This is a genomic window from Novosphingobium endophyticum (assembly GCF_014640675.1).
GTDB lineage: Bacteria > Pseudomonadota > Alphaproteobacteria > Sphingomonadales > Sphingomonadaceae > Novosphingobium > Novosphingobium endophyticum.
On the sequence record NZ_BMHK01000012.1, the window covers coordinates 1 to 115,343 of the forward strand.

A 115,343-nucleotide genomic window follows, 5' to 3' on the forward strand; every position below is an offset into this window, starting at 1 on the left:
GGCAAGAAATCCATCAAAACCGCCCGCAAAGCCGCCGGATGGAACCCGGCCTTCCTCACTTCACTCCTCCAGCCCCAAATTCGTTAACCTGGACTCGTTGCCGTGCCCGGAACCATGCCAATGTCGCCAAGCGCCATAATGTGTGTCATAATCGTTTAGCGCGTGTTTCGCTGCCTGCCGCTGGAACGCGTCGCGAGCCGGAGACGTGATGGCCGGCGGGCATGTTGCGCGCAGTCGGATTCATCGTCTTGGCGTTGGGGTCCGCAATTGTAATTCGCTGGGCCGGTTGCGAAATGGGCCTCAAGCATATTTTTTCAGGAGATCTCGCAATGGCCGATACCGACGCCAAGGAAATGCAGGAGTCCGCGCGGAAATACTGGTCCGCCGAAGGTTACACCGCCGGCGGCGTCATCCGTGAAGTGGACTATGCGACCCAGTCGGGCGGTCTCGATCCCTCGCTCGAGGGCATCAAGATCGTCGACACCGACACCCACATCGTTGAGCCGCCGACGCTCTTCACCGACCGCGCGCCGGCCGGCATGAAGGACAAGATGCCTTACGTGAAGCGCGATGCCGACGGCGTCGACCGCTGGTACATCGGCGATCGCAACTGCGGCACGCTGGGCGGCAACGTGATCCGCAAGGACAACAACAAGCTGCTCGGTCGCCTTGCCTTCCCGACGCTTGAAGAGGCGCATGCCGGCGGCCACGAGGTCGCACCGCGCCTTGCCGCGATGGACGACATGGGTGTCTATGCCCAGATCTGTTTCCAGAATTCGGGCATCACCCAGGCCGGGATGCTGATGACGCTGGGCGACAACGACCTCGCCCTGCAGATCATCAAGACCTACAACGATTTCAACGCTGATTGGCAGAACGAGTCCGGCGAGCGTCTCTTCCCGATGGCGCACCTGCCGCTGTGGGACAAGGCCGAACTCGAGAAGGAAGCGCGCCGCTGTATCGACATGGGCCTGCGCGGCTTCGTGCTGCCCGATACGCCCGAGCGCGTCGGCGTGCCCAGCTTCCACCATGACTACTGGACGCCGTTCCTTGAGATGATCGATGCCGAGGGCATTCCCCTCAACTTCCACCTCAACGCCGCGATCGACCCGAACACGCTGACCTGGGAAGGGTTCGAGTTCGAACAGATCCTTTCGGTCGTCGCGACGATGTTCTCGATCGGCAATGCCGCCACGCTCGGCAACTGGATGGTCTCGGGCCGTCTCGACCAGCATCCGAATCTCAAGATCGGCCTGATCGAGAGCGGCATGGGCTGGGTGCCGTTCGCCGTGGAGGCGCTGGAGCACCAGTTCCAGGAAATGCTGCCGCGCAAGCGCGACGTGCTCAAGAAGCAGCCCTGGGACTACTTCCGCGATCACTTCATGTGCACTTTCTGGTTCGAGAAGGTCGCGCCCAAGCTGCTGCTGGAAACGATCGGCGTCGACAACGTCATGTTCGAGACCGACTTCCCGCACCCGACCTCGCTCTATCCGGGCGTGCAGGCGCACATCAAGAACGTGCTCGGCGGCTACGATTACGCGGTCAAGAAGAAGGTTCTCCAGGACAACGCGGTGCGCTTCTACAAGCTGCCGTTCTGATTGTTATCGTCATCCCGGGCTTGACCCGGGACCGCTGGCTGTCGCTCGGCACACCGTCTCGGTGGGGCCCCGCGTAAACACCGCCACCGGTCCCGGGTCGAGCACGGGATGACGACATCTTGCATGACCTCACCGGCAGAACCGTGCGCCGTCCGCCTCAAGGTGGAAGTGGTTATCGTGGGCCGAGTTGTAATCCGGCCCCAGCACCGTGCCGAAGCGCTTGCAGGCGCTCTCGTGCACGATCCGCAGGAAGCGCCTTTCTGCCGGCGTTCCCCCATTCCAGCCCCCGAGTACGCTGATGCGGCGCCCGTCCGCCAGCACGAAGGCTGACACGTCGATCGCATTGGCGCTGGCATGGCCGGAGCGGCGATTGGTGCCGGCGATGTTGCGGCAGGAATAGCTGCCAAAGGTTTCGATCCGTACCAGGCGACTGCCGAGAATCTGTTCGGCCGCGCGGTCCACGCCAAAGCGCGCCCACGCGGCGAAAGTCGTCGCCAGCGGGCAAGTGACGGGGCCGAGGTTCGACAGTTCGAGCAAAGCCGAATCGCTGCGCAGGTTGGCAAGCCTGACCGTGCCGACGTTTGAGCAGCCGGGGGAGAAATACTGGTCGGGCAGGGGCATGAATGAGGCTTGCTGGGTACCGAGTTCGGAAAGGCACTGCCGGTATTCGGGACGGTTGCTGATGCTGCCGGAGGCCGGACGGGATCCCTGCCGTTTCGGTGCCTGCGGAATGTCCATGCAGGCGCCGAGCGCGGCGAGAAGCGGCAGGATAAGCAGGATTCTGCGCATGGCGGGAGTTTTCGCAGCGAATGGTTAACAGAAACTTGCTGAAACCTCTGTAAATTCCATTTGCGGCGAGCTGAAGGCGGAATGTTGCGCGGGCCGTCGATCATGATTGACAAATTCTCGCTGGCCACTAGACGCGGCTCCGGGCCACGCGGTCCCAACGCCGCGCGAGCTCTCTGCAAGGAGAGTCAGAAATGACTGATATTATGGTACCGGCGCGCAAGCCTGCGCGTCCGCATTTTTCTTCCGGTCCCTGCGCCAAGCCGCCGGGATATTCCCCCGAAAAGCTCGCCACCGAATCGCTGGGCCGCTCGCACCGCGCCAAGATCGGCAAGTCGCGCCTCGCCCATTGCATCGACCTGATGCGCGAGGTGCTGCAGCTTCCCGACACGCACCGCATCGGCATCGTGCCCGGTTCGGACACCGGCGCTTTCGAGATGGCGATGTGGACCATGCTCGGCGCCCGTCCTGTCACGACGCTGGCCTGGGAAAGCTTCGGCGAGGGGTGGGTCACCGACGCCGTCAAGCAGCTCAAGCTCGATCCGACCGTCCTACGCGCCGACTACGGTCAGCTGCCGGACCTGTCGCAGGTCGACTGGTCGAACGATGTGCTCTTCACCTGGAACGGCACCACTTCGGGCGTGCGCGTCCCCAATGGCGACTGGATCGCCGAGGACCGCGAGGGCCTGTCCTTCGCCGATGCCACCAGCGCCGTCTTCGCCTACGACATTCCTTGGGACAAGATCGATGTCGCCACCTTCTCCTGGCAGAAGGTGCTGGGCGGCGAGGGCGGCCATGGCGTGCTGATCCTCGGTCCGCGCGTGGTCGAACGGCTGGAGAGCTACACCCCGTCCTGGCCGCTGCCGAAGGTCTTCCGCCTTACCAAGGGTGGCAAGCTGACCGAAGGCGTGTTCAAGGGGGAGACCATCAACACCCCGTCGATGCTCGCCGTCGAGGATGCGATCTTCGCGCTCGAATGGGCGAAGGGGCTGGGCGGTCTCGAAGGGCTCAAGGCGCGCAGCGATGCCAATGCCGCCGCGCTCGACAAGATCGTCGCGGAGCGTGACTGGCTCGGCCATCTCGCCGCCGACCCGGCCAATCGTTCGAAGACCTCGGTCTGCCTGACGGTCGAGGGCGCGGATACCGACTTCATCAAGAAGTTCGCCGCCGTCCTCGAAAAGGAAGGCGCTGCCTTCGACATCGCCGGCTACCGCGATGCCCCGGCCGGCCTGCGCATCTGGTGCGGAGCCACGGTCGACACCGCCGATATCGAGGCGCTCGGCCCCTGGCTCGATTATGCCTACGCCGTGACCAAGAACGGCTGATCCATCCGTCATCCCGGCGAAGGCCGGGATCGCTGGCGATGTTGACCCGCGCTTTCGCCGAGACGGCGTGCCGGACGACCCTCCAGCGGTCCCGGAGCAAGTCCGGGATGACGACGATTTCTACACCGAATTTCACTGCCGAATTTCGGAACACTCCCCCGAAAGGGAAAGGGAGATTGACATGACCACCAAGCCCAAAGTCCTCATTTCCGACAAGATGGACCCGAATGCCGCCGCGATCTTCCGCATTCGCGGCTGTGAAGTCGATGAGATCACCGGTCTCAAGCCCGAAGAGCTGAAGGAAATCATCGGCAAGTACGATGGTCTTGCGATCCGCAGCTCGACCAAGGTCACCAAGGACATTCTCGACGCCGCGACCAATCTCAAGGTCGTCGGCCGTGCCGGCATCGGCGTCGACAATGTCGACATCCCGAACGCCTCGGCCAAGGGCGTCGTCGTGATGAATACGCCTTTCGGCAACTCGATCACCACCGCCGAGCACGCCATCGCCCTGATGTTCGCGCTCGCCCGCCAGCTGCCCGAGGCAGACGTCTCGACCCAGCAGGGCAAGTGGGAGAAGAACCGCTTCATGGGCGTAGAGGTCACCGGCAAGACGCTGGGCCTGATCGGCGCGGGCAATATCGGCTCGATCGTCGCCAGCCGCGCGCTGGGTCTGAAGATGAAGGTCGTTGCCTTCGATCCGTTCCTGACCCCCGAGCGTGCGGTCGAGATGGGCGTCGAAAAGGCGGACCTCGACACGCTGCTGGAGAAGGCCGACTTCATCACGCTGCACACGCCGCTGACCGACCAGACCCGCAATATCCTGAGCCGCGAGAATCTTGCCAAGACCAAGAAGGGCGTGCGCATCATCAACTGCGCGCGCGGCGGTCTCGTCGATGAATTGGCGCTCAAGGAACTGCTCGATTCCGGTCATGTCGCGGGTGCCGCACTCGATGTTTTCGTGACCGAGCCTGCCAGGGAATCGCCGCTGTTCGGTACGCCGAACTTCATCTGCACGCCCCACCTCGGCGCGTCGACCAACGAGGCGCAGGTCAACGTCGCGTTGCAGGTGGCCGAGCAGATGGCGGACTACCTCGTCAACGGCGGCGTCACCAACGCGCTGAACATGCCGTCGCTCTCCGCCGAGGAAGCGCCGAAGCTGAAGCCCTACATGGCGCTTGCCGAGCAGCTTGGCAGCCTCGTGGGCCAGCTCACACACGATTCGGTGCCGCGTATCTCGATCCATACCGAGGGCGCTGCCGCCGAACTCAACATGAAGCCGATCGCTGCTGCGGTTCTGGCCGGTTTCATGCGCGTCCAGTCGGACACGGTGAACATGGTCAATGCCCCCTACCTCGCCAAGGAGCGCGGCCTTGAAGTGCGCGAGATCAAGACCGAGCGCGAGGGCGACTACCACACGCTGATCCGCGTCTCGGTCAAGACCGAGATCGGCGAGCGTTCGGTGGCCGGCACGCTGTTCAACAACGTCGAGCCGCGTCTGGTCGAGCTCTTCGGCATCAAGGTGGAGGCGGAACTGGCGGGCCACATGATGTATATCGTCAACGAGGACGCGCCGGGCTTCATCGGCCGCATCGGCACCCTGCTGGGCGAAAACGAGATCAACATCGGCACCTTCAACCTCGGCCGCCGCGAGGCCGGCGGCGAGGCGGTGCTGCTGCTTTCGCTGGACGGTGCGATTCCCGAAAGCGTCCTCAAGCAGGCCTGCGAGGTGCCGGGCGTTCGGATGGTGAAGGCGCTTTCCTTCTGAGCAGAGGCTTTACGGGCTTCCAAACGGAAAGGGCTGGTGCGCTGCGCCGGCCCTTTTTCGTACGAGGACCGGCGGCTGCGAATGGGGAAAGGCCGCCGCTCGTTCGTCAACAGGTTGTTCGCGCACTTGCCCACGGCCTTGTCCACAGGCAAAGGCGCCTGATGACGGAACTCGAACGCTATTTGTCTCGCATTGGCCTTGCCCAGGCTCCCGCCGCCGACGTGGAAGGGCTTGCCGCCGTGCAATTGGCGCATCGCCAGTCGATCGGTTTCGAAAACCTGGACATTCATCTGGGGCGCGGCATTCGCATCGACAGTTCCTCCGTGTTCGACAAGCTCGTGGTGCGCGGGCGGGGCGGGTACTGTTTCGAACAGAACCGGCTCTATTCCGACATGCTCGCGCTGCTCGGCCTCGAGAACCGGCCGCTGCTCGCCCGCGTACGGCTGGGCCTTCCCGAAGGGGTGAACCCGCCGCGCACCCATGTGCTGCTGCTGGTGGAGATGGACGGCGGCCAATGGATCGCGGATGCCGGTTTCGGCGGCAGTCTGGTGCCCCCGCTGGCGCTGGAGGACGGCGTGGAGACGGCAACGGCGGACGGCGCGCGCCATCGCCTGCGCCGGACGGGCAAGGCCGGATCGCTCGGTGGCGAATGGCTGCTGGAGCGTGCCGGGCCGGCTTCGGTTACCGACGGGCGCGCTTCCCCTCACGCTGACTGGCAGGCGCAGTATACTTTCGAGCTGTCAGAGGTGGCGCCCGATGATCTGGAACAGGGCAACCACTGGACCTCGACGCGGCCGGGAACGCGCTTCACTTCGCTCCACGTCGCCAGCATCGTTCTGCCGGACGGCTTCGCGGCCCTGAGCGACCGGCAGGTGACGATCTACCGTCAGGGTATGAGCGAGACGCGCACGATTGCTGACGCCGCGGATTATGCACGGACCTTGCGCGAGACGTTCCGGATCGCGCTGGCCGACGAGGAAGCGGCCGGGCTGCCGTTGTTCGCCTAGAACCACGCGCGGGTCCGAAGCAGAACCGCTTGCCCTGACCTTGTCTAAGGCTTTTGCCGGTGCCCGGAATGACGCCCCGTGCCGGCGCTATTGCTCTTTCAACCGCGGCATCAGTTCCACGAAATTGCAGGGCCGGTTGCGGCTGTCGAGCTGTTCGGCGAGGATGCCGTCCCAGCCGTCCTTCACCGCGCCGTTCGAACCGGGCAGGGCAAAGACGTAAGTTCCGCGCGCGACCACGGCCATGGCGCGGCTCTGCACCGTCGAGGTGCCGATGGTCTTGTAGGAGAGCCAGCGGAACAACTCGCCGAAGCCGGGGATTTCCTTGTCCTTGATCTTGTCGAGCGCCTCGGGCGTGACGTCGCGGCCGGTGAGACCGGTGCCGCCGGTCGAGACGATCGCGTCGATACCCGTGTCATCGATCCAGTTGTTCAGGCGGATGACGATGCGCCCCGCATCATCCTTTTCAATCGCGCGCGCGATGAGCTTGTGCCCGGCGTTTTGGATGCGTTCGGCGAGGATATCGCCGGAGGTGTCTTCATCGGGGCCGCGCGTGTCGGAAACGGTCAGAAGGGCAATGTTGATCGGCTTGAAGGTCCGTTCGGGATCAATGGCCACGCATTATCGCTCCGTTCGCTGCCATGCGCACACCTTGCGAGCCGGCCAGGCTCGGGAAAGTCGGCCACATGTCCTGTGCCAGCGCCATCCGGCTTTCCGAGACGCCGCCAGCCTGACGCTCGTACATCCAGTAGTTGCGCAGGACAATGTTCACGTAGCCGCGCGTCTCCCAGTAGGGGATCGATTCCATCCATAGCAGCGGATCGCCGTCGTCCCTTACCTCGCTATTCCAGCGCGTGACCGGGGTGAGGCCGGCATTGTAGGCGGCAATGACCTTGGGAAGGAGGCTCTGCGTGCCGGCAGCGTCCTTGAGCATCTCGAGATGTCGCTGGCCGAATGCGAGGTTGATTTCAGGCTTGTTGAGGTCGCTTGCAGAACCGGACACGCCGATCGCGGCGGCGTGGTCCTTCGCCGCGGAAGGCATGATCTGCATCAGCCCGCGCGCGCCCGCCGGACTGACGACCGTGGCCTGGAAGATCGATTCCTGAAGCGCATGCGCATAGACGAGCGCCGGATCCACTTTCCAGCCGCCGGCCGGTGTCCACTTCGGCGTCGGGAAGCGCGCGGCGGGTTCGGGCTTCCCGCCTCGCGGCGCATTGTAGGCCATCCAGAGCTGCGTCGAAGGCAGGCCGAGATCACGGGCGAGGCGCGTAAGCGGTGCGTATTGCTCCGGGTCGCCAATACGCGCCTGATGGCGCAGGACTTCGTCGGCGAGGCCATCCTTGCCGATCTCGACGAGTTCCACGGCCGCGCGGACATTGGCCTTGGTGCGCAGTTTCTGCCAGTCGGACTGGGTGAAATCCGCTTCGGCGTGCTGTTCGGAAAGCTTCATGCCGAGCTGCTCTGCGGCAAGCATACCGTAAAGCGTCTCGTCCCGCGCGGCGGCGAGGCGGAGCGGCGCGGCGGCGAGATCGGGCCGGCGGCAGCGGATCAGGGCGCGGCTGTGCCAGTAATGCGCGGCCGACGTCATCTCGTCGTTTTCGGAACTGCGCGCGGCCTTGCCGAAGGCATCGGCGGCGCCTTCGCAGTCACCGAGGCGCCAGGCGGCGAGCCCGGCCGTCCACCATGCCTCGCCCACCCATGGACCGGTGCCCATGGCGGCAAGCTGGGCCATTTCGTAGGCGGCAGCGTCCTGGCTTTCTATGTAGTAGCTCCAGGCCGCGCGCTGGCGCCATTCGGCCCGTGCCGAACTGCTCAGGGCCGCGTCGATGCCGTCGAGTAAAACACGCGCGCCTACGGGATCGTCGTTCCTGATCCGGTCGAGAATGTCGGCCGAGATGGCCGCGGGCATCGTACCATCGCTGATCGAGGCGGGCCGCGTGCGCTTGGGGATGGAGGGAAGGCGGGCGAACTGTTGTTCGCTCGGCAGGCTCGGCACGGCTTCAGCACCGCGCTTCAGGGCAAGGCGGCCGATCTGGTCCGCGCCGGGCAGCTCGGTGCCGCCCGCCAGCCATGCCTGCAACTCGGGCAGTTCGATCCGGGGCGAGCCTGCGGCGAGGTAGTATTCCGCGCGGGCCTGCCGGTGCAGCGGCCCGTCGGGGCGCTCGGCGAGCATCCGCTGGACTTGCGACCAGTCCTTGGCATCGATCGCGTCGAAGATCTGCCGGTAATAGGCGCGATCGTCCTGGCTCAGCAGCGAAGGGACGGCGGTTCGGTCCGCGCGTGCGCGGAAATAATCTACGGCGGCGCTGTTGGCGTACGCAGGCATCACGGCCACGCTTGCGGCGCAAGCGATACCCATACCGGCGACCAATCCTGCCCTGGCAAGTCTTCTCAAGTTGAATGTCCTCGAACGCTCGATCACTCTGCTTGCACTGTCAGTGCCGGGGTGCCTGCTTATCGGGCAGTCCATTCCAGCCACGCCTGCCAGAGGACGGCCTTCCAGCGCGGCTGCGCCAGTAATGCGGGCAATCCCCTTGATGCAAGCAGAGGTATCGTTGTTCCTTCATGCTTAAATGTTTGTAAAACGGCAGAGCGTTGCGGCAATTCGTGGCCGAGAAGCGGCAGGACGTTGCCGCCGAGCACGATCAGCCGTTCGGGCGCCGCCAGCCGCACATGGTGGACCAGAACCTCGCCGAGGCCGCGATCCGTCACCGCGGGCCAGTCGGGCGCGGGAACGGCGCGGGGAAGGGCGCTTGCCAGGTAGATGTCTTCGCGCGTCGTCCCGAAGGCGCGCAGCATGGCATCGAGCAGCCGCCCCTGCTTTCCGGAAAGCAGCGCGTCGCGATCTTCCGGTTCCGGCATGTCCACCACGACCATGAGTTTCGCGCCCTGCCGGCCGTGGGGCAGGATCCGCCCCGCAGTGCCGTAATCATCGAGCAGGGGCTCGTTCAGCCACCACTGCGTGAATGCGGCAAGGTCCTGCGGCAGCGAGGCAGGGTCCAGGCGGGCCGGCGGCAGCGAGGCGGCGACGTCCTCCCCTGCCGTCTGGCGCGGCCTTTCGGGGCGCGGCTGGTCGCGGCTCTCTGCCTCCGGGGGCGCCAGCCACTGGCGCGGCTTGTCGACGAAATCGCAGTCGACCCCCGCGTCCCGCCACCAATCGAGCGCGCCTGTGATGTCGTTCAGAAACTGGTTATTGGGGGCGTGAACCATCGCGTGGGTCTTGACCTGTCGCACTCCACCAATCAAGGCACAACACGAATAAAGCGGCCCAGAATGCAGAACGAGATCGGGGATTCCATGATTGAACGTGAATCGATGCCATATGACGTCGTCATTGTCGGCGGCGGTCCCGCAGGCCTGTCGACGGCGATCCGGCTCAAGCAGGTCGACCCCGAACTGCAGGTTTGCGTGCTGGAAAAGGGCTCGGAGATTGGCGCGCACATCCTTTCGGGCGCGACGATCGATCCCAAGGCGCTCGACGAACTGCTGCCCACCTGGCGTGAAGACGGCTGCCCGCTGGCCGAGACCCCGGTAACGGACAACTGGCACTGGCACCTCACGCGCAAGGGCAAGTTCTCGATCCCGCACATCATCCAGCCGCCCTTCATGTCGAATGAGGGCAACTACACCGGTTCGCTCGGCAACCTGTGCCGCTGGCTTGCGGAACAGGCCGAGGCACTGGAGATCGAGATATTCCCCGGCTTCCCCGCCGCCGAGATCCTCTATGACGATAATGGCGCGGTGATCGGCGTCCAGACCGGCGACATGGGCGTGGACCGCGAAGGCAATCCCAAGCCGGACTTCCAGCCGGGCATGAACCTGCTCGGCAAGTACACCGTGTTCTGCGAAGGCGCGCGCGGCCACCTGACCAAGCGCCTCAAGGCGAAGTATGACCTCGAGGCCAATTGCCAGCCGCAGATCTATGGCCTGGGCATCAAGGAACTGTGGGATATCGATCCCGACAACCACATGCCCGGCCGCGTGATTCACACCCAGGGCTGGCCGCTTTCGGAGAACGACGCCTGGGGCGGCGGCTTCCTGTACCATCAGGCCAACGGCCAGGTCGCGCTCGGCTTTGTCACCGCGCTCGATTACAAGAATCCCTACATCTATCCGTTCGAGGAATTCCAGCGCTGGAAGCAGCACCCGGAGATCCGCGCGATCCTGGAAGGCGGTAAGCGCGTCGCTTATGGCGCGCGCGCGATCAACGAGGGCGGCTGGCAGTCGGTGCCGCAGCTTGCCTTCCCCGGCGGCGTGCTGGCGGGCTGCTCGGCCGGTTTCGTCAACGTGCCGCGCATCAAGGGCACGCATACCGCGATGAAGAGCGGAATGCTCGCCGCGGAGGCGATTGCCGCCGCGATCAAGGCGGGCCGTGAGCAGGATTCGCTGACGGAATACGATGCGGCGGTACGCGAGAGCTGGATCGCCAAGGAACTGAAGCTCGTCCAGAACGCGGAACCGATGGTTGCCAAGTGGGGCGGCGAGCTGGGCACGATTCTGGCGGGCGCCGACATGTGGCTGCGCACGCTGTTCGGCTTCGGCCTCGCCAAGCCGATGAAGCACCACACCGATGCTTCCGAAACGCAGCGCGCCGATCTCTACCAGCCGATCGAATACCCCAAGCCCGATGGCGTCATCAGCTTCGACCGCCTGACCAGCGTCTCCTACTCGTTCACCAACCACGAGGAAGAGCAGCCCTGCCATCTGCAGTTGAAGGATCCGGCGATCCCGACCGAGATCAACCTGCCGGTCTATGCGGGGCTTGAGGCGCGCTATTGCCCGGCGGGGGTTTACGAGTTCGTCGACCCGGACGGTACCGGCATGCGCCTGCAGATCAACGCGCAGAACTGCGTCCATTGCAAGACCTGCGACATCAAGGACCCGACGCAGAACATCGAGTGGGTGACGCCGGAAGGCGGCGGCGGGCCGAACTATCCGAACATGTGATCCTCCCCGAACCGGGAAAGGGGAGGATGGCGCATGAACGAGACCGCCTATGCCAAGATCAACCTTGCGCTGCATGTCCGGCAGCGGCGGGAGGACGGCTATCACGAACTGGAAACCCTGTTCGCCTTCGTCGATGACGGGGATCGCCTCTCGGTCTCGCCGGCCGGGCAAGATTGCCTGACGACGCAAGGCGAGTTTGCCGGGAAGATCGACGGCCCCTTTGGCAATATCGTCGCCAAGGCGCTCTCCGCACTGCCGCACGGGAAGGGCTGGGCGGTCAGCCTCGACAAACGCCTCCCGGTCGCGGCAGGGCTGGGCGGCGGTTCGGCGGATGCGGGCGCCGTGTTCCGCATGGTGGAGCGCACGCACGGCCTGCCGGACGATTGGCGTAGGCGCGCGGCAAGGCTGGGGGCCGACGTGCCGGCCTGCGTGCTCTCGAAGCCGTGCATCGGTACCGGAACGGGCACCGAACTGGAGCTCGTCGCCGAGAACGACCTTGCCGGCTGTCCGGTCCTCCTCGTCAATCCGCGAGAGCCGGTGCCGACCGGGCCGGTGTTCGGCGCCTGGGACGGCGTCGATCGCGGACCCTTGCCTCAGGGGACCCTGCGCGAGGTCGCAATGCGGGGGCGCAACGATCTGCAAGCACCTGCCATCACCATCTGTCCGGCGATCGCGGATGTGCTCGAGGCTCTCGGACGGACGGAACCTTTCATCGCGCGCATGTCGGGCTCGGGGGCGACGTGCTTCGCTCTCTATGACAGCCGCGAGGCCATGGAGGCGGCGGCAGGGTCCATTGCACGCGAGCATCCCGGGTGGTGGCAGATGAGCGGAGCCCTGTGTTGATTCACGAAGCCTATCGCATCGTCGGAACGCCGCGTTTCGGCGGTATCCTGGTCGTCGCCGATCACGCCTCGAACCGCGTTCCTGAGGATATCGTGCTCGGCATCGCGCCCGAACTGATGCATGAGCATATCGCGATCGACATCGGGGTGGCGGGCATCGCGGAAAGGATGGCGCGGCGCGGCGGCACCGCTGCGTTCCTCGGCAATGTCAGCCGCCTTGTCTGCGATACCAACCGTGACGAGGATGATCCCGCAGCCATACCCGAAACGAGCGACGGCCGGGTTATTCCGGGAAACCTCGACATTGACCGCGAAGCCCGGCTGGCGCGTTTTCACCGCCCGTTCCACGAAGCGCTGGGCGAGCTTTTGCACGGCACGCCGCAGGCGCTCACCCTGATCCTGCACAGTTTTACCCCCGCTCTGGAGACGCGTCCCGGGGAGGAGCGTCCATGGCATTGCGGCTTGCTTTACGACGAGGATGATCGCGGCGCGCGCCTGGCCCAGCCGCTGTTCGAGGCCGAGGGGCTGATCGTCGGCGACCAGCTTCCCTATTCGGGCAAGATCTACAATTCGACGATCTGCCGCCATGTCGAAAGCGAGGGACGGCCGTATCTCTATCTCGAAATCCGGCAGGACCTCATCGCGGATGAAGCCGGGCAGGAGGAATGGGCGGAACGCCTGACACGCATCTGCAATCAGGTCGCTATCGGGCACGAATAGGAAGCGTTGCTACTCCGCCTCGCCGCCGAACGCGATCTCGTTCAGCTGCTTGCGTGTCAGCTCGTACATGAAGTCGATGTCGACCCGCTCGCCTTCCTCGATCCGCTGCGAGATCATCGTTAGGGGGAAGCACAGGATGCTCGTGCCCGGCCAGTTGAGCGCGGGCTGGCGGCCATATTCGTCATCGACGGTGACCCAATCGAGCATGAGATCCTGGGCGAGGGCATCGCCCATCGCTATGCCGAGCGACTGCAGCTTCCAGGTGTCCTCCGGACCGACCCAGCCTTGCACGAGATTGGCGCGGATAACGGCGAGCTTGCCTTCGATCGTATCGTAGGCCTCATCGGGATCGGTCGAGAAATGGCCCTTGATCCAGCCTCTGGCCAGATCCAGCCACTCTTCTTCCTCCGGCTCTAGGATAAGGGAGTCCGGCACCGCCATGAAAGTAGTATAGCAGGTTGGCGGCCGGGCTTCAAAATTCCACCGCTTGCGCGAGATTTGTGCAATGATTGGTGCGCTCCCGATATTTTTTCGCTTCGGGTGAAGCCCCATATGGCGTAGGGGCCGCAGCACATTTCCGCGCTTTTTGGGCGCATCGTTACATGACCGGAGTTTCGTTCCATGCCCGCCTATCGTTCCCGCACTTCCACTCACGGCCGCAACATGGCCGGTGCCCGTGGCCTGTGGCGCGCTACGGGCATGAAGGACGGCGATTTCGGCAAGCCGATCATCGCGGTGGTCAATTCCTTCACCCAGTTCGTACCGGGCCACGTCCACCTCAAGGACCTGGGCCAGATGGTCGCGCGCGAGATCGAGGCGGCGGGCGGCGTCGCCAAGGAATTCAACACCATTGCGGTCGATGACGGCATCGCCATGGGCCACGACGGCATGCTCTATTCGCTGCCTTCGCGCGATCTGATCGCGGACAGCGTGGAATACATGGTCAACGCGCACTGCGCCGATGCCATGGTTTGCATTTCCAACTGCGACAAGATCACGCCGGGCATGCTGATGGCGGCAATGCGCCTCAACGTTCCGGCGGTCTTCGTCTCCGGCGGGCCGATGGAGGCGGGCAAGGTCGTGCTCAAGGGCAAGGAGCATGCGCTGGACCTGGTGGACGCCATGGTCGCCGCTGCCGACGAAAGCTACACCGACGAGGAAGTGGAGGCGATCGAGCGTTCGGCCTGCCCGACCTGCGGTTCGTGCTCCGGGATGTTCACGGCGAACTCGATGAACTGTCTCACCGAGGCGTTGGGTCTTTCGCTGCCGGGCAACGGTTCGACGCTAGCGACCCATGCCGATCGTCAGCGGCTGTTCCTCGAAGCCGGCCGTCTCGCGGTGGACTTGTGTCAGCGCTATTACGAGCAGGACGACGAGAGTGTCCTGCCGCGCAACGTCGCCAGCTTCAAGGCTTTCGAGAACGCGATGAGCCTCGACATCGCGATGGGCGGTTCGACCAATACCGTGCTCCACCTGCTCGCCGCCGCCAACGAGGCGGGCGTGGACTTCACGATGGCCGACATCGACCGGCTCAGCCGCAAGGTACCGTGCCTCTCCAAGGTCGCGCCGGCCAAGGCGGACGTGCACATGGAGGACGTTCACCGCGCCGGCGGCATCATGGCGATCCTTGGCGAACTGGACCGCGCCGGCCTGCTGCACACCGATCTGCCGACCGTCCACAGCAAGACCATGGGCGATGCGCTGGACCGCTGGGACATCGCGCGCACCAGCGAGGCGTCGGTGCAGGAATTCTTCAAGGCCGCACCCGGCGGCGTGCCGACGCAGACTGCCTTCAGCCAGTCGCGCCGCTGGAATGAGCTGGACCTCGACCGCGAGAACGGCGTCATCCGCAACAAGAAGCATGCCTTCAGCCAGGACGGCGGCCTTGCGGTGCTCTACGGCAATATCGCGCGTGACGGCTGCATCGTGAAGACGGCGGGCGTGGACGATTCCATCCTGAAGTTCACTGGCACGGCGCGCGTCTATGAAAGCCAGGACGCGGCGGTGGCGGGCATTCTTGGCGGAGAGGTCTCGGCGGGCGATGTGGTCGTGATCCGCTACGAAGGGCCTCGCGGCGGCCCGGGCATGCAGGAAATGCTCTATCCCACCAGCTATCTGAAGTCGAAGGGGCTCGGCAAAGCCTGCGCGCTGCTCACCGACGGACGCTTTTCGGGCGGCACTTCGGGCCTCTCGATCGGCCACGTCTCGCCCGAGGCGGCGGAAGGCGGTGAGATCGGCCTGGTCGAGAACGGCGACACCATCGAAATCGACATCCCCGGCCGCACGATCAACCTGCTGGTTTCCGATGAGGTGCTGAGCCACCGCCGCTCCACGCAGGACGCGCGCGGGGATGAGGCGTGGAGCCCGGTCCATCCGCGCAAGCGCAAGGTCTCGGCGTCGCTCCAGGCCTATGCCGCGATGACCACCAGCGCCGCCAGGGGCGCCGTGCGCGACGTATCGCAACTGAAGCGGAGATGATCGGGATGCGGGGCCTGTCGAAGAATGCTCGTTCGATACTCCCGCTTCTCGTGCTGGCGGGGTGTTCGTCGGAACAGCCCATTGTTCCGCCGGTTGCCGAAGGCACCGAGCACGTCGCATGCGCGGTGGACGGCGAAACCGAGCTGGCCGATGCCTGCGCGGTCGAGCGGACGGACGAAGACGGCAAGCTCGTGCTCGTGATTCGACATCCCGGGGGCGCCTTCCGCCGCTTCGCGGTGCTGACCGACGGACGCGGCATTGCCGTTGCAGATGGCGCGGATGAGGCTGCTACACGGCTCGATGGCGGCGCATTGGAGGTGACGGTCGGGGATGATCGCTATCTCTTCCCGGCTACCTTGAAGCCGGGGGGCGAATCCACCGGAGGGGCCGATGCCCGGTGACCAGATCCTTACCGTCGCGCAGGTGCGCGAGGCCGAGCAGGCGTTGATAGATGCGGGAAGCAGCATCGATGCGCTGATGCAGATCGCCGGGCGCGGCGCGGCCGACTGGATCTGGCGCATGGCCGGACGCCACAAGGTGACCGTCCTTTGCGGGCCGGGAAACAATGGCGGAGACGGCTACGTCATCGCCGAGGCCATTCGCGAGCGGGGCGGCCATGTCGTCGTGGTCGCGGCCGCCCAGCCGGGGACCGACGCCGCGAAGAATGCGCGCAAGGCGTTCGCCAGTGAGGTGCTGGGACCGGACGCGGACGTCTCCGGCCACGTCTTTGTCGACTGCCTGTTCGGCAGCGGCCTGACCCGTCCTCTGACGCATGACCACGCCGAACTGGTCAAGCGACTTGCCGCCACGCATCATCGCGCGGTCGCGGTCGACCTGCCGAGCGGCGTGCAGTCCGACAGCGGCATGCTGCTCAACGATGATCTGCCGCGCTATGACTTCACTATCGCCCTTGGGGCGTGGAAATTCGCGCATTTCCTGATGCCCGCTGCGGCGCGCGTGGGGGAACTGCGGCTCGTCCCTATCGGCATCGAGCCCGTCGAAGGCGCGGCCAGGACGGTTGTGCGGCCGCGTGTCCACGAACCGCCGGCTGACGCGCACAAGTACACGCGCGGGCTGCTGGCGGTCGTCGCCGGAAAAATGCCGGGTGCGGCCATACTGGCGAGCATGGCGGCGCGGGGCGCGGGGGCCGGCTATGTCAGGCTTTTTGCTGACCGCATGGACAACGTCCCGGTCGATGTCGTGGTCGACACGGGTATCCTTTCGGAAGTGCTGTCCGACGACCGCAACCGCGCGATCCTCGTGGGGCCGGGGCTCGGCCGCGATGGCGAGGCGCGCGAGCGTCTGGCGATCGCGCTCGCCGATCCCGTAACCGCCGTCGTCGACGCCGACGCACTGGTCCTGCTCACCCCGCGCGGGCTGGCGGAGCGGGCAGCGTCAACCATCGCCACGCCGCATGAAGGTGAACTGGTCGCGCTCGAACGTGCATTCGATCTCGACGGCAGCGGGACGCGGCCCGAACGGGCGCTGGCGCTGGCGCGGGCGAGCGGCATGGTCATTGTCGCCAAGGGCCCCGATACCGTGATTGCCGCACCCGACGGCCGGCTTGCCTGCGCGCGGTCCGCCACGTCATGGCTTTCGACGGCAGGGACCGGCGATGTGCTGGCCGGTGTGATTGCCAGCCGTGCGGCGAGCGGCGTTCCCGCGTTCGAGGCTGCCTGCGAGGGCGTCTGGCTCCATGGCAGCGCGGCACGGCTTTGTCCGCCGGCTTTTACGGCCAGCGCGCTTGCGGAAAGGATACCGGCTGCGTTAGCCGCGTGCTTGTGAACGACACCGAAGAAATCCTGCGCATCGCCGCCAAGGGCGACGGCGTCACCGCGTCGGGCCGCTTTGCCTGGGGTGCGGCGCCGGGCGACCTGCTGCACGCCGACGGCACCCTGAAATGGGGACCGCACCACGTGGAGCCGCCGTGCCGCCATTTCGGCCATTGTGGCGGATGCCAGCTCCAGCAGCTCGATGAGGAGAGCCTGATCGCTTTCGTCGAGGCGCGCGTCGCCAATGCGTCCGCTTCGCAAGAGCTGGGTACCGAGAAGATCGCGCCGCCGCATCTCTCGCCGCCGCTGAGCCGCCGCCGCGTGTCGCTGCGCGCGGAAAGTTCGGGCGGGCGCATCGTGATCGGCTTCCGCGAGGCGAGGTCGCACCGGTTGGTGGAGCTGGCCGAATGCCACGTCATGGCGCCGGAGCTGGCCGCGCTGCTCGGACCGCTGCGCAAACTGCTCATTGCGATGGGCAAGGGCGATGCGGGCAGGAAGGGCGGTAAACCGGGCAGGCATTCGCAGCCGCGCATGGCGGCCGATATCGAGATGACGCTGGCCGAGCAGGGCGTGGACCTCGGCATAAAGGGACTGACCGCTGAAGGCCTCGCGGCGACCGAAGCCATGCTGGACTTCGCCCGTGAACAGGGGCTGGCACGGCTGACGATGGACGGGGGCTACGGCCACGAAGTTGTGTGGGAGCCCGAGCCCGTCACGGTGCAGCTTGGCCAGGTTTCGGTGCCGTTCCCACCGGGCGCGTTCCTGCAGGCGACGCTCGACGGAGAACGGGCGCTGGTCGCCGCCGTCAGCGAGTGGCTGGAAGGTGCGCCGACGGTCGCGGACCTGTTTTCCGGCCTCGGCACTTTCGCCTTCGCGCTGGCCGGTCCGGGGACCAGGGTGTTTGCAGCGGAAGCCGCGCGCGATGCGCATCTTGCCTGCAAGGCTGCTGCCGATCGCGCGCAATTGCCCGTATTTTGCGCTCATCGGGACCTGTTCCGCAATCCGCTCCAGCCCGACGAGCTGAGCAAGTTCGCCGCCGTCGTGCTCGACCCGCCGCGTGCCGGCGCGCGCGAGCAGGTGGACTGTATCGCGCGTTCGGACGTGGAGAAGGTGGTCTACATCTCGTGCAACCCGTCAAGCTGGTCACGCGATGCGGCGCGGCTGATCGAAGGGGGCTTCCGCCTGGTGGAGCTGCGGCCGGTCGGGCAATTCCGCTGGTCGACGCACGTTGAATTGGCGAGCTTTTTTGTAAGGTGATGGGGCTGCGGGAAGCGGGGCTCAGCCGCCTCCCTGCGTCTTTGCCATCATGTCCATGAAGTCGCGCGCGGTGTTGCGGTCGGCCTCATCGCTGAAGGCTACGTCAAGGTCGGGGGCGGCGCCCAGCATGTACATCAGCGCCCAGAGCGCGAACTTGCGCCCCTTGTCCTTCTCCATGCCGAAATCGACCTTCATGCGGTCGATCCCCGCCTCCAGGGCGGCAGGGGTGACGGTGGTGGGATCGTCGGTGCCGAAATAGCGGCGCAGTTGGTCGTCGAAATCCATGCCACGCGCCCTATCAATTCGAACGGACAAGGCGAAGGGGGATCAGCGAAACGGCGACCTGAAATCAGAACATCGCCAGCGCCGCGCGAGCGACGAGGAACATCAGGCAAAAGCTCGAAAGGGCGAAGATGCCGAAACGCACAGTGACCTTGTTGATGGTCGACTGGATGATCGAGTGGATCACCCTCAATCCTACGTAGGCCCAGCCGACCTGCGCATTGAGGCCATCGCCCTGGCCGATGATCGCGAGCGTGATGGCCACGGCGTAAAAGACCGTGGGCGCTTCGTGAAGGTGGTTGTAGTTGTGGGCCTTCCACTGGACCTGCGGCGGCAGCACGTTGTCGAGCGACACGGTCGGATCGCTCACCAGTTCCTCGGGATCGACCTTTGCTGCGCTCAGCGCCGGAATGCGCGTTCCGTAAAGCCAGAACCACATGACCATGGTCCATGCCGCCAGCGCCACAACCGGTTGCAGGATAGCCATTCCGATCATTTCAAATGCCCCCTCTGCCAATACCTTAGCGTCGGCTTCGAAATGACGGTTGTCAATCGGCGCCGGTCAGGACCGCCGCAAAGCTTCTCGCGTCGGTGTTGCCGCCCGAAAGCACGACGGCGGTATGTTCTTGCAGCTCCACTTTCCCGGCAAGGACCGCCGCCAGCGCCGCCGCGCCGCCGGGCTCGAGAACCAGACGCAGGCGCTCGAATGCGAGACGCTGCGCCGCGCGGATCTCCGCCGGGGCGGCGACAAGGCCGAACGGGCAGCGCGCCTTCAGCACTTCGAAATTGATCGGATGGGTCGAGGGGGTCTGCAAGGCGTCACAGGCGGTCGCCGGGGCGTCGCCGGCGACGGGGACGATGGTTCCGGCTTCGAGGCTGCGGCGCACGTCGTCCCAGCCTTCGGGCTCTACGGGGATGATCGCGGACTCCGGGCAGGCGAGGGCAAGGCCGGCGGTCAGCCCGCCGCCGCCACAGGGCGTGACTATCAGGTCAGGCTGACGGCCCATCTGCGCTGTGATCTCTATGCCGGTGCTACCCTGTCCCTCGATGATCCAAGGGTCGCCGAAGGCGTGGACGAGCGTTGCGCCGCGTTCGCGGGTGACGCGTTTCGCCACTTCGTCGCGGTCCTCGCCGCCAGGGCGGTCGTAGAGCACCACTTCCGCGCCCAGTTCGCGGGTTCGGTCGAGTTTTACTTGCGGAGCATCGCCAGGCATGACGATGGTCGCGGCAATGCCCAGCTTGCGCGCCGCCCAGGCCACGCCCTGCGCATGATTGCCGCTCGACACGCCCACGACGCCGCGAGCGCGTTCCTCTTGCGAAAGCGCGGTGAGCCGATGCCAGGCGCCCCGGATCTTGAACGCGCCGACTGGCTGCAGGCACTCGGCCTTGCACCACACCGTCTGCCCGTCGACTTCGAGCGGGAGCAGCGGGGTAGGCGCCAGGATTTCGGCGATCTTGCGCGCGGCGAGGGCGACGCCCTGTGCGGTTGGATTGCGCTGTGAAGTCAATGCCATGTTAGCCCTGTAACCTCAACGGGAGAGGTGCGCCATCTGAATGACCGAGCGGGAATCCCTCCGCCGAGCGCTACAGTTTGTTGAGATCGACACGCGTGCTCGAACGCGATTGACGGTCGGGTGGGACAGGGCGTCCTGCCGGCATGGGGCACCGCGGCGCCGGAACGGCGTTGAGTTGTCATACAGGCATTCTATATGCGGCCATTCGTGCATGTTCGCGCGGCGCCGCGCGCCGGGCGATTTGAAGGAGAAAGTCGGTGAGCAAGGTTCTGGTGATCGGCGCGGGCGGCGTCGGCTCGGTCGCGGTCCACAAGATGGCGATGAATCCCGACATCTTCAGCGATATCCATCTGGCCAGCCGCACGGTTTCGAAGTGCGAGGCGATCGCCGAATCGGTGATGGAGCGCACCGGGATCGAGATCTGCACGTATGCCATCGACGCCGACGACGTGGAGGCAACCTCTGCGCTTATCCGGTCGATCGGCCCTGAACTCGTCGTCAACCTGGCGCTGCCCTATCAGGATCTGGCGATCATGGACGCCTGCCTGGCGACCGGCGTGAATTACCTCGACACCGCCAACTACGAGCCGCGCGACGTCGCGAAGTTCGAGTACAGGTGGCAGTGGGAATATCAGGATCGTTTCAGGGAAGCCGGCCTGATGGCGCTGCTCGGCTCGGGCTTCGATCCGGGGGTGACCAGCGTCTTTGCGATGTGGCTCAAGAAGCACAAGCTCAAGACGATCCGCACACTCGACATCCTCGACTGCAACGGGGGCGATCATGGCCAGCATTTCGCGACGAACTTCAACCCAGAGATCAACATTCGCGAAGTGACCGCGCCGGCGCGCCACTGGGAGAACGGTCAGTTCGTCGAGACTCCGGCGATGAGCACGAAGCAGAGCTTCGATTTCGAGGCGGTCGGCCCGAAGAACATGTACATGATGTATCACGAAGAACTGGAAAGCCTCGCCAGGTTCGTGCCCGAGATGGAGCGCGCGCGCTTCTGGATGACGTTCGGCGATGCCTATATCCAGCATCTTACAGTGCTGCAGAACGTCGGCATGACCCGTATCGACCCGGTCATGTATAACGGCGTGGAGATCATCCCGCTGCAATTCCTCAAGGCCGTGCTGCCCGAGCCTGCCTCGCTGGGGCCGACGACCAGGGGCAAGACCAACATCGGCGACATCGCCACCGGCGAGGCGCTCGATGGCAGCGGCGAGAAGACGTTCTACATCAAGAACATCTGCGACCACGAGGACGCCTACGAGGAAACCGGCAACCAGGCCGTAAGCTACACCACCGGCGTCCCGGCGATGGTCGGCGCGGCCATGATGCTGACCGGCGCCTGGAAGGGGGACGGCGTGTTCAACATGGAGCAGTTCGATCCCGATCCATTCATGGCGATGCTGAATGAGCAGGGCCTGCCGTGGACGGTGGAGGAACTGGACGGGCCGCTGCCGTTTTGATCAGAAAGGGGACATTGTGACGCGGTGCGGCATCGCAATGCTCCGAACTCATCCTACATCGTCACCCTGAACCTGTTTCAGGGTCCATGTCTCGCTTCAAACCAATGATCTGAGCGGCACAATGGATGCTGAAACACGTTCAGCATGACGACTTTGGCGAAGTGCGCTTCCACACAGGCGCGATGACTCTCCTGAAGGGAGAGGGAGTTACGATGGAAACCAGAGCCGGCGACCCGGGCGCCTTTGCCCACTTCGACCTGTCGCGTGTCGACAGCCCCGCCTTCGTGGTCGATGCCGCGAAGCTGCGCGAGAACCTGCGCGTGCTGCAGGACATCGGCGAGCGGTCCGGCGCCAGGGTGCTCTCCGCGCTCAAGGCGTTCTCGATGTGGTCGACCGCGCCGATCATCGGGGAATATCTCGACGGCGTATGCACCTCGGGCCTGTGGGAAGCGCGGCTCGCTTCGGAGTTCTACGACGGCGAGATCGCGACGTACTGCGCGGCGTACAAGCCCGACGAACTCGACGAGATCCTGCGCCTGTCCGATCATGTGATCTTCAATTCGCCGCAGCAGATCGAGCGCTGCCGGGCGGTCATCGAGGCGGCCCGCGCGCGCGGCGACGATTTCGATATCGGCCTCAGGCTCAATCCCCTGCACCCCGAAGGCGAGGTGCCGCGTTATGATCCGTGCGCGCCGCATTCGCGCCTCGGCTTTCCGATCGACCAGCTTGCCGACGAGCATGTCGAGATGATCGACGGCGTGCACATGCATACTCTGTGCGAGCAGGACTTCGAGCCGCTGCGTCGCACCTGGGACAAGGCCTTCGACTATCTCGAGCCCTACTTCGGCCAGTTCAGGTGGATCAACATCGGCGGCGGCCACCACATCACGCGCGCCGATTACCAGCGCGAGGAACTGGTCGAGTTCCTGCGCGACATGGCCGAGGACACCGGGGCCGAAGTCTATATCGAGCCGGGCGAGGCCGTTGCGCTCGATGCCGGAATCCTCGTCGGCACGATCCTCGATGTGGGCTGGAACGGCATGCCCGTTGCCGTGACCGACGTTTCCGCCACCTGCCACATGCCCGACGTGATCGAGGCGCCCTATCGCCCGGCCATGCTCGGCGAGCAGGTGATCGACGACGACATTCTTGTCGACGAGGCGCAAGGGGGCAGGGTGCGTCTGGGCGGACCCTCGTGCCTCGCGGGCGATGTCATCGGCGACTATGCGTTGCCGGTGCCGGCCGAACCGGGCGTGCGCTTCGCTTTCCTCGATCAGGCGCACTATTCGATGGTCAAGACGACGACGTTCAACGGCGTTCCTCTGCCCTCGATCTGGCTCTGGGATTCGGAAACCGATTCGCTCGAATGTATCCGCAAGTTCGATTACGAGGATTTTCGCGGCCGCCTGAGCTGATGCCGGGCGGTCTCAAGAGGGGCCCGATCCATCGGGCGGGCGGTCATACCGATTCGAATCCGGGGCACGTTTCTGCTATGAGCTGCGCGGGAAACACGGACGGAGGCCGCATGCATGGCTCTTGCCCACTGATCGCGGAGAGGTTGCTCTGATCAAGGTACGGAAATCACGGAGAATTCTCGTAGCGTCCCACCCTGCAGAGCAGGGCTGGAAACCCTACCTGTCGTTTTTGTGAAACCGCCGGAATTTTGCTTGCGATTCATGTGCGCAAGCCTATATCCCGCCCCTCGCTGCCCCATGGGGACTTCCAAACCGCAAGGCAGCTTTGTTGTTAACACACCGATTGGGGGTCCCTTGAGTTGCACATTCACCCTGACGCACCGGCTGTAGTTCGCGCCCTTGCGCCCGACGAACCCGTTATCCTGAACCGTCCGCACGCCGCGGCGCGCGCGGCCCGATTCTTCGCCACGAAGTTTCCGGGCAAGTCGCTCTATGCGGTGAAGGCGAACCCGTCCGCGGATCTCGTGCAAATCCTGTGGGACAACGGCATCACGCATTTCGACGTGGCCTCGATTGCCGAGGTGCGCATGGTGCGCGGCGTGCTGCCCACGGCCACGCTGTGTTTCATGCATCCGGTCAAGACGTCGAGCGCCATCCGTGAGGCTTACCGCGACCACGGCGTGCGCACCTTCAGCCTCGACACGCTCGAGGAACTGGAAAAGATCCTCGCCGCGACCGCCGATGACGAAGGCAATCTCGCCACCGACCTGCGCCTCTGTGTGCGCCTGCGCGTTTCCTCCGACTATTCGGAGCTGAGCCTTGCCAGCAAGTTCGGTATCGACCTTGCCGACGCCGCGCCGCTGCTGCAGGCGACCCGCCAGGTGGCGGACTGGCTGGGCCTGTGCTTCCACGTCGGTTCGCAGGCGATGACGCCGTTCGCCTATGTGCAGGCGCTCGAGCGCGTGCGCGCCGCGATTGCCGACGCCGGCGTCGTCATCGACATGATCGATGTCGGCGGCGGGTTTCCCTCGGTCTATCCGGGCATGGAGCCGCCGCCGCTGGAGGACTACTTCGCGATCATCCACCGCCACTTCGAGGCGTTGCCGATTGCCTACAACGCCGAGCTGTGGTGCGAGCCGGGCCGGGCGCTGTCGGCCGAGTACAACTCGCTGATCGTCAAGGTCGAGAAGCGCCGGAGCGACGAGCTTTACATCAACGACGGCGCCTATGGCGCGCTCTACGACGCGGCCCACGTCGCCTGGCGCTTCCCGGTCAGGCACATCGCCCGCGACGGCAGCAACGACAATGGCTCGTTCGGGCGTGAGGAGCTGCAGGAATACTCGTTCTACGGCCCCACCTGCGACGATGCCGACTTCATGGAGGGCCCCTTCATGCTGCCGGCGGATATCAAGGCGGGCGACTGGATCGAGGTCGGCATGCTCGGCGCCTACGGCGCGGCCATGCGCACCGCCTTCAACGGCTTCGGCCAGGGCGATGCCGTGACCGTCGCCGACGAACCGATGGCAAGCCTCTACACCGGCGAACGCAAGGACCCGCGCGTTTCGGACAACGTGGTGTCGCTGCGCTGATTTGAGCGCGGCGATTGGAATGAAGGACCCTCCGCTGGCTGTGGGCTGGCGGGGGGTTTTTCTTTCACGCGGGCTGCGAACCAGAGCATGCGGATCGTGAGCTGAGGGGCTGATGTCGGCTCACTCTGACATAGTGGCTATGGGTTGGATCGGCGGCCTTGCCTGCTATTGTCGTATTAAGCCGCTCGGGGAAAGGTTGTGCCTTGAAGTTCTGGACGTTTTCATCAGTAATTCTTGCCGCTATCTCTATTTCATCGTGTGGCGGGGCATTTGAGGTTTATACCTCCGCCGCGGGTACTGTGGATAGCAAAGCGACCTTCATTGGCAGTCAGTACAAAATATTGCCGCCGCCGACGCCCAACGGCGAATACCCCTACGAACGTTATGAAGGCGCGCGTCTACAAAGTTCTGCAGATGAGATGATCGGGAGCCGAGTTGCCGAGTTTGTAGCACATCGGAAAGTCTTCAGTGTGTTTCGCCAAGAGGAGGTGCATGGATTTTTCCCGGTGGCGCGAGCTGGTGTCGACCCGGGAATGTGCCAAACTAGGCCGTTTTACGTGATTCTGCGCTGGGGAAAGCGCGAAGAGGAAGTGGTGCGTATCGGATGGAGGGAAACGCTGAATGGGGTAGCGGGCAGCGTTGCGCCAATGCCGAAGCCCTGGCCTAACGCGTACCGAATTCGGCTCACCGAAGCCTGCGCAGCCCGACGTGATCTTGGATGGTGGTTTTTAGCTGAACCCTCAGAGGCGTATCTCGCTGCGCGTTTGGCAGACAGCGTCGTGGCCTCGGCGAGGCGACAGGGGGAGTTGCCGTTCACTCTCACATGTGAGCCATTCCCCCGAGGGGAGTTGTCGCGACCGCTTTGCGAGCAGGACGTTCGCAGAACCGTCTCGGACATCAATCCGCGAGCGATTATGCGAGTTTCGAATTGCACTGCTTCCAAGCCGCGCGAATGCATGGAGATTGCGGTTGCAAAAGATCCTGCTGGCTCAGAGGTGGACACCAATCAGTGGGGTCTGCAAATCACTTTTGTGCAGAATGACCACGCATTGGAAATCAACCAGGTCGATGTGTCGGACACACAATTGATAATTGAGTGATTGTGCCGCGACGCTTGAACATCGATGAGCCCCGGTTTGACGATGGCGCTCTACTGCCAGCCGCCTTTAACGAGCGGGGATGATGTAAATTTCCCGCTAAAGACTCAAGCCGCCAGCCGCATCTCCAGTCGTTCCCAGATCTCGACCAGCGCAGCCGTAAGCTCGCGCATCATTGCTTCGGTATGCGCCGGGCCGGGCGTGAAGCGCAGTCGCTCCGTGCCGCGCGCGACGGTCGGGAAATTGATCGGCTGCACGTAGGCGCCGTATTCGGCGAGCAGGATGTCGCTGATCTTCTTGGCCTTGACCGGATCGCCCACCATCAGCGGCACGATGTGCGTGGTCGAATCCATCACCGGCAGGCCGGCGTCGCGGAACAGCTGCTTGAGCAGGGCGGCGGAAGCCTGCTGGCCCTCGCGTTCCTCGCTCGACGCCTTGAGGTGCCTGACCGAGGCCAGCACGCCCGCGACCAGCACCGGCGATAGCGAGGTGGTGAAGATGAAGCCCGGCGCATAGCTGCGGATGCAGTCGATCACCTTCTGGTCGGCCGCGATGTAGCCGCCCATGACGCCGAAGGCCTTGCCCAGCGTACCTTCGATGATGTCGATGCGGTGCGCGGCCTCGTCGCGGTCGGTGATGCCGCCGCCGCGCGGGCCGTACATGCCGACCGCGTGGACTTCGTCGATATAGGTGAGGGCGTTGTACTTGTCCGCCAGGTCGCAGATCGCATGGATCGGGGCGACGTCGCCGTCCATCGAATAGACCGATTCGAAGGCGATCAGCTTGGGCGCCGCCGGATCGGTTTCGGCCAGCAGCTCCTCAAGGTGTTCAAGGTCGTTGTGGCGGAAGACCTTCTTCTCGCAGCCCGAATTGCGGATGCCGGCGATCATGCTGGCGTGGTTGAGCTCGTCCGAAAAGATCACGCAGCCCGGCAGCAGCTTGGCGAGCGTGGAAAGCGTCGCGTCGTTCGAGACATAGCCCGAAGTGAACAGCAGGGCGCCTTCCTTGCCGTGGAGGTCGGCCAGTTCGCGCTCCAGCTCGATGTGGTAATGCGTGTTGCCGCCGATGTTGCGGGTGCCGCCCGAGCCGGCGCCGACGTCGTGCAGCGCGCCCTCCATGGCTTCGATCACCTTGGGGTGCTGGCCCATCGCGAGATAGTCGTTGGAACACCATACGGTGATCGGCTTCGGGCCATTGTGGCCGGCGAAGCACCGCGCGTTGGGGTAAGCGCCCCGGTTGCGCAGGATATCGATGAAGACGCGGTACCGGCCTTCGGAATGCAGGCGTTCGATTGCCTGGTCGAAAATGTGCTCGTAGTTCACGTAGGCTGCGTCCTGCGTTACCCTATATCCGGGCTTCTGGCCCATGATTGGCGGCCGTTTACATTATACTTCGGGGCATGACCAGTCGCTTATCCGTAACAATCCGATTGTGCCCGTCGGTCATGGCAGTCACTCCCCTGAAGGCCGTCATATCAGAAATGGGGTTCATCGGCGCATTGATTGTTGTCAACGCATGCAACGAACGGCCGGCCGGGCAGGCTCAGAACCGCCCGCCATCCTGTAAGCCATACCGCGCCAGCACTGTCCGGTAGGCTTCCGGGACGGTTCCCCCCGAGCCGGTAAACAGCGCCCGGTCAGGGGCCTTGCGGGCGCATTCCTGCCCTTCCGTCAACCGCGCGATCTGCCGGGCAATTCCCGCGGCGCCGTGCACGAAGCGCACGCCCGGCCCGAAGGCCTCGGCCAGTTCCGCCTCCAGCAGCGGAAAGTGCGTGCAGGCGAGCACTACGGTATCGATTCTGTCCCCGTGCGGCCGCGCGCGCAGTGCCTGCGCGGCCTGCGCGATCACCGCCGGATCGACCGGCTCGCCGCGCAGCTTGGCTTCGGCGGCTTCGACCAGCCCCGGCGCGGCATGGCGCAGCAGGATCTTGTCGGCGGCGAACTCGTGCTCCAGCCGGTCGACATAGGCCTGGCGGATCGTTGCCTCGGTGCCGAGCAGGCCGATCACGCCCGTTTCGGTCAGCGTCGCGGCCGGCTTGATCGCGGGCACGGTGCCGACGATCGGCACTTCGAGCACCTCGCGCACCATGCCGAGCGCGATCGTGGAGGCCGTGTTGCAGGCGATGCAGACCAGGCGCGGATGGAACCGCTCGGTCATGCGCCCGAGAAGCCCGGCGACACGGGCGGCGACCTGTGCCTCGGTCTTGGAACCATAGGGAAGGCCGGCGGTATCGGCGGCATAGATCACCGGCATTCCGGGCTGCAGCTTGCGCAGTTCTTCCAGCACGGTGAGCCCGCCCACGCCCGAATCGAACAGCAGGACCGGCGCGGCAGGGTCGATCCGGTGCGCGCGGGCCGCGGTGGAATCGGTGCTGGCATTGTCGGAATACATCGCTTTTCCCTGAACCTTGCGACCTGTTAACGCCAGCTTCGTGAAAAGACCAACTAGACTTCGCCATTCCAGAGCAAACGGCTAAGGGAGGCGAATGGAGTGGATTCTCGCACTGGCACTGGGCTACGCGCTCGGCTCTGTACCCTTCGGCATCATCATTACGCGCCTTGCCGGCGCGGGCGACCTGCGCAGCATCGGATCGGGCAATATCGGCGCCACCAACGTGCTGCGCACCGGTCGCAAAGGGCTGGCGGCGGCGACACTGCTGCTCGATCTGCTCAAGGGGCTGGCGGCCGTGCTCATCGCGGCGCAGGTCTGGCCGGACTGGAGCTGGCTTGCCGCGCTGGGCGCCTTCCTCGGCCATTGCTTTCCGATCTGGCTGAAGTTCCGGGGCGGGAAGGGCGTGGCGACGACCGCGGGGATCGCCTTCGGCCTCGCCTGGCCGGCGGGGCTGGCCTATGCCGCCACCTGGATCGGCCTGCTGTTGGCGACGCGGATTTCCTCGGTCGCGGGCATGAGCGCAGCCTTGGTCGCGCCGCTGGTCGCGCTGACGCTTGGCGAGCAGCGCCCGGCGCTGGTGCTTGCGGTGATCGCGGCGATTGTCCTGTTCCAGCACCGCGAGAACATTGCCCGCCTGCGTGCCGGCACCGAACCGAAAGTCGGGGGCAAGAAATCCTGACGGGGCCGCGTCGATGAGCGGCGCGGCACTGGCGGAGAGCCTGGCACAGGAGGAAGCTTTCGCGCGCATTCGCCTTCTGCGCTCGCCCAACGTCGGTCCGGTCACTTACGCACAGCTTCTTGCCCGCTTCGACGATGCCCGCGCGGCGCTGGATGCCTTGCCCGATCTGGCCGGGCGGGCGGGCCGGAAGGCCTATGCGGCTGCTCCTGAGCGCCGGGTTCATGAGGAGATCAAGGCGGTGCGCCGGGCAGGCGCGCGTCATCTCTTCCACGATTCGCCGGACTATCCGCCGCTGCTGGCTCAAGCCGACGGCGCCCCGCCGATCCTGACCGTGCGCGGCGATACGGCGCTGGCGCTGCGGCCGGCCGTGGCCGTGGTCGGCGCGCGCAATGCCTCGGCGGCTGCGGTGAAGCTGGCACGCGACTTCGCGGTGGGGCTCGCCGATGCCGGGCTGACGGTAGTTTCCGGACTGGCACGGGGTATCGACGGGGCTGCCCACAGGGGAGCGTTGTCGGCGGACGGCGCGGGCGGATCGACAATCGGCGTGATCGCCTGCGGGATCGACATCGCCTACCCGCCCGAGCACGCAGAACTGCAGGAGCAGGTCGCGGAGGAGGGCCTGCTGATCGCCGAGCAGCCGCCCGGCACCGAACCGCTGGCCCGCCATTTCCCGTCCCGCAACCGCATCATCGCCGGCCTTGCGGCGGGAACGCTGGTTGTCGAGGCCGCGCCGAAGTCCGGCTCGCTGATCACCGGCTCGCGGGAGAAATGGGGCGCGAAGTCATGGCCGTTCCCGGCTCACCGCTCGATTCGCGCTCTCAGGGCTGCAACCAGCTTATCCGCGACGGCGCCGTGCTGGTGCAGAGCGCCGATGATGTCGTCGAACTTCTCTCCGCCTTCGACGGTACCCCGCGCTCGATCTTCCGCGATGCCGCGACCGAATGGCTCGTGCCCGACGATCCCGGCCAACATGAACCGGCGGAGATTGCCGAACTGCTGACTTCCGCCCCGGTTCCGGTCGACGAACTGATCCGCCAATCGGGTGAGAGCGCGGCGGCGGTGCAACTGGCGCTGCTGGAGCTGGAGATCGCAGGCAGGCTCCTGCGCCACGCGGGGGGGGGGGGGGGGGGGGGGGGGGGGGGGGGGGGGGGGGGGGGGGGGGGGGGGGNGCGTACGTGCGTACGCGTGAGGGGTCATCGAAAGTCTCAAATGCAGCTTGTTATCGTAGAGTCGCCGGCAAAGGCGAAAACCATCGAGAAGTACCTGGGCAAGGACTACAAGGTCCTCGCGAGTTACGGTCACGTTCGCGATCTTCCGCCCAAGGATGGCTCTGTCCGCCCCGACGAGGGCTTCGAGATGGACTGGGAGCTCTATGGCGACAAGCAGAAGCAGGTCCGCGCGATCACCGATGCCGCCAAGAGCGCCGACCGCCTGATCCTCGCCACCGACCCCGATCGCGAGGGCGAGGCGATCTCGTGGCATGTGCAGGAGCTGCTTCGGAAGCGCCGCGCTTTGCCCAAGGACGTCCAGCGCGTGACCTTCAACGCCATCACCAAGGATACGGTGACCAAGGCGATGCAGGCCCCGCGCGAGCTCGATCAGGATCTGATCGACGCCTATCTGGCCCGCCGCGCGCTCGACTACCTGTTCGGTTTCACGCTCTCGCCGGTGCTCTGGCGCAAGCTGCCCGGCGCCAAGTCGGCGGGACGCGTGCAGTCGGTGGCGCTGCGCCTGATCGTGGACCGTGAGCGCGAGATCGAGGCGTTCAGGCCACAGGAATACTGGTCCGTCGCCGCGCTCATGGAGCAGGACGGCACCGAATTCACGGCCAAGCTCGTCACGTTCGAAGGCGGGAAGCTCGACCGGCTGAGCCTCGGCGACGAGGGGACCGCGATGCGCGCCAAGGCCGCCGTCGAGGCGGGCGCGTTCAAGGTCGAGAATGTCGAGACCAAACCGCATCGCCGCAATCCGCAGCCGCCGTTCACCACCTCGACATTGCAGCAGGAAGCCTCGCGCAAGCTGGGATTCTCGGCCAGCCAGACGATGCGCGTGGCGCAGTCGCTCTATGAAGCAGGCGCGATCACCTACATGCGTACCGACGGCGTGCAGATGGACCCCTCGGCCATATCCGCCTGCCGCAAGGCCATTTCGGAGCGTTATGACGGCCACTACGTGCCCGAACAGCCGCGCCATTACTCGACCAAGGCGAAAAACGCGCAGGAGGCGCACGAAGCGATCCGCCCCACCGAGTTTACCAAGGATCGCTACGGTTCGGGCGATGAAGCGCGCCTCTATGATCTGATCTTCAAGCGCGCCATGGCGAGCCAGATGGCCTCGGCCAGCCTCGAGCGCACGACCGTCACGCTGCGCGACGGCACCGGGCGCAACGAACTGCGTGCGACCGGCCAGGTGGTAAAGTTCCCCGGCTTCCTCGCGGTCTACGAGGAAGGGCGCGACCAGAAGGACGATGACGACGAGTCCGGCCTGCTGCCGTTGATGCGAAACGGCGATGCGCCCGCGAAGAAGGACGCCACCGCCGAGCAGCACTTCACCCAGCCGCCGCCGCGCTTCTCGGAAGCGAGCCTCGTCAAGCGGCTCGAGGAACTGGGGATCGGTCGCCCCTCGACTTATGCGGCGACGCTCCAGGTCCTCAAGGACCGCAACTACGTTCGTACCGAGAAAAATCGTTTCTTCGCAGAAGAATCAGGCCGGCTTCTTACAGCGTTTCTCGAACGCTTCTTCGAGCGCTACGTCGCCTACGACTTCACCGCCGAAATGGAGGAGGAACTCGACGATGTCTCGGGCGGCCGCCACGAGTGGAAGGCGCTGCTTGAGGCCTTCTGGCGCGACTTCAAGCCCAAGTCCGACGAAGTCATGGAACGCAAGCCCTCGGAAGTGACCGAGGCGCTGGACGAGTTCCTGTCCGATTACCTGTTTCCGCCCAGCGCGGACGGTTCCGACCCCCGGCAGTGCCCCAAATGCGGTGAGGGCCGCCTGTCACTGCGCGGCGGCCGCTATGGTGCCTTCGTGGCCTGCTCGAACTACCCGGAGTGCAAGTACACCCGCAAGTTCGCGCAACCGGGGGGCAATGGCGGTGAGGCGGCGAACGACGTCGAACTCGGCAAGGACCCTGAAACTGGGCTGGAGATTACGCGCCGGGTGGGCCGGTTCGGCCCTTATATCCAGCTCGGCGAGGGCAAGGAGGCCAAGCGCGCCTCCATCCCCAAGGACATCGACGAACTGACCCTGGAATGGGCGCTGAAGCTGCTCAGCCTGCCGCGCGAAGTCGGCTCGCACCCGGAAACCGGCAAGGAAATCGTTTCAAACATAGGGCGTTATGGCCCTTACCTCATGCACGACGGCAAGTACGCCAAGCTGCGTTCCACGGCCGATGTCTTCGAGACCGGCATGAACGCGGCGGTTTCGCTGCTGGCGGAGGCGGCCAACGGCGGCGGCCGGGGGCAGAGGGTCAAGGCGGAGCCGATCAAGGTGCTCGGCGCGCATCCGACCAGCGGCGGCGAGATCAGGGTTCTTGCCGGTCGCTATGGTCCCTACGTCACCGACGGTACGACCAACGCCACGCTTCCGCGCACGATGAAGCCCGAGGATGTGACCGCCGAAGATGCCGTCCGCCTGATCGACGACAAGGCGGCCAAGGGACCGGCAAAGAAGAAGGGTGCGAAGAAGGCTCCGGCCAAGAAGCCGGCGGCCAAGAAGGCCGCGGCGAAGAAAAAGCCGGCCGCGAAGGAAGCCGCCGAATGAGCCAGAAGATCGCCAAGCACAAGCAACCCTGGAAGCCGGAGGAGCTTCAAAAGCTGCAGACGCTCGCCGGCAAGGGCAAGGGGTTGAAGGAGATCGCCAAGGCGCTCAATCGCACCGAGGAATCGACGCGGGATGCGGCTCGCCAGCATGGCATGACGATTTCGAAGCTGCGCTGACTTCCGGCGAAGCGGGTCAGGTGCCGGTGCCGGGTGCCCCGCTGGCCGGCGCATTATCGGCCGTCGCATCGTTGGCCGGTGCCTGGGCGTCCGGCGTCGGGACGCCCGGCTTGAGCGGCGTCGCCACGGGCGCCGTCTGCTGCGGTGTGCCCGGCGTCAACCCGCTCTCTGTCAGCCAATAGGCGATACCATCCGCCGTGGCTTTCATGCCGGCGAGGTTGAGGTGCCACTGCTGGCCCTGCTTGCCGTCGTAGCCCTTCGGTGAGCCGATCATCCAGGGTTCGGCATCGCAGGGTGTGTGTGTGGCCGAAGACTGGTTCATCTCGACGACGATGGCGCCGTTGCGCTGCGCCACGCGGCCGGTGATCTCGGCCAGGCGGGTGCCGATCCGGCGGACGGTCGCGGCATCCTGCTCGCTGACTGGTGTAACGGCGCAAAGTTTTGCGGGCAGCGGGGTCAGGTACTGGACGAAGACCAGTCGCGCCTTTGGCGCCGCCAGGCGGACGCGGCGGGCGATTTCGTTGAGCCGGGCTTCCACGCGCGCATAGTCCGCATCGACGGGAACGCGGACCGCGCCGCAGGGCTTGGCCTGCTGCTGGCCTGTCGTCGCGGCTTCCTTGGCCCTCATGGCGCAGGTCGCGGAGAACAGGTCTCCGATATAGTTGAGGTCGTTGCCGCCCATGGTCACCGTCACGAGACGGGTCGCCGCATCCACCGCCTCGATCTGCGGCGGAATATCGTTCCAGGGGCCGAGGACGTGATCGGTGCGGGCGCCCGAGCAGGTCCGGTCGACCAGGAGCATGCCGAAGCGCTCGGCGAGCAGTGTCGGGTAATTGTTCATGCTCTGCCCGCAGCGGCGTGGAGCACCGGGCTTGGCGGGCGGCAGCATCGGCCCGGCGGCGAAGGAGGAACCGATTGCCACGTAGCGTGCGCCGAGCAGGCTCTCTTCAACCGTTTTCGCGCTTTCCGCTTCAGGCGCCTGCGCCGCGACCACTGCCTGCGCCGGCGGTTTCCCGGAAGCGGAAGCCGCGGCAGGCATGATGCAACCGCCCAGCAGCAGCATGGCGGCGGTCTTCGCGTAAAGGGCGGTCTTGCTCATTTCACCCAGTCCAGTCTGATTTCCTCGTAGATGTCGCGGGCCTCGGCCCAGTTTTCCTCGACCTTGACGTGGAGGAAGAGGTGAACCTTCTGTCCGAGCACTTGTGCAAGTTCATTACGAGCGGCCTCGCCGATCGCCTTGATCCTCGCCCCCCGCTTGCCGAGCACGATCGCTTTCTGGCTGTCGCGCGCGACAACGATCTGCTGACGGATCTCGACCGAGCCGTCCTTGCGCTGAGTGTAGGATTCAGGCCGTACCGCGCTGTCGTAAGGCAGTTCCTCGTGGAGCTGCCGGTAGAGCTGTTCGCGCGTGATCTCGCACGCGAGCAGCCGTTCCGAGGCGTCGGAGACCTGATCCTCGGGGTAGTGCCACGGGCCTTCGGGCATCATCTCCGCAAGACGGGTCTTGAGTTCGGGAACGCCGTCTCCGGTGAGCGCCGAGACATAGAACACCTCGTCGAAGGGGGCCTTGCCGATGAGGTCCTCCGCCAGGACGAGAAGCGTTTCCTTGGCGCCGGCGTCGACCTTGTTGAGCACCAGCAACTTGCGCTCGGGCCGCTCCCTGAGCGTTTCCAGCAGCGGCTCAAGTTCATGGCGCCGCTGCTTCACCGCATCGACGACGAGCAGGATCGCATCGGCTTCCTGGGCGCCTTCCCACGCGGCGGCGACCATGGCGCGGTCCAGCCGGCGGCGCGGGGCGAAGATGCCCGGCGTATCGGCAAGGATCATCTGGGTCTCGCCCTCTAGCGCTATGCCCAGCAGGCGCGCGCGCGTGGTCTGCGCCTTGGCCGAAGTGATCGCCACCTTCTGGCCGACCAGCGCATTGACGAGGGTGGACTTGCCTGCATTGGGTGCGCCGATCACGGCGACGAGACCGCATTTTTCGGTCATAGGTCAAGAATCCTGAACCGGGGTTGGGTGCCAGCGAGCTTCGATCGGCTCGGCACGAGCGGATATGCGATTGTTCCTGCCTTCCGCTCATCCTGAGTTTGTCGAAGGATCATGCAAACTTCCTCATGAATTCTTCGGCGGCCATGGTTTCGGCGTCCTGCTTGGATGAGGCAGTGGCCTGCGCGCTGCCGACGTTGTGCACCGAGACCTCGACCGTGAACTGCGAGGCATGATCGGGACCGGCGCGTTCTACCAGCCGGTATTCCGGCATACGCCGGCGATTGCCCGCAGCCCATTCCTGCAGCGCGGACTTGGGGTGCTTGCGCTTGCCGGTCTTGCCTTGCATGGCATCGGCCCAGAGCTTTCTCACCATGTCCCGCCCGCCGGCAAAGCCGCGCTCGGTGAAGCAGGCGCCGATCAGGGCCTCGATCACGTCGCCAAGGATGTTGTCGCTGTCCACGCCGCCATCGTCGCGCGCCTGCTTTCCGAGGCGCATGTGCGGGCCGAGGCCGATCTGGCGGGCGATCTGCGCGCACATGGCGCGGCTGACCAGCGCGTTGAGACGCTGCGAGAGCTGTCCTTCGGGCTCCGCGCTGGTCTGATAGAGCCATTCGGCGACGACGAGGCCGAGGACCCTGTCACCGAGAAATTCCAGCCGTTCGTAGTTGTTCTTCTCGCCGGTGCTGCCGTGGGTGAGGGCGGCCAGCCACAGCGTTTCGTCGCTGGGCTGGTTGCCCGTCGCGTCGGCGATGAAGGCGCGGGTCGCGTCTTCCAGCAAGATCAGAGCATCCCGCCGATGCGGTTCCAGCGGGCGGCGGTGAACCAGGTCCACGGCTTGAACCATTCGGCCGAGCCATTGGTCGAGAACATCATGATCGCGGCGCGGCCCACGAGGTTGTCCTGTGGTACGATGCCGATCCCCTCGCCCTCGACCGCCGGGAAGCGGCTGTCCATGGAGTTGTCGCGGTTGTCGCCCATCAGGAACATGTGGCCTTCGGGGACAATGTAGACGTCGGTATCGTCCTGCGGCGCAGTCCCCAGATCGAGCACGTTGTAGCTGGTGCCGTTGGGCAGGGTTTCGCTGAACTGCGGATAGTTGCAGACGCGATTGCCCTGCTTGTCCGTGCCCTCGAATTCGGGCGCGTAGCAGCGGGTATTGGGGGTGACCGGCAGAACGAAGTCCGCGATGCGTACTTTCGGGATAGGCTGACCGTTGAGCCAGACGTGTCCGTGCCGCATCTGCACTTCATCGCCGGGCAGACCGATCACGCGCTTGATGTAGTCGGTATCGTTGCCCGGAGGGGCCTTGAAGATCACGATCTCGCCGCGCTCGGGCTGGCTGGCGAAGACCCGGCCGGGAATCAGCGGCAGGCTGAAGGGCAGCGAGTACTTCGAATAACCGTAGGACCACTTGGTGGCGAAGAGATAGTCGCCGTTGAGCAGGCGCGGCAGCATCGATTCGCTGGGAATGTTGAATGGCGATATGATGAAGCTGCGCAGAACCACCACGATCAGGATCAGCCAGAGCAGGAAGGAAAAGAAATTCTCGTCCTTCTTCGGCGCTGCGGCGGGCTCCCTGGCGGTCGATTCGGTGGCCGGCGTGGCGGCGTCGCTGTTCGTATCGCTCATGGGCGAACCCATGTTGCCCGCGCGGCGTTACGTCAAGTGCGATCCCGTTCGAGAACTGCGGTGGGGCGACGAAGAACGCGCTTGGACTTCGCAGGCGCAAAATGCATAACGCCGCAAAATTTACCCAATCAGGAGCGTAACATGAGTGCAGCGGTCTGGGAAAAGCTGAAAGGGCTGGCGAAGCCCACGCTGGCCGAGCTCTTTGCGGCCGATCCGGCGCGGTTGGACGCTCTTGCGACACGGTTCGAGCTTGGCGACGAGGAGGCGGCCAGCGGTGCCCGTTTCGACTGGTCCAAGACCCACCTAGATGCCGCGCACATCGCGCTGTTCGAGGAACTGGCGGAGGCGACGGGCTTTTCGGGCCGCCGCGCGGCGTTGTTCGCGGGCGAGGTCGTCAATCCCACCGAAGGGCGCGCAGCCGAGCACACCGCCCAGCGCGGCGAGGGCAAGGAAGAAAGCGTCGCGCTGGCGCAGGAGTGCCATCACCGCATGGCGGCGATCGTCGAGGCTATCCACCGCGGCGCCATGGGGGACGTGAAGCATCTGATTCACATCGGCATAGGCGGATCGGCGCTGGGTCCGGCGCTGGCGATCGACGCGCTCGCGCGCGAAGGGGCGATGGTCGATGTCCACGTCGTCTCCAATATCGATGGCTGCGCGCTGGAGCAGGTGTTCGCTGCCTGCGATCCGCAGACGACCATGCTGGCGATCGCTTCCAAGACATTCACCACGATCGAAACCATGACCAACGCCGAAAGCGCGATCGAATGGCTCAAGGAGAACGGCGTCGACGATCCCTACGGCCGCGTCGTCGCGCTGACCGCCGCGCCCGAAAAGGCGATGGAATGGGGCGTCGATGAGACGCGCGTCCTGCCGTTCGCCGAAAGCGTGGGCGGGCGCTACTCGCTGTGGTCCTCGATCGGCTTCCCCGTCGCCATGGCGCTGGGCTGGCCCGATTTCGCCGAAATGCTGGCGGGCGCCGCGGCGATGGACCGGCATTTCCGCGATACCGACGGCAGGGCGAACCTGCCGCTGCGCGCGGCCTTTGCCGACCAGTACTACACGCGCCTTCGCGGCTGCCAGACGCGGGCCGTTTTCGCCTATGACGAGCGGCTTGGCCTGTTGCCCGACTATCTCCAGCAGCTGGAGATGGAATCGAACGGCAAGAGCGTGAAGGCGGACGGCTTGCCGGTCGATGGGCCGACGGCGCCGATCACCTGGGGCGGGGTGGGAACGGATGCCCAGCACGCGGTGTTCCAACTCCTGCACCAAGGCACCAATCTCGTACCCGTCGATTTCATCGCCTCGATCGTGCCGGGGCATGATCTGGACTCCGCGCACCACCGTATCCTGTTGTCGAACTGCTTCGCGCAAGGCGCCGCGCTGATGGCGGGCAAGGCGAGCGATGATCCGGCGCGCGCCTATCCCGGCGACCGGCCCTCCGCGACGATCCTGCTCGATGACGTCAGCCCGGCCACCTTCGGCGCGCTGATCGCCTTCCACGAGCACCGCACTTTCGCCAATGCCGTGCTCATGGGCATCAACCCCTTCGATCAGTTCGGCGTCGAACTGGGCAAGGAGATCGCCAGGGAGATCGAGAAGGGTGACACCACGTTCGACCCCTCGACCGAGGCGCTGCTGGAGGCAGCGGGCATCGGCTGACCCCGTTTTGCCCCGATTCTGCGCGTAACGCAGATTCGCCTCTTCAGGATCCGGCAAGAATTGGCGACGTAGAGAGCATTGCGGAATAGAGTCATGCGGAGCTTCCCGGATTCGGGCCGTGGAGCTCTGCTGGAAACAGGGGCGCGGGCCATGGCGTGGCCTTCAGGATCAGTACGGAATTGCGCGATGGCGAGCGCGCTGGCCATGGCGCTTGGCGGATGCGGCGGTGGCGGCGGGGAAAGCGTCAATTCGACGCCGGCACCGACACCAAGTCCCACGCCAACTCCCGCTCCAACTCCAACCCCCACTCCCGCTCCTCCGCCGGGCTTTGTCATTACGCCGCAGAGCCAGCAGCGGACGCGTTCGAGCGAGGATGACACGGAGTATCGGCAGAACTACGTCTCGTTCGAATACGTCAATGCCCTCTACGCGCTCGACAACGGCTGGACCGGGCAGGGCGTGCAGGTCGCCGTGCTCGATGACGGCGTCAAGGAAGTGTCCGAACTGCAGGGCAGGATCTCCAGCCTCAGCCGCGACTACGGAACGGTCACCGAAAACGGCGTCACCACGCAGCGCAACGTGATAGGTGACGACTATTCGGATCACGGAACGATGGTGGCCGGCGTGCTGGCGGCGGCGAACAACGGCACCGGAGTGCAGGGCATCGCGCCCGGTGTGGAGATCGTCGCGCTTCGTATCAGCGAGATCGACCTGGATGCGACCGATCCGGAGGAGCAGGAAACACTGGGTATCGGCATGGCGCAGGCCATCGCCTATGCCGGCAATCAGGGTATCAAGGTGATCAACGCCTCGATCGCCAAGCTCGATCCCGAAGTGCGCAGTTCCGGAATCGCCCGAGCAGTCGGCGATTACCAGGCCACCGGCGGCCTTTTCGTTAATGCTGGAGGAAACGAAAGCGGCGCCAATGTCGTGGGCTATCTGGACCTCGATTCGACCAATTCGCAAAGCTGGCTGTTCGTCGTCGCGCTGGAAGGTACGCAGACCAGCTACGAACTGACGGACTATTCGAACCAGTGCGGCACGACGGCCATGAACAATTGCGTCGCGGCCATGGGGACCAATGCTTCTCAGGACGTCGATGGTTCGCTCGTGTGGTTCGCCGGCACCAGTTCCGCCACGCCGCAGGTCAGTGGCCTTGCCGCGCTGATCCTCAGCAAGTGGCCGCAGCTCTCGGGGATCGAGGCGGGGCAGGTCATCGTCAACACCGCGCGCGATATCGGCGACCGTGGTGTCGATCCGGTCTTCGGCCGCGGCCTGATCGACGTGCGCGCGGCGCTCGCTCCCGTCGATCCGATGCTGTCCAACGGCGTGACCCAGAGTTCCGTCGGCGGGGCGGTCATGATCGTCCCGGAGGCCGTGGATGTCACGGGCATCAGGGGCGCGGCGCTGCGCGGCGTCACGGTGCTTGATGCCTTTGGGCGCGACTTCAGCGGGGACCTTTCGGGCCTCGTTGCAACGCCCAGGGTCGATCGTTTCTCGATGGAGCGCCGCGTGCGCGTCCAGGCCGGGGCCGGCAGCGCCAGCCTTGCCACGCGCGACATGAGCGCGAGCGCCGGCTTCACCTCGGTCAAGGTCGGGCCGGGTGAGCGCGAAGTGCGTACCATGCTCACCAACGGGCAGGTCTCGGTGCGAGCGGGCAGAACCTGGCTGACCGCCGCCCTCCATTCGAATGACAGCGTTGCGAGCGAATTCATGGGCCTCGCGCCGAGTTCGGATGTGGTCCTTGCTTATTCCCCGGTCGCCAGCTTGTCCTTCGGCGCCGAGCATCCGCTTGCCGGGGGCATGGCCGGGCTTTCGGTGATCGGCGGGCGGGAAGACTACGGTTCGGCGAACGGGGCGGTCCTGTCCTGGCGCAAGGCGGGCTCCAGCGTGAAGGCGGGCCTGCTCGACGAGCGCGGCACGGTGTACGGCACGCCCACCGGATCGGGGGCCTTGCGCTTCGGCGACGGCGCGCGCACGGCGTTCCTTGAAGTCGCGCAGAACGTCCCGCTCGGTGCATGGAGCCTGGGCGGCTATGCCAGCCTTGGCACGACCCGGTTGAAGCTTGCCGACGACATGCTGCTGACGCGGGCCGGCACTCTCGTCACCAACCGCTTCGGCCTCACCGCGAGCCGGCGGGCGTTTGGCGGCCTGTTGCGCTTCGGCGTGGCGCAGCCGCTGGCGGTTGTTTCGGGCAAGGGCACTTACACTGTCGGGTCGGGCTACGATCTGGCGAGTCGGTCGCTGCTCTTTACCGACCGCCGCTTGGATTTCTCGGGCGGCTTCGACCCGCTGCTGACTTTCGGGTTCGAACGGAACGGAGCGCGTTCCCATTTGCGCTTCGGCATGGCGGGAACTGCTGACGTCCGCGACATACGCGCGCTCGGCACCTGGCGTCTGTTGCTCAATTGAGCCGCCGATTGCCGCCTCATGGTTGGCAATCCCGGATTTCATGCCCCATATGCGCGACCGATTCACCTGTGGCGCCGACCGGGAGACGTGCATGTCCGAATACGATTACGACCTTTTCACGATCGGTGCCGGTTCGGGCGGCGTTCGCGCCAGCCGGGTGGCTGCCGCGCATGGCGCGCGCGTTGCCGTGGCCGAGGAGCACAGAGTCGGCGGCACATGCGTGATACGGGGCTGCGTGCCCAAGAAGATGCTCGTCTACGGCGCGCACTTCGCCGAGGATCTCGAGGACGCGAAGCACTTCGGCTGGGATATCCCCGAATGCACCTTCGACTGGGTGAAGCTGCGCGACAATGTCCTGAGCGATGTCGACAGGCTCAACGGACTCTACACCCAGACGCTCGAGAACCATGAAGTCGAGATATTCCATGAACGCGCCAGGATCACCGGGCCGCACGAGGTCACCCTGTCGAGCGGCGAGAGGAAGACGGCGAGGATCATTCTCGTCGCCACCGGGGCCCGCCCGCATGTGCCCGATTGCCCCGGTCACGACCTGGGCATCACTTCGAATGAGGCGTTTCATCTCGATGCCATTCCGAAACGCATCCTGATCGCCGGCGCGGGCTATATTGCCAATGAATTCGCCGGTATCTTCAACGAGTTCGGGGCCAGAGTCACGCTGATCAACCGATCCGACCAGCTCCTGCGAAGCTATGACGAAAGCCTGCGCGACCGGCTGCTGCAGATTTCGATGTTCAAGGGCATCGACTTCCGTTTCAACGCCGATTTCCGCAAGATCGAGAAGAACGCGGACGGTTCTCTCACGGTCCACATGTCCAACCACGATCCGCTCGAAGTCGACTGCGTGATGTTCGCCACCGGCCGGGTGCCGAACATCGAGGGGCTTGGCCTCGAGGATGCCGGCGTCGAGATCGACGAGAAGGGCGCGATCAGCGTCGACGAATATTCGAAGACCAGCGTCGATCACGTCTATGCTGTGGGCGATGTCACCAACCGGGTCCAGCTTACCCCCGTGGCGATCCGCGAGGGGCAGGCGTTCGCCGATACAGTCTTCGGCGGAAAGCCGACGACGATCGACTACAACTGCATTCCCTCGGCCGTGTTCAGCCACCCGCCGATCGCGGCCGTGGGCATGACGGAGGCGCAGGCACGCAACGAACTCGGCGCGGTCAAGGTCTATACCAGCGATTTCCGGCCGATGAAGAACGTCGTCGCGCACCGCAACGAACGCGCGCTGTACAAGATGGTTTGCGAAGCGGACACGGATCGTGTCGTGGGCATCCACATGATCGGACCCGACGCGCCGGAAATCATGCAGGCGGCGGCGGTTGCGGTGAAGGCGAGGCTGACCAAAGCGGACTTCGACGCGACGGTCGCGATTCACCCGACGATGTCGGAGGAACTCGTGCTGCTCAAGTGAGGGGCGCGGTTTCGCCATTCTGATGCTGGCCGTTGCGGTTAGCGTTGTCGCGGTGATCGATCGCCCTTATGACAAAGGCCGGATTTCGTGCTTTCCGGCGCGATTCCGGGTTAGAACTTCGCGTGGGCTGCGAAGGGAAATCGGCGGCTTTCCTCAACAGAACTGGTTTAACCGCACGATTAAACCTATTGACCTGAGCGGAACAACCTGCCTTAGGCACGGTCACGAAAACGCACGAAACCTCCTCGGATAAGGGAAGCTGAATGTCCGCAAACATCGCCGAAATGGAGAAGCGCCGCGCCGCCGCCAGGATGGGTGGGGGCCAGAAGCGTATCGACGCTCAGCACGCGAAGGGCAAGCTGACCGCGCGTGAGCGGCTCGAAGTGCTGCTCGATGAAGGCAGCTTCGAGGAACTCGATCTCTACGTCGAGCATGACTGTATCGACTTCGGTATGCCGGATCAGAGAATCCCGGGCGACGGTGTCGTCACCGGCTCGGGCACGATCAATGGCCGGCTCGTCTTTGTCTATAGCCAGGATTTCACTGTGTTTGGCGGCTCGCTCTCGAACCGCCACGCGCAGAAAATCTGCAAGGTGCTCGACAACGCGATGAAGGTCGGTGCCCCGGTGATCGGTCTCAACGATTCCGGCGGCGCGCGCATCCAGGAAGGCGTCGCTTCGCTGGCGGGTTACGCCGAAGTGTTCCAGCGCAATGTCATGGCCTCGGGCGTGGTTCCGCAGATCTCGATGATCATGGGGCCTTGCGCGGGCGGTGCGGTCTATTCGCCGGCGATGACCGACTTCATCTTCATGGTGAAGGACAGCTCCTACATGTTCGTGACCGGCCCGGACGTGGTGAAAACCGTCACCAACGAGGTTGTCACGCAAGAGGAACTGGGCGGCGCGATCACCCATTCGACCAAGACCTCGGTTTCCGACCTTGCGCTGGAAAACGACGTGGAGGCGCTGCTCGCCGCGCGCGATTTCTTTGACTACCTGCCGCTTTCCAACCGCGAGGATGTGCCCGAGCGTCCCTGTCCCGATCCGTGGGACCGCCTGGAGCCGAGCCTCGACACCATCGTCCCGCCCAACGCCAACCAGCCCTATGACATGCACGAAGTCATCAGGAAGACGGTGGACGAAGGCGAATTTTTCGAAATCCAGCCGACCCACGCGGCGAACATCATCTGCGGTTTCGGGCGTGTCGAGGGCAAGACGGTGGGCGTTGTCGCCAATCAGCCGATGGTGCTGGCCGGCGTGCTCGACATCAACTCGTCCAAGAAGGCCGCGCGTTTCGTGCGCTTCTGCGATGCCTTCAACATCCCGATCCTGACTCTTGTCGACGTTCCGGGTTTCCTTCCCGGCACCGATCAGGAACACAACGGCATCATCAAGCACGGCGCCAAACTGCTCTTCGCCTATGCCGAGGCGACTGTGCCGAAGATTACCGTCATCACCCGCAAGGCCTATGGCGGCGCCTACGACGTCATGAGCTCCAAGCACCTGCGCGGCGACCTCAACTACGCCTGGCCGACCGCCGAGATCGCGGTGATGGGTGCCAAGGGCGCGGTGGAAATCATCTTCCGCGGCCGCGATGCCGAGGGCATGGCCGCCGCCACCAAGGAATATGAAGACCGCTTCGCCAATCCGTTCGTGGCCGCCAGCCGGGGTTATATCGACGAAGTGATCTACCCGCATTCGACCCGCCGCCGCATCGCCCTGGGCCTCCGCAAGCTGCGCACGAAGCAGCAGGAGAACCCCTGGAAAAAGCACGACAACATTCCATTGTGAGCAAAGCTGCGCACAGGAGGAGCATCATGGAAGACATCTACATCGTCAGCGGCGTGCGCACGGCGGTCGGCGATTTCGGCGGTTCGCTGAAGTCGTTCATGCCGTCGGACCTCGGCGGCAAGGTTGCGGCCGAAGCGCTCAAGCGCGCGGGCGTGGAGCCCGAAGCGGTCGAGCACGTGGTGATCGGCCAGGTCATGCCGACCAGCGCGCGTGACGAGATGCTGTCCCGCGTTATCGGCATCAATGCCGGCGTTCCGCTATCCACTCCGGCGCTGACGCTCAACCGCCTTTGCGGATCGGGCGTGCAGGCGATAGTTTCGGCCGCGCAGATGATGAAGCTGGGCGAGGCGACGATCACGCTGGCCGGCGGCGCGGAGTCCATGAGCAACGTGCCCTATCACGACCATGGCGTGCGCTGGGGCAGGAAAATGGGGGCGAACACGCAGGAAGACGCCCTGACGCTCGGTCTGTCGGATGCCATCGGTGAATACCACATGGGCATCACGGCCGAGAACGTCGCCGAGCGCCATCAGGTAACACGTCAGGACATGGACTCGCTGGCGGCCACCAGCCACCAGCGCGCGGCGCGCGCCATCGCGGAAGGACGCTTCAAGGAGCAGATCCTTCCTGTCGAGATCAAGACCCGCAAGGGCGTGACCGTGTTCGACACCGACGAGCATGTGCGCGCCGACACGACCGCCGAGACGTTGGCGGCCATGCGCCCGGCCTTCAAGAAGGATGGCGCGGTCACCGCCGGCAATGCTTCGGGCATCAACGATGGTGCCGCCGCCGTTGTCCTCGCGACCGGCAGCGAAGTCGAGAAACGCGGCCTCAAGCCGATGGCCAGGATCGTCGCTTGGGGTCACGCCGGCGTCGAGCCCGAATATATGGGTGAAGGCCCGATCAAGGCGGTTCCCATCGCGCTGGAGCGCGCCGGTCTTTCGCTCGGCCAGATGGACGTGATCGAGAGCAACGAGGCTTTCGCCGCTCAGGCGGCCGCCTGCGCTAAGGTGCTCGGCTTTGATCCGGAGAAGGTGAACCCCAACGGTTCGGGCGTTTCCATCGGTCACCCCGTTGGCGCCACGGGCTGCATGCTGACCATCAAGTGCATGTACGAGCTGAAGCGCATCGGCGGCAGGTACGGCCTCATCACCATGTGCATCGGCGGCGGCCAGGGCATCGCCATGGTCATCGAGAACGTGGAGTAAGCGTATGAAACTCGGCCGCATGAATCACATCGGCGTTGCGACGCCCGATCTCGACGCCTCGATTGCGTTCTATCGCGATGTGATGGGCGCGACCGACATCACCGAGCCTTTCGTGCTCGAAAGCCAGCAGGTCCGCGTGTGCTTCGTCAATACGCCGGGCGAGGACGGCACTGCGGGCACCCAGGTCGAACTGCTCCAGCCCACGCAGGCGGATTCGGCCGTTGGCAAGTGGTTGGAGAAGAACCCGCTCGGGGGGCAGCACCACATCTGCTATGAAGTGCCCGACATCCACGAGGCCAAGAAGTGGTTCGAAAGCCTCGGCAAGCGGGTGCTGGGTGAGCCGCGCATCGGCGCGCACGGCACGCTCATTTTCTTCGTCCACCCGAAGGACATGGGCGGGCAGCTCACCGAGATCATGGAGACGCCGAAGGGCGACCACTGAGTTTGGTTTCTCCGTCATCCTGAACTTGTTTCAGGATCCACTGTGCCTCTCGGCACGGACGGAGCAGGATGAGAAATGGATGCTGAAACAAGTTCAGCATGACGAAGCGGCAAGGGTAGTGCGATGAGCGACAAACCGACCATCAACGACTGGAAGGCAGCGGCGGACAAGGAGGTCAAGGGCAAGGACCTCACCTGGCACACGCCCGAGGGGATCGCCGTCAAGCCGCTCTACACTGCCGAGGACGTGAAGGCCGATCCCGGCCTGCCGGGCTTCGCCCCCTTCACGCGCGGCGTACGCGCCTCGATGTACGCGGGTCGTCCCTGGACCGTCCGCCAGTACGCCGGTTTCTCCACCGCCGAAGAGTCCAACGCCTTCTACCGCCGCAACCTCGCCGCCGGCCAGAAGGGCCTTTCCGTCGCCTTCGACCTGGCCACCCATCGCGGATACGACAGCGACCATCCGCGCGTGGTGGGTGACGTCGGCATGGCGGGCGTCGCCATCGACAGCGTCGAGGACATGAAGATCCTCTTCGACGGCATTCCGCTCGACAAGATGAGTGTGTCGATGACGATGAACGGCGCGGTGATCCCCGTGCTCGCTTTCTTCATCGTCGCGGGTCAGGAACAGGGCGTACCGACCGAGCAGCTCGACGGGACCATCCAGAACGACATCCTCAAGGAGTTCATGGTCCGCAACACCTATATCTACCCGCCCGAACCCTCGATGCGGATCATTTCGGACATCTTCGCATATACCTCGGCCAACATGCCGAAATTCAACAGCATTTCCATCTCCGGCTATCACATGCAGGAAGCCGGCGCGACGCAGGTGCAGGAACTGGCCTTCACCATCGCAGACGGCATGGAATACGTGAAATACGGCGTTGCCAGCGGCCTCGATATCGACAAGTTCGCCGGGCGCCTCAGCTTCTTCTTCGCCATCGGCATGAACTTCTTCATGGAGATCGCCAAGCTGCGCGCCGCGCGCACGCTGTGGCACCGCGCCATGACGCAGCTCGGCGCCCAGTCGGAGCGTTCGAAGATGCTGCGTACCCACTGTCAGACCTCGGGCGTCAGCTTGCAGGAGCAGGACCCCTACAACAACGTCATGCGCACCACGATCGAGGCGATGGCGGCGATGCTGGGCGGCACCCAGTCGCTGCATACCAATGCTCTCGACGAGGCGATCGCGCTGCCCACCGATTTCTCCGCCCGCATCGCGCGCAACACGCAGATCGTGATCCAGGAAGAGACCGGCATGTGCAATGTCGTCGATCCGCTGGGCGGCTCCTACTACATTGAGGCGCTGACGCAGGAACTGGTCGACAAGGCCTGGGAAATCATCGAGCGCGTCGAGCGCGAGGGCGGCATGGCCAAGGCGGTCGCCGCCGGCTGGCCCAAGGCGATGATCGAGGAAGCCGCCGCCGCCCGTCAGGCCCGTGTCGACCGGGGCGAGGACGTGATCGTCGGCGTCAACAAGTACCGCCGCGATCAGGAAGACCATCTCGAGACGCTCGAGGTCGATAACCACAAGGTGCGCGAAGGCCAGATCGCCCGTCTCAAGCAGGTCCGCTCTACGCGCGACGAGGCTGCATGTCAGGCCGCGCTCAAGGCGCTGACCGAAGGCGCGAAGGGCAAGGGCAACCTGCTCGAACTCGCCGTGGAAGCCGCGCGTCACCGCGCCACGCTGGGCGAGATTTCCAGTGCCATGGAAGTCGCGTTCGACCGCTACGGAACCGTTCCGACGCCGGTCAAGGGTGTCTATGGTTCAGCCTATGCCGGCGATGGCCGCTATCAGCAGGTGCTTGACGGGGTCGACGCGGTAACCCGCCGCCTCGGCCGCAAGCCCAAGGTGCTTATCGCCAAGATGGGCCAGGACGGGCATGATCGCGGCGCCAACGTGATCGCCTCGGCCTTTACCGACATGGGCTTCGAGGTCGTCTCCGGTCCGCTCTTCCAGACACCGGAGGAAGCCTGCCAGATGGCGCTGGAGAACAACGTCGACGCGGTAGGCGCAAGCTCGCTCGCTGCCGGGCACAAGACGCTGATCCCCGAGTTGATCGGCCATCTCAAGAATGCGGGGCGCGCCGATATCAAGGTTGTCGCCGGCGGAGTGATCCCGCCGCAGGACTATGACTTCCTCAAGAAAGCGGGCGTTCAGGGCATCTACGGCCCGGGTTCGAACGTGGTCGAATGCGCGGCCGACATGCTGCGTCTGCTCGGCCACAACATGCCGCCCCTCGGCAGCGAACTCCAGGCGGCCGAGTAGGCAGGGCAGGGGGCGAACCGCACGATGTCACTGGGCTTTTCGGTGGAGGATCTGCTTCCGAGCGCACGGGTTTCCGGCCCGCTGCGCATGGGGCTGGTCAAGCTCGCCGAGAGCGAGTGGCTCGATCCACACCCCGATCTTGCAGCGCGCAAGGCGGGATTCGATGCCCATCCCGAAAGCGTCATGGTCCTGCCGGAAGCCGAGGCCGGAATTGCCGAACTGGCGCGCCTGCTCGGCGTTGAGGGCGGGCTGGAAGCCTGCGCGCGTTCGGTATGGGAAGACCTGTGCGTCATGGTGCAGGACGCGCCGGGAGAGCCGTTCCGCCTCGGTGCGGCGGCGGTGGCGTTTCCCACCGACTGGCGCCTTGCCGAGAAGATCGGGCGCCCGCTCCATCAGGTCCACGAGCCGATCCACGGCTATGCCGAGCAGCTTTCCTCGGGCGTAGACAGGTTCATGGACGGGCTTCAGTCCTTCAACATCTTTGGCCGCACCAATGCCTTTGTCGTGGCGTCCGACGCGCTGCGCTACACCCCCGGACTGCCGCCCGCCGGCCGGTTTGCCCATGTGACGGCCGAGAACGCCGGCGAAACGCTGTTCGTGCGCTGCGAGCGCGAGGCGCTGCGCCGCCTGCCGAAATCGCGCGCAATCGTCTTCACCATCGGGATTTACCGCGCGCCGCTCGGCGCCCTGAGCGACGCGGCAGTGGCGCGGATCGCACAGTCTGTGGAAGGTTTCGACGAGGGAGAACTGGAACGCCGGGCCGGACCGCACTATGCAGCGGCACTGACGGGCTACGCCGCGCAGCGCGCGCGGGCCAAGGCCGCCTGAGGAATACATGATGACCCAAGCCCCCCGCACCGACTGGACCCGCGAGGAAATCGCCGCGCTGTTCGACCTGCCGTTTACAGAGCTGGTCTTTCGCGCGGCCGAGGTCCACCGCGCCAACCATCCGGCGAACGAAGTGCAGCTTTCGACGCTGCTTTCGATCAAGACCGGCGGGTGCCAGGAGGATTGCGGCTACTGCTCGCAGTCGGTGAAGGCAAACAGCGGCGTCAAGGCGACCAAGCTGCTGGGTGTGCAGGCCGTGCTCCAGCGCGCCGCGCAGGCCGCCGATCAGGGCTCGACCCGCTTCTGCATGGGCGCGGCCTGGCGCAACCCCAAGGACCGCGACATGCCCGCCATCATCGAGATGGTGAAGGGCGTGCGGGCGATGGGCATGGAAACCTGCATGACGCTTGGGATGCTGACGCCGGAGCAGGCGGATATGCTGAGCGAAGCGGGGCTGGATTACTACAACCACAACATCGACACCTCGCCAGAGCGCTATGATCAGGTCATCACCACGCGCACGATGGAAGACCGGCTCGACACGCTCTCCAACGTGCGCATGGCCGGGATCAACGTCTGCTCGGGCGGCATCGTCGGCATGGGCGAGACGCGCGAGGACCGGGTGGGCTTCATCCACACGCTGGCGACGCTGCCCGATCATCCGCAGTCTGTGCCGGTCAACGCGCTGGTGCCGGTCAAGGGCACGGTGCTGGGCGACATGCTGGCCGACACCCCGCTCGCCAAGATCGACGATGTGGAATTCGTGCGCACCGTGGCGGTTGCGCGGATCACCATGCCGCTCTCGATGGTGCGCCTCTCGGCGGGTCGCGAGTCCATGTCCGAGATGACGCAGGCGATGTGCTTCCTGGCCGGAGCGAACTCGATCTTCACCGGCGACAAGCTGCTGACCGCGCCCAATGCGGGCGACGACACCGATGCGGCCATGTTCGCGCGGCTTGGTCTGAAGGCGATGGCTATTTCGCAAACGCGGGCTGAGATCGATGCGCAGCGCATGCCGAAGGGCTGCGCGAAGCTGGAGGCGGCGGAGTGAGAATGCACCGTTCCCTCGCCCGATCTCGTCATCCCCGCGAAGGCGAGGGTCCCGCTGCCTTGTGCGCCGTCGCCCAAAAGCGGGACCCCCGCCTTCGCGGGGGCGACGATGAAGGAGAGGGCGGGCATTGATGGCACACCGTCCCGCTCCCCAAGCCCGTCATGCTGAACTTGTTTCAGCATCCATTTCTCGCCACAGACCGTCGGTCTGTGTGGCGCGATGGCCCCTGAACCAAGTTCAGGGTGACGATGAAGTGGAGCTGGAACAATGAGGTGGATGTTGCCCGTAGCGGCGTTTCTGGGCTCATCAATACCAGCCGGTGCCTGCATTCCCCCAACGATGGACGTTGTCAATCGCATTAGCAGTGTGATCGTGGAAGGCGAGTTCGTCATTTCCGACGGAGGCGCTGGCGCGGGGTACATCGTTCCCAAACGTGTGAAGAAAGGCAAGCGACTTACACGCTACGAAGTCCGTTGGGATCCTCATGAAGAGGAGAAGCTTCAATCCCACGAGATTGATTGCATGGTGAGTATTCCTGAGTCAGGAACGTCAGAAATTTTCTACTTGTTCCGCAATTCCAATAAAATGTTCAATATAATTGGTCGAGCCGGTCGTTAGGAACTGAAATCAATGTTCAAGAAAATCCTCATCGCAAACCGGGGCGAGATCGCCTGCCGCGTCATCAAGACCGCGCGCCGGATGGGTATCCAGACGGTGGCCGTCTATTCGGATGCCGATGCGCGCGCGCCGTTTGTGCAGATGGCCGACGAGGCGGTCCACATTGGCCCGGCGCCGGCCGCGCAAAGCTACCTGATCGCCGACAAGATCATCGAGGCCTGCAAGCAGACCGGCGCCGAGGCGGTGCATCCCGGTTACGGCTTCCTCTCCGAGCGCACCTCGTTCGCCGAGGCGCTGGCCGCAGAGGGCATCGAGTTCATCGGCCCTCCCGTGAACGCAATCGCCGCGATGGGTGACAAGATCGAGTCCAAGAAGCTCGCCAAGGAAGCCGGCGTCAACGTCGTGCCGGGCTTTGTGGGCGAGATCGAAAGCACCGATCATGCGGTGCAGATCGCCGACGAGATCGGCTATCCGGTGATGATGAAGGCCTCGGCCGGCGGCGGCGGCAAGGGCATGCGCCTGGCCTATTCCGAGAAGGACGTGCGCGAGGGCTTCGAGAGCGTGAAGCGCGAGGGCCTCAACTCCTTCGGCGACGACCGCGTCTTCATCGAGAAGTTCATCCTCAACCCGCGGCACATCGAGATCCAGATCCTCGGCGACAAGCACGGCAACATCCTCTACCTGAACGAGCGCGAATGCTCGATCCAGCGCCGCCACCAGAAGGTGGTAGAGGAAGCGCCGTCGCCCTTCGTCACCGACAAGATGCGCAAGGCCATGGGCGAGCAGTGCGTCGCCCTGTCGCGCGCGGTGGGTTACTATTCGGCCGGCACCGTCGAGCTGATCGTCTCGGGCGCCGACCCCACGGGCGAGAGCTTCTACTTCCTTGAGATGAACACCCGCCTGCAGGTGGAGCACCCCGTCACCGAATGCATCACTGGCATCGACCTCGTCGAGCAGATGATCCGCGTCGCCGCTGGCGAGGAACTGGCGCTGAAGCAGGAGGACGTGAAGATCGAGGGCTGGGCCATCGAGAACCGCGTCTATGCCGAAGACCCCTATCGCGGCTTCCTGCCCTCGACCGGGCGCCTGACCCGCTATCGCCCGCCGGTGCCGGGCTGGGAGGACGACGGCGAGGCGAACGGTCGCCGGGGCCTCAATGGCATCCGCGTGGACGATGGCGTCTATGAAGGCGGCGAAGTCTCGATGTTCTATGACCCGATGATCGCCAAGCTCATCACCTGGGGCGAGACCCGCGACGAGGCCGCCGACAAGCAGATCGCCGCGCTCGACGCTTTCGAGATCGAGGGCCTTGGCCACAACATCGACTTCGTGAACGCCATCATGCAGCACCCGCGCTTCCGCTCGGGCGAGCTGACCACGGGCTTCATCGCCGAGGAATACCCCGAAGGCTTCACCGGCGCTCCGGCCTCGGACGACCTCAAGACCAAGCTGGCGGCCGTCGCGGCTTTCGTCGCCACCGCGCGTTCGGACCGTTCGCGCCGCGTCTCCGGCCAGCTTGCCGAGCCAACCGATGCGCCGAGCGACTGGAGCGTCACCATCGGGAAGACTCCGTTCCACGTCATCATCGACGAGGAGGAAGTCTCGGTGAACGGCGTGGAGGTCGATCTCGCGGTGGAATACTCGCCCGGCGACCGTTACCTCGAGGCCGAAGTGGATGGTGAGGACATCGGCATCAAGCTCGACGTCACGCGCATGGGCTTCAAGATGACGACCCGCGGCACGATCCACAAGATCGACTGCCTGCCGACCCGCGTCGCCTACCTGTCGCAGCACATGATCGAAAAGGTCCCGCCGGATCTTTCGAAGTTCCTGATCTGCCCGATGCCCGGCCTGCTCGTCGCGCTCCACGTGGGAGAGGGCGACAAGGTCGAAGCCGGCCAGCCGCTCGCCGTGGTCGAGGCGATGAAGATGGAAAACACCTTGCGTGCCGAAAAGGCGGGCGTGGTGAAGTCGTTGAACGCCAAGGCGGGCGAAAGTCTCGCCGTTGATGCGATCATCCTCGAGATGGAGTGAGGCTTGCACCTCGATCATGACCCGGCCGCGCCTGCGGGTGAGACGATCGCGTTTGACGACTTCCTGAAAGTCGACATCCGCGTCGGTACCGTCGTCGCGGCCGAAGTCTATGAGGGCGCGCGCAAACCGAGCTACAGGCTGCGCATCGATTTCGGCCCCGGTATCGGCGAGAGGAAGAGCGTCGGGCAGGTCGCGGCGCTCTATGCCCCCGAAGAACTGATAGGCCGCCAGGTCGCGGCCGTGGTCAATTTTCCGCATCGGCAGATCGGCAAGGCCTTGTCCGAAGTGCTGACGCTGGGTTTTGCCGACGAGGAGGGCAGGGTGGTTCTGTTTCGCCCGGACACGCCGGTCCCGAACGGGACGCGGCTGTTCTGATGCCGGGCTTCGGTCAGGTGCTGGCGAGCGGCGAGACGCTCACGGATGGTCTCGCCGTCGATGTGCCCGAGACCTGGCATCAGGGGCGGACCGCTTATGGCGGGTTCTCCTCGGCTTTGGCCCTTGCAGTCGCGCAGCAGGTGGGGGGCGACCTTCCGCCGCCGCGCTCGGCGCAGCTCGCAATGATCGCACCGCTCCACGGCCGGATCGAGGCGCGCGCGAAAGTCGAACGGGAAGGGCGCAATGCCACCTGGATTTCGGCCGAGATCTCGGGGGAAAAGGGGCTGGGCTTCACGGCCAGCTTCGTCTTCGTGCGGCCGATCGAAAGCGGCCTCGCGATCGACGACCGGCCGCTTCCCGATCATGTCATCCCGCCCGAGGACGGGGTCGCGCTTTCGACCGAGCGCGGCGCGACTTTCCTGCGTCACAATTTCGACGTGCGCTTTGCCTTGCCCAGGACCGAGGAGCGCAGGCCCGAGATTTCCTGGTGGGTCCGCCCGCGCGAGCACGAAGGGCTGGATCCGATGGTCGAACTGCTGCTTTGCGCCGACGCGCTGCCGCCCGGCGTCATGCCGCTGCTCGGACCGACGGTGCCGGTCAGCACGATGCACTGGCAGGTCAATCTTCTGACTACGGCGCCGGAGACCCGCGACGGCTGGTGGCTGCTGCGCTCCACCGGCGACTATGCGCACCACGGCTGTTCCAGCCAGCGCATGGGGCTGTGGAACGCGGAGGGACTGCCGATGCTCGCAGGCATGCAGTCGATCGCGGTGTTCGGCTGATCACGCCGTTTGCGTGTGTTCGCCGGCAATGTAACACCGGGGCGCCGCCGCACCGGAAATTTAGTCGTCCGCGTGCTCCGGCTTGCCCTTGCGTTTCGTGCTGGCCATTTCCTCGAGCTGCTTCTCGGACATCGAATCGACCATTCCGCGCGAAGCGCCTTTCAGGTCGCTCTTTTTGGTATCGCCGCGTTTGGCGGACAGGGCCGCGCCGGCGGCCTTCTGCTGTGTCTTGGATTTGGCAGGCATCGTTCGTCTCCTTCACCTGCAAAATGCCGATCCGGTGCGGTGCGTTCCCGTTCGCGGCACGGTCTGCCGTCGGTACGACACTGCGGGGCGGACCTTCTCTTGCGATGGGGAAAGGGTGGTCAGGCAGGCTCGCGTACGAGTTCCTCGTCGAGGAAGGCGGCGACGTCGTCGAGCGACACCTCCTTGTCCAGATAGGTCTTGCCGATGCCTTTCATCAGCAGGAAAGGCAGGGTGCCGGCATCCATCTTCTTGTCGTGGAGCATGTGCCGCACGAGGTCGGCGCCGTCGCACTCCAGCCGCAGCGCGGCCAGGCTGGCGGGCAGCCCGACTTCTCCGACATGCCGCGCGACGCGCTCGGCGCTGGCTCTTGCCATCAGCCCCTTGCGGGCCGAATAGCGGGCCGCGAGCACCATGCCCAGTGCCACCGCCTCGCCATGCAGCAGGGCGTCGGAAAAGCCGGTCTCGGCTTCCAGCGCGTGGCCGAAGGTATGGCCCAGGTTGAGCAATGCGCGGCGGCCGGTGGTCTCGAACTCGTCCTCGGCGACGATCCGCGCCTTGGCCGCCACCGAGTGGGAGACGGCATATTCGCGCAAGGCACTGTCGCTCGCGATCATCTTCGCGCCGTTGCTTTCGCACCAGGCGAAGAAATCCGCATCGTCGATCAGGCCGTACTTCACGACTTCGGCATAGCCGGCGAGCATTTCACGCGGCGGCAGCGTTTCGAGCGTGGAAAGGTCGGCCAGCACCAGCGCGGGCTGGTGGAAGGCGCCCACGAGGTTCTTGCCGGCGGGCGTGTTGATCGCCGTCTTGCCGCCCACGCTGGAATCGACTTGTGCAAGGAGCGTGGTGGGCACCTGGATGAACCCGCAGCCGCGCTTCAGAATGGCGGCGCAAAAGCCGGTGAGATCGCCGATGACGCCGCCGCCGAGCGCGATGATGTGGTCTCCGCGCTCGACTTCCAGGCCGAGCAGCCAGTTCACGGTAGCGGCGAGTTCGTCCCAGGACTTGGTCTTCTCACCCGGCGGCAGGATGCGCCAGTGCGGCTCATGCCCGTTATCGCGCAGGGACGCTTCGACGACATCGCCCCACGCGGCGTGGACATTGGCGTCGGTGACGATGGGCACCTCGCGCTTGCGCAGGCGGCCACGGCAATGCGGCACGAGTTCGGCCAGCAGGCCCGCGCCAACGCGGACTTCGTACGGGCGACCAGCGATATCTACCGGAATCACAGCCATTGCGAAATCCCCTGAAGCACCTTGTTGATCGTCTGGACGTGCGGGCCGCTGGCGCTCAGGACGTGGATCGGCGCCTGCGAATAGTATGGTCGCCGCTCTTCGCGCAGGCGGCCGAGGATCTCGCGCGGATCGCCTTGTTGTAGCAGCGGGCGGTTGTCCTTGCGGCCGGTCCGCTCGACCAGCGTGTCAATCTCGCTGTCCAGCCAGATGGTGAGAGCCTTGTCGAGAATCAAGGCGCGGGTCTGATCGTTGCAGAAGGCGCCGCCCCCGGTGGCGATCACGCAGCATCCGTCACAATCCTCGATCAGCCTGGCAATCACGCGCCGTTCGCCGTCGCGGAAATAGGTCTCGCCGTAAGTCTCGAAGATTTCGGGGATGGACATCTGCGCGGAGGCTTCGATCTCGTCGTCGGCATCGACGAACGGGCATTCGAGCAGCGATGCCAGCCGCTTGCCGACGCTCGACTTGCCGACTCCCATCATTCCGACGAGCACGATCGGACGATCTATGCGTTTTGCCAGCGCGGCAATCTCCTGGGCGGAGAAGCGGGTCTGTTGAACCTCCATTGCCCCACTGCCTATAGTTGCGCTAGGTCGCAGCGCAAGCATCGGTGAAGGAAGGCGAGTTGACGGTTACAATGGGAAGACGCGCGATCTGGCTAGCCGTCGCCATTCCGATCATAGCGCTGCTGGTCTGGGCCTGGATCGATGCCGGTTACGTCCCGGTGCATGAGATCGTCGAGCCGGTCGCCGTTCCGGAGCTTGCGCAGTGAGAGCGGCGTACCTGCTCGCCGGCGCGTCACTGGCGCTTACCTCGGTCTGGGCCGTGGCCCAGGACGCGCCCGAATCCCTGCTGCCCAAGATGTTCGAGGATCCGGCGCCCGCGCCTGCCCCGACGCCCACCCCCAGGCCGCAGCCGGGGCCGGGAAGCGCCGCGGGCACGCCGCGTTCTGTTTCCTCGCCCGTGGTCCAGGCGCTACCGGGCGGGACAGGGACGGATGCAGAGGCGCGGCAGGAGAGCGATTCGCGGCTTTCGCGCATCCCCTCGCTCGAGGAACTGGCGAGGATGACGCCGGAGGACTTCGAGGAGCTTCTGGGCAGCAAGGTCCAGTTCGACATGCCGCCCGCCGCTCGCCGCTCGATGGAGCGCGTGGGCCTCATCACCGCGTCCGAAGGCGGTCTGCCGGAGGGTTCGCTCGCGGGCCAGAACCCGAGGCTCGTCGAACTCGCGCTCTCGTCGAATCGCGGGACGCTGGTGTCGCGCTGGGGCCATATCCTTCTGCGCCGGGCGCTCATTTCGCGCCTGCAGGCGCCAGCCGGCATGGAGCCGCAGCAGTTCGCCACGCTGCGCATCGGCCTGCTGCTGCGAATGGGCGAGATCGACGCCGCCCGCGCCGTGCTGCAGGACATCGACATCGACAATTATACGCCCACGCTGGCCGATCTTGCCATGCGTACATATGAGCGTACGTCCGATTTCACCGGTCTGTGCCCGGTCCTGGCGACCCACGGCAGCCTGCGCGATGATCCGCAGTGGGATGTGGCCAAGGCCATATGCGAAGCGTTTCGCGGCAACAGCAGTTCGGCGCTTTCCACGCTCGAACGCGACCGTCGGCGCGGCACAATGACGAATGTCGACCTGCTTCTGGCACAGAAGTATGCCGGGGCGGCGGGCAAGACGCGCCGTGCCGTCACGATCGAATGGGACAAGGTGAAGGACATGACGCCCTGGCGCTATGGCCTCGCTCTCGGTGTCGGCCTCGAACCGCCGGCACGATTGATGACAGGTGCCGGGGCGCAGTACGCCTATACCACCGCGCTCGCGCCGATGGTGAGCCTCCAGGACAGGGCAGCAGCCACGGACCGCGCCGGTGCGGCGGGCATCCTGTCGAACGCAGCGATGGTGGACCTCTACGGGCAGATCTATGCGGATACCGGCATTACCGGCGAGTGGCAGGACCGCGCCGAATCGCTGCGCGATGCCTATACGCTGGAAAGCCCCGCTGCCCGACTTGCGGCCATGCAGGCGCTGTGGAATGCCGCGCCCGGCAGCGAGGCGGCCTATTCCCGCCGCGTGCTCACCGCCGCCGCCGCCGCGCGCATGCCGGCCACGGACGAGTTGGCGGACAGTGCGGCTTCGCTGATCTCCTCGATGCTGTCGGCCGGTTATGACGCCAACGCCGCGCGCTGGTCTTCGGTGGTGGAGGACGGCAGCCTTGCCTGGGGTCTGCTTGCCGTGGGCTCGCCGGGGCGGACCCGCTCCGTCGATACCGGCGATCTTGATCGATTCATCGACGATGACGAGAGCGCGAACAAGCGCAAGGCCGCGTTCCTCGTCGCCGGTCTCGCGGGACTCGGGCGTATCGACGAAAACGACGCCTCGCGCTTTTCGAATGATCTTTCACTCAACCTCGGCGGCACGACGCGTTGGACGACGGCGATCGACAGCGCGGCGGAGCGCGGCGACAAGGCAAGCGTGGCCCTGCTCGCCGGCTTTGGCATGCAGGGCACGAACTGGCAGCGCATGACGCCGCGCTACCTGTTCCACATCGTCTCGGCGCTTCGCAGGGTAGGTTTCGATGCCGAGGCGCGCATGATTGCCGCCGAAGCGGTGAGCCGGGCCTGATCCCTGCATATGGCGGGAGAAGACCTCGCCGAGCGTTTTCTGGCGATGCTGGCGGCCGAGCGCGGGGCAGCGGCCAATACGCTTGAGGCCTACCGGCGCGATCTGGCGGCGGCGGGGGACGTTCTGGGCGATCTTGCCGGGGCGGAGGGGCAGGCGCTCGCATCGCTTGGCGAGGCGTGGAGCGGGCTCGCGGCGTCGAGCCTGGCGAGGAGATGCTCCGCGCTGCGCCAGTTCTACGGCTTTCTGGTAGACGAGGGCGTGCGTGAGGACGATCCCTCCGGCTCGCTGCCACGGCCCCGCACCCGCCGGCCCCTGCCGCGCCTGCTGTCGCACGCGGAGGTCGAGCAATTCCTTGCGCTGGCGGAGGAGGAGGCTGCGGCAGAGCGGCCCGATGCGGTGCGTCTGCTGGCGCTCGTCGAACTGCTCTATGGCTCGGGGCTCAGGGCCAGCGAGCTGGTGTCGCTGCCGCTTTCCGCTGTGCCGCGAGACGCGCCGTTCCTGCATGTCACCGGCAAGGGCGGCCAACAGCGCATGGTGCCGGTCAGCACCCGCGCGCGCATCGCGCTCTCGCGCTGGATGGCGGTGCGGCGCGGGCAGCCGAAGTTCCTGTTTCCGTCGAGCGGCGCCAGCGGGCATCTGACGCGGGTGCGGCTGTTCCAGCTCCTGCGCGAACTGGCCCTGCGCGCCGGGCTCGATCCCACGCGCGTATCGCCGCACGTCCTGCGCCACGCCTTCGCCACGCACTTGCTGGAGGGCGGCGCGGACCTACGCGTGTTGCAGATGCTGCTCGGCCATGCTGACATCGCCACGACCCAGATCTACACGCACGTTGACAGCGCGCGGCTGGTCGAACTGGTCAACGCGCGGCACCCACTTTCAGGAACGCGCAAGGCTTGATGAGGGAACAAGCCGGTGCGCGGGCTGTTTCTCGCGTGCAGGGAAGATCGCAAGAATCGAGCATTTCAGGAAGGAAGGACATGATTAAAGCATCGCGACGCGTCAGGATCGCGGCCCTTGCCGTCACCACCGGCACGGCGGTGGCATTGGCGCTGACGGCCTGCACGCCCGCCACCGGTGGCGGGGTTGCCTCGGCGGGCACTCCGGGTACGCCTGCCTCGATCAGCCAGGCCGACAAGGCCGAAGGCGCTAAGGCGCATCCGCAGCTCCTCGCGGAGTTCGGCGGGTCCGTTTCGGGTCCGCAGGCTGCTTATGTGGAGACGGTGGGCAAGAACATCGCGGTGCAGTCCGGCCTCAGCAACGCGCGCGGTGATTTTACCGTGACCTTGCTGAATTCACCGGTGAACAATGCCTTCGCGATTCCCGGCGGTTATGTCTACGTCACCCGCCAGCTCACCGCGCTGATGAACAACGAGGCGGAACTGGCCGGCGTGCTCGGGCATGAAGTCGGCCATGTCGCCGCGCGCCATGCCGCCAAACGTGAGCAGACGGCGCAGCGCAACCAGATCCTCGGCGCGATCGGTTCGATCCTCTCTGGCGTTCTGCTTGGCGACAATTCGTTCGGACAGCTCGGTCAGGAACTGTTCTCGCAAGGCTCGCAGCTGCTGACGCTGAAATACTCGCGTTCGCAGGAGCTTGAGGCGGACCGGCTCGGCATCGCCTATCTCAATCGCGCCGGGTACGATCCGCGCGCGATGGCAACGGTGCTCGAAAGCCTCGCCCGGCAGAACGCGCTGGAAGCGCAGCTGCGCGGCACGCGCAATCAGGTTCCTGAATGGGCTTCGACGCACCCCGATCCCGCTTCGCGCGTGCGTGATGCCATGGCGAGCGCCGGGGCCGGCGCCACGGGTACGATCAACCGCGACGCTTTCCTCACCGGCATCGACGGGCTCGTCTACGGGGACGATCCGAAGCAGGGCGTGATCGAAGGCAGCAGGTTTACGCATCCGGTCCTGCGCTTCGCGTTCGAGACGCCGGACGGCTTCTACATGGTCAACGGAACCCGCGCGGTTTCGATCAACGGCCAGTCCGCAAAGGCGCAGTTCTCCGGCGGCCCGCTTGGCACGGGTCTCGACGCGTATGTCCAGGGCGTCTTCGCCGGGCTGACCGGTTCGGGGCAGCCTCGTCTCACGCCGTCCATAGAGCGGACCACCGTGAATGGCATACCGGCGGCCTATGGCGTTGCGCGGGCGCAGGTATCGAACGGCAGCGTCGATGTCGTCGTCTTCGCCTACGATTTCGGAAACGGCCAGGCCTATCACTTCGTGACAGTCTCCCAGGCGGGCGGCGCGGGCGTGTTCAATCCCATGTTCCGCAGCCTGCGCCGCCTTTCGGCGGCAGAGGCCGGCACGGTGAAGCCCCGCCGGATCGATGTGGTGACTGTAAGGCCGGGCGACACCCTCCAGTCGCTGGCGCAGCGTATGTCCTACAGCGATGCGAAGCTGGAACGGTTCCTGGTGCTCAACGGCCTGCGGACCGATTCCGCGCTGACGCCGGGACAGAAGGTGAAGATCGTTACGTATTGAATCGCCGAACGAAAATGGGCGGCAGGTTTCCCTGCCGCCCAAATTCTTCAATTGGCTTCGCGCTACTTAGTTGGTTGCTTCCATCGTGCTCGAGGTCTTCTCGAAGGTGGCAGTCAGCTGTTCGCCCATGCCCTGCATGGCGGCGATCGCGGCAACGGCGATGAGTGCGGCGATCAGACCGTATTCAATCGCGGTGGCGCCTTCTTCGTTGCGGCGCAGTTTGCTGAGAAACTTCATCACATGTCTCCTGATAAGCAGTCTTGTATACCCGGCCCGGCCCGCTCTAATCCCCATTAGCTCTCCGGACGTTTACGTGATTACGGGCGATTCCTTGAGAAATGCTTAAGTCCGCGCGCTCGTCAGCCGCCGTTGATTGCCTCGGAACTCGTGTTGGCCATGTTGTCCCACATATCGACCGTGACGGTGGCGACACCGCTGAGCGCCGCGAACATGGCGAGCACGATCATTCCCAGGATGAGCGCATATTCGACAGTGCTTGCGCCGGTTTCGTCCTGCAGCAATTGGGCAAGGATGCGTTTGCGTGCCATGATTACCTGCATGTCCCCTGATATGCTGGGGGATGTCACTTCGATCTTAATTCCTTGTTAAAAAGGCGCACCGAACTGGAAAAAACTCTTACACCCATGCTGGTCGTCGCGGTCGCGCTGACTGGCCCAGACGGACGTATCCTCATGCAGCAGCGGCATTTCTCGGCCGTACATGGCGGCTTGTGGGAATTTCCCGGTGGCAAGGTGGAAATCGGCGAAACGCCCGAAAACGCGGCCGTGCGCGAGCTTGAAGAGGAACTCGCCGTGCGAATCGATCCGGCGGCGCTGGAGCCGGTGAGCTTCGCCAGCGGGCTGACTGCGCAAGGCACGGCTCCCCGCCGGCCGCTTGTCATTCTTCTTTACGCCTGCGGTGCCTGGGCCGGCACGCCGCATGCGCGCGAGGCGGAGGCAATCGCCTGGCATCCGCCCACGGCGATCTGCGACCTGCGGATGCCGCCGCTCGACTATCCGCTGGCTGACGCCTTGTGCGGTTTCCTGGCCGGGAAGACGATATAGGCGTTGACCGAAGCCGAATCCCTTTCTATTGGCGCACCTCCAACGCGCCCGTAGCTCAGCTGGATAGAGCATCAGACTACGAATCTGAGGGTCGGACGTTCGAATCGTTCCGGGCGCGCCATTTCCTCCCGTCCCTGGGCAGGAGGAAAGGATCATGCCAGGCATGGCGGAGGGATATGCGCCGCAAGGCGAGCCCCCGCGGAAACCTTGGGCTCGTGCGCGCCCGTAGCTCAGCTGGATAGAGCATCAGACTACGAATCTGAGGGTCGGACGTTCGAATCGTTCCGGGCGCGCCATTATGTGTTCGCCCCAAGGGCCGGGCGGTCGCAGCCGCGACCTTGGCTTTCCTCGCTCAGGCTTGTTTGGCGGCAGTTTCGCCGGGCTTGGTGCTTTGCACCATGAACCCCCGTGAGAGGCCGTGATAGAGCTTTTCGCGGCACACCAGCTTGCTTACGGCATCGGCGATGATCGCGGTCATGAACAGCGGCAGGATCATGCCCCGGCTGGCCGTCGTCTCCATGAGAATGATAACGGCGGTCAGCGGCGCGCGCACGACGCCGACGAAATAGCCGGTCATGCCCAGCAGCACGATCGCCGGCATGGGATATTCGGGGAACATATAGGAGAGCAGCTGACCGAAGCCCGCGCCCACTGACAGCGAAGGCGCGAAGATGCCTCCGGGGGCGCCGGACAGCGCGGTCGCGGTCGTGGCCAGGAACTTGGCCGGGCCAAACCAGGGCGAGGCGCTTTGCTGCCCTTCGACCATCAGCTTGGTGGTTTCGTAACCCGTGCCCCAGGTCGATCCGCCCGTCAGCACGCCGATGACGGCGACGATCAGGCCGCAGGCGAACGCGGCGCGGACGGGACGCTTTCGCACGGCGACGAATACGGCGTGTCCGCTGCGGGCGAAGGCGAGGAGGCAGCGTGCGAACAGCCCGCCCAGCGCGCCGCCAAAGATGCCCGCGACCGGTGCGGTAAGGATCACCGCGCCGAATTTCAGCGTATCATGCATGACGCCGAAATAGACATAGTTTCCGGCGATCGCGAGGCTGACGAGGCCCGAGGCGACCACGGCCGCCATGACCAGCACGGCGACGCGCTGCTCGAAAGCCGAAGCCAGTTCCTCGATGGCGAACGCGACCCCGGCCAGCGGCGTGTTGAATGCCGCTGCGACGCCCGCCGCGCCGCCCGCGATCAGCACTCCGGCCGTCATCGGCACCCGCAGGAACCTGTGGCAGGCGACCATGATCGCGGCGCTGACCTGGACCGTCGGCCCCTCGCGCCCGACCGAGCCGCCGACAAGCAACATGGCGATCGTCAGGAGCAGCTTGCCCAGTGCCGTCGGCAGCGAGAGAAGCCTAGAATAGGTGAGGTCGAGGTCCTTGCCGGCGGCAATGACCTGCGGGATGCCTGAGCCCTTTGCCGCGGGCGCCCAGGTATTGGTAATCCATACGACGGCGGCGAATACCGTGGGGGTCAGGATCAGGGGAAGGTAGGGGGATTGGGTCGCGGCCCTCGTGAAGATCTCCTGCGCCCTGTCTCCGAACCAGGCGAAGACTATGGCCACCAGCCCGAGTACGATTGCGCCAATTGCCGTCGCCGCGCGCCGCCGGGCGAGGTCGAAGGAAGTGTCGAAGCCGGGGACGGCCCTCGCCAAGTTGAGGATTTTCTCCGGAAAGTTCAAGGCGGGGCGGCTCGGTTTGGAAACGCAAGGGAAGAACGGCACGCGGCGGAAACGCCAGCCCCTATTGGCTATTGCACAGCGGCGCCGCAAGGATTTTCCCGGGAAACTCCTCCCTGACGAGCAATCGTCTCGCTGAAAGGAAAGGGCCGGACACGACAATTGTCGCGCCCGGCCCCGTACGTTTTCGCGCTGACGAACTTATCAACGCCGTGGAAGCCTTTGTTTTACTCGGCGACCGTCGCGGCGTTCTCCTCGCTCGAGGGGGGGGCACTGGCGTCCGCGCTCGCTTGCGCGGTGCCGGCGGCCTGCGTCGCCTGGGCAAAATCCGCCGCGGTCATGCCGAGCGCCAGCGACTGATCCGCTGTCAGTCCGATGTAGGACTTCTTGAGCACGGCATTGGAGCCATCGCTCAGCGTAACGGTGACGTCGTCGCCTTCGACTTTCGAGACGGTGCCGAGCGCTACTCCGTCGCTGCTCTTGATTGCAGCGCCGACCACGAGAGTGGCATCCTTGGCTGCGTCGGTCTGAGCCGCCGCGCCGCTGATGGCCGCTTCGAGCTGGGCCTTCGTCATGCCGATGGTCAGGCCCTTTTCGCGCACGGCGAAGGCACTCTTGGGAAGGCCAGCGCGGGCGGTGCCGGTTGAGACCGTGATGACGTCGCCCTGGACCGATTCCACGGTGCCGACTTCGTTGCCTTCGGGGCCGAAGACCTTGGCTCCCACCGTCGGGGCGACCGCGGTAGCGGCAGCGTCCTGCGCCACCGCGGCGACGGGAGCCAGGCTCGCTGCAGCTATCGCGGCGGCGATGAGGGATTTCTTCATGTTATACTCCTTCTCGTGCGAGACCGTCATGCGGCCCCGGTACTGGCTCTCAATCACGCGAGAGCACGAAAGGGGGTCCGGATCGTTGCCGGACGAATGACCCGACCCGAAGGGCCAGGAGCCCGCTTCGCGCGACGATGATCGTCGTTGCCGGAAGCGGACAGCGGGGCGTGATTGCTACACGCGCGAAGACGAATGGCGGCTGAACGGCGATAGATCAACCGCCCAATTGACGTTTTGGCGTCAAAGAATGGCAGAAATCCGCCATGCGGAGTAAAAGTTCGGATAAATCCGCGTGCGCCGGTGCGACTCGGCGCCTGGAAAACGGGCTTGATCCTGTGAACTGCCTGATCCAGCAAGGCTGGTAATGAGCGAGACGGGTGCCGAAACGGCAGAGGAAACGGAAGGCGGCCGGCGGTCGGTATGGCGCTATGCCATGGCCACTCGCGCCCATCTCGTGATCGATGCTGACGACTACTTCGATGCCATGCGCGAAGCGATGCTCGAGGCTCGACAGCGCATTTTCCTGATCTTCTGGGATTTCGATTCGCGCATTCTGCTCTCGTCCGGGCGCCGCTGGTGGCAAAGCGGGCGCAAGGAGCGGTTTCCCGCGCGACTCGGTTCGTTCATTCTCTGGCTCGTGCGCCGCAACGGCGACTTGAACATACGCATCCTGAAGTGGCAGTTCTCGCTGTTCAAATCGCTGTTTCGCGGGACGATGATCTTCGATCTTGTCCGCTGGTTCATGCATCGCCGCATCGACTTCAAGTTCGATTCCGCGCATCCGATCGGTTGCAGTCATCACCAGAAGATCGTCGTTATCGACGATGTCGTGGCGGCGTGCGGCGGCATCGACATGACGTCGGACCGCTGGGACACCAGCGAGCACCTGCCGAAGGACACGCGGCGCCGTCGCAGCAGCGGGCGTCTTTATGGTCCCTGGCATGACGTCACCATGCTGATGGAGGGCGACGTTGCCATCGCGTTCGGCGAACTCGGGCGAGAGCGCTGGCGGGCGGCGGGCGGCGAACCGCTCGAACCGTGCCGGCCCCAGCGGGAGAGCCCGTGGCCGAGCGCGATCGAAGCCGAGTTCGAGAACGTGGAGGTCGGGATCGCGCGCACGCGTCCGGCGTGGGGCCAATGCGGGCAGGTCACGGAGATCGAGGAACTGTTCATCGAGCAGATCCGCCGCGCGCAGCGGTTCATTTATGCCGAGACGCAGTATTTCGCCTCGCGGGCCATCGCGGAGGTCATCTGCGAGCGGCTTCTGGAAGACGATCCGCCCGAGATCGTGATCGTCAATTCGCTTGCGGCGGACGGCTGGCTGGAACAGATCGTCATGGACACGGCGCGCGTCCACCTTCTGGAGGCGCTGAGGCAGGCGGACCATGCGCGGCGCCTGCACATCTACGCGCCTTATGCCTCGGATGGCACGCCGATCTACATCCACTCCAAGCTGATGATTGTCGACGACGAGATCCTGCGCGTGGGCTCGGCCAACATGAACAACCGCTCGATGGGGCTCGACAGCGAGTGCGACGTATTCATCGACACGCGCCGGCCGGCCAATGCCGGGGTGGGACCAGCCATCACATCCCTGCGCATCCGGCTGCTTGCCGAGCATTGCGGGGTCAAGGAGGAAGTGATCGAAACCGGGCTGGAGCGCCATGGCTCCATGGCGGCAACGATCGGATCGCTGGTGCCGGCGGGCAAATATGTGGAACCCTTGCCCTTGAAACATCTTTCGGATGCTGAAAGAGCGCTCGGCGAGAGCGCGTTGCTCGATCCGGAGCGGCCTGGCGAATTGTTCGAGCCGATCGAGCGTCGCGGGTTGTTTCGCCGCAAGGGGCAACTCATGCGGATGAAGCTGATGCTGAGGTTACAAAGGAGATCCAGGGGATGAGCAGTCTGGTAGGGCCCGACGAAGACAATCCGCTCGGCAAGCCCCCTGTCCCTACGGAAGTACAGGATGCCATCCGCACCCTGATCCGCTGGGCCGGGGACGATCCGGAGCGTGAAGGCCTACTGGACACGCCCCAGCGCGTCGCGCGGGCGTGGAAGGAATACTGCATCGGTTACGCCGAAGATCCGGCCATCCATCTCTCGCGCATTTTCGAGGAAGTGGGCGGCTATGACGAAGTGGTCCTGCTCAAGGACATTCCGTTCCAGTCGCATTGCGAACATCACATGGCGCCGATCATCGGCAAGGCCGCGATTGCCTATCTGCCGCGCGATCACGTCGTCGGCATCTCGAAGCTCGCGCGCGTGCTGCACGGGTATGCGCGCCGCCTGCAGATTCAGGAGCGCCTGACCGCCGAAGTCGCGCAGTGCATCTGGGACCATCTCCAGCCGCACGGCGTCGCGGTGGTGATCGAGGCGAACCACGCGTGCATGTCCGCGCGCGGCGTCCGAACGCCGGGCGTGGGAATGATTACCAGCCGGATGATGGGCACTTTCCTGGAGGACGACCGCAGCCGCAAGGAAGTGCTCAGCCTGATGGGATACTGATTTCCCAGGACCGGCTGCCGGGTCCTCGTCACCCTGAAACAGATTCGGCGTGAGGAGGACCTGGCAGCGAATTTCAGTTCAAGATGATTGGCTAGTTGAAGACCTTCTTTTCGTAAACAGTTACGATTTCCCGGCCGTTCCAAACATAGCAGAGGTGTCGTTCCTGCCGGCAATTGGCGAGGAGGCGGGGGCGGAACACCGCAGCGCATTCACCGCCGTTGTGGCGCACGCTTTGGTAAGCGATGCCATTCGAGCCTTGCTCACGCAGGTCGAGGCCGAGTGCCTGCCCGGCGACATAGCTGCCTTCGGCATAGAGGGCAGGGTGCGTGCCGCGCAGGCCGCGAATGTCGTGCAGCTTGGCGTCGAGGTCGACGGCGTAAACACGCATATCGAGTTCCTGCGCGGGCTCATGCGTATAGTTCAGGAATCTGGCCCGGTGGTAACGGGTTTCGGCCACTGCCGTCTCGACTGAGTGGGCCGCATAGAATACCCCGAAACTGCCATCGCAAAACCGGCTGCCATCGGGATTAAGATGCGTGAACGCCGCCATTATGGCGGAGGTTCCGGGCCCCGAGACGCGATCATCCAGCGGAACGAGTGTCAGGTCGCCGACTTCCTCGCGGAGACGGTCATTGGTCATAGCCTCGATCGCATAGACCGCCTCGAGGTCGGCCGGGTCGGCGATGTCCTCGAACAGCGAAATCGGCGGGAACCGGCTCGCCACGATCCGGTAGCATGGCGCCCATTGTACGTGCGCCGTGGGGATGTCCGCCATCAACCGCGCTGTGCATCGATATACTGGCGCACAACATACAAGTCGGCGACGTTGCCCGAGGTCATCCGCTCGATCGCCGGACGCCCGGAAAAGAGAGGCGCGGCGTTGGGCTTGCGGACCCATTCGTCGGCCGAGCGGGGAAGGAGAAGCTTGAGCCCCTTGTAGATACCCATCACGTAGGAAATACGCTCAAGCGCGTCCTTGGGGATCGCGGAGACCGCACCGCGCTTCCAGGTCTGGAAGGTCGAACGGCTGTCGAGCCCGAGGAGTTTCATCTGCTCGGCTTCCTTGAGTCCCCAAGCCTCCGCGATACGGAAGAATGTTCGCAGGGCAGGACCGGAAAGGTCCTTCCGGGTGAACGTCTTATCCGGGGCGGCTCGACGGGTGGGCTGGGCAGCGGCGGCCATGGGCCTGTCTCCTATCTCCACGCCTGTATGTGCGATATCTGCTCAAAAATCAAGATTCGATCGGTTTCTGATCCATGATGCCGTCAGCCCAGGAGTGGCGGAAGCGTATCGTAGGCGACACCCCCGGCGGCAAGGGCGATGCCCAGTCCGGAAACGGAACACAGCGTTTTCGTTCTTCGCCAGCGCCACAGCGCCGCGAGGAGCAGAACGGCCGCGAGGCTGAGCGCCATTGCGATCCATCGCGCCTCCGGCTGGTCGGGAAAGGCGCTGCTGGCGGCCCAGACCAGCGTGAAATGCCCGGCCCAGACGAACATGGCGAGAACGAGCGCCACCCAGTCTGTACGGTTGTGGAAGTCGTTGCCCATCGGGCTATCCTCCCGGAAAGATGCGAGGAAGCAGGGATATGACCGCGCCTTGCAATGACGCGAAGCCGATGAAGCGCACGACGACGTCCAGAGTCACGTTGGCCGGCGGGGTCAGCAGTCCGCGCCCGCTGCGATAGCCCAGATAGCCGGCCATGATGATCGCGACTGCCACCAGACAGCCCTGGAATGCGAGCAGCGCGAAGACCGTCGCGCCCTGGCCGCTTGCCGCGGGCGAGAGCCCGGCGGCTTGCCATCCGGTGACGTCCCAGTAGAGCGCGCCTGCCAGCAGTCCGGCGCCCAGCACGGTGAGCAGCCATGGACCCTGACCGGGGAAGGTGCCCGCATCGTGCCCGGCGAGCACCCTGCGCGACGCCAGGGCGGACAGGAACGCCAGCGCCAGTACGCCGGCGATTCCGGCGGTCTGGGCCAGACCGGGCGGCGCTATCCATACTTCTGGATGAATCCCGTAAAGGTAAAGGTGGCTGAACAATCCCATGAGGGCGATCATGCCTATTACGGCCATCATCGTATTGAGCGCCCACCAGCCGTGGCTGGTCGGGCCGGTGATGGCGATGGGAATGGTGATTCCGCCGCCGATCTCAGCCTCGGTGATGTGGATCGGCCGGTCTGTTTCCCATAGCCAGCGCAGCACGCACAGCGTGGCCACTATGCCGCTGAACACCGCGAACGAATAGGCCTGGATCGTCAGCGAGAGGAAGAAGAACGCCGTGAATATGGCCGCTGCCACGGGGAAGGGCGAGGGCCCCGGCATGAGTTGCAGGTATTGCGGCTCGGCGTTGACCGGGCTGGTGATGATCGTCTCGCGCAGGCCCGTGGCGCTGTTCGGAAGGAAATAGCGGCCTTCGGCCACGTCCTCGCACATCCGGGGGTCATCCCAGAGCGGCTCGCGGCTGCGTACAAGCGGGATCGAGCGGGTCGAATACAGGCCGGTGGGGAGCCATTCCAGCGTGCCGCCTCCGTAGATGTTGCCCGCGTCGTGCTCTGTGGTGAACCGGAAATTGCGGGCAAGATCGATCAGGAACAGCGCTATTCCCGCCGCCAGGATGAACGCGCCGACCGTGGAGGTGAGGTTCAGGACGTCCAGCCCCCGGTCCGGCAGATAGGTATAGACCCGGCGCGGCATGCCCATGAAACCCGTCAGGTGCATCGGCAGGAATGTCACGTTGAGCCCCGTGAACATGAGCCAGAAGACCCATTTGCCCAGCCGCTCGCTGAGCGGATTGCGGCTCGTCATCCCGTTCCAGTAGTAGAAGGCGGCGAACATCGGGAAGACCATTCCGCCCAGCAGCACGTAATGCAGGTGCGCGACGATAAAGTAGGTGTCGTGCACCTGCCAGTTGAACGGGACCATGCCCAGCATCACGCCGGTCAGCCCGCCCATCGTGAACAGCACGATGCTGCCGACCACGAACAGCGCGGGCGTGCTCCAGCGGATCTTCCCGCTGGCCAGAGTGGCGATCCAGCAGAACACCTGGATGCCGGCCGGCAGGCTCACCGCCATGCTCGCGGCGCTGAAATAGCCGGCCGAGACGCGCGGCATGTCGGTGGCGAACATGTGGTGCGCCCAGACACCGAAGCTGATGAACCCGGTCGCCACCAGCGCCAGCACGTTGAGCCGGTATCCCACCAGCGGCGTGCGCGCGACAGTCGCCACCATCATGCTCATCAGGCCGGCGGCGGGCAGGAAGATGATGTAGACCTCGGGATGGCCGAAGAACCAGAACAGGTGCTGCCACAGCAAGGGATCGCCGCCACGCGTCGGGTCGAAGAACGGCCAGTTGAAGGCGCGTTCGATTTCCAGGAGCAGCGTGCCCAGAATCACGCTGGGAAAGGCGATCACGATCATCACCGCGAAGACCAGCATGGCCCAGGCGAACATCGGCATGCGGTCCAGCGTCATGCCCGGCGCACGGGTGCGCAGCACGCCGACGATGATCTCCACCGCGCCGGCGATCGCGCTGATCTCGATGAAGCCGATGCCCAGCAGCCAGAAATCGGTATTGATTCCGGGGCTGTACGTGATCGAGGTCAGCGGCGGATACATGAACCAGCCGCCGTCGGGCGCCAGCCCCACGAAGAGCGAGGCGAAGAAGAACAGCCCGCCGACCAGATAGGCCCAGAAGGCATAGGCGGAAAGGCGCGGGAACGGCAGGTCGCGCGCGGCCAGCATCTGCGGCAACAACAGGATGCCTATCGCCTCCACCGCCGGCACGGCGAAGAGGAACATCATGATCGTGCCGTGCATCGTGAAGAACTGATTGTAGGTTCCCTGCGGCAGAAATTCCTGCAAGGGCGCGGCAAGCTGTATGCGCATGCCTAGCGCTAGGATGCCGGCAAGCAGGAAGAACAGGAACGCTGCGGCGACGTAGAAGAATCCGATGTAATTGTTGTTGACCACCGTCATCAGGCCCCAGCCCCTGGGTGCGGCCCAGATCCTGTTCAGTTCCTCGACCTCGCCTTCCGGCCGGGGCTCGCGGACCGGGAAGAGGTCGTACAACGCGTGATCGAAGCCGGTCTCGGACTTCATTTCTGCCGTCCGAGCCAGTCGGCGATGGCGTCCAGCTTTTCGGCAGGGAGCATGGAATAGCTGGGCATGCGATTGCCCGGCTTGATCGACTGGCTGTCGCCGATCCAGCCCATCAGCGTGCCGTGGTTGTTGGGCAGAATGCCCGCGCCGAGCGTGAGGCGTGAGCCGACATGCGTAAGGTCCGGCCCGATAAGGCCATTCGCCTCGGTTCCCGCCACGCGGTGACAGGCACCGCAGCCGCTTTCCAAGAATATCCGCCTTCCCGGCATCGCGGGTCCCGCCGGAGCAGCGGCCTGCGCGGCGTGTCGCTCCGCGAGCCAGCCTTCCCACGCCGCGCGCTCGTGCGCCACGGCGACGAAGCCCATCAGCGCGTGGGGGCCGCCGCAATACTCGGCGCAGACGCCGCCATAGCGCCCCGCCTTGTCGGCCTGGACGCGCAGGAAGAGCTTGCGGCCCGGTATCATGTCCTTCTTGCCGGAAAGGTGGGGCACCCAGAAGCTGTGGATCACATCGGCGGAGCGCAGCTCCAGCACCACGGGCTCGCCCACGGGCAGATGGATCTCGTTGGCGTCATTCAGGATCACCTCGCCATTCGGGCCGAGATACTGCACGCGGAACCACCACATTTCGCCAGTCACGCGAATGCGCGTCTCCTTGCCGGTGATGCCTTGTGTGAGCGACGCGGTCAGCGTCAGGCCCCAGACGAGCAGGATTGTCAGGACCACGGCGGGAAAAGCGACGCCGCCGATCCAGACGACCTTCTCGCCGCCGAGCTTCGATTTGATCCAGGGCGGCCCCTTGATCGCCACCCACAAGGCGACGATCACGACGCCGGTAACGAGCAGGCCCATGGCGAACAGGGCCCAGGCGAGCACGGTCACCTTTTCGGCATAAGGCCCGGCCGGATCGAGCACCGGCGGCGGCCAGCCCCAGAGCGGCTCAAGCATGGCAAGGCTCAGTCATCGTCGATCCTGTAGAGGTAGGCGGCCACGTCGCGCGCCTCGCTTTCGCTCAGCGGCATGGCGGGCATGAGCGAGCCTGGCTTCGCGGCGGGCGCGTTGCGGACGAACGCGGCGAGGTTGGCGGGAGTGTTCGCCAGTTGCCCGGCGATGGGTCCGATATCGTCGAAGCCGACGAGCGAGGGAGCGGTGCGGCCCTTGGGCCAATCGAGGCCGGGGATTTCGTGGCAGGCGCCGCAGCCGACCGTTTCCATGGCGGAGAGCCCACGTGCCGCGGCTGCGGCGTCCGCGTCTATGCGGGAGGCGGGCGGCTGCTTGCAGGCGCTGAGCAGCGCCAGACCGGCCATCATCGCCCAGACGGGGGCGACGGGCCGCAGCGGCAGTTTCGAACGATCCCGCATCGGCATTGGGAACCGTCGGGCTCTGGCGAAGGTTCCCGTTATGAATGGCTTGGACTCCCGCAAATGCCGCGCGCCGTTTCCTGTGCGCCTCCTGTGCCTGTCTGACGGCGGGCTGCACCGAGGCGGAGCCGACCACGGGGCCGTTCGAAACGAGCGGGGAGCTTGTCGCGCTGAGCGGCGGCGACGCGGGCGCGCAGGGTGCCTGCGTCACGTGCCATGGCCTGCGGGGGGAGGGCAACGGCGGCGATGCGCCGCGTCTCGCCGGTCTCAACGCGGGTTACATCGTGCGTCAACTCGACAATTTCGCATCGGGCCTGCGGCGCCATCCGCAGATGACGTGGATCTCCGACCACACCGACTGGCCGGCCCGATTGAGGCTGGGAGAGTACTATGCGGGCCTGCCCGTTCCCGAGGCAGTCCCCGACGCCGGTCCGGTCACGCCGGCCGCCTGTGACACGGCGATAGCGCGGCTTTACCATGAAGGTGCCCCCGAGCGGGGCCTCGAGGCCTGCGCGAGCTGCCATGGCGACGACGGACTGGGTGTCGGCGCCGGCAACCCGCCGCTGGCCGGCCAGCCGGTCCACTACCTCGCCGCGCAGTTGCGGCATTGGCGCAGCGGCAAGCGCTATGGCGATCCTCTGCGCGAAATGCTCCATGTCAGCCTTCGCCTTTACGAGGAGGAACTGGAACCTCTGGCTGGCTATAGCGCGGCCCTTCGGGGTGCCGGTGCGTATCCGGCACTTCCGGCATCATGCCTTCAAGAACGTCGTGCTGGTCCCAGAAATGGTGCTTGAGCGCGGCGAACGCGTGCGCGGGCACGAGCAGCGTGAGCACGATGACGCCCGCGACGTGCCAGTTCTCCGCATGGTCCAGCAGCCAGTACTGCCATTCGGGAGAAAGGTCCTGGAATGGCATCCCAGGAATCGGGATCAGTCCCGCGAGGTGCAGCGGGCGGGCCGGCTGGATCGAGGACCACAAGATCCACCCCGTCAGAGGCAGGATCACGAACAGCGCATAGAAGATCGCGTGCGTGACGTGCGCGGCCGTCGTACGCCAGCCCAGCCTGTCCGCATCGTTGATCGGGCCGGGCACGACAAGCCGCCAGACCAGACGCAGGACACCGAGCAACAGCAGCGCCAGACCGATCTCGCTGTGCAGCTTGTAGGCATCCAGCTTGTCCGCGCCGACGAGGTAGCGTTGCATCGTCCAGCCGGAATAAAGCTGGTAAAGAACGAGCGCGGCCATGACCCAGTGGAAGATCACACCGACCGGGGTGTACTTGCCCCGTTCCCGATAGCTTTCGGCCCAGGTGCGCAGCGGCCCGATCATCGTGCGGGCCGCGTTTCGTCCAGGGAGCGATATAGGATCGTCATCGCCGCGATCAGGTAGATGGCCGAAGCGGGCGCCCACATGACGATCCCCGCGATCTGCTGGTCCTCGAGCGGTGAGAGGCCCCAGGGCTGCGTTGTCAGCCAGTGCGGAGTGTAGAGCGCTCGCCCTGCGAAAGTGATCAATGCGCCGAGGATACCCATCAGCACCATGGCCCCCAGCAGGGCGGCCACCGACGCGGCTGCCGGGGCACGCAAGACCTTGAACCACCACATGGCGGCGCTGGCGGTGATGGTCGTCTGCATGACCCAGAACACGGCGTCGGACGACAAGGCAGCCGCGTAGAGCGGCGGGGCGTGCCAGGCCCAGAGCACTGCGCCCTGAAGCCCCGTCCAGACCATCAGGGACCCTGGTACGCGATCACGGCACCCGGGCAGGCTGATAACCAGAAGCGGAGCCAGCACCGTCGCGAGCAGCACATGATGAACCACGCGTGCCGTGAACAGGGCAGAGGAAAGCGCGCAGAAGGGCGAAACGAACAGAAGCAGCACACACCCCAGCGTGAGCGCGGCCGAACGCTCCTCCAGCCTGCTTCCGCGCTGCAGCAGCCACCATGCGAGGGCCGCCCCGGCCACGGCGCCCAGAAGCCATGGATCCAGATTCCAGCGCGCGTACCAATCCTGGGGGACGGGCGCTGCGCCGCAATAGGGCTCCCAGTTCGGGCTGCTGGACATCGCGCGGAAGAAACCCTCGTCGTGTTTCGCGGTCTTTCCACAATACAATCGCACGGGAGTTCTCAGGGTTCCATTACGACCTGATGGGCATGCCTCTTCGCCAGGCAGCGCCCATACTGAGCGGCGCAGTCGCCGTCCGACCCATGTTAACGCAGCCGTCTCAGTTCCTCCCCTGCCCGGGGGGAACTTATGTCCGTTTTGTCAGCGTGGCCCGTCCGGCCGCTTTCGGCTCGAACCTCGCAGAGCAGCTGCGATTAACTCGCGTCCGTCGCTATTCCCGCGAGAATCTCTACGAACTCGTCCCACAGGCGGGGTGACGAGGCGCCGACCAGATCCGGCCGTTCATATTCGTCGACGCGATAGTCGCTGCCGTCCGGCCGCGCGGCCTTGCCGCCGGCCTCGTTGAGGAACAGCACGCCTGCGGCATGATCCCAGGGCAGGGTGCGATTGAAGACCGAGATGTCGTTGATGCCAAGGACGAGGCGCGGGTACTGCTCGGCCGCACAGCGCGGGATATCGACGAGACGGTAATGCGGGGCGATATGCTTCCTGACCCGCTCGCGCTGCCCTTCGTCGAGAAATACGGTCGAGATCGCCGCGACGGGACGGGGCTCTCCGCTGGCGCGCGCCGTGATACGTTCACCATCGATCCATGCGCCCGCCCTCTTTCCGGCATGGCAGAAGCGTCCGCTCACCGAATCCAGAATCCAGCCGCCGATCGTCTCGCCTCTGTCCGCGAGCGCCACCAGGATGCCGAAGGGCGGCTTGCCATGCGCGAAGTTGTTGGTGCCGTCGAGCGGATCGACGATCCAGCACAGCCGGTCCTTCAGCCGCTCCATGATGGAAGCGTCGTCGTGAACCGCCTCTTCGCCCACAACCGCCGCTTCGGGGAGCAGGGCGGCGAGCTTTTCGGTCAGGATCGCTTCGCTTTCATGATCGGCGACGGTGACGACGTCATTCGCCGCCTTGGCGATGATCTCGTGGTTGGCGAGCGCGCGATAGCGCGGGGTAATGGCGCGATCCGAAGCGTCGCGCATGATCGCTTCGACGGAACTGGTGAGGGCGGGCGTCATCATGTCAGCGGGATCATGACCTGTTCTGCATAGCCGGGGCGCCGCCTGATCCGTTCGTACCAGTTCGCGATCGCCGGGAACTCAGGTTTGTCGAATGGCAGGCTGAACCAAGTATACGCATATACGCCCATGGGAATGTCGCCGATGCCGAAATATTCGCCCGAAAGCCACGGCGTTTCCAAAAGATACCTTTCCATCACGGCGAGCTGTCGCGCGCATTCGTCAATGCCGCGCTCGATCGCGAACATATCCCACTGTTCGCAGGGGGTACGGGCGAAGCTGAGGAAGGGTAGGCGCTGCGCTTCGGCATAGACCTGCTGCCAGTCCATCCAACGCTCGGCCAGGGCGCGGTCGAGCGGGGCCGCGCAAAACCAGCGGTCTCCACCGTACTCGGCCGCCATGTAACGCAGGATAGTGTTCGATTCCCACAAGACGACTTTGCGGTCCTCTATCATCGGAACCATGCCGTTGGGGTTCTTGTTGAGGTACTCCGCAGTGTAACCGAAACTGCCGCCTATATCGTTGCGGACGTAGTCCAACCCCAGTTCCTCGGCGAACCAGACTACCTTTTTGACGTTGTGGGAGTTGAGCCGTCCCCAGATCGTGAACATCGGGTGGGCCATCAGCTGCGATAGTCCGCGTTGATCGAGATGTAGCCGTGCGTCAGGTCGCAGGTCCAGACCGTGGCCTGACCGTCGCCGAGACCGAGATCGACTTCGATGGTCACATCCTGCCCCTTGAGGTGCGCGGCGACGGGCGCTTCGTCGTAGTCGGCGAGGGGAAGCCCCTCGCGCGCGGCCCACACTCCGCCGAAGCCTATCGAGAGCTTGTCGCGGTCGGCCGCTTCACCCGCCTTGCCGACCGCCATGACGACGCGCCCCCAGTTGGCGTCCTCGCCGGCGATCGCGGTCTTCACGAGCGGGGAGTTGGCGATGGCGAGGCCGATCTTGCGGGCGCTCTCGTCCGACACCGCGCCGGTGACGGTCACGGCGATGAACTTGCTCGCGCCCTCGCCATCGCGCACCACGAGGTGGGCGAGCTGGCGGCACACGTCGTGGACGGCGGCGGCGAAGGCGTCCGCGCCGGGGCTGTCGAAGGAAGCGAGCGGGGCGTTGCCGGCCTTGCCGGTGGCGAAGGCGAGCACGGTGTCGCTTGTCGAGGTGTCCGAATCGACGGTGATGCACGAGAACGTGCGGACATTCGCCGCCGAAAGGCATTGCTGCAGGAACGCGGGCTCCACCGCCGCGTCGGTGAAGAGGTAGCCCAGCATCGTCGCCATGTCCGGCGCGATCATGCCCGAGCCCTTGATGATGGCGCTGATCGAGACCGTCTTGCCGCCCACTACCGCCGTCGCAGTGGCACCCTTGGCGAAAGTGTCGGTCGTGGCGATGGTCTGGGCGGCGTCTTCCCAGGAGCAGGGCTGCGCGGTGAGCGCCTTTGCCACGCCTTCGCGCGCCTTGTCCTTGGGCAGCGGCACGCCGATCACGCCCGTCGAGGAGACGAAGACCTGCTCGCGCGGACAGCCGATGTGGGCCGCTACCTGCTCCATGATCTGCTCCACCGCCTCGCGTCCGCGATAGCCGGTAAAGGCGTTCGAATTGCCGGCGTTGACCACGAGCGCGCGCGCCTGGCCCTGGCGCAGGTTCTCGCGCCCCAGCTCGACCTCGCTCGAACAGCACACGTTGCGGGTGAACACACCGGCGACCGTGGTTCCCGCATCGAGTTCCACATAGGTCAGGTCGCATCGGTCCCAGTCCTTGTAGCCGGCGCGCGCGACGCGCGGGACCGCGCCGGCGATCGGCGGGAGATCGGGAAAGGGCGATGCTAGCGGCGAGACGGGGTAGGCCATGGATGAATCGCCTAGCGCATGGCCGGGGCAGGTCAAGCGGGGATGGAACGCGCCCGATGGCGCGGTGCCGGATGAGGCGGGGCGATCATATCCCGTGCAGAATTCACGACGGGATGCGCTCTTCGGTGGACTATCGGGCAGGGTGCCACTATCTGGGCCTCATGGGGCATCGCCTGATCCTGACCCTGCTCGCGTTTTTGACGGGCTCCCTGTCTTTGGGATGGGCCGCGCAGATCGGCCCTGCCGAGGCGCGCGCATCGCAGGTTGCCAGCATGCACGTCGGCTCGGTTGTAGAGGCGGCGTCCGCCAGGACGCCGCGCGCGCCCGTCGCTCTGGCACGGCTGCCCGAGCCGGGTTTGCGCAATGCCCGCAGGCATGCGCCGGCTTTCGTCTCGGCCGATCCGCTGATCGTGACCGCGCCTGCCGTCCTTGCCGGGATCGACCGCGCGCGCGAATAGCGCTGCCGCCAGACCACCGCTTTTCCGCAAGGAACTTCGCACCTGCCGCAAGCGGGGGTGCGCATCCGATACATAGATTTTCCACGATCAACAGGGATTCCCGCCATGCTCGGCGCTATCGTCAAATCGGTTTTCGGGTCGTCCAACGACCGCTACGTCAAGTCGCTCGACAAGATCGTCCAGCAGATCAACGCCTTCGAACCCACGCTGGAGGCCTATTCGGACGACGAGCTTGCGGCCCAGACCACCAGGTTCCGCCACCTGATTTCCGAGGGCAAGACGCTCGACGACATCCTGCCCGAGGCGTTCGCCACGGTGCGCGAGGCATCGAAGCGCGTCTTCGGCATGCGCCACTTTGACGTGCAGATGATCGGCGGCGTCGTCCTGCATCGCGGCGAGATCGCCGAGATGCGGACCGGCGAGGGCAAGACGCTGGTCGCCACCACCGCGACCTATCTCAACGCGCTGGAAGGCAAGGGCGTTCACGTTGTCACCGTCAACGACTACCTCGCCCGACGCGACGCCGAGTGGATGGGCCAGCTCCACCAGTTCCTCGGCCTCACCGTCGGCGTGATCGTGCCCAACCTCAACGAGTTCGAGCGCCGCGACGCCTATGCCGCTGACGTTACCTACGGTACCAACAACGAATTCGGCTTCGATTACCTGCGCGACAACATGAAGCATGAGCGCAGCCAGATGGTGCAGCGCCCCTTCAACTTCGCGATCGTCGACGAGGTCGACTCGATCCTGATCGACGAAGCGCGCACGCCGCTCATCATCTCGGGGCCGACCGACGACAAGTCGGAACTCTACATCTCGGTCGACGCCATCGTGAAGCAGCTCGTGCCCGAGGACTACGAGGCCGACGAGAAGACGAAGAACATCACGCTGACCGAGGACGGCGTTGAGAAGGCCGAGCGCATGCTGGAGGCCGCCGGGCTGCTGGTCGGCTCTAATCTCTACGATGTCGAGAACACGCAGGTGGTCCACCATCTCGACCAGGCACTCAAGGCCGTGGTCATGTTCAAGCGCGACACCGACTACATCGTGAAGGATAACAAGGTCGTCATCATCGACGAGTTCACCGGCCGCATGATGGACGGCCGCCGCTGGTCGAACGGCCTTCACCAGGCGGTTGAGGCCAAGGAAGACGTGCGGATCGAGCCTGAGAACCAGACGCTCGCCTCGATCACCTTCCAGAACTATTTCCGCATGTACCCCAAGCTTTCGGGCATGACCGGCACTGCCGCCACCGAGGCGGCCGAGTTCTATGACATCTACAAGATGAACGTGGTCACCATCCCGACCAACGTACCGGTCCAGCGCATCGACGAGGAGGACGAGTTCTACAAGAACACGCTCGACAAGTTCGGCGCCATCGCCAAGCTGATCCGCGAGAAGAACGAGAAGGGGCAGCCGGTTCTCGTCGGTACCGTCTCGATCGAGAAGTCGGAACTGCTTTCGGACTTCCTCAACAAGGAGGGCGTCAAGCACTCGGTGCTCAATGCCCGCTTCCACGAGATGGAAGCGCATATCGTTGCCCAGGCAGGCCGCCTCGGCGGGGTGACCATCGCCACCAACATGGCCGGTCGCGGCACCGACATCCAGCTCGGCGGCAATATCGATTTCCGCATCGAGGACGAGCTCAAGGATGTGCCCGACGGGCCGGAGCGCGAGGAAGCGCTCGCCCGCATCAAGGCCGAAGTCGCGGAGGAAAAGCAGCGCGTGCTCGACGCCGGGGGCCTTTGTGTCATCGGTACGGAGCGCCATGAAAGCCGCCGCATCGACAACCAGCTTCGCGGCCGTTCGGGCCGTCAGGGCGATCCCGGCCTTTCGAAGTTCTACCTCTGTCTTGAGGACGATCTCCTGCGCATCTTCGGGCCGGACACGCTCTTCGCCAAGATGATGAACTCCAACCTCGCGGATGGCGAGGCGATCGGGTCCAAGTGGCTCTCTAAAGCGATTGAGACGGCACAGAAGAAGGTAGAGGCGCGCAACTACGAGGTGCGCAAGCAGGTCGTCGAGTACGACAACGTGATGAACGACCAGCGCAAGGTCATCTACGAGCAGCGCGCCGACATCATGGATGCGGATACCGTCGACGACGTGGTCGTGGACATGCGCCACGACACGGTGAATGCGATCGTTGCCGATGCCTGCCCCCAGGGCTCCTATCCCGAACACTGGAACATTGCCGGGCTGAAGGAGAAGGTGAAGGACGTTCTCGCGGTCGACCTTCCGATCGAGGAGTGGATCGACGAGGACGGCATCGATCCCGAGGTGATGGAGGAACGCATTGCCCGGGCCGCCGACGAGCACATGGAAGCGAAGATGGCAAAGGACGATCCGGCCATCTGGCGTCAGGTCGAAAAGTCCATCCTGCTCGACCGGCTCGATCAGCATTGGAAGGATCACCTCGCTACGCTGGATGCGCTCCGCCAGGTGGTGTTCCTGCGCGCCTATGCGCAGAAGCAGCCGATCAACGAATACAAGCAGGAAGCCTTCGGCCTGTTCGAGCACATGCTGGAAACGATCCGCGAGGACGTCACCCGCATTCTCTCGGTCAGCGAATTGCGCATGCCCGAGCAGGCGCAGCTTCCTGAGCTTCCCGAGTTCCTGACCGGGCACATCGACCCGCTGACCGGGTTCGAGAATTCGAACGACGGCGATGGCTCGGCCCAGCGCGCGGCCCTGTTCGGATCGCTGGCCGGCAGCCCGCGGGCAGCAGCCAGCTCCGGCGGCTCGGCGGATAATCCCTATGCCGACATGTCGATCAGCCGCAATGCGCCTTGTCCCTGCGGTTCGGGCAACAAGTACAAGCACTGCCACGGCGCGCTGGTCTGATCCAACTGCCGCGATCCGGCCGCAGGCCGGTCTGAGATCCGTTTCCGGTTCCATGAGAAGCCGGTCGCGCCAAGGGTGCCGACCGGCTTCTTCCGTTCTGCGTTCTTGATTTCGCCCTGCCGATTAATCACGCCTTCTGGGCTTGCTAATGCGAATGACTCGCGTTAGCCCGCGAATCGTAAAGACCTACAGGGGGAATGATGAAGTCGTTTCGAACATTGGCCGTCTGCTGCACGGCACTCGTCTCCGTGCCCGCGTTTGCGGCCGACGACGCGGAAGCAGGCGCTTCGATCATCGTGACCGGTGATCGCGCGGGCAGCAGCCTGGCACTCAAGACCGATACGCCCGCGATCGAGACGCCGCAGCCGGTGACGGTCATTCCGGAAGATCTCTATACCGCGCAAGGCGCCGTCTCGATCAGCGATACCTTGCGCTACGTCGCTGGCGTACAGGCGAATCCCTACGGCCCGGACGGCCGCGTCGACGGCGGTTTCGTGCGCGGCATCAACGCGCTGCAGTTTCGCGACGGAATGCGCGACATCTTCAGCTACTACGCCAGCATCCGCGCCGATCCCTATAACTTCTCCTCGGTCCAGGTGATCCGCGGTCCGGCCTCGGTGCTGTTCGGACACGGTTCGCTGGGCGGCCTCATCAACCTCGAATCGAAGAAGCCGGAATTCGAGACGGACGGCGAGGTTTCGCTGCGCTACGGCTCGCACGACCGCAAGGAAGCGCTGGCGGACCTGACCGGCCCGCTCTCCTCGACGGTTGCGGCGCGCGTCGTGGCGAGGGTTCGCGACTCGGGAACGCAGACCGATCACGTTCCCGATGACCGCGTCCTGTTCTCGCCCTCGCTGACCTGGCAGCCAACCGAAGAGACAGACGTTACGCTGATCGGCCTCTATCAGGAGGACGATGGCGGATCGACCTCGCAGTTCCTGCCGTTGGTCGGCACGATCCTGCCCAACCCGAACGGCCGGCTGAAGAACAGCCTCTTCATCGGCAAGCCCGGCTGGGACCGCTACGACGGCCGCCTGCTGCAGGGCACGGCATTGGTAAGTCAGAGCTTCGGCGAGAACGTGCGGCTCAACCTCAAGGCCCGCTACATCGACAGCGATCTGAGCTATTTCACGCACTATCCCGACAGCTACGGTAATCCGGCCAATCCCTACGTACAGCCGGGCGTGATAGATCCCGATACGGACCAGTTGGCCAGGGATCCGCTGCAACGCACGATCGGCCTCTACTCGGATGCCAGCAAGGCGCGGATGGAGATATTCTCCACCGACAACAACCTGCAATTCGACTTCAATACCGGTGATGCGATCAGGCACACCCTGCTGGTGGGGGTCGATTACCTCTGGAACCGTGTGCGCAAGATCGGAGCTTATGGTTACGAGTATATCGACATCTACGACATCGACTACGATTCGCTGTCCGACTACGGCGGCGGTTTTCCCGACGGCGCCGTGCCATACGAGGATACCGAGCAGGAACAGCTCGGCTTCTATCTGCAGGACCAGATCCGGCTGATCGACCGCGTTTCGGTCGTTCTGGGGGTCCGTCACGACTTGGTAAACTCGAAGAGCTTCGGCGTCGAAGCCTTCGACGACAGCGCGACGTCCTTCCGGGCGGGGATCATTGGCGAGGTCGTTCGCGGCGTGTCGCCCTTCTTCAGCTACACCGAGAGCTTCGAGCCTATTGCGGGCACGGCGAGTGACGGAAACCCGTTCAGGCCGAAGCAGGGCCACCAGTTCGAAGGCGGCATCAAGTTCCATCCCACCGATGCGACGCTCGTGACGGTCACCGCCTATCACATCAAGGAAAACAATCGTCCGGTCGACGATCCGAGCACGGCCGATCCGTTAGACCAGATGCAAGCCGGCTCGCTCACTTCCAAGGGTATCGAACTCGAAGGCAATGCTGTCCTGCCCGGCAAGCTACAGCTCCTTGCGAACTTCAGCTACAACGAGGCCGAAGTTGAAGGAACCGAGGTCCAGCTCGACAATGTGCCTAAGTACAATGCCTCGCTCTGGGCCACGCGTCCGTTCGAGCTGGGCGAAGACCTCTCGCTGCTGCTCGGCGGCGGCGTGCGCTATACCGGCGCGCACCGGTCCTATGGTCCGGCTTTCCCGGATGGTGTCCGCACGCCCGGTTACACGTTGGTCGACGCGCTCGCCGAACTGAGCTGGCAGAACTGGTCCTTCCGGATCAACGCCACCAATCTGCTGGGCAAGCGCTTCTACTCGGCTTGCCTCGCGCGCGGTGACTGCTTCATGGGCGAGGAGCGCAACGTGTTCGGCACCGTGAGCTATCATTTCTGATGAACGGGGACGGCGTTCTTCTGCTCGGCGGGTTGGCGGCGATCGGCGGAGTGGCGCTGCTGCGGTTCTCGTGGTCGCGGCGCAAACGCTCGCATCGCCTCAATCTCGCCGGGTGGAGCCTGTTGGCGCTTGCCGTTGTGGCGGGCGCGCAGGCGGCCGGGGCGTGGGGCGTCGCGATAGAGGCGCTCGTCGCCATGGCGCTGGCCTTCGTCCTTCTCGCGTGGGCCGGCTGGACTTCGCCGCCGGGCGTCATGAAGGCCTCCAACCGCCGCGCGGGAATGCTGCCTGAAGGCGGCGCGCCGCTGCGGCTGCGGCGCCGCCTCACGACCTTCGCGCTGGTCGGCCTGATGGCGGTTTTCGCCGCCATAGGCCTTGCCCTCGGCCTGCGTATGCTGGCGCTTCTGGGCGGGGCAGGGGAGGCCGATGCGAATGCGCTGGCCCTGTTCACGACGCCGCTGGCGTGGAGCGGTCTTGTTTTTGCCATGTTGATGACGGGGGACCGGCGGCGCCAGCTCGCCATGCTGGCAATCGGCTGCCTTGTCGCCGTTCCCGCCTTTCTGACGGGAGTTCAAGCATGAGCACATCCCTCGAGCCGGGTACCGTCAAGCGCGCCCTTTCAGCTCATGCCGCAATTGGCCTGGTCGCCGGCGCCTTGCTCTATCTCGTCTCGCTGACGGGCACGATTTCGGTCTTCTACGAGGAACTGCAAAGGGTCGAGCAGCCCGGCGCGCCCGAGATGGCACGGATCGATCCCGACGCCGTGCAGCGCGGGGTGGAAGCCATGTTGGCCAGCGAGGCCGGAAAGCCGCCGACCACGCATCTGTTCGTCCACATGCCGACGGCGGGATTGCCGCGGGCGACCGCCATCACCGACACGCAGGCAAGGCACCTCAACGCCGAGGGCTCGCTCGCGGAGCCTGAGGAAATTGCCTGGTCGGACTTTCTTGTCCAACTTCACTACCTGCTGAACCTGCCCAGCCTCGTCGGCATCACGATCGTCGGCGTGCTGGGGGTGATGATGCTGGCGCTGGCGCTGTCCGGCGTCGTCGCGCATCCGCGCGTCTTCCGCGACGCATTCCGCCTGCGCGCGCGGGACAAGGGCGGCATCGGCCTTGCCGACTGGCACAACCGCCTGAGCGTGTGGACCCTGCCGTTCTCGATCACCATTGCCCTGACCGGTTCGGTGATCGGGCTGGGCACAATCACGGCATACGGCATCGCCAGTGCCAGCTACGACGGCGATACCGAGGCGGTCTATGCGCCGATCTTCGGAGGCGAGCCGGAACCCGACAAGAGGTCCGCGCCCGTTCCCGACGTGGCGGCGGCGCTGCGCTACATGACAGCCAATCATCCGGACGTGGCCCTTACCTACGTGGTCCTTCACGATCCCATGACCGCCGGGCAACGCGTTCAGCTCATAGGACCGCATCAGCGGCGCCTAATTTTTGGCGAGTATTACGCATTCGACGCGAAAGGGCGCTTTCACGGGACGGCCGGCCTTTCCGACGGCGCGATCGGCCAGCAGGCCGCGGCTTCGATCTACGGACTTCATTTCGGGAACTATGGAGGGCTCTGGGTCAAGATCGCCTATGGCGTGTTCGGACTGGCGCTGACCGCCGTGAGTGCCACCGGGGTCTATATCTGGCTCGGCAAGCGCCGGCGGCGCGGGCACGCTGAACCGGTGCTGCGCGCGGCGTGGGATGGCGTCGTCTGGGGGGCGCCGGTAATGATCGCGCTGACGTTCGCGGCGCGTATCCTGTTCGGTAACGAGGCTCCTTTTGTTGCGATGTTCTGGATCGGATACGGCACGATCATCGGGGCCTCGATACTCCGCACGAGGCGCAGGTTTGCCGCGCCGGACAGGCTCGTGGCTCAGGGGTAGTCCTAGGTGTGACCCCGTAGAAAGATATTACCCGCTAATTAAATATTAACCATTGTGGGCGACCATGTGGATCGACACCTGCGAAAGAACAGGAACGTACCCCAAGGTTTGCCAAATCTCCACAATTGGCCCGGCCCCCACGCCGGGCCTTTCGTGTGAGCGGCAAGCGACGGGGAGCCTGGTATCGGTATTGGAGTCCGCTTACGCTGTCCGTTCTCGTCGCATGCCGGCGGCGGCGCGGCGGCGGCCGAGGATGGCTCCGGCAAGCGTGGCCAGCCCGGCGGTAAGCAGCAGGACGCTCGTGGCCTGCGACGATCCCTGCACCACCAGAAGCTGGGCGATGAAGGGTACGAACGCACCGCCGAGAATCCCGCCCAGATTGAAGGCAAGCGACACGCCGGTATAGCGTGTGCGAACCGGAAACAGCGTTGCCAGCCAGCTTCCCAGCGGGCCGTTGTTGAAGCCCAGCACCAGCATCGCGGTGCAGAGCGTCACGCCCGCCACCATCAAGGAGCCCGAACGCAGGCCGGTTTCGAAGAACAGGCCGAGCACAATCGTCGCTGCCGCACCGCCGGCCAGCACGAAACGCGGGCCGATGCGATCGGCGAACACCCCGGCGAGCAGGATGCCCAGGACGTAGAAGCAGTTGGCGATCAACTGCACGGTCAGGAATTCCTCGCGTCCATAGCCCATCTGATCGACCGCGAATGCCAGCGCGAAGGAGGTCGCCAGATAGAACACCGCAAAAGTCGAGACCACGCCGGCGGCTCCGGCGAGAACCTGGAGGCCGTGGCGCCCGACGATCTCGAAAAACGGCACGCGTACGACGTCTTGCTTGTCGAGCGCGGTCTGGAACTGCGGCGTTTCCTCGATCTTCAGGCGGATCCAGAGGCCGAGTATGACGAGGACCGCGCTGGCGAGAAAGGGAATGCGCCAGCCCCAGCTCATGAACTGGGCATCGTCGAGCAGGAAACCGAGCAGCAGGAAAACGCCGGTCGCCGCGAAGAAGCCGATCGGGGAGCCGAGTTGCATGATCGCGACGAAGCGTCCTTCCCACCCGGCGGGCGCGTGCTCTGCCGTGAGCAGCGCGGCGCCGCCCCATTCGCCGCCGAGGCCGAAGCCTTGCCCGAAGCGCATCAGGCACAGCAGGGCGGGTGCGATCCAGCCCGCCATCGCATAAGTGGGCAGCAGCGCGATGGCGAAGGTCGAAAGGCCCATCATCAACAGCGAGACGACCAGCGTGGATTTGCGTCCCACCCGGTCGCCGAAGTGGCCGAAGGCAATGGCGCCGATTGGCCGCGCGAAGAAGGCGAGGCCAAAGCTGGCGAAGGCAAGCAGCGTCTGCGCCGCGGGGGAGGAGGCAGGGAAGAACAGCGGTCCGAACACCAGGGCCGCTGCCGTTCCGTAGATGAAGAAGTCGTAGAACTCGACCGCCGTACCCATCAACGCGGCCACGAGCACCCGCCGCTTTGCCCACATCGGGCCTGGGCCGGTTTCCTCGAGCGCGAGAGCGGGGCTGTCGGTCACGATGTCAGATCCGCTGGTGCAGCAGCGGCAAGCCGGGCCGCGGCCAGTCCACGGCGACGAGCAGGCCGCTGCCGGATACGGTGACATAGGCGGTCTTCATGTCCGGCCCGCCAAAACAGATGTTGGTGCAGTAGGGCTCCGGGCCTTCCCAGTATTCGAGCTTTTCGCCTTCCGGGGAAAAGACGGTGATGCCGCCCGTGACCAGCGTTGCCACGCAGATGTTGCCATTTTCCTCCAGCGCCATGGAATCGAAGCGCTGGTATCCCGTGGCCTGTCCCACCAGTCTGCCGCCGTTCGGGGACGGCCAGGCCACTTTGCCGAGTTCGCCGCGCCCGGTGATCGGCCAGTGCCACAGCCGCCCGGTCTCGGTCTCCGAAACGTAGAGTGTCTTCTCGTCAGGCGAGAGGCCGCAGCCGTTCGGCGTGAGCATCGGGAAGGCGGCCTGCCTGATCCACGATCCGTCCGCCGCCGCGTGATAGACCGCGCCGCAGTCCATTACCCGGCCATAGGTCTTGCCGTGATCGGTGAACCACATGTCGCCATCGGCATCGAAGACGATGTCGTTGGGGCCCATGATCGGATTGCCGTCGCATTGCGTGTAGAGCGTGGTGACTTCGCCGGTGTCGAGATCGACGCGCTGGATCGAACCGCCGGTGTAGTCCACGGCGCGGCCGTGCGGGCGGCGAAAGTCCTTCACCCCGAAGATGTCCTCGCTGAGCCAGTTGAAGCCGCCGTTGTTGCAGACGTAGCACGCGCCGTCCGGGCCGATTGCCGCGCCATTGGGTCCGCCGCCCAGGTCGGCGACGACTTCGCGGGCGCCGTCCGGCTGTACGCGGATCAACCGCCCGCCCTTGATCTCCACCACCAGCACCGATCCATCGGCCATGGCGATAGGGCCCTCGGGAAATTCCAGCCCGTCGGTGACGACCCGGTATTCCAGCTTGCGTGTCTGCATCGACCCTCTCCCGATTGCAGCTATTTGCGGTCGACCACTTCGATGATGGCCGGAAAGTATTTCTCACCGATCCCCGCATCGATTGCTGCCTGGTAGTACTCGGCTGCGAGGCGCGGCAGGCGCGGCTCCACGCCCATCTGCTCGGCCAGTTCGATCGTATAGCCCAGATCCTTGAGCACGTAAGGGGAGGGGAACGCTTTCTCCGGAAACTGGCGCGGCGCCATCGCCTTCTTCGCGTGTGTCTGCAACGCGAAGGAATTGCCCGATCCCAGGCCCACGGCCTCGATCAGCTTCTCGGGCGTCACACCCGCGCGCTCTGCGACGACCATCATCTCCGCGATCGCGGCCACCTGTTCGAACAGCAGGGTGTTGTTGATGAGCTTGACCACCTGTCCGCAGCCGACATCGCCGCAATGGGTGACATCCGAGCCCATGTAGCGCAGCAGCGGTTCGATTCGCGCGAAGAGCGCATCGGGCGCGCCGACCATGATCGAGAGCGTTCCGTCGATCGCCGCCTGCCGGGTGCGCGCGACCGGGGCATCCGCAAAGGCCATGGCGTGCTTCGCGAGCATCGCGGCGACGTCGCGGGCATCGGCAACGCTGGTGGTCGACAGATCGATCACGACCGTGCCGGGCGACGCATGCGCGGCAATCGTCTCGCAGACCGCCCTGACCTGCTTGCCGCCGGGCAACGAGAGGAAGATGACTCTGGCATTGCCGGCCACGTCCTCGACCGAGGTAGCCGCGACCGCGCCGCCCGCCACCTGCGCGGCAAGCGCATCCGGGTTCATGTCAAAGGCATGGAGCGGGGCGCCGTGCTTCCTGACAGCATTGGCGCACATTCCGCTGCCCATGACGCCGAGCCCGATGAAACCGAGCGCTGGTGCATTCTCATTCATGGCGTTGGCTTTTCCCTGGCCTGCTGGTTCAATATATGACTTCGGCGTCTTCCAGACGCTTGCGCTCCGCCTCGCTCATGCCGAGCAGTTCGCCATAGACGAAATCTTCGTGCTCTCCGAGCTTGGGTGTGCCGCTGTGAATGCCGATCTCCGGCCCCTTCGACAGGCGCATCGGCACACCCACGGCAGCGCGCGGCGTGCCGTCCGGTTCGGCGACCTCGATGATCGCGCCGCGTTCCTTGAGGTGCGGATCGGCTGCCAGCTCCGGCGTGGTCCATGAGGCATGGGCGCCTATCCCGGCAGACTGAAGCGCCGCCGCCGCCTCGTTCGCTTCCTGGGTTCGCGTCCAGTCAGAAACGATCGCGTCCAACGCTTCGGTGTTGGCCCGGCGCGAAGCGGCATCGGTAAACCGGGCGTCGCCGTTCAGTTCAGGCTTTCCCATCAGCCTGGCAAGCGTCGCCCATTCGGCGTCGCTGCCGACCGCGAGCGCCAGCCAGCGGTCTTCGCCCCTCGCGGGATAGACGCCGTGCGGCGCCATGGATGCGTGGGCGTTGCCCATACGGCGCGGCGAGCCTCCCGCCGCTGCAAGCAACAGCATGTCCCCTACCAGCGAGGCGGCAACCTCGCGCGCGGCGACGTCGACGTGGCTGCCTTGTCCGGATGCGCGGCGGTGATGCAGCGCAGCCATCACGGCGGCTGCGGCGTTCATGCCGACGGTGTGATCCATGACATGACGGATCTCGACGGGAGGACCGTCTTCATATCCAGTCAGCTCGCCGAGCCCGCCCCAGGCGCCGAACAGCGGGGCATAGCCGGCGAAGTGCGAATCCGGGCCGCTCTGTCCCGACGAGGAAACGGACAGCATGACGATATCGTCTTTCACCGCCTTCAGCGCCCCGTAGCTCAGACCGAGCCTGTCCATCACACCGGGCCTGAAACTCTCGGCGGCAATATCGCTGACACCGACAATGCGCTTCGCAAGGGCTATCCCCTCCGCCTTCTTGAGGTTTATGCGCACCGACAACTTGGTCGAGGCGACCTGATCGAACGTCGCAGGGCCCATGCGGCCATAGACCGGGTGCGGCTTGCGGAAGGCGTCGGGCCGCATGGCGCTCTCGATCTTGATGACCTCGGCGCCAAGCTGAGAGAGCAGGTGCGTGCAGAACGGGCCGGCATTGTGCACGGTGAAATCGGCAATGCGGATGCCGGAAAGCGGTTTCATTGGCTCAACCCTCCGCCGCGGCGGTTTCCTGCGCTGCGTTCAGCGCCGGTGGTCCGCCACGCAGCGTCAGCGGTGCCTCGTTAAAGTGGAATGGCGAGACAAGCGCATCGACCAGGCCGACACCGTCGACATTGATAGGCTGGAACAGGCCGCGATGGCGCTCCTGCGGGTCGCGCAGGATCTCGGCAGGCGTCTTGTAGCGGGCCAGCGGTACGCCCAGCTTCTGGCCGGCATCGACGATGTCGTCGACCTTTCGGGCCGAGGCCCACTCGCGGATGTGCCGGTTGATCTCCGGGCCACGCCGACTGCGTTCGAGGCTGTCGGCAAGGGCAGGATCGAGCGCCCAGTCGGGTCTCCCGAGCAGTTCGACAAGGCCATCCCACTGGCGCTGTTCGAGGGTCAGCATCTCAAGGTATCCGTCGGCGCAGGGGATCACGCCGCCATAGCGGAAGCTGCGCTCGACGCGATGCTCGATCGATCCGTCGCCGAGGCGCTGGATCGCGAAGGCGCCGACGGCGAGGTTGGCGTCCTGGCAGGAGATGTCCACGTATTGCCCGCCGCATTCGGGCCGCGCCCAGAGCGCCGACAAGGCACCCAGCGCAGCGGCGATCCCGCCCTGCATCTCGCCGAAGTGGCCTCCGATCTTGAGCGGCGCGCGGTCCGGAAACATCTCGACGGCAAGGCCATTGGGCAGCAGGTTACCTTCGCCGCCCGCATGCTGGACCACCACGTCCTCGCCTTTCCAGCTAGCCTTGGGCCCATGGGCGCCGAAAGGCAGCACCGAGACGTGGACGAGGTTCGGGAATCGTTCGGTCAGGCTCGCCTTGTCGATGCCCAGCCTTTCCCTCGCGGAAATCGGCGTGTCGTCGATGAACACGTCGGCGCCGTTCAGGCAGCCGGCGAGCCGGGCTTGTCCTTCGGGCGCGGCGAGGTCGATCACGGCGCTCTCCATCCCGGCAGCAAGATAGGTAAAGAGGGCGCTTTCCTCGCTCTCCTCACCCTTTGCGCCGGGCAGGAAGGGAGGCTGCCGCCGTAACGCCGTGCCGCCCGCCGGCTCGATGAGCAGGACCTGTCCGCCCATCGTCCCCAGCATTCGCGCGGCGTAGGCCGCCGCCACGCCCGATGCGTGGACGACGACCTTCAGTCCGGTCAGCGGCACGTCAGCCTCCCGTGTCATCGCCGCTGTCCTCAGCGCACGACCGGCAGTTCGAGGTCGCAGTCACGACCGTCGAAGAACACCTTGTGCTCGGGGTTCAGCGAGGGCAGCAGCACCGTGGCAAGGCCCGGCGTGGTCAGTTCGCCGCGCTGGTTCTCGCCGCGGATCTCGATGTCGACGAGGGCATGGCCGTCCTTGACGTACTTGCGCGTGACCTTGCCGCGCGCCCAGGTGCAGTCGCCCATGATGTTGAAGCCGCGCATCTGGGTGCGAACGCGCTTGAGGAACGCGGCATCGCCCATCCAGTTGGTGACGAGGCTGGCCATCCACGACGAGCGCTGCGGGCCGTAGTCATAGACGCCGGGGACGCCCACTTCCTTGGCGGTCGATTCGCGGTGGTGGCCGATGCCGGTGTATTCGATGCCGCCGCCCGCTTCAGGGTTGCGGAAGAAGTGGCCGGGGTGCTTGACCGCGTTCTTGAAGATCACGCCGTGGGTGTGGCCGCGTCCCGAACCGACGAGGAAGCCCATCGTGTCCATGAGGCTCAGCGGACCGCGCACGATCTCGGGCAGTTCCTCGCCTTCCTGCACTTCATCCCAGTAGCGCACGTTGCCGCTGCGCATGTTCTTTTCCTCGTTGAGGATGGCATCGTCGATCTTCGCGAAATCCTCGGCCGAGTATTCGTGGGTCTTGATCTCGGAATACTTGCCGGCATCGCGCGCGGCCTTGCGCTCGTGACGGGTGCAGGTGCCCAGCGCGCGGGCGACAAGGTCGCCGTTCTGGTTGGCATAGCTCGCCTCGACGTACTGGATCACCAGCGTGCCGGAGAACTTCGATTCCTTCACGTCGATGCCGACCACGCGCTCGATCGCGGTGATGCGGTCGCCCGGGCGGATGTGGCGGAACAGCTCCCAGTCGTTGCCGGCGTAGAAGCCGTGGACGCCCGGCAGGCCCCAGCGCGTGCGACCGACCCAGCCGAACGCCATCGGGAAGTTCGGGTGCGCGACGATCGAGCCGTAACGCGACAGGCGGCCGTGCTCTTCATCGCGGTACAGGGGGTTGAGATCGCCGATGCCGTTGCACCAGTTGCGCATGGTGTCGGCGGTCGCGTCCTGCAGGTACGGCCCTTCGGGGCGCAGCTGCATGCCGATCATGTTTTCGGCGGCCTTGATCGCCTCCGGGGTGATCTTGCCTTCGGCCGGCGCAGCACCGACGTCCTTGTCCTTCGTCTCGACAGTCATTGATTGGCTCCTTGTATCGGCGCTCGATCGGGGACGTGCCCTTCGCCGGATTTCGTGTTCGATGGATAATGCATTATTTTGAGAGAGGCGAAGAGTCCACCCCTGACCGGTGTGAACCGGCATGCGGTATCGCCTCGGTGATGTCAGGTAAGCGCGGTCAGGCCGCCCAGTCGAATTCCGTGCTTGCCACGATTTGCCCGTAACGGCCCATGCAGGCGATTGCGTGCATGTGTTCGTCGGGCGTGACGCCGGCGCAGCAGTCCTCAAGGACCACGACTTCGTAGTCGCGGTCGTGGGCTTCGCGCGCACCGGAATGGACGACGCCGTTGGTGGAGACGCCGCACATGACGATGCGTTCCACCTTGTTGGCGCGCAGGATCGCTTCGAGCGACGTGGCATAGAAGGGGCTGACGCGGTGCTTCACGATGTCGAAGTCCTGAGGCTGCGGCGCGATCGAGGCGTGGACTTCGGTGCCCCAGGTGCCGAGCTGGAATATCCCGTTCTTGCGCGCGCCCGAGAAGATTGGGGAGGCCTCGGGGGCCTCGCGATAATCGCTCGAAAAGCCCACGCGCACGTAACCGACCAGCGCGGCGGCGGCGCGCGCGGCGGAGATGGCGTCGCCGGTGTTTTCCAGCACGCCGCGCTCCCTTACCTGCACGCCGTAGGTCTGGGCGTTGAAGCCGTCCTCGGCGACGAGGTCGTTCATCATGTCCATGACGAGGAAGAGAGTCTTCTTCATGGCGGGTCAGTTCTCCCTGGGGGTGGGCCCGCCGCGCGCGGATGCCGCATCCAGCGCGACGGAGCGGCGCAGTTCGTCGTATCCCGCTTCGATATGCCGGCGGGTGGCGAGCATGGCGGCCGCGCTGTCGCCCGCAATCAGGGCAGCCAGCATCTCGTCGTGCTCGTCGGCGGCGCGGCTGACGCGGCCCGAGAGGCGGTTGATGAGGTCGAAGGGATAGCGCGCCCAGAGGATCTGCACGAAATGCAGGGTCTGCGGCATCGCGGCAATCTCGAACAGGCGGTGGTGAAAGCGGTAGTTCGCCGCGCGCGTCGCCTCGTTGTCGCCCGCGTCGAACGCGCCGGCGAACTCGCCGGCCAGCACTTTCAGTTCGGCGATGTCCTCTCCGGTCACCCGCTCGACCGCGCCCTTGACGAGCTGGGTTTCGAGCAGGATGCGCAGCGATTGCACTTCGCTCGATGCCTCGATGTCGAACGGGGCGACGGTGGCGCCGCGATAGCTGTCGCCCAGCACATAGCCTTCCGCGGCGAGCAGCTTCAGCGCCTCGCGCACCGGCGTGATGCTGGTGTTGAGCATTGTCGCGATTTCCTGCTGCTTGAGCCGGGCGCCGCGCGGATAACGGCCGGAAATGATGCCTTCGCGCAGGAAATCGGCGACTTGCTCTTCTTTCGTGCGAAACTGCATCATCGGTTCGTCATCATTCCTTTTGTCGCACCGGAGCCCAGGCGAAATCGCCCGGTTGATAGGCCCTGGCGGCCCCCGATGACAACAAGGTATCGACGTCCCCGTCCGAATAGCCGAGTTCCGCCAGAAGCTGATGCGTGTGCTCGCCGATTTCGGGCGGCGGAAGGTTCTCCGCTACCGCCTTCTGCCCCGGAAATTCCGGTACCTCGAAATGCAGTCCGCGAAAGTCCAGTTCGCGCAGCTTGCCTGGCTGGCGGGCCTGGGGGACGTCCAGCACGCGTTCGAGTGGCATGACTTCGTTGAAGCCCAGCCCCGCATCGCGCAGGCGGCGCTCCACCTCTTCGAAATCGAACTTGCCGACCGCGGCGCGCACGGCGGCCTCCACAGTGTCGCGCGCCTTCTTGCGGTCGCGCAGCTTGGCATATTCGGGGTTGCCGTCTTCCGGCATGTCGAGCGCCCTGGTCAGCTTCGCCCAGTGCGCGTCGGTGAGGATCAGCAGATAGACCCAGCGCTCGTCCGACGTGAGATAGGAGCCGTAACCCGGCATGGAGAACTCTCCGCCGCCTTCCTTCTCGAGACGGCCGAGGAGCTGCGTCTTGAGCTGCATGCCGGCAAGATCGCGCGCGGCGAGGTGCAGGCCGGTTTCGTAGAGACCGATCTCGATGCGGCGCGATTCGGGGCTCGTATGCGGATCGAGCATCGTCGAAAGCACACGGATCACGGCATAAGTGCCTGCGAACTGGTCGTGATAGGACGGACCGAAGCGGGTAGGGCGCCCGTCCACACGGTGGTCGTCCATGGCTCCGGTCGCGGCTTCGGCGATCGGGTTGGTCATCAGGTCGTCGGCCTGGGGGCCGTGCGTATAGCCCTTGATGTGGACGTGCACGATGTCCGGGTTTGCAGCCATGCAGTCGTCGGCGGTTACGCCCAGCTTGCGCGCGGCGGCGGGGGCAAGGTTGTGGATCACGACGTCTGCCGTGGCCGCCAGCTTGCGGAACACGTCCTTGCCGCCCTCGGTGGTCAGGTCGAGGCAGATCGCCTGCTTGGAATGGCTGTAAGCCACGATCGTCCCCGAAGGCCCGCCGCGTACCAGCGAACGGGTCGTGTCGCCCGCCGGCGGCTCGATCTTGATGACCTCGGCGCCCAGTTGGGAAAGAATATGCGTGGCAAATGGTGCCGCGATCATCGTGCCGAGTTCGAGTACACGTCGACCGGCAAGGGGCTTATTCAATTGATTCATGGCGCGGCACCTTAACGATAGTGCATTATGCATCAAGAGTGAATTTGACGATGTTGCCCGATCTCCGGTCGAGCCGTCGGGTGATGCGCGGTATCCAAAGCGGTATCCGTAGCTTGTCGCCGAGGCCGCGCTTCGTGGGGAGCCGAGAAACCCGACCTCCGCAGGATCCGCTCATGTTTCAAGCAAAACCCGGACGCGTCCGTTCCGTCGCAGGTCATGATCCGGGTATGCCTTGATCCTCGCACGGAATTCCTTTCACGGGCTGGGCTGGAAGGATCATTCATATATCGAAATATCCATCGCGCTGGTTGAATTGTCGGCGCGACCGGACTAGGGTCCGCGCCGTAGGCGGCAACGGTGCCAGCCGCTTTCCGGCAGGTGCAATAGCGTGGCAGCGCGCAGGGAGGATTGCTCTATGGACGGCGAAAACGTCATTTGTGAGATTGACGATGGCGTGCATGTCCTCAGTCTCAATCGTCCCGAAAAGCTCAATGCCCTCAATTTTGCGATGTTCCGCCAGCTCGACCGGCATCTGAACGAAAGTCTCGATAGCGCGGCTTGCGTGCTGTTGCGCGCAAACGGGCGCAGCTTCTGCGCCGGGCACGACCTGGATGATCTCGCCGCCAACGAATCCTATGAAGCGGAGCGCTTCGCCAATGCAGTCGTGGAAAAGATTGCCACGCTGCCGGTGCCGGTTGTCGCCGCGGTGCAGGGGCACTGCATGACCGGCGGCCTGGAACTGGTGCTTGCCGCCGATGTCATCATCGCGGCTGAAGGCGCGCACTTCGCCGATACCCACAGCAAGTGGGATCTCGTCCCGATCTGGGGTCTTACGCAGCGCCTGCCCCGGCGGATCGGCGCCTACAAGGCAAAGGAGCTCATGTTCACCGGCCGCAAGTGCGACGGAGCAGAGGCCGAACGGATCGGGCTTGCGAACCTGTGTGTGCCCGACAACGAACTGGACGCTTGTGCCCGCGAGTTTTGCGCGGGCATTCTCAAGAACAGTGCCCGATCAAACCGGGCGATCAAGAAGCTGCTGCTGGATACGGACGGCATGCCGTTGAAACAGGGGCTGGCCTGGGAACTGCACCGCAGCGAGGGGCACGGACCCGAATTCCTTGAACGACTGGCTACCATGCGCAAGTGAGCCGATGCCGGCAGGACGCTCCGCATCCCACCGACCGTTTCAGCGCTTCTCAATCGTCACGTTGCCGAATGCCGCGGCGTTGGTCGGCGCTGCGAGCATTTCGTGCGGAAAGCCCAGCGGCACGGCGCTCACCGCATCCAGGCGCTCAATCTGATCGGCGGTGAATTCGACGCCCAGGGCGCCAAGGTTGTCTTCCAGTTGCGCCGGTGTACGCGCACCGAGCACGGGAGAGACGATCGCGCGGTCGCGAAGTGTCCATGCGAGGGCAACTTGCGGTGAAGTCCGGCCCAGTTCTGTCGCGACCTCAGCGACCACACGCGCGATGGTCAGGCTTCGGTCTGAAAGCCGGCCAGTGAGGACGTTGATCGCCTTGCGCGAGGTTATGGGGCCGGCATCGCCGGCAAGGTCGGCATCGGTGTATTTGCCCGACAGCACCCCGCCGCCAAGGGGCGACCAGGGGCAGACACCGAGGCCGATTTCATGCGCCATGGGGATCAGTTCGCGCTCGACGGTGCGCTCAATGAGCGAGTAGGATACCTGCAGCGCGCAGAACTGGCTCCATCCGCGCAATTCGGCCATCATCTGCATGCGCGCGATCTGCCACGCGGGCGTGTCTGAAATGCCGATGTAGAGAATTTTGCCGGCACGCACCAGATCGTCGAAGGCTCGCAGGATCTCGTCTGCCGGGGTGCGGAAGTCCCACATGTGCAGGTAGTAGAGGTCGATATAGTCGGTACCGAGCCGTCGCAGGCTGTCTTCCACGGAGCGGACCATGTTGCGGCGGTGATTGCCGCTGGCATTGGGATTGCCCGGCTGCATCGTCAGTGAATACTTGGTCGAAATCACCACCTGGTCGCGCCGGTCCCGCAGCAACTTGCCGAGCAGCGTCTCCGACCCTCCCATGCCGCCGTAGTAATTGGCCGTGTCGATGAAGTTCCCGCCTTTGTCGAGGTAGGTATCGACCATCTGGGCGGCTTCTTCGTCGCTGCTGCCCCAGCCATCGGCGGCGAAGGTCATGGTTCCCAGGGCCAGTGGCGAAACGCGCAGGCCGGAGCGCCCGAGCAGCCGATAGTTATCCAGTTGCATCGCCATCATTTTCCTCTTGTGCTTCTCCGGCCGGGGTCGTCCGCTTCCCCCTATCTGCCGTTGCATCGCCACAGCGAACATCATGCCGAAAGGTGGGCAAATCCTGAGATCTCTCTCGATAGAACGCGAAATTTCGTTGCCACGCCGCAGTTCCGGCACGAGCCTGGGAGGTAGGCGTTTAACGAACGCTCCATAGCAGCGGTGTTGCCTTCTCGCTCGCCTTTTTCACGGCTTCTCCAAGCCGTTTCAACCCGGCCGTATCGAGGTGACCTTTGAAAGTCGTGGCTGCAATGCAATGCGTGATGGAGCCTTCCCGACTGATCAGGGGCGTGGCCACGGATGTAATGCCTTGCAGGAAGTCCCCGTCATCGACTGCATAGCCTGCGACAGCCGCGCGGCGAACTTCGCCGAGATAGCGGCTGAGGGGCGGGGCCGAGGCCCATTTGAGAGACGCGATTGTCTTGTCGATCTCTGCCTCTCCCATACCCGCGCGGGCGATGAAGCAGCGTCCCATCGCGCCGATATACATCGGCAGACGGTTTCCCGGCGTAAAGCGGATGCGGGCGAAGCTCTCGCTTTCGGCAGTACCGAGCAGGATCAGGCGATCTTCCTGCTTGCGCCATAATCCGCAGGTCACCCCATGCTCACGCGCCAGCCGTTCGAGGATAGGGCGTGTGCGCTGGAAACCGGCGTCCGGGTCAAGCGCCGAAACCGCCAGGTCGATAACGCCCACGCCAAGCGAATAGGTCTTCGTTTCCTTGTCGAAACGGACGAATTCCTCAGACGCGAGGGTCTTCAGGATGTTGAAGCATGAACTCGGGTTGATGCCGACCTGGCGCGCAATTGCATTTACCCCCTCCGGCAATTGCGTTTGAGCCAGGTGGCGCAATATGCCGATTGCCTTTACGACAGAATTCACTTTTGTCCCGGACTTGTCAGCGGTGGTTTCCTGTTCCTGCATCGCTGGACCGTTCTTCAGATGATTTGCTGCGGCGAGCGACGCCACGTGGCGTGCCCGGTGCATCAAGGCAAGTATATTCACAGCAATCCCACCGTTCAGGCTTTGAGTCAATTCTAATATATGAATGAAGATTTTTATAATTGAATGCCCTGGTCGCTCCGGTCTAGAATGTCTGAGATTGAGTCTCCGCCGGCGAGCGCGTTGGGATCGTGATGGCCGACTTTGGGTGCGGGTTCGACTTTGTCGTGGTTGGAAGCGATGCGGACAAGTCAGTTCTCATTCTCGAGAAAATTGACAAGCTCGGTGGCAGCACGGCGCGGTCGGGTGGCGCAATAGCGATCAGCGAGGGATTGGAGGCCGCTTCAGTGGAGACGCCTGTGCGGCGGCGTGCGTACGTGGAAAATGGCGCGCCTATGGTCGATCCCCACGCTGAGTGGGGGACACCGCTTACGCGCTGGCTGGATTACTATGACGAGAGGCTCGGTGGATCGCTTGTGGGCCAGAACGCCTTGGCGAACGATGATACAGTGGAGGCCGTAGAGAGATGACGAGTACGAACCCGTCGGCATTGGCCGGCCTGCGCATCGTGGAACTGGCAGAGGGCGTCGCAGGCGAATTCTGCGGCAAGCTGCTTTCGGACTTCGGCGCTGAGGTCATCAAGATTGAGCGACCCTGCGGGAGCCCGGTTCGGCGCTTGTCGCCCTTCGGGCGCGGCGAAGCGCCGGAAAACAGTGCGCTGTTCGCGTATGCAAATACAAGCAAACGGTCGGTCGTACTCGATCTGGAGACGGAGGCCGGGCGTTCGGTTCTGGAGAAGCTTCTGCTTCGGGCCGATGCGGTGGTGGACGATCACGAGCCGGGCTGGCTGGCGCGGTATGGGATTGACCCTGCGGGTATCCCGGAGAGCCATCCCGGCCTCGTTCTTTGCTCGATCACGCCGTTCGGACAGGACGCTGGTGAAACGCAGCGCCATGCCGAAGACCTGAATGTCTTTCATGCCAGCGGGTGGGGCTATCACACGCCCAGCGGGAATGCGCGAGGGCGAACGCCGCTCAAGGGCGCTGGCCGATTCCTTGCGTCCTACGAGGCGGCCTTCGACGCGGCGCTGTGCATGACGGCCGCGCTTATGGACCGCGAAGCCGGCGGCCCCGGGCGCTTCATCGACGTTTCGGCGCACCGTGTCCTCTACTCGCGGCTCGACTACGTGCTCGGCCAAATGATCATTGGCGACATGGATGTAAGCGAGGCGCATACCGCGTTGGACCTGGGCGGCCCTGCCGCTGTCCTTCCGTGCCGCGACGGCTTCGTCTACGTCTGGCTGTCCGATGAAACGATGTGGTGCGAATTGCGGCGGATGATCGGTGATGCCCCGTGGATGGACGAGGATTTTCCTCCCAACTGGCTGCAGCTCGCCTGCACGACTGATCGTGTGAATCGCACTCGCCGGCACCTCAGCGAATGGCTGGCGACGCAGGACAAGCACGCTGTGTCGGAGGAAGCCCAGAAGCGCGGCGTCATGATTGTCCCGGTCAACAATCCCGAGGATCTGATGGCCTCTCCGCAGTACAGGTTCCGCGAGTATTTCCATCGCCTTGAGCATCCGGTGCTCGGAGAGGCTTTGTATCCCACGGTACCGTATCGTATGTCGGCCACGCCGCCGATGCCATCGCAGCCCGCTCCGTTGCTGGGCGGCGATACTCAGGCCGTGGTTTCGGAACTGGGAGGCCAGGCATGACGACGACGATGCCCGCGCAGACCATGCGCGCGCGCGGTGGCCCGCTGCAGGGGGTGCGCGTTGTGGAACTGACCAAGGTCTGGGCGGGGCCTTACACCGGCAAACTGCTGGCTTTTCTCGGTGCCGAAGTGATCCGCGTCGAAAGCCGCAGCGCGCTGGATTCCTCGCGTTGGTTCAGTGAGGATATCGACAACGCTCCGGGGTATCAGGCCGTTAACCCCCAGAAGCTGAGCGTTCAGCTTGATACCCGCACGCCCGAAGGACGAGAGTTGATGCTCAAGCTTCTCGCCTCGGCCGATGTCTTTATCGAGAACCTGCGTCCGGGAGCAATCAAGCGCGCGGGGCTTGGATACGAAGAGGTTCGCAAGGTCAATCCGGGGTTGGTCTACGTATCCATCGGCATGTACGGCAATGACGGGCCGCTCGCGTATCAGAGCGGATATGCGCCATGTTTCGCGGCATTGGGCGGTGTCAGCGCAATGGTCGGTTACGAGGGAGAGACGCCCCAGGGGATGAACATCCGGTATGGCGACTCGACGACGGGCACTTGCGCCGCATTCGCAGCCGTGACCGCGCTTCGTCACAAGCGCAGGACGGGCGAGGGCCAGTTTATCGATGTGTCCGCCGTGGAAGCGCTCAGCACCATGATCGGTGACACGATCATGGCACATGCGGTCAATGGCAGCGCCACGCCATGCGATGGGAACCGTCACGCGGAGATGGCCCCGCACGGAGCTTACCCCAGCCGGAACGGCGAATGGATCAGCATTGCGGTGAACTCCGACCAAGCGTGGAAGAGCCTTGCCCGCCTCATCGGCGGCGATGCGCTTGTCGGCGATTCTCGCTTCGCGGACCTGCCTTCACGCCAGCGCAACCTGGGCGAGCTGGAGCGGATCGTGGAAGAATGGACCCGATCCCGGGATGCCTCGGAACTTGTGACGTCTCTTCAGTCCGAAGGCATCGCAGCCGCAAAGAGTCTGAACACGATCGACCTGGTGGCCGATCCGGACCTGTGGGGCAGCGGCTATTTTCATTCCGTGCTCGACGTCAAGGGCGAACAACGGCCGATCATGGGGCCATCCTGGTACATGACCGAGCCTGCCAGACTGATGCGGGGATCGCCGCGTCTGGGCGAGGACAACGACTATGTGCTGGGCGATATCCTGGGAATCAGTCCTTCGGAACGCGCGCGGCTGGCAGCAGACGGCGTAACCGTCTGAATATCGCGGACATGTGTGCGCCGGTGCGCCATGGCCGCCGGCGGGCATGACCGGGACGAGGCGCAAAGACGCCTCAGTTCACGCGGCAGGCCCTTTGTCCCTCGCGGAACTGTTGAGGTGTAATGTCGGTCCAGCGCTTGAACGCACGGCCGAAGCTCGACTGTTCGGCGTAGCCGAGCATTGCCGCACGGTGCTTCCACGCCCGGCACTTCGCCGGCAACCGCCGCCTCCATGACGTTGTTTCCGGGCCTGAGCGACCCGGTTGGCTTCTCACGGTGCGGGGGCGGAAGCAAACAGCGGGTCGCTTTCCGCCCAGGCGCCGGCCTTTCGGAGAAACTCCTCCTGGCCAGGCAGGATTTCGGCTGCCGTGGCATAGTCCTGCCGCATCTGCGCCAGCGCCTGCGCCACTTTCGTTTCATCGAGCGAATCCGCCAGCGTGTCATAGCCGCGCGGCAGCATGTTCTGCCCGAGCATGACCGCAACCCAGCTTGGCGTGTTGAAGAGCTCGGCATTCTCGCGGAAGATGCGCCCGCGAGTCATGAACAGTTCGATGCGCTTCGCCAGCGTTTCGGGGATATCCATGGCCCCCATCGCGCGCCAGAATTCGGTGTCGGTGCGCTGCGTTGCCTTGTAGTGCAGGATGATGAAATCGCGCACGTCTTCGTAGGCTTCGCGCATGCCCCGGTTATATTCGTCGCGTTCGAGCGGGTTGAAACTGCGGTCCGGGAACAGTGCGAAAAGGCGGGCGATGCCGTTCTGGACGAGATGGATACTGGTTGATTTCAGCGGTTCCAGAAAACCAGAGGCCAGACCGGGCGCCACGACGTTGAAATTCCAAGCCTGCTTGCGCCGCCCGGTGGTGAAACGAAGCAGGCGCGGTTCGGAAAGGGGCTCGCTTTCAAGATTGTCGAGCAGCACTTGCCGGGCCGCGTCGGCATCGGTGTAGCGGCTGGCGAAAACGTGGCCATTGCCGGTGCGGTGCTGCAGCGGGATGCGCCACTGCCAGCCCGCTCCGTGCGCGGTGGAACGGGTGTACGGCTCAGGGGACGCGACATTGGCGGTAGGGACGGCCCATGCGCCATCCATCGGCAGCCAGTGGCTCCAGTCTTCATAGCCGGTCTGCAGGGTCCTTTCGATCAGCAATCCTCCGAAGCCGGAGCAATCGATGAACAGTTCGCCTTCAATGCGCATGCCGCCTTCGAGTTCGACGGATCCGACGAAGCCGTCTTCACCGCGCCGGTGCACATGCACGATCCGCCCTTCCTGCCGCCGCACGCCGTGGTTCTCGGCATAGGCGCGCAAGTAGCGTGCATAGAGCGACGCATCGAAATGAAAGGCATAGCGCAGGCTGCGCAGGGCAGGGCGGGCCGATGGCGAGGGGCGTGCGAAACGGCCTTGCAAGGCGGCCGTTGCCGCCATCGAGTAAGCGGAGATCGGCCCGGAGGCGGCACCGCGCGCAAGCTCGCGGAGCCAGAGCTGATGGAAACTGATGCCCTGAAGATCAGTGCCGAACTCGCCAAAAGGGTGGAAGTAGTGATCGCCTTGCCGCCCCCAGTTCACGAATTCGATTCCCAGCTTGAAGGTCCCCTGTGTGGCGCGCAGGAACTCGTTCTCGCCAAGCCCAAGCATCGCGTTGAAATTCAAAATCGGGGGAATCGTCGCTTCACCGACACCGACCGTGCCGATCTGTTCCGATTCGACCAGGACGATCGATCGCTCTCCATTGTTGAGGAATCGGGAGAACGCGGCCGCCGCCATCCATCCCGCAGTGCCGCCGCCAACGATTACGATGCGCTTTAACTCCTTGATTCTCAAAAGGCCCGTCCCCCTGTAGCGATCCTGCAACACTTGTTCTTACGATGCTTTTTGCCGCGGGAATGCGGTCTTGCCAATCGCGCGGCATTCAATTAACAAAAAATAGTTTCGTTAATGTCGCGACCTCGAGCGGTGAGGCGCATTTTGAAAAAGGGGGAGTTTGTGGGGGCTCAGGGGCTTTGCGCTGATTCGCGTGCCATCGTTTCGCGTCGTGGCCTTAGGACAGGCGTGTCCACTTTTGCAGTCTGTGCGTTGATGACCGCCGGTCCCGCCTGGGCGCAGGATGCCGCCAGCGACGCGGGCGCCGGTGCTGATACGGCATCGGTGGAAGCGGTCGACGCGATCGTCGTGACCGGCATTCGCGCAAGCCTGGCGAATGCCCAGGCGATCAAGAAGAATTCGGATACCGTGGTCGACGCTATTACCGCGTCGGATATCGGCGCTCTGCCCGATCGCTCCGTGACCGAGGCGCTGCAGCGCGTTCCGGGCGTCTCGATCAATCGCTTTGCCAGTGCGGGCGATCCCGACCATTTCTCGGTCGAAGGTTCGGGCGTCGTGGTTCGCGGGTTGAACTTCGTTCGCTCGGAATTCAACGGCCGCGATGCCTTTGCCGCCGGCGGCTATGGCCAGGGGATCGGCTTTGCCGACGTGCCTGCGGAACTGCTGGGCTCGGTTGAAGTCTACAAGAACGCTACTGCCGACATGATTGAAGGCGGCCTGGCGGGGACGGTCAACCTCAATACCCGCAAGCCCTTCGATAACAAGGGCTTCCACATGGGTATGGATATGCAGGCCAACTATGGCGACATGGCAAAGAAGTGGACGCCGACCGGTTCGATCCTGATCAGCGACACCTGGGAAACCGGCGCCGGCACCTTCGGCCTGCTCGCCGACGTTTCCTATTCGCGCATCCGCAGCCGTGCGGATGGTCTGCAGGTCACCAACTACCAGACCCGCGATGGCTCTTATACGCTGTCCGGTAATGGCAGCATCGTGTGTCGCAATCCGCTGCCCTCGGATTCGGATGACTTCGGCACACCATCGCCGGTCGCTTACGGTACGGGCGGCTTTGCGGCGAAACCGGGCGATGCATGCTATGAGGCTGCTGCTGCCGGCGCCGATGGCAATGCTGACTTCGCGAGCACGCGCTACGCGCCGCTTGGTGGGCAGTTTCGCAGGCAGAATTTCGACCGCAAGCGCGACGGTGTGGCATTGGCGGGGCAGTTCGAGACGGCTGATCGTGCGGCCGTATTCACCGCGCAGTACCTGCGTTCGCATTCGACGAATGCCTGGAAAGAGCACACGTTCGAATCCGGCTCTGACCTCTCTGAATACAATACCTATCCGGTTGGTTGTCAAACGAACCTCTCCGGTGCCGGCACTTCGACCCAGGCGAATTGCCCGGTCGGCGGCTTCACAAATTACACCTACGATGATGGGGGGCTATTCCAGAGCGGGTATATCACCAATCCCGGGGGGGCTTGGCGCGGCAGTCCGTTTGATTCGATTTGGGTGCCTTTGGGGGGAATGCAGCAGAACGTTGCAAGCCGGCAGGTCTTCGAAGAGGTCACCAATCAGGACTTCGGCCTGAACGGAAAGATCGACTTTGACGATCATTGGCACCTCGATCTGGATTTCGACTATACGAAGTCGGTCAGGAACAACACGGACATCAGCCTGATCGGCGGCCACTTCGCGGATGAAGAGCTTGACCTGACGGGAAGCCTGCCGGTCATTACGCCGCACAAGCCGAACGCGCTGTTCTATGATTGGGCTCAGCCGCTCAATCTCAATCCTGAACTGGCCGCGATGAGCGATGCCGAATACTTCCAGAGCCCGAATACGCAGTTCTGGCGCGCGGTGATGGACCATCACGAGCATTCGACCGGCAGCGAATACGCGGCTCGCGCGGATCTGAGCTACCAGTTTGACGAAGGCTCCTTCCTCAAAGAGATGAAGGTCGGTGCCCGTTACGCGGATCGCAGCCAGGTTGTCCGCTATGCCAGCTACAACTGGGGCATGCTGAGCGAGACCTGGTCTGGCGCCCATCCCATCTCGGTGGCAACGGTTGGCGGCGATTCCGTATCCTTCGACAGCTTTCCGAATTTCTTCCGCGGCCAGACTTCGGGACCGGCCGGCGGGTGGTACTACAACGGAGACATGATTTCCGACTATTCGGGTCTCGTCGATTTCGCCTCCAGGGTCCAGGCGGAGTCGCGAGCGGTAGGGGGCCAGCCTACGTGGACGTCGTCTTACGCGCGCCCGGGTGTCAACGCCGACGGGTTCCTGCCGTCCGAGATTCAGCCGGTAACCCAGCGCGACTTCAACGCCTACGTCATGACCCGTTTCGGATCCGATATCGGCACCGTGCGCATGTCGGGCAACATCGGTGTGCGTTATGTCCATACCAACGTGGTGTCGGACGGAAGCGTCAACGTTCCCACCGCGCAAGCACTGAACCTGGCGACGATCGAGGAAGACCAGCAGGTCTTGACTTCTTACTCGGATCGTTGCGGGCTTGAGGAAGTGAGAAGGCCGGATGGAAGCATTGTTCTGGTGAGGCAGGGCGGCGTCTGCACTCTTGATGAGGCAGCGTACAATGCCTTGCAGACGTGGGCCGGCACTGGTTCAGACCGCTTCGATCGTGCAAGAAATTCATATAGTTATCTGTTGCCGAGCCTGAACCTGAAGTTCGGGCTTACGAACGACCTGATCATACGCTTTGCGGCATCGAAGGTTCTGACCCGGCCGCAGAATGACTACATTCGCAACTTCCTGACAATTGGCCTTGCAGAGTCGGCGCTCTCGGCGACGGCAGGCAATCCCTATCTGAAGCCAGCCACTGCCTGGCAGTTCGACCTTACCGCCGAATGGTATTTCGCGCGCGTCGGTTCGCTGACATTTGACGTGTTCTACAAGGACGTGAAGAACTTCTTCTACCAGAACGTCCGGCGGGTTGACATCGAAAGCAACGGCGTAACGCAATCCGTCATCGTACGGGGGCCTGAAAACTATTCGGGTCACGGCAAGATCAAGGGGTTCGAAGTTGCCTATCAGCACACGTTCGATTTCCTGCCGGGGCTGCTCAGTGGCTTTGGCGTCAATGCCAACTACACCTACATTTCCAGCAAGGGGTTGCCCAACTCATTCCTCAACGGTTCCGGACTCGCTCAGGAATCGACGGTTCCGCCCGGCAATTTGCCGCTGGAGCAGCTTTCCAAGCACAATATCAACGTGGCCGCGTTCTATGAGAAGGGACCGATCTCGCTTCGGGCGGCCTACAACTGGCGCTCGCGGTTCCTGTTGACCGCGTCGGACGTGGTCTTCCCGCACTTCGCGATCTTCAACGAGCCGACCGGACAGCTTGATGCCTCGGCTTTCGTGAACATCACGAAGCAGATCAAGATCGGCGTTCAGGGCGTGAACCTGCTCAATGAAGTGACCAGGACGAGTCAGGCCTATACCGGCGATCCGGGCAAGTTGGCTCCGCGTTCCTACTTCATGAACGACCGCAGGTTCTCGTTCATTCTGCGCGGCAATTTCTGATCGCGCGGACATCACGTTCGGCAAGATCGGGGCGCCGTTTCCATTGTCGGAGACGGTGCCCTGGCCCTTGTCAGGCCGGGGGAAATGCAAGGGGCGAAATTTCACCTTGCCCCACAAACACCGTGGGTCACGACGCCCGGATCCACGCAAGGAGCAAACTGTGCCAGGCCCCCTTCGGATTGACGATGTGAACGGTGAGCTTCTTGGCGGCATCGAGGCTGGCGGCACGAAAATCGTCTGTGCTGTCGCCGATGCCCGAGGAGTGATCCTGGAGCATGTTCGCATTCCCACCGGCGACGATGCCGAAGCCACCATGATGGCGGTCATATCCTTCTTTCACGAAGCGCAGCGGCGTCGGGGGCGGTTGAGTGCGCTTGGCGTAGGCAGTTTCGGGCCGCTTTCACTCAACCCTGTGGCGGTCGATTTCGGTACGATCACAGCGACGAGCAAGCCCGGTTGGAGCGGGATGGACCTGTTGACTCCACTGCGCCAGTCGCTGGGTGTCCCGCTGGCGCTGGATACCGATGTCAACTGTGCAGCGATTGCTGAGATGCTGTTCGGCGCGGGCCGAGGGCTGGACAGTCTGTGCTACGTTACGATCGGTACCGGCGTCGGCGTCGGCGCGATCGTCAACGGTGTGCCCTTCGGCGGAAACAACCACCTGGAAGCCGGACACATGCTTTTACGCCGGGCGCGCTTGGACGTGGACTTTGCGGGCATTTGCCCGTTCCATGGCGATTGCGCCGAGGGCCTCGCCTCCGGCCACGCGATGCATGCGCGCTGGGGAAGGCCGGCCGAGGAACTGCCGGCGGATCACCCGGGGTGGGAAATCGAGGCTGAATATGTCGCCACGATATGCGCGAACCTGACATATTCGTTGCGGCCCGAGCGGATCGTCCTGGGCGGCGGGGTGATGGAATATCCCGGCATCGTTGAACGTGTGGCCCAGCGCTATCCCCAGGTCATCGCCGGTTATGACCGCGAAGCCTCGATGCGCGACGCGCGGAACTACATCACCCGGCCCGGCATGGGGAGCAGGGCGGGCATCTATGGCGCGCTTGTGAGTGCCCATCGCGCGGCACATGGGGCTTGGCCTACCGATTGGGTGATAAGTCGCGATTGAAGCGGACATTGCGGTCACGCAAAACGGAGCATGAATACACAAGGGTCGCGCCTGACGTCTGTGCACCAACGGGTGATCGCGATTAAAGGCGGGCAAAACGAGCGGTGGTCAAAGGACGCCATGCAGGAGCAGGAACTGTGCGGGGTAGCAATTTCCCTTGGAGAACGCAGCGGATTCTGGGGGCAGGAGCCGGGCTGTTGTTCGCCTTGGGCCTCGCATCTCCGGTGTCGCAGGCCGCTCTGGCCCAAGCCGCGGGCCAGGCTTCCGGATATGTCTGGCACAACGCCGTGATTGGCGGAGGTGGCTACGTGCCCGGCATTGTCATGAGCCAGGCCGAGCGCGGCCTTGCCTATGTCCGGACCGATATCGGCGGCGCCTATCGCTGGGACGTGCGGGCAGGGCGCTGGATCCCGCTGCAGGATGGCAATGCCGTGTCCAGCTATATGGGCGTGGAAAGCATCGCGGCCGATCCGCATGATCCGGACGTCGTCTATCTCGCGACCGGCATCTCGTCGGATCAACCGGCCGCGATCTGGCGTTCCGCAGATCGCGGCGCCCATTGGCGCGTCGTGCCGGTGCCTTTCGCGATGGGCGGGAACGAGCCTGGGCGCGGGCTGGGCGAGCGGCTCGCCATTGATCCCAACCGGACCTCCACACTGTTCTTCGGATCGCGCCACGACGGCCTGTGGCGCAGCGACGATTCGGGGGCGAACTGGCGAAAGGTTTCCCGTTTTCCCGTGCAGGGCCTGGGCCGGCCGGGGAGGGGCGAGACCCACGGAGGCATCGCTTTCGTTTTGCCCGATCCGGCCAGCGGCAGTCCCGGCAAGGGAGCGCGGCGGATCTGGGCCGGGCTTGCCGATCCGGGGGCAACGCATCTGTTTCTGTCGGAGGATGGCGGCGAAACCTGGCGCGGCGTGGCGGGCGCGCCATCGGGGCTGCTGGCGGTCAGGGGAGCGATTGACGCGGCAGGAACGCTGTACGTTGCTTATGCCGATGCGATCGGGCCCAACGGCATTTCGGCCGGGGCGCTCTGGCGCTTAGACAACCGCGCCGCGGGGCGCGACATCACGCCGCAAGGTTTGGGCAGTGGCGGCGTCATGGGGCTTTCGGTTGTGCCCGACCGGTCGGGCACGGTGGCGGTTGGCACGATCGATCGCTGGCGTCCGGGCGATACCGTGTGGTTTTCACGCGATGGCGGGGCGCACTGGGACGATCTGGACAAGCACAGCCGGCGGGATGTCAGCGCCACACCATTCCTCGCGGTTCCGGGCAATGAGGCCGACTTTGGCCACTGGATTAGCGCGCTGGCCTTCGATCCCTTCGATCCCGGCGTGCTGACCTATGCGACCGGTGCGACAATCTACCGCACCGATACCCTGGCATCGTCGGGCACGATTTCGTGGCGGCCCTGGACACAGGGGATAGAGGAGACGGTGGTCATCTCGCTCGCCAGTCCTACGGCGGGAGTGCCGGTGATTACCGGGCTGGGCGATATCTCGGGCTTCGTGCATGCCGAACTCGATCGTTCGCCGCAGCCGACGTTCTTCAATCCTGCGCTGGCCAACACCAACACGCTCGATTTCGCGGGGCAGCGGCCGGAAGTGCTGGTTCGCAGTGGCAGCCGTCTGCTGCATGGCGAGAATGCGACGATTGGCCTCTCGGTTGACGGCGGGCGGACGTGGCGGCCCCTCCGCGTTCCGGCGATCCGCACCCCCGATCAGGCAGTCGGACGACGCTATGATCTTGAAGGCGAAGCGGCGGCCGTCGTAGGCGCGGATGGCGAGACGGTAATCGCCTGCATTCCGGTTCCGCTGATTGCCCGCGACGGCGGCAAGACCTGGGCGCAGGCGCAGGGGCTCGACCTCGGAGCGCGTCCGGTGGCGGACAAGGTCGATCCCGAGCGTTTCTACTCCGTGGATTTCGAGGGCAATCGCATCCTGGCTTCCCGCGACGGCGCACGCACCTTTGCACCGGTTGCCGGCAAAGGGCTTCCGGACGGACTGGGCGGCGGAAGCATCTGGTGGCGCGAACAGCCCTACAAGCTCGTGGCTTCCAGTGTGGCGGCAGGGCACTTGTGGTTCCAGGTGGGCGAGACGCTCTATCACTCCACCGATGGCGGGGAGAGCTGGGCGCCGTCCGGCGGCGGACTGAAGGTCGAACTGTTCGGGCTTGGCCGCCCCGCACCGGGTCGCGATGTGGCGGCGGTGTACGCCACGGGCGAGCTTGACGGAGTCAGGGCGATCTGGCGATCACTCGACGGCGGCAGGAACTGGACGAGAATCAACAGCGACGATCAGCAGTGGGGCCTGCGTTTCCGCGTGATTTCCGGCGATCCCAAGCGGTTCGGCCGGGTCTATCTCGGCACCGACGGACGCGGGCTGCTCTACGGCGACCCGGTGATGGCGGGGCAATGAGAACGAGGGTGCGTTTTTATGGGACGCAGAAAGGAAATGCGATGCACGCCAGACTGGTAAAGGCCGTGCTGGTGGGCCTGTCCACAAGTTGTGCCGTGCCCGCACTGGCAGCGCCTTCGCTTGGCCCCATCTGGGGCGATCGTGCGGTGATCCAGCGCGACCGCCGGATCGTGATCGAAGGCAAGGCCGACGCGGGCGAGAACGTCACTGTGACGCTGGATGATGTCAGCGCGGCGGCAAAGGCGGACAAGGCAGGCCGTTTCTCCGTGCGGTTCCCCGCGCGCGAGGCCAGCGACCGGCCCCTTACGCTCACGGTTTCGGGCAAGGTCGGCGAGGCGGCCCGCTTCGAAAGGCTGGTGGTGGGCGATGTCTACCTGTGTTCAGGCCAGTCGAACATGGAGCATGCGGTGCGTAATGGGCTCGACGCCTGGAACCAGATTCATGCCGCGTACGATGATGGCCTGCGGATGGTGACCATTCCCAAGGCCGTCAGCGACCGCCCGCTCGATCACTTCGGGGGAGCGGTCGCCTGGCAGGCCACAACCCCGGAGACTTTGCCCCACTTTTCGGCCGTCTGCTATTACATGGCCAAGGATCTGCGCCGCCGCCTGGGCATTCCGATCGGCACGATCCATGCGAGCTGGGGCGGATCGGCCAGCCGGCCCTGGCTGACGGCGGAGGGTGGCCGGGCCCTCTATGGCGACGCCGAAATGGCCCTGCTTCACCGCTTCGCCATCGACCCCGTCGGAGCCGTCGCGCAGTTCGCACCGCGCTGGGAAGACTGGTATCGCAAGGAAAGCGGGGGCAAGCGCCCCTGGGCCGATCCCGACGGCATCGACTGGCTTGCCGTTCCCAGGATGTCGCCATGGAATCATTGGGCGGGCACCCCGCTCGAGACCAATCCCGTCGGCACGGTCTGGCTGCGGCGCACGGTTGAGCTCACCGCAGCGGAAGCCAGAGGCGAGACCACGCTCTCGCTGGGCAAGGTCGATGACCTGGACATGACCTGGGTCAACGGCCATCCGGTCGGCAACACTTATGGCCCGGATCAGGACCGGGACTACCGCATTCCCGCTGGCGTGTTGCAGCCGGGCAGGAACGAGGTGATCATCGCGGTATCGAGCGGCTGGGGCGACGGTGGCCTGGTTGGCGACATCGCACGCCTTGCGCTCACGGCAGGCAATGGCGACCGCGTGGCGCTGGAAAGCGGCTGGCGTTACAGCATCTCCCCGGTCAAGGCTTTTCCGCCGCGTTCGCCGTGGGACCGCCAGGCCGGCATCGGTGTGATGGCGAATGCGATGATCGCACCGATCGGTCACTATGCGCTCAAGGGCGTGGCCTGGTATCAGGGCGAAAGCGATGTCGGCAGGCTGGGCTATGTGCAGCGGCTCAAGGCGCTGTTCGCGGGCTGGCGGCGGCAGTTCGGCGGGGATACCCGGATGCTGGTCGTGCAGCTCGCCAACTTCGGGGCGCCGCAGCCGGCGCCGACCGCTTCGGCAATGGCGGAACTGCGCGAGGCGCAGCGCGAGGCCGTGGCGGCGGACAGCAACGCCGCGCTGGTTACCGCCATCGACATCGGCGAGCGTACCGACATCCACCCCGCCAACAAGCAGGAGGTCGGCCGCCGGCTTGCCGCCGCCGCCGTTGGCGAGCCCTTGCCACAACCCCGTTCCGCCGTGCGCGAAGACGGGGAGGTGCGTGTGACGTTCAGCGGCGTGCAGGGCACATTGGCGGCGTGGAGCGGGAATTCGCCGCTGGGCTTCGAACTCTGCGGCACAGAGCAATCGACCTGCCGCTTTGTTGCAGGAAAGGCAGAGGGCGACAGCGTGGTCCTGCCCGATGCGCAAGGCACGGCCACGCGCGTGCGCTACGCGTGGGCCAATAGTCCGGTGGTCAATCTGTACGATTCCCGTCCGCTCACGCCGCCGGCCTTCGAACTGCCGATCACGAGGAAGTAAAAAGGGAACAGGGGCGCCCACCGTGAAAGTGGACGCCCCTGCCGCGACCCGACGGTAGTTCCGTTGGGCTCTGTTATCTTGCGGTTTTCCCGCCCTGGAGCCGCCTCTTGGTTGTTAAGCGGCTCCAGGGTGCCAACCGGGTGTGGCGTTGGGAGGGGTGTGGCACCCGGTTGAACCTGACCCGGGCATGAGTCAGGCGGAAGTCGTGAAGTGCGTCGCGTGCCTGCGGATTGCATCGATCATTTCGGCGTCGGTATCGAAGTTGCCATACCAGCCCTGCGGTTCGTGGGGGGGATCGCCCATGTAGGAGAGGTCTCCGTCACGGAACCGGTGGTCGGGATGTTCGGCGCGCGCCTCGCCGTTCCAGGCCCAGAAATTGGTGCCCTGGATCGGGCCGTCCGAAGTCAGACTGGCCTCCGCCGCTCTGTAGATGAGTTCGTAGAATCGTTCGCGAAAAGTGGTCGGGGCCGATGGATCGTAGAGTTCGCCGTCGCGCGGAAAGCCGAATTCTTCGATTACCAGCGGCTTGCCGACCTTGTTGGCAAGCTCGACGTGGGTATTGATATAGGCTTCCACCTTGCTCTTGCCGGAATCCCAGGTTCCGGCCAGGTTCTTGCCATCGACCCATTCCCAGTTGAGCGGCCAGATATGCGCGGTCATGTAGTCGATATTCTGGTGGGCGCGCTCTACGATGTCGGTACGTCCGTTGGTGGCGATTGTGCCCTCCATGCCGAGAGAGACGAGATGGTTGGGGTCAAGGCTGCGGATCAGGGCTGCGGAATCGTCGATCCACTTGTAATAGGAAGGCAGGACCTTCTCCATGACATCCGGGCTGACACCGGGGCGAGGCTCGTTGCACAACTGCCAGGCCATCAGCGAGGGATCGTCGACGTAGCGCGTGCCGGTGATCGTGTTGGTACGCGTGACGAGCGTTCGCACGTACGAGAAGAAGCACGCCGTTGCCTGCGGGTTCGCATAGAACGCGCTGCCCGCGTCCGGGAAGGCCGGCCAGGCATGGGCCGGGTCGTTCATGTCGATGTACCGGCCGGTTTCGTACCACAGCCGCGTCATCATGCCGCCGGACCATTCCCAGTTGTTCGTGAAGTAGAGAACGGCGGTCATGTCGCGCTTGGCGAGCTCGGCCATGGTGAAGTCCAGACCGACCAGGAGCTGTTCGTTGACCTTGCCGTCGCGGTTGACAAAGCCGGGCTTAATGCTGGCCTTGAGCGGGCCTTCCTCAGCTCCTGCCAGAATGCGCACGTTGTGCACACCCAGCTTCTGGAGGCGGTCGAGTTCGCGGATCAAGCGGCCCCGGTTGCCAAAAACGGCGTCCGAACCGAGATAGGGCAGGTACCAGGCATTGGCACCGGTGAAGCGATAAGGTCCACCGCCGCGCCGGAAACCGATTCCGCTGCGGCGCACGAACGGGCTTTTGCCTTGCTGCCGAACAGCCCCGCAGCCAGTGGCCGCAATAAATCCGGTTGTGCCAAGCGCCGCCAGTATGGTTCGCCGGTCAAGCCTCACGTTCGATCCTCTTTCACTGCACGACCTGTCGGGCCCGGTGGGAGCGAGCTATAATCATTTCTCACATTAAATAAAGCATGTTTCCTTAAGGCGGCGTGACGGTTAACAGCAACAAGGAATGGAAAGTACCGAGAAATGGGGAGGGAAGTACGATGAAAAGGCGAGGTTCCTGGGGTGCAATCGTTGCAGCCATGGTTGCCGCTGCCGCACTGACTTGCGGCTCGAGTGCCAGCGCGAGCGGGCAGGGCAACTCGAACGCCGCAGTCGTGACGGTCCCCGGCGGCACGATTCGCGGCGCGGAACGCGGCGACTCGCTCGTCTTCGAGGGCATTCCGTTCGCGGCGCCCCCGCTCGGCAAACTGCGTTGGTCCCCGCCCCGGCCGGTGGTGCCCTGGCAAGGAATACGCGACGCGACCCCGCGCCCGCCCGCTTGTCTGCAGAATGATGAGAGCTGGAACCGGGCGGACTGGCTGTATGCCAGCGAGGACTGCCTGACGCTTAACGTGCGGACTCCCTCGCTGACAGGCAAGCGTCCGGTCATGGTCTGGATTCACGGTGGCAGCAACCGTGCCGGTTCCGCCCTCGGGCCGGTGGAATCGCAGATGGTCCGGCACGGGATCGTGGTCGTTTCCGTGCAATATCGGCTGGGCATCCTTGGCTTCCTTTCCCATCGTCAGCTGGCCGAGCAGCAGGGCGGAACAAGCGGCAACTACGGACTGATGGATCAGATCGCGGCGCTGCGCTGGGTGCGCGACAACATTGGCCGGTTCGGCGGCGATCCGGCGCAAGTGACGATCTTCGGCGAGAGCGCCGGATCGCAGGACGTGTCGCTGCTGCTGGCGGCGCCCTCGGCGCAGGGCCTCTTCAGGGCCGCGATCTTGCAGAGCGGCACGCCCGGTTTCGGCATGTCCTTCCGCACGCTTGAAGGCGGGTTCAGGATCGGAGACGAGCTTGACAGGATGGCCGATAGCGGCGGGGATATAGCGAAGCTGCGGGCGTTGTCCCCCGTGGCGCTGTTCGACCTGCAATCGCGGTTGACGGAACCGGAATCGCAAGGGAACGATTTCCTGTTCCTGCGAACGACCATCGATGGCGCGGTGCTGCCCGATAGGCCCGATCGCCTGCTGAAGAACGTCGCGCCCAAGCCGGTCATCATCGGCACCGACACGGTCGAATTTGGTCCGGGGCCGGGTGGCGTGGATCTGGCTGGTTTTTCGCGCTTCTGGTTTGGCGCCAATAGCGACAAGGCGCTTGCCATCTACCGCGCCGAGGAAACGAAGGGCGCCGATCCGCGCCGTGGCAATCTGGAACTGCGCATGCAGTCCGACGCGCAGTTCCACTGCCCCGCCAACCGGTTGGCCGGGCTGCTGACGCGCGAGGGCTGGCCGGTGTGGCGATACGAGTTCGATATTGGCGAAAACGGCGGCCTGACGCGCCATGCCTACGAAGTGTCCTATGTCTTCGATGCCAAGCCTGCGGGCGGCGGCGCGCGGATGCAGGACTATTGGGTTGCGCTGGCCATGGCGGGCGACCCGAACGCTCCGATCGCTAGCGCCGGCAAGCGCCCCGAGTGGAAGCGCCTGACCCGGTCGCATTCGCGGACGCTGCATTTCGCCGAAAAGACCACGGTCATGGCTAAGGGCCTCCCGCGCCAGGACTTCTGCGGCTGGACTGACAATTACTGATCGCCGCCCCCCGTCACGCCGGCCGGAAACACGGGGTTCCCGCTTTCTCTTTGGCGGGCGACCAAGGGACGCACCCCAAGACCCGAAGGCCATCAGCAGCGGAGGACAAGGCGCGCGAAACCCGCGCCGCTGTCCGAAGATGCGCCGGCGGTCAACATCACGTGACTTTGCGGCCAGAGAAAGTCATTTGCGTTGCAATTCTTTCATGTCGGGCAGCTTGGGTTCCATCGCCATGTATCTGTCAATGGCCTGCTCGAAGTGGCGGATGCGGATTTCCTGATAGTCGGCGAGCGTGAGGCCCGGCTTGGCGCTCGCCTCGATGCCTTCCTGCTGGGCGAAGAGGTTGTCCGTGTCCTGATCGAGGATGATTCCAAATCCTGGGTCCATGCCTTCAGCTTCGGCAAACGACTGGTGATCGCCGAGGATCTGCACCTCCGCCGTCTCGACTGCGCTGCCGTCCCTGGGCCGGGGGCGCATGAACATGACTTCGAAGATCGTGCGGCGATGATCCCGAGCATCGGGGCGGAAACGGTAAATCATCGGCAGGGAGATGCCGGGAAACAGGAACAGGTTCGGGAAGAATGTGTAGCTGTAGGTGTCGAGCAGTTCGGTGTCCGAGACGTTCCTCAGGTCGGCATTGGTCGCCGTCTCGAACATCTCGCGGAACATGTCGGCCATGACCTGCCGGGCGCGCTCGCCTTCCTTGAGTTTGGGCTTGGTGCCACCGAGCGAAGAGCTATCGCCAAGTGTGAAATTTTCGATGATGTCCGCTTCGGAATATTTGTCGCGCAGTTTGGGGCTGACCACGCCGAGCGTCGAGATGAAGCGGTTTACGTGGCTTCCGTAAACGTCGTACTGCGAATTGACGTCGCCGTTCGCAGGCGCGACCTGGGGGTGAGTGTCGCCGACGTGGTAGGCTTCCATGAAGGCTTCCATGGTCAGCTTCCAGTTGGCCGGATAGCTCTTCTGGACGTGAAGATAGATATAGCGGTCTTCCAGCTTCCACGCCTTGAGGTGGGAAAGTGCTTCCTCGCCTAGATAGTCTTCCAGGCTCGGTGCATCGGCGTCCATGTTGATCCATACGAAACCGCCCAGCCTCGCGACGCGGGCCTCGGGCAGGCACATGTTGCGGCCTTCTGTATGCGCGAAGTCCCACTTTTCCGGGATTTCCTTCAGAGAGCCGTCCAATTTCCAGGTCCAGCCGTGGAATGGGCACTTGAGGTTCATCGCGAAGCCGGCGGTGCCGGAGGGCTTGAGTTTTGTGCCTCGATGCAGACACGCGTTGAAGTAGGCGCGAATCTCGTCGTCGTCGCAGCGGGTAACGATGAAGGAATATTGCCCGATGTCGTAGACGTAATAGTCGCCCACTTCGGGAATGTGCTCCTCGCGGCAGGCCATCTGCCAGGTGCGGGACCACATTCGGTTAAATTCGCCGCGCGCGAATTCGGGGTC

Annotated in this window: 99 protein-coding genes, 2 tRNA genes and 2 pseudogenes (1 of these 103 running past the window's edge); 56 read left to right on the forward strand and 47 right to left on the reverse strand. The window is 64.6% G+C overall.

Annotated features, from left to right (window positions below):
* The first annotated feature begins 329 nt into the window (after positions 1-329).
* Positions 330-1,598: an amidohydrolase family protein gene (locus IEX32_RS10255; protein ID WP_188771135.1), complete on the forward strand. Its 1,269-nt coding sequence runs from the start codon at positions 330-332 to the stop codon at positions 1,596-1,598.
* A 129-nt stretch (positions 1,599-1,727) separates the two neighbouring features.
* Here IEX32_RS10255 and IEX32_RS10260 read toward each other — a convergent pair whose 3' ends face one another.
* Positions 1,728-2,387, reverse strand: a complete 660-nt coding sequence (locus IEX32_RS10260) for an extensin family protein (RefSeq protein ID WP_188771137.1) — start codon at positions 2,385-2,387, stop codon at positions 1,728-1,730.
* Between the two features lie 191 nt (positions 2,388-2,578).
* Here IEX32_RS10260 and IEX32_RS10265 point away from each other — a divergent pair, with 191 nt between their 5' ends.
* From IEX32_RS10265 to IEX32_RS10275, 3 genes are all read left to right on the forward strand, one after another.
* A complete protein-coding gene (locus IEX32_RS10265) occupies positions 2,579-3,709 on the forward strand; it encodes a phosphoserine transaminase (protein WP_188771138.1) in 1,131 nt (376 codons plus the stop codon).
* Between the two features lie 181 nt (positions 3,710-3,890).
* Positions 3,891-5,477, forward strand: a complete 1,587-nt coding sequence (gene serA, locus IEX32_RS10270) for a phosphoglycerate dehydrogenase (RefSeq protein ID WP_188771140.1) — start codon at positions 3,891-3,893, stop codon at positions 5,475-5,477.
* Between the two features lie 161 nt (positions 5,478-5,638).
* A complete protein-coding gene (locus tag IEX32_RS10275) occupies positions 5,639-6,484 on the forward strand; it encodes an arylamine N-acetyltransferase family protein (RefSeq protein ID WP_188771142.1) in 846 nt (281 codons plus the stop codon).
* Between the two features lie 87 nt (positions 6,485-6,571).
* Here IEX32_RS10275 and moaB read toward each other — a convergent pair whose 3' ends face one another.
* From moaB to IEX32_RS10290, 3 genes are all read right to left on the reverse strand, one after another.
* Positions 6,572-7,099 carry a molybdenum cofactor biosynthesis protein B gene (gene moaB, locus IEX32_RS10280; protein ID WP_188771144.1) on the reverse strand — a complete coding sequence of 176 codons (528 nt, stop codon included), beginning with the start codon at positions 7,097-7,099 and terminating at the stop codon, positions 6,572-6,574.
* The gene (locus IEX32_RS10285; protein WP_229736306.1) at positions 7,089-8,807 is read right to left on the reverse strand and encodes a lytic transglycosylase domain-containing protein; all 1,719 of its coding nucleotides are present in this window, start codon (positions 8,805-8,807) and stop codon (positions 7,089-7,091) included. The genes moaB and IEX32_RS10285 overlap by 11 nt, the downstream gene beginning before the upstream one ends.
* A 128-nt stretch (positions 8,808-8,935) precedes the next feature.
* Positions 8,936-9,715 carry a uracil-DNA glycosylase family protein gene (locus IEX32_RS10290; protein ID WP_229736307.1) on the reverse strand — a complete coding sequence of 260 codons (780 nt, stop codon included), beginning with the start codon at positions 9,713-9,715 and terminating at the stop codon, positions 8,936-8,938.
* Positions 9,716-9,778: 63 nt separating this feature from the next.
* Here IEX32_RS10290 and IEX32_RS10295 point away from each other — a divergent pair, with 63 nt between their 5' ends.
* Genes IEX32_RS10295 through IEX32_RS10305 form a run of 3 tightly spaced genes read left to right on the forward strand, consistent with a single transcriptional unit; the run spans position 9,779 to position 12,990 of the window.
* On the forward strand, positions 9,779-11,428 hold the full coding sequence (locus IEX32_RS10295; protein ID WP_188771148.1) for an electron transfer flavoprotein-ubiquinone oxidoreductase: 1,650 nt from the start codon (positions 9,779-9,781) through the stop codon (positions 11,426-11,428).
* Between the two features lie 33 nt (positions 11,429-11,461).
* Positions 11,462-12,271 (forward strand): 4-(cytidine 5'-diphospho)-2-C-methyl-D-erythritol kinase, encoded by an 810-nt coding sequence (locus IEX32_RS10300; protein WP_188771149.1) that lies wholly within the window; start codon positions 11,462-11,464, stop codon positions 12,269-12,271.
* Entirely contained in the window at positions 12,268-12,990 is a 723-nt protein-coding gene (locus tag IEX32_RS10305) for an N-formylglutamate amidohydrolase (protein ID WP_188771347.1), read from the forward strand. Before IEX32_RS10300 ends, IEX32_RS10305 begins: the two co-directional genes overlap by 4 nt.
* Before the next feature lie 9 nt (positions 12,991-12,999).
* Here IEX32_RS10305 and IEX32_RS10310 read toward each other — a convergent pair whose 3' ends face one another.
* Positions 13,000-13,431, reverse strand: a complete 432-nt coding sequence (locus IEX32_RS10310; protein ID WP_188771151.1) for a DUF3806 domain-containing protein — start codon at positions 13,429-13,431, stop codon at positions 13,000-13,002.
* Between the two features lie 180 nt (positions 13,432-13,611).
* On the opposite strand from IEX32_RS10310, the gene ilvD reads away from it, so the two are divergent.
* From ilvD to IEX32_RS10330, 4 genes are read left to right on the forward strand one after another with little or no spacing between them, the layout of a single operon-like run.
* Positions 13,612-15,468 (forward strand): dihydroxy-acid dehydratase, encoded by a 1,857-nt coding sequence (ilvD, locus tag IEX32_RS10315; protein ID WP_188771154.1) that lies wholly within the window; start codon positions 13,612-13,614, stop codon positions 15,466-15,468.
* Positions 15,465-15,869, forward strand: coding sequence for a hypothetical protein (locus IEX32_RS10320; protein ID WP_229736308.1), 405 nt, complete (start codon positions 15,465-15,467; stop codon positions 15,867-15,869). Before ilvD ends, IEX32_RS10320 begins: the two co-directional genes overlap by 4 nt.
* Complete coding sequence (locus IEX32_RS10325; RefSeq protein ID WP_188771156.1) at positions 15,859-17,253, forward strand: NAD(P)H-hydrate epimerase; 1,395 nt, start codon at positions 15,859-15,861, stop codon at positions 17,251-17,253. The genes IEX32_RS10320 and IEX32_RS10325 overlap by 11 nt, the downstream gene beginning before the upstream one ends.
* Positions 17,250-18,497, forward strand: a complete 1,248-nt coding sequence (locus IEX32_RS10330; RefSeq protein ID WP_188771158.1) for a class I SAM-dependent RNA methyltransferase — start codon at positions 17,250-17,252, stop codon at positions 18,495-18,497. The genes IEX32_RS10325 and IEX32_RS10330 overlap by 4 nt, the downstream gene beginning before the upstream one ends.
* A gap of 21 nt (positions 18,498-18,518) precedes the next feature.
* On the opposite strand, the gene IEX32_RS10335 is transcribed toward IEX32_RS10330, so the two are convergent.
* The 3 genes from IEX32_RS10335 to IEX32_RS10345 all read right to left on the reverse strand — a co-directional run bounded on the left by IEX32_RS10335 (position 18,519) and on the right by IEX32_RS10345 (position 20,293).
* Positions 18,519-18,782 (reverse strand): hypothetical protein, encoded by a 264-nt coding sequence (locus tag IEX32_RS10335; RefSeq protein WP_188771160.1) that lies wholly within the window; start codon positions 18,780-18,782, stop codon positions 18,519-18,521.
* A gap of 64 nt (positions 18,783-18,846) precedes the next feature.
* A complete protein-coding gene (locus IEX32_RS10340; protein ID WP_188771162.1) occupies positions 18,847-19,275 on the reverse strand; it encodes an MAPEG family protein in 429 nt (142 codons plus the stop codon).
* A 52-nt stretch (positions 19,276-19,327) separates the two neighbouring features.
* The gene (locus IEX32_RS10345) at positions 19,328-20,293 is read right to left on the reverse strand and encodes a threonine ammonia-lyase (RefSeq protein ID WP_188771164.1); all 966 of its coding nucleotides are present in this window, start codon (positions 20,291-20,293) and stop codon (positions 19,328-19,330) included.
* Positions 20,294-20,550: 257 nt separating this feature from the next.
* Here IEX32_RS10345 and IEX32_RS10350 point away from each other — a divergent pair, with 257 nt between their 5' ends.
* From IEX32_RS10350 to IEX32_RS10365, 4 genes are all read left to right on the forward strand, one after another.
* A complete protein-coding gene (locus tag IEX32_RS10350; RefSeq protein WP_188771165.1) occupies positions 20,551-21,762 on the forward strand; it encodes a saccharopine dehydrogenase family protein in 1,212 nt (403 codons plus the stop codon).
* A gap of 212 nt (positions 21,763-21,974) precedes the next feature.
* On the forward strand, positions 21,975-23,177 hold the full coding sequence (locus IEX32_RS10355; RefSeq protein WP_188771167.1) for a carboxynorspermidine decarboxylase: 1,203 nt from the start codon (positions 21,975-21,977) through the stop codon (positions 23,175-23,177).
* Between the two features lie 359 nt (positions 23,178-23,536).
* A complete protein-coding gene (locus IEX32_RS10360; protein WP_188771169.1) occupies positions 23,537-24,766 on the forward strand; it encodes a type III PLP-dependent enzyme in 1,230 nt (409 codons plus the stop codon).
* A 203-nt stretch (positions 24,767-24,969) separates the two neighbouring features.
* Entirely contained in the window at positions 24,970-25,866 is an 897-nt protein-coding gene (locus tag IEX32_RS10365) for a hypothetical protein (RefSeq protein ID WP_188771171.1), read from the forward strand.
* A gap of 104 nt (positions 25,867-25,970) precedes the next feature.
* Here the strand turns inward: IEX32_RS10365 and hemA are convergent, their stop codons facing one another.
* Positions 25,971-27,185 carry a 5-aminolevulinate synthase gene (gene hemA, locus IEX32_RS10370; RefSeq protein ID WP_188771351.1) on the reverse strand — a complete coding sequence of 405 codons (1,215 nt, stop codon included), beginning with the start codon at positions 27,183-27,185 and terminating at the stop codon, positions 25,971-25,973.
* A gap of 220 nt (positions 27,186-27,405) precedes the next feature.
* Entirely contained in the window at positions 27,406-28,254 is an 849-nt protein-coding gene (murI, locus tag IEX32_RS10375; RefSeq protein WP_188771173.1) for a glutamate racemase, read from the reverse strand.
* A 94-nt stretch (positions 28,255-28,348) separates the two neighbouring features.
* Between murI and plsY the strand changes: the two genes are divergently transcribed.
* The 4 genes and pseudogenes from plsY to IEX32_RS10395 all read left to right on the forward strand — a co-directional run bounded on the left by plsY (position 28,349) and on the right by IEX32_RS10395 (position 32,871).
* On the forward strand, positions 28,349-28,933 hold the full coding sequence (plsY, locus tag IEX32_RS10380; protein ID WP_188771174.1) for a glycerol-3-phosphate 1-O-acyltransferase PlsY: 585 nt from the start codon (positions 28,349-28,351) through the stop codon (positions 28,931-28,933).
* Between the two features lie 13 nt (positions 28,934-28,946).
* Positions 28,947-30,052: pseudogene (dprA, locus tag IEX32_RS10385) on the forward strand (DNA-processing protein DprA); the annotation flags it as partial.
* A gap of 90 nt (positions 30,053-30,142) precedes the next feature.
* Positions 30,143-32,695 carry a type I DNA topoisomerase gene (gene topA, locus IEX32_RS10390; protein WP_188771353.1) on the forward strand — a complete coding sequence of 851 codons (2,553 nt, stop codon included), beginning with the start codon at positions 30,143-30,145 and terminating at the stop codon, positions 32,693-32,695.
* Positions 32,692-32,871 carry a hypothetical protein gene (locus tag IEX32_RS10395; protein WP_188771176.1) on the forward strand — a complete coding sequence of 60 codons (180 nt, stop codon included), beginning with the start codon at positions 32,692-32,694 and terminating at the stop codon, positions 32,869-32,871. The genes topA and IEX32_RS10395 overlap by 4 nt, the downstream gene beginning before the upstream one ends.
* 16 nt (positions 32,872-32,887) lie before the next feature.
* Here the strand turns inward: IEX32_RS10395 and IEX32_RS10400 are convergent, their stop codons facing one another.
* The 4 genes from IEX32_RS10400 to lepB all read right to left on the reverse strand — a co-directional run bounded on the left by IEX32_RS10400 (position 32,888) and on the right by lepB (position 36,489).
* The gene (locus tag IEX32_RS10400) at positions 32,888-33,970 is read right to left on the reverse strand and encodes an SGNH/GDSL hydrolase family protein (protein ID WP_188771178.1); all 1,083 of its coding nucleotides are present in this window, start codon (positions 33,968-33,970) and stop codon (positions 32,888-32,890) included.
* Positions 33,967-34,860 (reverse strand): GTPase Era, encoded by an 894-nt coding sequence (era, locus tag IEX32_RS10405; RefSeq protein ID WP_188771180.1) that lies wholly within the window; start codon positions 34,858-34,860, stop codon positions 33,967-33,969. Before era ends, IEX32_RS10400 begins: the two co-directional genes overlap by 4 nt.
* Before the next feature lie 109 nt (positions 34,861-34,969).
* Positions 34,970-35,638 carry a ribonuclease III gene (gene rnc / locus IEX32_RS10410; protein ID WP_188771182.1) on the reverse strand — a complete coding sequence of 223 codons (669 nt, stop codon included), beginning with the start codon at positions 35,636-35,638 and terminating at the stop codon, positions 34,970-34,972.
* Between the two features lie 2 nt (positions 35,639-35,640).
* A complete protein-coding gene (gene lepB / locus IEX32_RS10415) occupies positions 35,641-36,489 on the reverse strand; it encodes a signal peptidase I (protein WP_188771184.1) in 849 nt (282 codons plus the stop codon).
* Between the two features lie 141 nt (positions 36,490-36,630).
* Between lepB and pgi the strand changes: the two genes are divergently transcribed.
* The 13 genes from pgi to IEX32_RS10480 all read left to right on the forward strand — a co-directional run bounded on the left by pgi (position 36,631) and on the right by IEX32_RS10480 (position 53,400).
* On the forward strand, positions 36,631-38,151 hold the full coding sequence (gene pgi / locus IEX32_RS10420; RefSeq protein ID WP_188771186.1) for a glucose-6-phosphate isomerase: 1,521 nt from the start codon (positions 36,631-36,633) through the stop codon (positions 38,149-38,151).
* Between the two features lie 186 nt (positions 38,152-38,337).
* A complete protein-coding gene (locus IEX32_RS10425; protein ID WP_229736309.1) occupies positions 38,338-40,563 on the forward strand; it encodes a S8 family peptidase in 2,226 nt (741 codons plus the stop codon).
* Positions 40,564-40,654: 91 nt separating this feature from the next.
* Complete coding sequence (gene gor / locus IEX32_RS10430; RefSeq protein ID WP_188771188.1) at positions 40,655-42,001, forward strand: glutathione-disulfide reductase; 1,347 nt, start codon at positions 40,655-40,657, stop codon at positions 41,999-42,001.
* Between the two features lie 263 nt (positions 42,002-42,264).
* Positions 42,265-43,791, forward strand: coding sequence for an acyl-CoA carboxylase subunit beta (locus IEX32_RS10435; RefSeq protein WP_188771190.1), 1,527 nt, complete (start codon positions 42,265-42,267; stop codon positions 43,789-43,791).
* A 26-nt stretch (positions 43,792-43,817) separates the two neighbouring features.
* Positions 43,818-44,999, forward strand: a complete 1,182-nt coding sequence (bktB, locus tag IEX32_RS10440) for a beta-ketothiolase BktB (protein WP_188771192.1) — start codon at positions 43,818-43,820, stop codon at positions 44,997-44,999.
* A 4-nt stretch (positions 45,000-45,003) separates the two neighbouring features.
* A complete protein-coding gene (gene mce / locus IEX32_RS10445; RefSeq protein ID WP_188771194.1) occupies positions 45,004-45,441 on the forward strand; it encodes a methylmalonyl-CoA epimerase in 438 nt (145 codons plus the stop codon).
* Positions 45,442-45,564: 123 nt separating this feature from the next.
* Complete coding sequence (gene scpA, locus IEX32_RS10450; protein ID WP_188771196.1) at positions 45,565-47,712, forward strand: methylmalonyl-CoA mutase; 2,148 nt, start codon at positions 45,565-45,567, stop codon at positions 47,710-47,712.
* 24 nt (positions 47,713-47,736) lie between these two features.
* Complete coding sequence (locus tag IEX32_RS10455) at positions 47,737-48,540, forward strand: heme-dependent oxidative N-demethylase subunit alpha family protein (RefSeq protein WP_188771198.1); 804 nt, start codon at positions 47,737-47,739, stop codon at positions 48,538-48,540.
* 7 nt (positions 48,541-48,547) lie between these two features.
* Complete coding sequence (gene bioB / locus IEX32_RS10460; protein ID WP_188771200.1) at positions 48,548-49,591, forward strand: biotin synthase BioB; 1,044 nt, start codon at positions 48,548-48,550, stop codon at positions 49,589-49,591.
* 267 nt (positions 49,592-49,858) lie between these two features.
* Positions 49,859-50,209, forward strand: coding sequence for a hypothetical protein (locus IEX32_RS10465; protein ID WP_188771202.1), 351 nt, complete (start codon positions 49,859-49,861; stop codon positions 50,207-50,209).
* Positions 50,210-50,221: 12 nt separating this feature from the next.
* A complete protein-coding gene (locus tag IEX32_RS10470; protein ID WP_188771204.1) occupies positions 50,222-52,243 on the forward strand; it encodes an acetyl-CoA carboxylase biotin carboxylase subunit in 2,022 nt (673 codons plus the stop codon).
* Positions 52,244-52,246: 3 nt separating this feature from the next.
* On the forward strand, positions 52,247-52,618 hold the full coding sequence (locus IEX32_RS10475; protein WP_188771206.1) for a tRNA-binding protein: 372 nt from the start codon (positions 52,247-52,249) through the stop codon (positions 52,616-52,618).
* Positions 52,618-53,400 (forward strand): thioesterase family protein, encoded by a 783-nt coding sequence (locus tag IEX32_RS10480; protein WP_188771208.1) that lies wholly within the window; start codon positions 52,618-52,620, stop codon positions 53,398-53,400. Before IEX32_RS10475 ends, IEX32_RS10480 begins: the two co-directional genes overlap by 1 nt.
* A 60-nt stretch (positions 53,401-53,460) precedes the next feature.
* Here the strand turns inward: IEX32_RS10480 and IEX32_RS10485 are convergent, their stop codons facing one another.
* From IEX32_RS10485 to IEX32_RS10495, 3 genes are all read right to left on the reverse strand, one after another.
* Entirely contained in the window at positions 53,461-53,646 is a 186-nt protein-coding gene (locus IEX32_RS10485; RefSeq protein WP_188771209.1) for a DUF3008 family protein, read from the reverse strand.
* Between the two features lie 119 nt (positions 53,647-53,765).
* The gene (gene aroB, locus IEX32_RS10490) at positions 53,766-54,881 is read right to left on the reverse strand and encodes a 3-dehydroquinate synthase (protein WP_188771210.1); all 1,116 of its coding nucleotides are present in this window, start codon (positions 54,879-54,881) and stop codon (positions 53,766-53,768) included.
* Positions 54,872-55,447, reverse strand: coding sequence for a shikimate kinase (locus IEX32_RS10495; protein WP_188771212.1), 576 nt, complete (start codon positions 55,445-55,447; stop codon positions 54,872-54,874). Before IEX32_RS10495 ends, aroB begins: the two co-directional genes overlap by 10 nt.
* A 59-nt stretch (positions 55,448-55,506) precedes the next feature.
* Here IEX32_RS10495 and IEX32_RS10500 point away from each other — a divergent pair, with 59 nt between their 5' ends.
* From IEX32_RS10500 to IEX32_RS10515, 4 genes are all read left to right on the forward strand, one after another.
* On the forward strand, positions 55,507-55,653 hold the full coding sequence (locus IEX32_RS10500; protein ID WP_188771214.1) for a hypothetical protein: 147 nt from the start codon (positions 55,507-55,509) through the stop codon (positions 55,651-55,653).
* The gene (locus tag IEX32_RS10505; RefSeq protein ID WP_188771216.1) at positions 55,650-57,506 is read left to right on the forward strand and encodes a hypothetical protein; all 1,857 of its coding nucleotides are present in this window, start codon (positions 55,650-55,652) and stop codon (positions 57,504-57,506) included. The genes IEX32_RS10500 and IEX32_RS10505 overlap by 4 nt, the downstream gene beginning before the upstream one ends.
* A 9-nt stretch (positions 57,507-57,515) precedes the next feature.
* The gene (locus IEX32_RS10510) at positions 57,516-58,403 is read left to right on the forward strand and encodes a tyrosine recombinase (RefSeq protein WP_188771218.1); all 888 of its coding nucleotides are present in this window, start codon (positions 57,516-57,518) and stop codon (positions 58,401-58,403) included.
* An 80-nt stretch (positions 58,404-58,483) separates the two neighbouring features.
* The gene (locus tag IEX32_RS10515; RefSeq protein WP_188771220.1) at positions 58,484-59,989 is read left to right on the forward strand and encodes a M48 family metalloprotease; all 1,506 of its coding nucleotides are present in this window, start codon (positions 58,484-58,486) and stop codon (positions 59,987-59,989) included.
* Between the two features lie 66 nt (positions 59,990-60,055).
* Here IEX32_RS10515 and IEX32_RS10520 read toward each other — a convergent pair whose 3' ends face one another.
* Together IEX32_RS10520 and IEX32_RS10525 are read right to left on the reverse strand one after the other, a co-directional pair.
* The gene (locus IEX32_RS10520; protein ID WP_188771222.1) at positions 60,056-60,226 is read right to left on the reverse strand and encodes a Flp family type IVb pilin; all 171 of its coding nucleotides are present in this window, start codon (positions 60,224-60,226) and stop codon (positions 60,056-60,058) included.
* A gap of 122 nt (positions 60,227-60,348) precedes the next feature.
* A complete protein-coding gene (locus IEX32_RS10525; RefSeq protein ID WP_188771225.1) occupies positions 60,349-60,537 on the reverse strand; it encodes a Flp family type IVb pilin in 189 nt (62 codons plus the stop codon).
* Between the two features lie 96 nt (positions 60,538-60,633).
* On the opposite strand from IEX32_RS10525, the gene IEX32_RS10530 reads away from it, so the two are divergent.
* The 3 genes from IEX32_RS10530 to IEX32_RS10540 all read left to right on the forward strand — a co-directional run bounded on the left by IEX32_RS10530 (position 60,634) and on the right by IEX32_RS10540 (position 61,349).
* Positions 60,634-61,053: a (deoxy)nucleoside triphosphate pyrophosphohydrolase gene (locus IEX32_RS10530; RefSeq protein ID WP_188771227.1), complete on the forward strand. Its 420-nt coding sequence runs from the start codon at positions 60,634-60,636 to the stop codon at positions 61,051-61,053.
* Between the two features lie 44 nt (positions 61,054-61,097).
* A tRNA-Arg gene (locus IEX32_RS10535) sits at positions 61,098-61,174 on the forward strand.
* 98 nt (positions 61,175-61,272) lie between these two features.
* Positions 61,273-61,349, forward strand: a tRNA-Arg gene (locus IEX32_RS10540).
* 56 nt (positions 61,350-61,405) lie between these two features.
* Here the strand turns inward: IEX32_RS10540 and IEX32_RS10545 are convergent.
* Together IEX32_RS10545 and IEX32_RS10550 are read right to left on the reverse strand one after the other, a co-directional pair.
* A complete protein-coding gene (locus IEX32_RS10545; protein ID WP_229736310.1) occupies positions 61,406-62,710 on the reverse strand; it encodes a chloride channel protein in 1,305 nt (434 codons plus the stop codon).
* Positions 62,711-62,961: 251 nt separating this feature from the next.
* Positions 62,962-63,558 (reverse strand): hypothetical protein, encoded by a 597-nt coding sequence (locus IEX32_RS10550; RefSeq protein WP_188771231.1) that lies wholly within the window; start codon positions 63,556-63,558, stop codon positions 62,962-62,964.
* Between the two features lie 367 nt (positions 63,559-63,925).
* Here IEX32_RS10550 and IEX32_RS10555 point away from each other — a divergent pair, with 367 nt between their 5' ends.
* Positions 63,926-65,461, forward strand: a complete 1,536-nt coding sequence (locus IEX32_RS10555) for a phospholipase D-like domain-containing protein (protein WP_188771233.1) — start codon at positions 63,926-63,928, stop codon at positions 65,459-65,461.
* Positions 65,458-66,066, forward strand: coding sequence for a GTP cyclohydrolase I FolE (gene folE / locus IEX32_RS10560; RefSeq protein WP_188771235.1), 609 nt, complete (start codon positions 65,458-65,460; stop codon positions 66,064-66,066). The genes IEX32_RS10555 and folE overlap by 4 nt, the downstream gene beginning before the upstream one ends.
* Positions 66,067-66,157: 91 nt before the next feature.
* Here the strand turns inward: folE and IEX32_RS10565 are convergent, their stop codons facing one another.
* The 6 genes from IEX32_RS10565 to IEX32_RS10590 all read right to left on the reverse strand — a co-directional run bounded on the left by IEX32_RS10565 (position 66,158) and on the right by IEX32_RS10590 (position 71,527).
* Positions 66,158-66,841 carry an RES family NAD+ phosphorylase gene (locus tag IEX32_RS10565; RefSeq protein WP_188771237.1) on the reverse strand — a complete coding sequence of 228 codons (684 nt, stop codon included), beginning with the start codon at positions 66,839-66,841 and terminating at the stop codon, positions 66,158-66,160.
* Positions 66,841-67,248 (reverse strand): antitoxin Xre-like helix-turn-helix domain-containing protein, encoded by a 408-nt coding sequence (locus tag IEX32_RS10570; RefSeq protein ID WP_188771239.1) that lies wholly within the window; start codon positions 67,246-67,248, stop codon positions 66,841-66,843. The genes IEX32_RS10565 and IEX32_RS10570 overlap by 1 nt, the downstream gene beginning before the upstream one ends.
* Positions 67,249-67,331: 83 nt before the next feature.
* Positions 67,332-67,613, reverse strand: coding sequence for a hypothetical protein (locus tag IEX32_RS10575; RefSeq protein WP_188771241.1), 282 nt, complete (start codon positions 67,611-67,613; stop codon positions 67,332-67,334).
* Positions 67,614-67,617: 4 nt separating this feature from the next.
* Positions 67,618-70,161, reverse strand: a complete 2,544-nt coding sequence (locus IEX32_RS10580) for a cbb3-type cytochrome c oxidase subunit I (protein ID WP_188771243.1) — start codon at positions 70,159-70,161, stop codon at positions 67,618-67,620.
* The gene (locus IEX32_RS10585; RefSeq protein WP_188771245.1) at positions 70,158-71,108 is read right to left on the reverse strand and encodes a cytochrome c oxidase subunit II; all 951 of its coding nucleotides are present in this window, start codon (positions 71,106-71,108) and stop codon (positions 70,158-70,160) included. The genes IEX32_RS10580 and IEX32_RS10585 overlap by 4 nt, the downstream gene beginning before the upstream one ends.
* Before the next feature lie 8 nt (positions 71,109-71,116).
* Complete coding sequence (locus IEX32_RS10590; RefSeq protein WP_229736311.1) at positions 71,117-71,527, reverse strand: c-type cytochrome; 411 nt, start codon at positions 71,525-71,527, stop codon at positions 71,117-71,119.
* Positions 71,528-71,853: 326 nt separating this feature from the next.
* Here IEX32_RS10590 and IEX32_RS21195 point away from each other — a divergent pair.
* Positions 71,854-72,129: pseudogene (locus tag IEX32_RS21195) on the forward strand (c-type cytochrome); the annotation flags it as partial.
* 49 nt (positions 72,130-72,178) lie between these two features.
* Here IEX32_RS21195 and IEX32_RS10595 read toward each other — a convergent pair.
* The 5 genes from IEX32_RS10595 to argJ form a co-directional block, all read right to left on the reverse strand.
* Positions 72,179-72,850 carry a cytochrome b gene (locus IEX32_RS10595; RefSeq protein WP_188771247.1) on the reverse strand — a complete coding sequence of 224 codons (672 nt, stop codon included), beginning with the start codon at positions 72,848-72,850 and terminating at the stop codon, positions 72,179-72,181.
* Positions 72,847-73,584 carry a cytochrome c oxidase assembly protein gene (locus tag IEX32_RS10600; RefSeq protein ID WP_188771249.1) on the reverse strand — a complete coding sequence of 246 codons (738 nt, stop codon included), beginning with the start codon at positions 73,582-73,584 and terminating at the stop codon, positions 72,847-72,849. Before IEX32_RS10600 ends, IEX32_RS10595 begins: the two co-directional genes overlap by 4 nt.
* 254 nt (positions 73,585-73,838) lie before the next feature.
* The gene (locus IEX32_RS10605) at positions 73,839-74,660 is read right to left on the reverse strand and encodes an inositol monophosphatase family protein (RefSeq protein WP_188771250.1); all 822 of its coding nucleotides are present in this window, start codon (positions 74,658-74,660) and stop codon (positions 73,839-73,841) included.
* Entirely contained in the window at positions 74,657-75,280 is a 624-nt protein-coding gene (locus IEX32_RS10610; RefSeq protein WP_188771252.1) for a glutathione S-transferase family protein, read from the reverse strand. The genes IEX32_RS10605 and IEX32_RS10610 overlap by 4 nt, the downstream gene beginning before the upstream one ends.
* Entirely contained in the window at positions 75,280-76,506 is a 1,227-nt protein-coding gene (gene argJ, locus IEX32_RS10615) for a bifunctional glutamate N-acetyltransferase/amino-acid acetyltransferase ArgJ (RefSeq protein ID WP_188771254.1), read from the reverse strand. The genes IEX32_RS10610 and argJ overlap by 1 nt, the downstream gene beginning before the upstream one ends.
* Positions 76,507-76,631: 125 nt before the next feature.
* On the opposite strand from argJ, the gene IEX32_RS10620 reads away from it, so the two are divergent.
* From IEX32_RS10620 to IEX32_RS10640, 5 genes are all read left to right on the forward strand, one after another.
* Complete coding sequence (locus IEX32_RS10620) at positions 76,632-76,964, forward strand: hypothetical protein (protein WP_229736312.1); 333 nt, start codon at positions 76,632-76,634, stop codon at positions 76,962-76,964.
* 105 nt (positions 76,965-77,069) lie between these two features.
* On the forward strand, positions 77,070-79,808 hold the full coding sequence (secA, locus tag IEX32_RS10625) for a preprotein translocase subunit SecA (protein WP_188771257.1): 2,739 nt from the start codon (positions 77,070-77,072) through the stop codon (positions 79,806-79,808).
* 200 nt (positions 79,809-80,008) lie between these two features.
* Positions 80,009-82,132, forward strand: coding sequence for a TonB-dependent siderophore receptor (locus tag IEX32_RS10630; protein WP_188771259.1), 2,124 nt, complete (start codon positions 80,009-80,011; stop codon positions 82,130-82,132).
* Positions 82,132-82,710, forward strand: coding sequence for a hypothetical protein (locus IEX32_RS10635; protein ID WP_188771261.1), 579 nt, complete (start codon positions 82,132-82,134; stop codon positions 82,708-82,710). Before IEX32_RS10630 ends, IEX32_RS10635 begins: the two co-directional genes overlap by 1 nt.
* Positions 82,707-84,014: a PepSY-associated TM helix domain-containing protein gene (locus IEX32_RS10640; RefSeq protein ID WP_188771263.1), complete on the forward strand. Its 1,308-nt coding sequence runs from the start codon at positions 82,707-82,709 to the stop codon at positions 84,012-84,014. Before IEX32_RS10635 ends, IEX32_RS10640 begins: the two co-directional genes overlap by 4 nt.
* Positions 84,015-84,215: 201 nt before the next feature.
* Here IEX32_RS10640 and IEX32_RS10645 read toward each other — a convergent pair whose 3' ends face one another.
* The 9 genes from IEX32_RS10645 to IEX32_RS10685 all read right to left on the reverse strand — a co-directional run bounded on the left by IEX32_RS10645 (position 84,216) and on the right by IEX32_RS10685 (position 93,677).
* Positions 84,216-85,541, reverse strand: coding sequence for an MFS transporter (locus IEX32_RS10645; protein WP_308421040.1), 1,326 nt, complete (start codon positions 85,539-85,541; stop codon positions 84,216-84,218).
* Between the two features lie 4 nt (positions 85,542-85,545).
* A complete protein-coding gene (locus IEX32_RS10650; RefSeq protein WP_188771265.1) occupies positions 85,546-86,496 on the reverse strand; it encodes an SMP-30/gluconolactonase/LRE family protein in 951 nt (316 codons plus the stop codon).
* 20 nt (positions 86,497-86,516) lie between these two features.
* Positions 86,517-87,395, reverse strand: a complete 879-nt coding sequence (locus tag IEX32_RS10655) for an NAD(P)-dependent oxidoreductase (protein WP_188771267.1) — start codon at positions 87,393-87,395, stop codon at positions 86,517-86,519.
* Positions 87,396-87,423: 28 nt separating this feature from the next.
* Entirely contained in the window at positions 87,424-88,617 is a 1,194-nt protein-coding gene (locus tag IEX32_RS10660; RefSeq protein ID WP_188771269.1) for a CaiB/BaiF CoA transferase family protein, read from the reverse strand.
* 4 nt (positions 88,618-88,621) lie between these two features.
* Positions 88,622-89,794, reverse strand: a complete 1,173-nt coding sequence (locus IEX32_RS10665; RefSeq protein WP_188771271.1) for a CoA transferase — start codon at positions 89,792-89,794, stop codon at positions 88,622-88,624.
* Between the two features lie 11 nt (positions 89,795-89,805).
* Positions 89,806-91,014, reverse strand: coding sequence for an FAS1-like dehydratase domain-containing protein (locus IEX32_RS10670; protein WP_188771272.1), 1,209 nt, complete (start codon positions 91,012-91,014; stop codon positions 89,806-89,808).
* Positions 91,015-91,171: 157 nt separating this feature from the next.
* The gene (locus IEX32_RS10675) at positions 91,172-91,753 is read right to left on the reverse strand and encodes a cysteine hydrolase family protein (protein WP_188771274.1); all 582 of its coding nucleotides are present in this window, start codon (positions 91,751-91,753) and stop codon (positions 91,172-91,174) included.
* Between the two features lie 6 nt (positions 91,754-91,759).
* Positions 91,760-92,440 (reverse strand): GntR family transcriptional regulator, encoded by a 681-nt coding sequence (locus IEX32_RS10680; protein WP_229736313.1) that lies wholly within the window; start codon positions 92,438-92,440, stop codon positions 91,760-91,762.
* 10 nt (positions 92,441-92,450) lie between these two features.
* On the reverse strand, positions 92,451-93,677 hold the full coding sequence (locus tag IEX32_RS10685; protein ID WP_188771278.1) for a CaiB/BaiF CoA transferase family protein: 1,227 nt from the start codon (positions 93,675-93,677) through the stop codon (positions 92,451-92,453).
* A gap of 415 nt (positions 93,678-94,092) precedes the next feature.
* Here IEX32_RS10685 and IEX32_RS10690 point away from each other — a divergent pair, with 415 nt between their 5' ends.
* The gene (locus tag IEX32_RS10690; RefSeq protein WP_188771280.1) at positions 94,093-94,824 is read left to right on the forward strand and encodes an enoyl-CoA hydratase/isomerase family protein; all 732 of its coding nucleotides are present in this window, start codon (positions 94,093-94,095) and stop codon (positions 94,822-94,824) included.
* Between the two features lie 39 nt (positions 94,825-94,863).
* On the opposite strand, the gene IEX32_RS10695 is transcribed toward IEX32_RS10690, so the two are convergent.
* Positions 94,864-95,916, reverse strand: coding sequence for an aldo/keto reductase (locus tag IEX32_RS10695; RefSeq protein ID WP_188771282.1), 1,053 nt, complete (start codon positions 95,914-95,916; stop codon positions 94,864-94,866).
* A gap of 172 nt (positions 95,917-96,088) precedes the next feature.
* Positions 96,089-96,916, reverse strand: coding sequence for an IclR family transcriptional regulator (locus tag IEX32_RS10700; RefSeq protein WP_188771284.1), 828 nt, complete (start codon positions 96,914-96,916; stop codon positions 96,089-96,091).
* A gap of 167 nt (positions 96,917-97,083) precedes the next feature.
* On the opposite strand from IEX32_RS10700, the gene IEX32_RS10705 reads away from it, so the two are divergent.
* From IEX32_RS10705 to IEX32_RS10715, 3 genes are read left to right on the forward strand one after another with little or no spacing between them, the layout of a single operon-like run.
* On the forward strand, positions 97,084-97,419 hold the full coding sequence (locus tag IEX32_RS10705; protein WP_188771286.1) for a hypothetical protein: 336 nt from the start codon (positions 97,084-97,086) through the stop codon (positions 97,417-97,419).
* Positions 97,416-98,606, forward strand: a complete 1,191-nt coding sequence (locus IEX32_RS10710; RefSeq protein ID WP_188771288.1) for a CaiB/BaiF CoA transferase family protein — start codon at positions 97,416-97,418, stop codon at positions 98,604-98,606. Before IEX32_RS10705 ends, IEX32_RS10710 begins: the two co-directional genes overlap by 4 nt.
* A complete protein-coding gene (locus IEX32_RS10715; protein ID WP_229736314.1) occupies positions 98,603-99,826 on the forward strand; it encodes a CaiB/BaiF CoA transferase family protein in 1,224 nt (407 codons plus the stop codon). The genes IEX32_RS10710 and IEX32_RS10715 overlap by 4 nt, the downstream gene beginning before the upstream one ends.
* Before the next feature lie 73 nt (positions 99,827-99,899).
* Here the strand turns inward: IEX32_RS10715 and IEX32_RS20670 are convergent, their stop codons facing one another.
* Positions 99,900-100,046: a helix-turn-helix domain-containing protein gene (locus IEX32_RS20670; protein ID WP_229736315.1), complete on the reverse strand. Its 147-nt coding sequence runs from the start codon at positions 100,044-100,046 to the stop codon at positions 99,900-99,902.
* 50 nt (positions 100,047-100,096) lie between these two features.
* Entirely contained in the window at positions 100,097-101,641 is a 1,545-nt protein-coding gene (locus IEX32_RS10720) for a tryptophan halogenase family protein (RefSeq protein WP_268236735.1), read from the reverse strand.
* 228 nt (positions 101,642-101,869) lie between these two features.
* Between IEX32_RS10720 and IEX32_RS10725 the strand changes: the two genes are divergently transcribed.
* The 4 genes from IEX32_RS10725 (at position 101,870) to IEX32_RS10740 (ending at position 110,682) form a co-directional block, all read left to right on the forward strand.
* On the forward strand, positions 101,870-105,187 hold the full coding sequence (locus IEX32_RS10725; protein ID WP_229736316.1) for a TonB-dependent receptor: 3,318 nt from the start codon (positions 101,870-101,872) through the stop codon (positions 105,185-105,187).
* 160 nt (positions 105,188-105,347) lie between these two features.
* Positions 105,348-106,310 carry an ROK family protein gene (locus IEX32_RS10730; RefSeq protein WP_188771292.1) on the forward strand — a complete coding sequence of 321 codons (963 nt, stop codon included), beginning with the start codon at positions 105,348-105,350 and terminating at the stop codon, positions 106,308-106,310.
* A gap of 197 nt (positions 106,311-106,507) precedes the next feature.
* The gene (locus tag IEX32_RS10735; protein ID WP_229736317.1) at positions 106,508-108,724 is read left to right on the forward strand and encodes a beta propeller repeat protein; all 2,217 of its coding nucleotides are present in this window, start codon (positions 106,508-106,510) and stop codon (positions 108,722-108,724) included.
* A 41-nt stretch (positions 108,725-108,765) separates the two neighbouring features.
* Positions 108,766-110,682: a sialate O-acetylesterase gene (locus IEX32_RS10740; RefSeq protein WP_229736318.1), complete on the forward strand. Its 1,917-nt coding sequence runs from the start codon at positions 108,766-108,768 to the stop codon at positions 110,680-110,682.
* Positions 110,683-110,874: 192 nt separating this feature from the next.
* On the opposite strand, the gene IEX32_RS10745 is transcribed toward IEX32_RS10740, so the two are convergent.
* On the reverse strand, positions 110,875-112,104 hold the full coding sequence (locus IEX32_RS10745; RefSeq protein ID WP_188771294.1) for a glycoside hydrolase 5 family protein: 1,230 nt from the start codon (positions 112,102-112,104) through the stop codon (positions 110,875-110,877).
* 254 nt (positions 112,105-112,358) lie between these two features.
* Here IEX32_RS10745 and IEX32_RS10750 point away from each other — a divergent pair, with 254 nt between their 5' ends.
* A complete protein-coding gene (locus IEX32_RS10750) occupies positions 112,359-113,891 on the forward strand; it encodes a carboxylesterase/lipase family protein (protein ID WP_188771297.1) in 1,533 nt (510 codons plus the stop codon).
* A gap of 183 nt (positions 113,892-114,074) precedes the next feature.
* On the opposite strand, the gene IEX32_RS10755 is transcribed toward IEX32_RS10750, so the two are convergent.
* On the reverse strand, positions 114,075-115,343 hold the 3' portion of the coding sequence (locus tag IEX32_RS10755) for an aromatic ring-hydroxylating oxygenase subunit alpha (protein ID WP_188771298.1). The gene runs 162 nt beyond the window's last position; 1,269 of the gene's 1,431 nt are visible here — the last part of the coding sequence; the start codon falls outside the window, past its right edge; it ends in the stop codon at positions 114,075-114,077.

Bases quoted from the DNA above. Each gene is read 5' to 3' on its own strand.
- bioB (WP_188771200.1), top strand. From the start codon at position 48,548: ATGATGACCCAAGCCCCCCGCACCGACTGGACCCGCGAGGAAATCGCC.
- argJ (WP_188771254.1), bottom strand. From the start codon at position 76,506: ATGGCCTACCCCGTCTCGCCGCTAGCATCGCCCTTTCCCGATCTCCCG.
- bktB (WP_188771192.1), top strand. From the start codon at position 43,818: ATGGAAGACATCTACATCGTCAGCGGCGTGCGCACGGCGGTCGGCGAT.
- IEX32_RS10345 (WP_188771164.1), bottom strand. From the start codon at position 20,293: ATGGCATTGACTTCACAGCGCAATCCAACCGCACAGGGCGTCGCCCTC.
- IEX32_RS10485 (WP_188771209.1), bottom strand. From the start codon at position 53,646: ATGCCTGCCAAATCCAAGACACAGCAGAAGGCCGCCGGCGCGGCCCTG.
- IEX32_RS10435 (WP_188771190.1), top strand. From the start codon at position 42,265: ATGTCCGCAAACATCGCCGAAATGGAGAAGCGCCGCGCCGCCGCCAGG.
- IEX32_RS10310 (WP_188771151.1), bottom strand. From the start codon at position 13,431: ATGGCGGTGCCGGACTCCCTTATCCTAGAGCCGGAGGAAGAAGAGTGG.
- gor (WP_188771188.1), top strand. From the start codon at position 40,655: ATGTCCGAATACGATTACGACCTTTTCACGATCGGTGCCGGTTCGGGC.
- era (WP_188771180.1), bottom strand. From the start codon at position 34,860: ATGACCGAAAAATGCGGTCTCGTCGCCGTGATCGGCGCACCCAATGCA.
- IEX32_RS10660 (WP_188771269.1), bottom strand. From the start codon at position 88,617: ATGAAACCGCTTTCCGGCATCCGCATTGCCGATTTCACCGTGCACAAT.
- aroB (WP_188771210.1), bottom strand. From the start codon at position 54,881: ATGGCTGTGATTCCGGTAGATATCGCTGGTCGCCCGTACGAAGTCCGC.
- IEX32_RS10665 (WP_188771271.1), bottom strand. From the start codon at position 89,794: ATGACACGGGAGGCTGACGTGCCGCTGACCGGACTGAAGGTCGTCGTC.
- IEX32_RS10425 (WP_229736309.1), top strand. From the start codon at position 38,338: ATGGCGAGCGCGCTGGCCATGGCGCTTGGCGGATGCGGCGGTGGCGGC.
- IEX32_RS10260 (WP_188771137.1), bottom strand. From the start codon at position 2,387: ATGCGCAGAATCCTGCTTATCCTGCCGCTTCTCGCCGCGCTCGGCGCC.
- IEX32_RS10585 (WP_188771245.1), bottom strand. From the start codon at position 71,108: ATGCTTGAGCCGCTCTGGGGCTGGCCGCCGCCGGTGCTCGATCCGGCC.
- IEX32_RS10650 (WP_188771265.1), bottom strand. From the start codon at position 86,496: ATGCAGACACGCAAGCTGGAATACCGGGTCGTCACCGACGGGCTGGAA.
- IEX32_RS10630 (WP_188771259.1), top strand. From the start codon at position 80,009: ATGAAGTCGTTTCGAACATTGGCCGTCTGCTGCACGGCACTCGTCTCC.
- IEX32_RS10610 (WP_188771252.1), bottom strand. From the start codon at position 75,280: ATGGCCCACCCGATGTTCACGATCTGGGGACGGCTCAACTCCCACAAC.
- IEX32_RS10715 (WP_229736314.1), top strand. From the start codon at position 98,603: ATGACGACGACGATGCCCGCGCAGACCATGCGCGCGCGCGGTGGCCCG.
- IEX32_RS10340 (WP_188771162.1), bottom strand. From the start codon at position 19,275: ATGATCGGAATGGCTATCCTGCAACCGGTTGTGGCGCTGGCGGCATGG.
- IEX32_RS10590 (WP_229736311.1), bottom strand. From the start codon at position 71,527: ATGCCGATGCGGGATCGTTCGAAACTGCCGCTGCGGCCCGTCGCCCCC.
- IEX32_RS10635 (WP_188771261.1), top strand. From the start codon at position 82,132: ATGAACGGGGACGGCGTTCTTCTGCTCGGCGGGTTGGCGGCGATCGGC.
- IEX32_RS10335 (WP_188771160.1), bottom strand. From the start codon at position 18,782: ATGGATTTCGACGACCAACTGCGCCGCTATTTCGGCACCGACGATCCC.
- IEX32_RS10705 (WP_188771286.1), top strand. From the start codon at position 97,084: ATGGCCGACTTTGGGTGCGGGTTCGACTTTGTCGTGGTTGGAAGCGAT.
- IEX32_RS10595 (WP_188771247.1), bottom strand. From the start codon at position 72,850: ATGATCGGGCCGCTGCGCACCTGGGCCGAAAGCTATCGGGAACGGGGC.
- IEX32_RS10580 (WP_188771243.1), bottom strand. From the start codon at position 70,161: ATGAAGTCCGAGACCGGCTTCGATCACGCGTTGTACGACCTCTTCCCG.
- IEX32_RS10395 (WP_188771176.1), top strand. From the start codon at position 32,692: ATGAGCCAGAAGATCGCCAAGCACAAGCAACCCTGGAAGCCGGAGGAG.
- IEX32_RS10675 (WP_188771274.1), bottom strand. From the start codon at position 91,753: ATGAAGAAGACTCTCTTCCTCGTCATGGACATGATGAACGACCTCGTC.
- mce (WP_188771194.1), top strand. From the start codon at position 45,004: ATGAAACTCGGCCGCATGAATCACATCGGCGTTGCGACGCCCGATCTC.
- IEX32_RS10555 (WP_188771233.1), top strand. From the start codon at position 63,926: ATGAGCGAGACGGGTGCCGAAACGGCAGAGGAAACGGAAGGCGGCCGG.
- IEX32_RS10530 (WP_188771227.1), top strand. From the start codon at position 60,634: ATGCTGGTCGTCGCGGTCGCGCTGACTGGCCCAGACGGACGTATCCTC.
- topA (WP_188771353.1), top strand. From the start codon at position 30,143: ATGCAGCTTGTTATCGTAGAGTCGCCGGCAAAGGCGAAAACCATCGAG.
- murI (WP_188771173.1), bottom strand. From the start codon at position 28,254: ATGTATTCCGACAATGCCAGCACCGATTCCACCGCGGCCCGCGCGCAC.
- IEX32_RS10670 (WP_188771272.1), bottom strand. From the start codon at position 91,014: ATGACTGTCGAGACGAAGGACAAGGACGTCGGTGCTGCGCCGGCCGAA.
- IEX32_RS10275 (WP_188771142.1), top strand. From the start codon at position 5,639: ATGACGGAACTCGAACGCTATTTGTCTCGCATTGGCCTTGCCCAGGCT.
- IEX32_RS10400 (WP_188771178.1), bottom strand. From the start codon at position 33,970: ATGAGCAAGACCGCCCTTTACGCGAAGACCGCCGCCATGCTGCTGCTG.
- IEX32_RS10695 (WP_188771282.1), bottom strand. From the start codon at position 95,916: ATGGCGATGCAACTGGATAACTATCGGCTGCTCGGGCGCTCCGGCCTG.
- IEX32_RS10655 (WP_188771267.1), bottom strand. From the start codon at position 87,395: ATGAATGAGAATGCACCAGCGCTCGGTTTCATCGGGCTCGGCGTCATG.
- IEX32_RS10265 (WP_188771138.1), top strand. From the start codon at position 2,579: ATGACTGATATTATGGTACCGGCGCGCAAGCCTGCGCGTCCGCATTTT.
- IEX32_RS10355 (WP_188771167.1), top strand. From the start codon at position 21,975: ATGGAAACCAGAGCCGGCGACCCGGGCGCCTTTGCCCACTTCGACCTG.
- IEX32_RS10285 (WP_229736306.1), bottom strand. From the start codon at position 8,807: ATGCCTGCGTACGCCAACAGCGCCGCCGTAGATTATTTCCGCGCACGC.
- IEX32_RS10495 (WP_188771212.1), bottom strand. From the start codon at position 55,447: ATGGAGGTTCAACAGACCCGCTTCTCCGCCCAGGAGATTGCCGCGCTG.
- IEX32_RS10570 (WP_188771239.1), bottom strand. From the start codon at position 67,248: ATGGCCGCCGCTGCCCAGCCCACCCGTCGAGCCGCCCCGGATAAGACG.
- IEX32_RS10465 (WP_188771202.1), top strand. From the start codon at position 49,859: ATGAGGTGGATGTTGCCCGTAGCGGCGTTTCTGGGCTCATCAATACCA.
- IEX32_RS10470 (WP_188771204.1), top strand. From the start codon at position 50,222: ATGTTCAAGAAAATCCTCATCGCAAACCGGGGCGAGATCGCCTGCCGC.
- IEX32_RS10600 (WP_188771249.1), bottom strand. From the start codon at position 73,584: ATGTCCAGCAGCCCGAACTGGGAGCCCTATTGCGGCGCAGCGCCCGTC.
- IEX32_RS10325 (WP_188771156.1), top strand. From the start codon at position 15,859: ATGCCCGGTGACCAGATCCTTACCGTCGCGCAGGTGCGCGAGGCCGAG.
- IEX32_RS10520 (WP_188771222.1), bottom strand. From the start codon at position 60,226: ATGAAGTTTCTCAGCAAACTGCGCCGCAACGAAGAAGGCGCCACCGCG.
- IEX32_RS10680 (WP_229736313.1), bottom strand. From the start codon at position 92,440: ATGATGCAGTTTCGCACGAAAGAAGAGCAAGTCGCCGATTTCCTGCGC.
- IEX32_RS10710 (WP_188771288.1), top strand. From the start codon at position 97,416: ATGACGAGTACGAACCCGTCGGCATTGGCCGGCCTGCGCATCGTGGAA.
- IEX32_RS10255 (WP_188771135.1), top strand. From the start codon at position 330: ATGGCCGATACCGACGCCAAGGAAATGCAGGAGTCCGCGCGGAAATAC.
- IEX32_RS10510 (WP_188771218.1), top strand. From the start codon at position 57,516: ATGGCGGGAGAAGACCTCGCCGAGCGTTTTCTGGCGATGCTGGCGGCC.
- IEX32_RS10295 (WP_188771148.1), top strand. From the start codon at position 9,779: ATGATTGAACGTGAATCGATGCCATATGACGTCGTCATTGTCGGCGGC.
- serA (WP_188771140.1), top strand. From the start codon at position 3,891: ATGACCACCAAGCCCAAAGTCCTCATTTCCGACAAGATGGACCCGAAT.
- IEX32_RS10640 (WP_188771263.1), top strand. From the start codon at position 82,707: ATGAGCACATCCCTCGAGCCGGGTACCGTCAAGCGCGCCCTTTCAGCT.
- IEX32_RS10575 (WP_188771241.1), bottom strand. From the start codon at position 67,613: ATGGGCAACGACTTCCACAACCGTACAGACTGGGTGGCGCTCGTTCTC.
- IEX32_RS10740 (WP_229736318.1), top strand. From the start codon at position 108,766: ATGCACGCCAGACTGGTAAAGGCCGTGCTGGTGGGCCTGTCCACAAGT.
- IEX32_RS10690 (WP_188771280.1), top strand. From the start codon at position 94,093: ATGGACGGCGAAAACGTCATTTGTGAGATTGACGATGGCGTGCATGTC.
- IEX32_RS10750 (WP_188771297.1), top strand. From the start codon at position 112,359: ATGAAAAGGCGAGGTTCCTGGGGTGCAATCGTTGCAGCCATGGTTGCC.
- IEX32_RS10480 (WP_188771208.1), top strand. From the start codon at position 52,618: ATGCCGGGCTTCGGTCAGGTGCTGGCGAGCGGCGAGACGCTCACGGAT.
- IEX32_RS10685 (WP_188771278.1), bottom strand. From the start codon at position 93,677: ATGAATCAATTGAATAAGCCCCTTGCCGGTCGACGTGTACTCGAACTC.
- IEX32_RS10550 (WP_188771231.1), bottom strand. From the start codon at position 63,558: ATGAAGAAATCCCTCATCGCCGCCGCGATAGCTGCAGCGAGCCTGGCT.
- plsY (WP_188771174.1), top strand. From the start codon at position 28,349: ATGGAGTGGATTCTCGCACTGGCACTGGGCTACGCGCTCGGCTCTGTA.
- IEX32_RS10525 (WP_188771225.1), bottom strand. From the start codon at position 60,537: ATGGCACGCAAACGCATCCTTGCCCAATTGCTGCAGGACGAAACCGGC.
- IEX32_RS10515 (WP_188771220.1), top strand. From the start codon at position 58,484: ATGATTAAAGCATCGCGACGCGTCAGGATCGCGGCCCTTGCCGTCACC.
- IEX32_RS10300 (WP_188771149.1), top strand. From the start codon at position 11,462: ATGAACGAGACCGCCTATGCCAAGATCAACCTTGCGCTGCATGTCCGG.
- pgi (WP_188771186.1), top strand. From the start codon at position 36,631: ATGAGTGCAGCGGTCTGGGAAAAGCTGAAAGGGCTGGCGAAGCCCACG.
- ilvD (WP_188771154.1), top strand. From the start codon at position 13,612: ATGCCCGCCTATCGTTCCCGCACTTCCACTCACGGCCGCAACATGGCC.
- IEX32_RS10455 (WP_188771198.1), top strand. From the start codon at position 47,737: ATGTCACTGGGCTTTTCGGTGGAGGATCTGCTTCCGAGCGCACGGGTT.
- IEX32_RS10320 (WP_229736308.1), top strand. From the start codon at position 15,465: ATGATCGGGATGCGGGGCCTGTCGAAGAATGCTCGTTCGATACTCCCG.
- IEX32_RS10605 (WP_188771250.1), bottom strand. From the start codon at position 74,660: ATGATGACGCCCGCCCTCACCAGTTCCGTCGAAGCGATCATGCGCGAC.
- folE (WP_188771235.1), top strand. From the start codon at position 65,458: ATGAGCAGTCTGGTAGGGCCCGACGAAGACAATCCGCTCGGCAAGCCC.
- secA (WP_188771257.1), top strand. From the start codon at position 77,070: ATGCTCGGCGCTATCGTCAAATCGGTTTTCGGGTCGTCCAACGACCGC.
- IEX32_RS10565 (WP_188771237.1), bottom strand. From the start codon at position 66,841: ATGGCGGACATCCCCACGGCGCACGTACAATGGGCGCCATGCTACCGG.
- scpA (WP_188771196.1), top strand. From the start codon at position 45,565: ATGAGCGACAAACCGACCATCAACGACTGGAAGGCAGCGGCGGACAAG.
- lepB (WP_188771184.1), bottom strand. From the start codon at position 36,489: ATGAGCGATACGAACAGCGACGCCGCCACGCCGGCCACCGAATCGACC.